Consider the following 84,064-nt stretch of genomic DNA (forward strand, 5'->3'; position numbering starts at 1 on the left):
GAGTTCATAAAATTAAACATAAATTAGATACGGTCTCAACTAATGCGCACCAGAGTCATCCCCCACACGTATTAACCAATAGATTGGCACCTTATAAACCATGATTTCTACTGCAAAAAAATGCCCATTAATAGCTAATTTTTTCATAATCCATTGCCTGATAGCAATCTTCTTTTTATAGTTTCCGTCTTTTAATATTTCACAGAAACTATTTTATTATCTTATTTTTATCATTCAACCATTGAATAGCCTCTGCCATGTATCGTTTGAATATATCTGTCTTTCTTCTCGCACTTTAACTTTTTTCTTACATACCCAATATATAAATCTACTACATTTGGATTTACTACTACGTTATCTCCCCAAACCTGGTTCAAAAGCATTTCACGGCTCAATATTGTATTTTTATTCTTGATTAAAAATACAAGTAAATCGTACTCGCGCTTCGTAAGCGAAAGATTTTCACCACTTTTTTTCACAATATTGCTAGATGCATCAACAAAGAGATCTTTAAACTGAAAAAAGTTTGTCTCATTTTGCTGGATATATTCACTTCTCCTTAAAATAGCTTGAACCCTTGCTACTAATTCTTCTTTCACAAATGGTTTTCTTATATAATCATCTGCTCCTGCTTGTAACCCTGCTATGCAATCCTTACTAGAAATATTGTCGGTCACAATAATGATCGGTGTCGTTTTAACAAGTCGTATTTGTCTGCAAATTTCTGGCCCCGATATACTTAATGAATCCCAATCCAATATGATAATATCCCAATCTTGTTCATATACTATATTTAAACCTTGGTTTTCATTGTGAAGTTTTAAAATGAAATGGCCTTCTTGCGTTAGACCGCTTACGATTTTCTTTGCTAAAGACCTTTCATTCTTAATTACTAACACCTGCCTCACCGATGGTTCACCTCTACTTCAATATAACTTGGTTAGATAAAAAATCATCTCAAAAAAATATTTTAAGATTTATAAATATAAAACCCCTAAAAAAAGCCATTATAACAGCTTATTAGGAGAACTCAATATAATCTTACAATAGATATGAATAGAAACACAAAGGATATGAAGATTTAAATACATATTATTTAATCATTAAGGGCATCTATAGTATCTATCTGCTTATCATCAATAACTATTTCTTCATTTTCTGTTTTAGGGGTACCGCCCTCCCCCCATCAACTTAAGCATTTTATAAAACTACAAAATAAAAAACGGTAGTCTTTCTATTTTTCTACTTATAAATACTTGTGTAGAAGTGATTTTGTTGTTGTTTATTTAGATACGATTGTGATTTTTAAGGGATAACATACAAGATGCATTTAGAATGGAATCGAAAGAACCGAAAAATTAGAGGGACCATAACTTTGCCACAAACAAAAAGAACCATAACCCCGCCAACCTGGCAAAGTTATGGTTCATACCATACAAAATAAAAAAACCACCAAATATGTATTGGTGGAGACGGTGGGAGTCGAACCCACGTCCAAAAATATCGGCACTTAAGCTTCTACGAGTGTAGTCGATATATTAGCATTTCGCGAACTCTTCGGCCTATCGACAGGCTTCCAAGTTGCTAGTCTGATTATTCTCTTCCTTCGCCCTCAGACGGCGAACTCCGGCGTAGTCCACTTAGTTTGAGTCCCTTACCCTACCACATGGACGATGGAGGGAGGAACCTTTAGTGCAATTAAGCAGCTAAAGAAAGATTGTTTTGTTTGCCAATTATAGGCTTTGACGTTTTAACGAGGCCGATCCCCTCGACTCGCAACCTAAGCTCGAACTATCCCTGTCGAATCCGTAACGTCCCCATGATAAAAATGGAGCATACGAAGAAATATCGTGATAGCTACTAAGAGCTGTTTTTCAATGTGCAACAATCTTACATAAGTTATTATATCATACGCGCGCCGTTTTACAAATGTAAATATCTGTATTACATCTTTTGGCGATCACGGAACACGCGTGCAATTTCACGTTTAGCTTCTTTCTCTTTTAAATCATGACGTTTATCATATTGTTTCTTACCTTTTGCTAAACCAAGTGCCATTTTTGCAAATCCATTTTTCAAATAAATTCTAAGTGGAACTAATGAGTAACCCGTTTCTTTTGCAGCTCCCGCTAGCTTATCAATTTCTTTTTTATGAAGAAGTAATTTTCTCGTACGAAGTGGATCATGGTTAAAACGATTCCCTTGCTCGTACGTATTAATATGCATATTATGAACCCATACTTCACCATTATGTACACGTGCAAACGCATCTTTCAAGTTCACGCGTCCAGCGCGAATCGACTTAATTTCCGTTCCTTGAAGGACAAGCCCTGCTTCGTATGTTTCTTCGATGAAATAATCATGAAATGCTTTTTTATTTTGTGCAATAACCTTACCTGAACCTTTTGGCATATAACGTCCCTCCTCTATTTTTACTATTGTAACAAATGTAAACCAAAAGCGAAAGTGGCTCGCTTAGAATCTTTGGACATTGGAGCTCCCGACAGAGAAGCGCTTTTTGCTTCGTCCGAGGGCGCGAAATGGCCAATAGATTCTAGCCACTGCAGCTGGATTACATTAAAAAGAAAAAGCCCCGCTTTTCATCAAAGCGAAGCCACCCTTCTCTTACTTACGCTTTTTCTTTTTCTTCTTGAATCCTGGTACATTTTCAAAGAATCCTTTTTTCTTCTTGCCATTACTATTACTATCTTTTTTACCCGGCTGACTAGCGGATGTGGATGCTGATGCTTTTCCTTTTCCTTGGCCACCACGATCAAACTTTCTTCCTGTGCCGCGTTCGCCACCGCGCTCATTACTGCGCTCGCTACGTCCCCCGCGTTTCTTTCTTCCTGTTCTTGGCTGTTCAATCACGACTGGACGATCTTTGAACTTACGACGAGGTGTGCCTTTCATGCCAACGATTTCAAAATCGATTGCGCGCTCGTCTTTATTTACGTTAATAACGCGAATAGTAATTTCGTCACCGATGCGGAATACATTACCTGTACGTTCTCCGATCATTGCGAAATGCTTCTCGTCATAACGGTAGTAATCATCCGTTAAGTAGCTAACATGTACAAGACCTTCAATTGTATTCGGAAGCTCTACGAATAAACCGAAGTTTGTTACAGAGCTAATCATACCGTCATACTCTTCACCGATCTTATCAACCATATACTCTGCTTTTTTCATTTCGTCTGTTTCACGCTCAGCCTCAACAGCACGGCGTTCCATATTAGAAGAGTGCTCTGCAATCTCCGGTAAGTTTTCACGCCATTTTGCTTGTGTTTCCTTGTCGACTTTACCGTTAATGATATATTCACGAATTAATCTATGAACGATCGTATCTGGGTAACGACGAATTGGTGATGTGAAATGCGTGTAGAACTCAGTTGATAAACCGAAATGTCCTAAGCTCTCCGAATCGTAACGAGCTTGCTTCATAGAACGAAGCATAACTGTTGAAATTACTATTTCTTCCGGCTGCCCTTGAACCATTTCAAGAATTTGTTGCAGTGCACGAGGATGCACTTCATTCGCACGTCCTTTTACTGCATATCCGAAGTTCGTTACAAATTCGAAGAAACGCTCAAGCTTATCTTCTTTCGGATCTTCATGGACACGATACATAAACGGTACGTTCATCCAGTGGAAGTGCTCTGCTACTGTTTCGTTCGCAACAAGCATAAACTCTTCAATTAACTTCTCTGATACAGAACGATCACGCATTACAACATCAGTCGGTTTTCCTTCTTCATCTACTAACACTTTTGCTTCTTTAAAGTCAAAGTCAATTGCACCACGGCGCATACGCTTTTCACGTAAAATTTGTGCCAATTGACCCATCTCTTTAAACATCGGTACTAGCGGCTCATAGCGTTTGACTAACTCCTCGTCCTCATCTTCTAAAATGCTTCTTACGTCAGCATACGTCATACGCTCTGTCGTTTTAATCACACTTTGGAAAATCTCGTGCTTTACAACATCACCTAGATTGTTGATTTCCATTTCACAAGATAGTGTCAGACGGTCTACTTTCGGATTTAACGAACAAATACCGTTTGATAAACGATGCGGAATCATCGGAATTACACGGTCTACAAGATATACACTCGTCGCTCTCTCTGCTGCTTCAACATCAATTGGAGAACCTTCTTGAACGTAATGACTTACATCCGCAATATGAACACCAAGCTTGTAGTTACCGTTCTCAAGCTTCGTTACTGTAACAGCGTCATCTAAGTCTTTTGCATCTGCGCCGTCAATTGTAACAATCATTTGGTCACGTAAATCACGGCGATCTTTTAAATCCTCTTCTGAAATCGTTTCTGGTACACTGTTTGCATGCTCCATCACTTCTTCAGGAAATGCTAAAGGTAAATGGTGTTTATGGATGACAGATAAAATATCTACTCCTGGATCATTTTTATGACCTAGAATTTGAATAACTTCACCTTCTGCACTTAAACGATTCTCTGGATAGCTCGTAATTTTCACAACTACTTTATGGCCTTCTACAGCACCCATTGATGCGCTTTTCAAGATGAAAATATCACTTGTCCAACGCTTATTATCAGGTATAACAAACCCAAAGTTTTTCGATTCTGTATATGTACCAACTAGTTCCTTCGTTCCACGCTCTAAAATACGAACAATTGAACCTTCTTGGCGTGATCCACTTGATTGTGAGCTAACACGTGCTAATACTGTATCACCATGAAGTGCACCGTTTAATTCTGTAGGCGGGATGAAAAGATCATCGTCTCCCGTTTTCTTCTCGTCTGGTACTACGAATGCAAAGCCACGTGCATGTCCAATTAACTTACCACGTACTAAATTCATCTTTTCAGGAAGACCGTAGCGATTACTACGTGTGCGGATAACAAGTCCCTTCTCTTCCATCATCACAAGTGCCTTTACAAAATCTTTAAAGCCTTCAGAACCTTCAATTCCAAATGCCGCTTCTAACTCTTGTATTGTTAACGGTTTATACGCTTCTTCTCTCATAAATAATAACAACTTATCAATATGTTCTTGTATGATTTCTTCCAAGCAGAAATACCTCCTTTAAACCCTTATATTATTTAGTGTATCCGAAAGATGGGGGATGTATAAAGCGAAACTTCAATCATCTCCCAATGATTTTTTTACAGCTTCCATAAAGTGAAACTTTAATCAGTGGGGGTTTTGTTCATCCCCCGCTGATTATTAGTTAAACAATCGGGCATTTACGGGCAGTTGATCTCCCACCTAATTTTGAGGTGGGGGTTTTACTGCCCGTTAATGCGGGATAAAAAATTCCCTTATGAAAAAAAGAGGCAACTAGATCTTACCAATCTAGTTGCTCCAAGAAGTTATATACATCCTCATGTAGCTCTTCACGCTGTTTATCAAGTGTAATGACATGCGTAGAGTCTTCATACCATTTAATGTCTTTTAACGTAGATTCTACACCGTTATAAATAATGTTAGCACTATCTGTATTAATCATTTCATCATGACGCGCTTGTACAACAAATGTTGGTGCATAAATCATATCCACATTGTTACGTACGTCAGCAATTAATTGTTGTAATGCTTTTAATGTATTCATCGGTGTCTTTTGGAATTCCAACATTTCTTGTTCGATTTGCTCTGGTGATTCTTGCTCACGATTTTTATATTCGCGGGCATATGCCAATATACCTTGGTACATCGTTTCTTCACTCTTAATATACATCGGTGCACACATTGGTACCACACCTAAAACCGGTACTGTATAACCTAATTTTAAAGAAAATACTCCGCCAAGTGATAATCCAACAACAGCAATTTTCTCAAAGCCTTTATCTTTTAAAAGCTGATATGCCTCCGTTACGTCTTGCCACCAATCTTCAGGACCCGTATGAACAAGCTCTTCTGGTGGTACACCGTGCCCTTTATAAATTGGCGCATGACAAGTGTAGCCTTTCTTTTCTAAGAAACGCCCTAACATACGTACATCAGCTGAGTTTCCTGTGAAACCATGTAGTAATAAAACAGCGCGGTCTCCACCCTCAAATGTAAATGGTTTCGGAGATGCTAACTTCATCATGTACTTCTCCTCTTTCTCTTCTGTAATCTAGTCGTATTCTTTCTATATCTAGTGTACCATATTTATATTTCTATAATCTAATTAGAAACATCTTTCAAATGGCAAAATAAAAAAAGAAGAACCATTAGTACAACTTACTAACGCTTCTTCTTTCAATTCTATAAATTTAAGTACGTAACAGCAATTGTTAATACGAAGAATAGAACGGCTAAAACAATCGTAATACGGTTTAATACTGCTTCAATTCCACGTGCTTTTTGCTTACCAAATAATTGCTCTGCACCGCCTGAAATTGCACCTGAAAGGCCTGAGCTATTACTAGACTGCATAAGTACCATAACAATCATTAAAATCGATACAATAATAAGTAAAACGGATAATAACGTATGCACTTGGCGTACCTCCTACAAAGATTCAGTTATTTTAACTGTAGCATAAATCCTATAGAAAAGCGAGAGCTATAGGGTCGCTCTCGCTTTTCTTCTATTACATAAACATCATTGCAAATAATGGTCCGAGCAAACATGTCAAAATTGCTGTTAATGTCATTGTTACCGATCCAATAACACCTTCATGCTCATTATTTTTCATCGCTCTCATAACACCCATAATATGAGACGCACATCCAAATCCGATACCTTTACCAACAGAGTTTGTAACACGGCTCCATTTTAATAAAAGCGGGCCTGTAATCGTTCCAGTAATACCTGCGATAACGACGAAGGCCGCTGTTAAGGAAGGGACACCGCCCACTTGTTCAGATACACTCATCGCAACTGGCATTGTCACTGACTTTGGTAAAGAAGATAAAATTAAACTTTTATCTGTTCCCATAAGCGTGGCGATAGCGAAATCACTTGCAATCGCCACTGTTGTACCTACCAATACGCCACCAGCAATTGGTACAACATATTTTTGCAGAACGTGGCGTTGTTTATAAAGCGGGATTGCAAATGCTACAACACCTGGTCCAAGTAGCTTCGCAATCCAGCCACCACCGCTTTCCATATAGTTTTGATACGGTATATCAAGCATGATAAATAAGAAAGCCATTAATCCTGTCGCTACAAGCATTGGAATTGTAAATGGTGTTGGAAATAATTTATAGATTTTTTTAGATAATTGATATAATAGCACCGTAAAAAGAACCCAACCGATTCCGATTAATATTTGGCTCATTGTGTCTCTTTTTCCTTTCTATTCGCAAGATATTGTCCTGTATGTCCTGCGACGATAATAATTAAAAATGTACTCGCTACAATTGTAATGAAAAGAGAAATTCCTTTACTCATAAAAAAAGCACCGTAATTCATTAGGCCAAGTGTTGGCGGAATTAATAAAAACGGCATAATCGCAACGAGTGTTTCTGCTCCTAAATCAAACCATTTCACAGGCAGAACTTTTAAGCTAAGTAAAACAAGTAAGAGAAACATCCCAATTAAACTTCCTGGAATCGGCATATTTAACATTTCTTGCAGCCAAGTTCCAACCATATAAAACACATAAAGAGCAGCAATTTGGACAAGAATCTTTGTAAATTTCATCTTCATCATCCCTCATGTTTATACGATCTTCTGTTAATATCTTTATCATAGTATAAATTGTAAAATGCTGCAATTTATCAAATCGACAATGAAAATTCACTATATTATACGCTTACACCCTTGATATGACTGCGTTTCCGAATGTAATTTACGTCAAAAACCTTGACCTATTATATAAAGTTTATATTTTCTGAATTTTGATGGTTGTTATTTTAATAAAACAAAATTCTTCACTCCATTTTTATTCTTCCTTCTCTTTAGCACACATATATATAAATATAGGTGGTGAACATATGTCTAAAAAAGTTCTCATTTTTTGTGATCCTGGAATCGATGATACGATAGCCCTCCTCCTTGCATTCTTTATCGATGAAATTGAAATCGTTGGGATTGTCGCTGATTACGGCAATGTTCCAAAAGAAATGTCCGTACAAAATGCTCATTTTCTTAAACAAAAATCAAGAAATAGAGATATAAAAATATTTGGTGGTTCAGACCGTCCTCTCAATGGAGATCCTCCCGCTTTTTTTACCAATATTCACGGTAAAGAAGGGTTAGGGCCAATCATCCCAAATGAAAAGTTACAAAACGGGGAAATGGAGAATTTTTTTGAAGTTATCCCGCTTATCGAGCAGTATAAAGACGAACTAATCATTGTAAGTTTAGGGCGACTCACTTCCCTAGCTGTTTTATTTATTTTATGTAAAAATTTAATGCAGCAAATCAAGTCTTATTACGTAATGGGTGGTGCCTTTTTGCACCCAGGTAATGTAACTCCCATATCAGAAGCGAATTTTTATGGTGATCCAATCGCGGCTAACATTGTATTACAATCCACATCCAACATGTACATATACCCGTTAAATGTAACTCAGTATTCCATCGTTACACCTGACATGGCTGAATATATTGAGGCGAAAGGAAAGGCTTCTCTCGTTAAACCTCTATTCGATCATTACTACTATGGATATTACGAAAAAATTTTGCCACAATTAAAAGGCTGCCCTTTTCATGACACGATACCGATATTAGCTTTACTTGATAATTCTATGTTTACCTACTACAAATCACCAATTACCGTCATGACCGAATCTTACGCTCAAGGAGCAAGCATCGGTGATTTCCGCTCTTTAGTAGGATCAAGCCCATTCATCAATCGGCCCTCGCAACAAATTGCTATCGATTTTGATTATAATCTCTTCTTTAAACATTTCATGTCACTTATGACGAGTGAGCAATTTTAAGCATAAAAAAACAGACCGTGATTTCTCACGGTCTGTCGTTATTTTCTACAATTATCGTTTGATGTTGTAGAAAGATTTGATACCATCATAAACAGCGATTTCGCCTAGCTCGTCTTCGATACGTAATAATTGGTTGTACTTAGCAATACGGTCCGTACGGCTCATAGAACCAGTTTTGATTTGGCCAGCGTTAGTTGCAACTGCGATGTCAGCGATTGTAGCATCTTCAGTTTCACCAGAACGGTGAGATACAACTGCTGTGTAACCAGCACGTTTAGCCATTTCGATAGCTTCGAAAGTCTCAGTTAAAGTACCGATTTGGTTAACTTTAATTAAGATTGAGTTAGAGATACCTTTTTCGATACCTTCAGCAAGTTTTTGAGTGTTAGTTACGAATAAATCGTCACCAACTAATTGTACTTTATCACCGATACGCTCAGTTAATAATTTGTGACCATCCCAGTCGTTTTCGTCTAAACCATCTTCAATAGAGATGATTGGGAAGTCTTTGCAAAGCTCTTCGTAGAAATCAACCATTTCTGCAGAAGTTAAGCCAGTACGGCCTTCGCCTGCAAGGTCATATTTACCAGTTTCTTTGTTGTAGAACTCAGAAGAAGCAACGTCCATTCCTAAGAATACGTTCTCGCCAGCTTTGTAACCAGCTTTTTCGATAGCTTCGATGATTACTTCTAATGCTTCACGGTTAGAACCAAGGTTTGGAGCGAATCCACCTTCGTCACCTACTGCAGTGTTAAGACCTTTGTCATGTAATACCGCTTTAAGTGCATGGAATACTTCAGCACCCATACGGATTGATTCTTTGAATGTTGGAGCACCAACTGGTAAGATCATGAACTCTTGGAAGTCAACGTTGTTATCAGCGTGAGAACCACCGTTGATGATGTTCATCATTGGAGTTGGTAATTGTTTTGCATTGAATCCACCAAGGTAACGGTATAATGGAAGACCTACGAAGTCAGCTGCTGCGTGAGCTACTGCCATAGATACACCAAGGATAGCGTTAGCGCCTAGTTTACCTTTGTTTGGAGTGCCATCTAATTCGATCATAGCACGGTCGATACCAGCTTGGTCAGTTACGTCGAAACCAACGATTTCTGGAGCGATTGCTTCGTTAACGTTGTTTACTGCGTTCATAACACCTTTACCAAGGTAACGAGATTTGTCACCGTCACGTAATTCTACTGCTTCGTGCTCACCAGTAGATGCACCACTTGGTACGATAGCGCGTCCGAAAGCGCCGCTTTCTGTGTAAACTTCTACTTCTACAGTTGGGTTACCACGAGAGTCAAGGACTTCGCGAGCATAAACATCAATAATTGTTGACATAATAAATTCTCTCCTTTTTATATAAGCAAATTATTTAATAATTGTTTTACCTGTCATTTCTTTCGGTTGTTCCACATTTAAAAGTGTAAGCATTGTTGGAGCGATATCTCCTAAAATACCACCTTCACGAAGCTCTACATCATTTTTTGTAACGATGAAAGGAACCGGGTTAGTTGTATGAGCTGTCATTGGTCCACCATCAGCAGTTAACTCCTGATCAGCATTACCATGGTCAGCAGTAATAAGTGCTACACCATCTTTTGCAAGAATCGCTTCTACAACTTTTCCTAAACATTCGTCAGTTGCTTCTACTGCTTTAATTGTTGGTTCCATCATCCCAGAATGGCCAACCATATCACAGTTTGCAAAGTTAAGAATGATAACATCATGTTTATCATTTTCAATTTCATTTACTAAAGCGTCCGTTACTTCGTAAATGCTCATTTCAGGTTTCAAGTCATACGTTGCAACCTTCGGTGAGTTAATTAAGATACGCTCTTCTCCTGGGAATTCAGCCTCACGACCACCGCTAAAGAAGAATGTAACGTGCGGATACTTTTCAGTTTCCGCGATGCGAAGTTGCTTTAATCCCGCTTGCGCAACAACTTCACCTAATGTGTTATCAAGGTTCATTGGCTTGAATGCCACGTAACCATCAACAGTTTCACTGAAATGTGTCATACAAACGAATTCAGGAATGTGAGGTACTTTTTCACCACGATCGAACTCACGGAAGTCTTCGTTTGTAAATACACGAGCAATTTGAATTGCACGGTCTGGACGGAAGTTATAGAAGATAACTGCATCATCATTATTGATTGTTGCAACTGGCGTGTCATCTTCGTTAACAATTACAGACGGCAATACGAATTCATCGTAGATACCATTTGCATAAGAGTCTTCTACACACTCTTCTGCTGATTTATAAGTAGGTCCTTCGCCATTCACCATAGCACGGTAACATTTTTCTACGCGATCCCAACGCTTGTCACGGTCCATGGAGTAATAACGACCAGAGATAGTCGCGAATTGTCCTACACCTGTTTCTTTAATTACTTCATTTGTTGCATCGATATAACCTTTTGCTGTTTGTGGTCCAACATCGCGGCCGTCTAAGAATGCATGGATATAAACTTTCTCCACGCCTTCTTTTGCAGCTAAGCGAAGAAGAGCAAACATATGGTTCATGTGACTGTGCACACCACCATCAGAAAGTAAACCGAATAAATGAAGAGCAGTACCTTTTTCTTTTACGCTTTTAATTGCATTTTGGAAAGTTTCGTTCTGATCGAACTCACCTTCACGAATTGCAACGTTTACGCGTGTTAAGCTTTGGTATACGATGCGGCCTGCACCGATATTTAAGTGACCAACCTCAGAGTTACCCATTTGACCTTCTGGAAGACCTACTTCCTCACCACAAGCTGTAAGCGTTGTGTGAGGGAATTTGTTCCAGTAACCATCAAAATTAGGTTTCTTAGCTTGTGCTACAGCATTCCCGTAAGTTTCTTCACGTAGTCCGAAACCATCAAGAATGATTAAAGCTGTTGGCTTTCTCATTTTACCGCCCCCAGAAGACCTAAGAACGAAGCAGGCTCTAAGCTAGCACCGCCAACTAAAGCGCCGTCGATGTCAGATTGTGCCATATACTCTTTAATGTTTTCTGGTTTTACGCTACCGCCGTATTGAATACGAACAGCTTCTGCAGCTTCTGGAGAAACAGCTTCTGCAACAACTTTACGGATGTGCGCACATACTTCATTTGCATCTGCAGAAGAAGAAGATTTACCTGTACCGATAGCCCAGATTGGCTCATAAGCGATAACAGTTGCTTTAACTTGCTCTTCTGTTAAACCTGCAAGTGCTTTTGTCACTTGACCTGCTACTAGATCAAATGTTTTTCCGCTTTCGCGCTCTTCTAAAGTCTCACCACAACAAACGATTGGTGTTAAACCATGTTCAAATGCTGCAAGAGTCTTTTTGTTTACTGACTCGTCTGTTTCAGCAAACATTTCACGACGCTCAGAGTGGCCAAGTACTACGTAGCCTACTTTTAAGTCGCTAAGTGCTACTGGGCTAATTTCGCCAGTGAATGCACCATTTTTTTCGAAGTGCATGTTTTGTGCACCTACTTGTAAATCAGTTCCTTCAGTTGCCGCTACTAAGCGCTCTAAGAATAGAGCTGGAGAGCAAACTACTGCATCAACAGCTGAAGCTGCTGGGATTTGACCTTTAACTTCCTCTACGAAGCTAACTGCTTCAGATAGAGTTTTATTCATTTTCCAGTTACCTGCGATAATTGGTTTACGCATGCTTTGCACCGTCCTTTTTCTTTGGCTGCTACTTATTTGTCGTTAAGACAAACTACACCTGGAAGTTCTTTGCCTTCCATGAATTCTAATGACGCACCGCCGCCAGTAGAAATGTGGCTCATTTTATCAGCCATACCGAATTTTTCAACAGCTGCTGCAGAGTCACCACCGCCGATAACAGAGTATGTATCTTCTGCATCTGCTAATGCTTGTCCTACTGCTTTTGTACCTTCTGCGAATGGAGTCATTTCGAATACACCCATTGGTCCATTCCATACAACAAGCTTAGAATTTTTAATTACATCTGCATAAATTTCACGTGTTTTAGGACCGATGTCCACGCCTTCCCAAGTAGAAGGGATAGAGTCGATACCTACGATTTGAGTTGTTGCAGTTTCAGAGAATTCCTCTGTGATTACAACATCAACTGGCATGTAGAAGTTTACGCCTTTTTCTTTTGCAAGTTGCATAAATTCTTTAGCTAGTTCGATCTTGTCGTCTTCACATAGAGATAGACCAATTTCATGACCTAAAGCTTTAACAAATGTGTAAGCAAGTCCACCACCGATGATTAAGTTATCTACTTTGTCTAATAGATGACGAATTACACCGATTTTATCTTTTACTTTCGCACCACCGATGATAGCTGTGAATGGACGTTCTGGGTTAGAAAGTGCTTTACCTAATACATCTAACTCTTTTTCCATTAATAGACCAGATACTGCTGGTAGGTAGTCTGCGATTCCTGCTGTAGAAGCGTGAGCACGGTGAGCTGCACCGAATGCATCGTTTACGAAGATATCAGCAAGAGCTGCAAATTCTTTCGCAAGTTCTGCATCGTTCTTTTCTTCGCCCGCATAGAAACGTACGTTTTCAAGAACTAATACGTCGCCTTCGTTCATTGCTGCAACCATTTCTTGTGCAACTGGTCCGAATGCTTCGTCCGCTTTTTTAACATCTTTACCAAGAAGCTCGCCTAAACGTGCTGCTACTGGAGTAAGACGTAATTCTTCTACTGCTTGACCTTTTGGACGGCCTAAATGACTTGCTAAAATTACTTTCGCACCTTGCTCTACTAAATATTGAATTGTAGGAAGAGCTGCACGGATACGAGTTTCATCTGTAATTTTGCCTTCTTTCATAGGTACGTTGAAATCAACGCGGCAAAATACACGCTTACCTTTTAAATCTACGTCACGAATTGATTTTTTGTTCATTGGATTTCCCTCCGACTACTAGTTAGGATTGACAAAACCCATTCAAAAGCTTAACACATTTGCTTCTAAAACGAAAGAAGAGAGAGAGGGAACAAACCCTCTCCCTCGTTTTGTCATTGATTGCTTATATACTTAAGAATTAAAGACCTTTAGAAGTCATGTATGCTGCTAAGTCTACTACGCGGTTAGAGTAACCAGTTTCGTTATCGTACCAAGAAAGTACTTTAACCATGTTACCTTCCATTACCATTGTAGATAATGCATCGATTGTAGAAGAAGCTGTACATCCGTTATAGTCGATAGATACTAATGGCTCTTCGCTGTATCCAAGGATACCTTTTAATTCGCCTTCAGCTGCTGCTTTGAATGCTGCGTTTACATCTTCAACTGTTACTTCTTTGTCAAGTTCAACAACTAAGTCAACAAGAGAAACGTTAGCAGTTGGAACACGTACAGCGCCACCGTTTAATTTACCTTTAAGTTCTGGTAATACTAATGCTACAGCTTTAGCAGCACCAGTAGATGTTGGGATCATGTTTTCAGCTGCTGCACGAGCACGACGTAAATCTTTGTGTGGTAAGTCTAAGATTTGTTGGTCATTAGTGTAAGAGTGAATTGTTGTCATCATTCCGCGTTTTACGCCGAATTTTTCGTTTAATACTTTAGCGAATGGAGCTAGACAGTTTGTAGTACAAGAAGCGTTAGATACTACGTTGTGGTTAGCTGCATCGTATTGTTCGTGGTTAACACCCATAACTACAGTGATATCTTCGTCAGAAGCTGGAGCTGAGATGATAACTTTCTTAACTGATCCACCTAAGTGTTTCTCAGCGTCTGATTTTTTAGTGAAGCGGCCAGTAGATTCTACTACTACTTCTACTCCGTAGTCGCTCCATGGTAATTGAGCTGGGTCACGCTCAGCGATAACTTTAATTTCTTTACCGTTAACAACGATGCTGTTTTCGTTAGCAGATACTTCTGCATTTAAAGTTCCGTGAACTGTGTCATATTTTAAAAGGTGAGCTAATGTTTTAGCATCTGTTAAGTCGTTGATTGCTACTACTTCTACCTCAGAGTTGTTAAGAGCTGCGCGGAATACGTTACGTCCGATACGTCCAAATCCATTAATACCAATTTTAGTCATTTGAATTTCCTCCTTGGGGGATTATATTTAAAGGGTAATACCCTTTGTTAACTGTTTTGCTGCACCTTCATCTGTAATTAGAATTGAAGTGTGCCCTTGCTTTATTACAGCCTGTATTGCCTTTGCCTTTGAAGAACCTCCAGCGACTGCAACAACGTGAGATACATTTTGTAAATCTTCAAGTTGCATACCAACTGTTCTTACTTTATGAACAACATTTCCTTGTTCATTAAAGTAGTAACCGAAAGCTTCGCCAACTGCTTCGCTTGCCTGAATCTTTAACCAATCTGCTTCTGAAGTATTTCTGCGACGTGCCATTGTTAGCGCATCACCAATTCCATGAATGACGATATTGGAAGATCGAATCAACTCAAGAACTTCTTTCACGGAGGGCTCTGTTACAATGGACGCATATGCTTCGCTACTAACGTGATCTGGAACATACAATAAGCGATAATTACTCATCGTATTTTGTGCCATTTTGGCGCAAATGGTATTGGCTTCTAACTCAACACCTTCTCCAATTCCACCACGTGCTGGGACAAATAGCATATGTAAATCTTTGCAATCAAGTTGCATCATGTCCGCAGCAGCAGCTAGCGTAGTTCCTCCAGCCACAGCAACGATATTATTCACTGTCAGACGTTCTTTTATACAAGTCACACAAGCACGGCCCATCTCCAGTTTGACCCAAGGTGATTCATCACTATCACCAGGGACAACGAAAACTTCATCCAAGTCTAATGTTTCCTTAAGTTGTTTTTCTAAAACCTTTAACCCGGAAATTTCTTTCATAAAGTCTTCCAAAGCAAGAACTAAAGCTGTTCCTTCTTCTGTCAAAGTCATTCCAGAAGAAGCGACGTGAACTAAGTTTTGTTCTTTCAAAACTTGAACTTCACTTCGCAATACTCGTTCTGTCATACCGAGACTTGCTGATAAGTTCCTTCTTCCAATCGGCTGCATGAGCCTGATGTATTGAAGAACTTGCATTCTCGTTTGCATAACAGGTAGCAGATCAGGTAATAATTTTTTTGTGTTCTGAATCCATGAGCGCATATCTTTTCTCCTCACTACATTGGTTCATTTCCCCTTGTGGTCACTTTGTGTCCCGTAGTGACATTTTATGTCCCACATAGGTTAAAAAAATAATCCCTGCTACGTGTATTATTGTAACAGGAGATAGAAACTTATTCAACTCTTAACTGCATTGTTTATATAGTTTATTATGACACCTTTGTGAATGTTACCATATTCTACCTGTTCCCCGCCTATTTCTACAACCGGAATCATTAAATGATATTTCTCCAAAAGGTCATTATCTTCATATATATCTATTTCCTCGATTTGAAAAGAATATTCACATTGTACTTCCTTTAAAACTTGTTTCGCTTTTTCACAAAGACCACAATCTTTTTTTGTATATAGTACAACTTTCATCTTCTTCACCTATCCAATTGTTTTTCTTAGAGACGAAGCTGGAATATGCATCTGTTCTCTATATTTCGCAACTGTTCTTCGAGAAATAACGATTTCATGCTCTTCTTCTAATAATTTTGAAATCTTTTGATCTGAAAGTGGCTTTTTCTTATTCTCCGCTTCAACAAGTGTTTGAATAAATTGTTTTACACGCTTTGTAGAAACTGCTTCATCTTCAGTAGTCGACACGGCATTGCTAAAGAACGATTTCATCTCAAATAAACCGTGTGGTGTTTGCACATATTTATTTCGCGTTGCACGACTAATTGTAGATTCATGCACACTTAATTCTTCTGCTACTTCTTTTAAAGCAAGCGGTTTTAAATACGCTGGACCTTCCCAGAAGAAATCACGCTGTTTTTCCATTATGATGCCCATTACTTGTAAGAGCGTTTGTTTTCTCTGTTTCAAACTGCGCATAATCCATTGCACATGCTGATATTTCTCCGATACGTAAGAAGCAACTTCACTTTCACTATTATTTAGAAGCGCACTATACTCAGAATGAATTTCAATTCTTGGCATATTTCTCTCATTCATTTGTAAAACGAGACGATCACCATCTTTTTTCACCGCCATATCAGGCACAATATAAAGTGGTTTATCAGAAGAAAATGCAAGACCTGGCTTTGGTTGTAATGACGTTATACAATTTACCGCACTTTGCAATTCCTCATTACTACACTTCAGTACTTGAATGAGCTTTCGCCAATCTTTCTTCACGAAATAAGCAAAGTGATCCTCTATAACCTCTTCCGCTAATCCATTCCGTCTTTGTAAGCGCTTCAATTGCAAAGTTAGACATTCCTGAATATTACGTGCTCCTACCCCTGCTGGCTCGAGTGATTGGACAAGCTCAACAGAGCGGTCGACTACATGAAGCGGTGCGGAAAGGAGATCTGCTAACTCTTCATTCGTTTCTTGTAAATACCCATTTCCATCCATATTCATAATAATGAAGGAAGCTACTTTTCGCTCTTCTTCTTCTATTTTATAATACTGTATTTGATTTAATAAATGTTGCTGAATCGTTGTTGAATCCACGCTGTAGATTTCCATCTGATTCTCGACTTGTTTGCTGGTACTTTTACTTGTGTTAGAGCTCTTTTTCTTCTCCCTCTCAAAACCACCTAACTCAATAAGGGGATTCTCTAACGATTGCTCATACAAAAACTCCGATAATTCTTGTACATTATACTGGAGCATTGTAATCGCTTGCCTTAACTCTTGTGTCATTGCCAAACGTAAGCTTTGTTCTTGTAAAAGACTTGCCTTCAAACTAATCTCCCCCTTGTTTCTATTGTACAATAAGTTTGGTAAAAGGAGAATGCTATCACAGACACCCATTCCAAAATATTATTAATTTATATGTATTAATGAGATTTACAACTTACAACCGAAAAATGAATAATATTGAAAGAAAATAATAAAGCACAACATTATTACCAAGTACTAATAGTAAATCTTATCACTAGATATAACAAGAGGGAAATAAAAAAGTCCTAACCTACAAAACGTAAGTTAGGACTTTTTGACGCGCCCAGAGGGATTCGAACCCCCGGCAGACGTGGTACCGGAAACCACCGCTCTATCCGACTGAGCTATGGGCGCATGGATATAAAAAACACTTCATTTTCTTCTCATAATAATAGCAATAAAATCCATCTAAATCAATAAAAATATCCCCTTAATCCTTTATGCACCTTAGCTAAGAGCATATAAAACATATCTCTCCCCTAAATTTTCCAATCATAAATTCACCCCAATTCACAAATTATAATCTTTGAATTGATATTCCAAAGGGGGCTTCATTCAATGACTGTAATTACTAAACTAAAGCAAACTGTTTCTGGATTAAAAAGTGCACAAGCTAGCTTAGAGGGATTCGCTCTTGATACGGATAACCAACAAGCAAAGCAACTTTTCCAAACAGCTGCGCAGCAAACACAAACAATTATCGATTCTTTAAACCCACGCGTTGAAGAAGTCCAGCAAGAAGAGCCACAATACTCACAGCAATAACGAGTAAATCTTGCTGTGAAATAGAAAAAGGATGATATGCAATCATCCTTTTTCTCAAATTACATAATGCAATAGAAATGGAATGATTATAATGCGAAAACTCGGAATCATAGCCGCGTTATTTGTGCTCCTAATCGGTTCACTTACCGGATGCGATAATAGCCCGTTAGATAAAAAAGTAAAGAAAGAAGAAGCGAAGCGCACAGATGAGAAAAAGGGCCCTAAATTAACAAAAATGAGCACAGAATCCTTTAATCAATCTATATCGCAAGACGCTAAGAAAAAAGCTCTTGCTATGGAGGGAATTATAGAAGCTACCGCAGTTAATACAAATTTAGATCTTTACATAGCCATCAAACCTGAACATCACGAAAGATTTGGTTTAAAACCTTTACGAAGTAAATTAAAAAAGAAGCTAAGTGATGAGAACCCTACTTTCGATATTCGTGTAAGTACGGACAAAAAGATTTTTATGCTCATAGAAGAACTTGAAAACAAAATTAAGAACAAGAAAATAAGCAAGGATGGCATTAAAGATCAATTGAAACTCATTCAATCAGAAATGGGATCTAATATTTAAGCTTTCTAAAAGAGAAGGAAGGATTCAAATGTCTAGTAAAGATAAAAATTTAACACCTGTGCAACAAGAATATAAAAAATTTGAACAACAGCGCGAACCGAAGCGCCCCGTTTTAAAAAATTGTATAAAGGCTTTTTTCGTCGGGGGATTCATTTGTCTAATAGGCCAGCTGATTTCTACCTTTTATATTACGTATTTTGATTTCACTGAACGCTCTGCTGGGAACCCTACCGTTGCAACTCTTATTTTTATCTCCATGCTACTGACGGGATTTGGCGTCTACGATCGCCTTGGGCAATTTGCTGGTGCTGGCACCGCAGTTCCCGTTACTGGATTTGGTAACTCTGTTATTGCCGCGTGTATTGAACACCGTACAGAAGGGTTCGTTCTCGGCGTTGGTGGTAACATGTTTAAACTAGCAGGATCGGTCATCTTATTTGGCGTATTTTCAGCTTTTGTCATCGCTCTTATTAAAACGATTCTCTTTCAATGGGGAGGGCTGTAAATGTTACAAGGACACCGAACATGGGTATTCGAAAACAAACCAGTTATCATCTCAACAGGTGTAGTCGGTGGTCCATTTGAGGCAAATGGAAAAATCCCTGAAGACTTCGATACCCTGCATGAAGATTTATGGCTGGGACAAGATTCTTACGAAAAGGCGCATAAAATTTTATTTGAAGAAGCTTGTAGCCGCGCTACCGAAAAGGCAAAGCTCCGTAAAGACGATATTCAATTCGTACTCGCAGGGGATTTAATTAACCAAATAACTCCAACGAGCTTTGCATGCCGCACACTCGGAACACCTTATCTCGGTTTATTCGGCGCCTGTTCTACCTCTATGGAAGGCTTAGCACTCGGCGCAAGTATCGTAAATGCAAAAGGTGCAAAGTATTTATTAACTGGGGCATCAAGTCATAACGCTGCGGTAGAAAAACAATTCCGCTATCCAACTGAATATGGTGGTCAAAAACCTCCTACGGCTCAGTGGACAGTGACCGGTGCAGGCGCGGCTATTTTAAGCGACACTGGATATGGTCCACAAGTAACATCGGCCACCATTGGACGAGTTATTGATATGGGACTAACAGATCCATTTAATATGGGAGGCGCGATGGCTCCAGCTGCTGTCGATACGATTGAAGCCCATTTACGCGAACGACAAATCGACGCCTCTTATTACGACTTAATCGTAACAGGTGATCTTGGACATGTCGGTCGCGAAATTGCTTACGACCTACTACATAAACATGGAACAAAGGTAAAGAGCGAGCAATTTCAAGATTGCGGAATCATCATTTATAGAGAAGGTCAACCTGTCATAGCTGGTGGAAGTGGTCCAGGCTGTTCAGCAACAGTCGTATACGGACATTTGTTAAACCGAATGAAAAGAGGAGAATTCAAAAAAATACTTGTCGTTGCAACAGGTGCTTTACTATCCCCTCTTACATTCCAACAAGAAGAAACGATTCCGTGTATCGCTCACGCTGTTTCGATTGAATTTGGAGGTGCAACGCAATGATTTTTTTCTGGGCTTTCGTTATTGGTGGACTTATATGCGTAATTGGACAACTTATGTTTGATGTCGGCAAACTTACACCTGCACATACGATGGCAACGCTCGTTGTTGCTGGAGCTATATTAGATGGATTCAATTTGTATGAACCACTAATTGATTTCGCTGGGGCCGGGGCAACAGTACCAATTACAAGCTTCGGCAATGCCCTCGTTCACGGTGCGATGGAAGAAGCGGCTAAACACGGAATCGTCGGCGTAATTACCGGTATGTTTAAAGTAACGAGTGCTGGTGTATCAGCAGCTATCATTTTCGGATTCATCGGAGCATTGCTATTTAAACCGAAAGGATAGGAGGTGTTTTCATGACTGTTATCGCTAGTGTAAAAACATGCCTCGCTAGTTTAAGGGGCGCTCAAGCAAGCTTAAGTTCCCTTTCGTTAAATTCAGAAGACGAAGAAACAAAACGCGTCTTTCATGAATGTATGTTAGAAATGGACAGCGTCATCGCTGATCTAAAGGATAGAGTTTCAGTATTAGAACGTGAAGAACCTCAATATAAAGGGTTTTAAGTAGACTGGAGGAAATGACTATGTCTCACCTGCCGGAATGGACACTTGTCATTCTTCGCTCTGTATTCATATTAATTATTTTATTCGCTATTACGAAATGGTTAGGGAAAAGACAAATCTCTCAGCTCTCCTTTTTTGAATACATAGCCGGAATGACAATCGGTGACATCGCTGCCCAAGTATCTACAGGGCTCGATTCAAAATTTTTCCACGGTGTCTTTGCGATACTCATTTTCGCTGTGGTACCTTTTTTCACAGGAATCCTCTCTTTAAAGAACAAAACAGCTCGAGATTTTTTTGAAGGAAAATCTACCGTATTAATAAAAGACGGAAAGATACTCGAAGACAACTTAAAGAAAGAAAAATATACAAGTGACGAATTACTGGAACTTCTCCGTGGAAAAGATGCTTTCAGCGTAGCTGATGTTGAATTTGCTGTACTAGAACCTAGCGGAGAATTAAATGTATTATTGAAGAAAGATCGCCAACCACTTACAGCAAAAGACATCGGTTTAAAAGTACCAAACGAAAAAGAACCACAAACTGTTATTATGGATGGCAATATTTTAGACGAACCTTTATCCGCTAGTGGACATAACCGCGCTTGGCTACATTCTGAACTAGAAAAGCTTGGTGTTGTTATTGAAAATGTCTTTCTCGGTCAAGTGGATTCATACGGACAACTTACTATCGACATTTATAATGACAAACTACAAATGCCCTCTCCTCAAAACAAGCCTTTATTATTAGCGTCTTTAAAAAAATGTCATGCTGATCTTGAACTATTTTCCCTAGAAACAAAGTCGAAATCAGCGAGCGAAATGTATAGTAAAAACGCGAAACACATCGAAAAGATTTTAAATAAAGTAACCTATCTTTTAAAAGAATAGATATCGAAAGAACGCTTCAGTCAAAAGGCGTTCTTTTCTTTTTTTCTACAGTTTTTATAACGTTTAAATTTATGTAATTCGGTTATGATGTTGAAGATACATAAGCAGGGAATTTCAAAAACATAGCGAATATTTCATGGTACAACTACATATTTTTTTGATTTAAAGTGGTTTCGTTTGACCTTTATTGACCATAATTGTATTATAAGACTAAGAAAGCTTTAGAAGGAGGAAATAACAGATGAATTTAATTCCTACAGTAATTGAACAAACAAATCGTGGAGAACGCGCTTACGATATTTACTCTCGACTATTAAAAGACCGCATCATTATGCTTGGTAGTGCAATTGATGACAACGTAGCTAACTCAATCGTTTCCCAGCTTTTATTCTTGGAATCTCAAGATCCAGAAAAAGATATTCACATCTACATCAACAGCCCTGGTGGTTCTATCACAGCAGGTATGGCAATTTACGATACAATGCAATTTATTAAACCACAAGTATCAACAATCTGTATCGGTATGGCTGCATCTATGGGTGCATTCTTACTTGCAGCAGGTGAAAAAGGAAAACGTTATGCACTTCCAAACAGTGAAGTAATGATTCACCAACCACTTGGTGGAGCACAAGGTCAAGCGACTGAAATCGAAATCGCTGCTAAACGTATCCTATTCTTACGTGAAAAACTAAACCAAATTCTTGCTGACCGCACAGGTCAACCACTTGAAGTTCTACAACGCGACACAGACCGCGACAACTTCATGACAGCAGAAAGAGCTCTAGAATACGGTTTAATCGATAAGATCTTTACAAATCGTTAATTAATTAAAAGCGAAGGCGGCTCGTTTAGAACAGGAGGAAGTTGGAACCCCTGATTCCGAGGCGCTTTTTGCCTCGAATGAAGGGGTGAAACGACCGGAGATTCTAGACGCCGGAGCTGGATACATTGAAAGCGGAAGCGCCCTATAGACAGGGCGCTTTTTTATTATGCACTTCCGTCTACATCCCCCACCAATCGAACTCCCCGCTCCCCACCACAAACAGCAAAACAAAAAAGCTATCGCACATTCGCGATAGCCTTTTATTGTACATATGCAGCTAATGCTTCTAAAGCTTCCTCTGCATCTGAACCTTCTGTTGTAATTGTAATCATGCTACCAGTTCCGATTGCTAAGCTCATAATCCCCATTATGCTCTTTGCATTAACTGTCTTCCCATCTTTCTCGATGAAAATATCAGAATGAAAACGATTTGCCTCTTGCACAAACAACGCAGCCGGACGTGCTTGTAAGCCGTTTTTTAATGAAACTTTAACCAGTTTTTGAACCACAGCTCCATTTCCCCTTTAACCTCTTATTTTTTTGCTACTGCTTCCCCCGCGCGTAATTTCTCTGCAATATCATCGATTTTACGCAAACGATGATTAATACCCGATTTACTAATTTTCCCCCCGGATACCATCTCACCTAACTCTTTCAATGTTACATCTTGATAATCTCTTCGTAACTGTGCAATTTCTCTTAATTTATCTGGCAAAATATCAAGCCCAACCGTCTCGTCAATATAGCGGATATTCTCGATCTGCCTTAGCGCTGCACCAATTGTTTTATTTAAATTAGCTGTTTCACAGTTAACTAAACGATTTACTGAATTACGCATATCGCGAACAATTCGAATATCTTCAAATCTTAAAAGTGCATTATGAGCACCTATAATATTTAAAAACTCTGTAATTTTCTCAGCTTCTTTCAAATACGTAATGTACCCTTTTCTTCTTTCCAACGTCTTACTATTTAAATCAAATCCGTTCATCAGTTCACATATAGCATCATTATGTTCCTTATATAACGAAAAGATCTCTAAATGATAAGATGATGTTTCTGGGTTATTTACTGAACCACCTGCTAAAAATGCACCTCGTAAATACGATCGTTTACAACATTTCTTCTCGATTAATTCCGGCGATATATTTCGAATTAACGAAAAGTCATCTCGAACAATACGAAGATCTGCTAATATTTCGCGAGACTTCTCAACAAGCCGCACGATATATACATTATTTTTCTTCAATCGCATTTTTTTACGAACAAGTAATTCTACCGTCACATCATATCCTTTTTTCAAAAGCGTATAAATCCTTCTTGCGATTGCTGCATTTTCCGTTTGAATATCGATAGATAAGCGACGGTTTGAAAAAGAAAGCGACCCGTTCATTCGAAGCAACGCTGATAATTCAGCTTTCTCACAGCATTCCTTCATTTCAAGGTTGGTCAACTCTTTCTTGGTTTCCGATGCAAATGACACAGTCAACACCTCCTTATACGATTATTTTGGAACAAAAATCTTGTCCTATATGAATGAGGAGCGTTACCTCAAACGAGGCAACGCACATTTATAGCAGTGAATATAAAATCGAAGCTAACTTTAATGTATCATGTCTTACAACACGCTCATCATACTTCGCTAATTGATCTTGAATGATTTCGATATTATTTGCAGCAAAACGATCTGTATCCACTACAACTGGTCCCGACATTTCTTCCTCATATAACTTACGTAATTCACAAGGAATATCACGATTATTTACAATTGCAGTGTCGATAAATGGTTTACCTAAATGATCATGTAACGCCTGCACATGATCGAACGCAGTATACCCCATCGTTTCACCCGCTTGCGTCATAACATTACACACATATACCTTCTTCGCTTTTGCAGCAAGAACAGCGTCCCCAATTTTATTAACAACTAAATTCGGTAATATACTCGTGTACAGACTTCCTGGACCGAAAACAAGTAAATCAGCTCGTTTAATTTCCATCAACGTTTCATATAGCGGTTCTACATCTTCTGGAGTTAAAAAGACACGATTAATCTTCTTCCCGAAATAAGGGATCTTTGATTCACCTGTTACAATTTCCCCATCTTCTAACTCTGCATGAAGTACCGCACTTTGATTCGCTGCTGGCAATACACGTCCTCTGACATTTAATACTTTACTTGTCTCCGTAATCGCGTGGTAAAAGTCTCCTGTAATCGAAGTCATACCTGCCAATAATAAATTTCCTAACGCATGACCTTTCAGCCCGTCTCCAGTTGTAAAACGGTGCTGGAATAAAGCTTCCACTAATGGTTCTACATCCGATAACGCAACAAGTACGTTACGAATATCACCTGGAGGTGGAATTTCTAGCTCATCACGTAGTCTACCTGAACTGCCCCCATCGTCGGCTACTGTTACAACTGCCGTAATATCAACAGGATATTGTTTTAATCCTCTTAATAATACAGAAAGTCCAGTTCCTCCTCCCATGATGACAATTTTAGGTTTTCTCTCTTTTTTCATCCCTTAATGGCCCTTTCTCTTCTCCACATCACGATGAGATACATGAACACTATACTCTGGTTTCAAATGTTTCCCAAGGTACTCTGTAAGCGTAACAGAACGATGTTGTCCCCCTGTACATCCAATCGCAATTACAAGTTGACTCTTACCTTCTCTTTTATAATGAGGCAGCATGAAAGTAATAAGATCCGTCAATTTCTCTAAAAACTTATGTGTCTCATTAAATTTCAACACATACGACGAAACTTCTTCATCCAGTCCTGTTAATGGCTTCATATGTGGAATATAGTATGGATTTGGTAAAAAACGAACATCAAATACTAAATCAGCATCAATTGGAATTCCGTACTTAAATCCAAATGACATAACATTTACACGGAACGCTTGCTCAGTTTCTGTTGAGAATATGTGAACAATTTTTTCTCTTAATTCTTTCGGTTTCAAATCTGATGTATCAAGCACAATATTCGCTCGCGCCTTCATATCAGTTAATAGACCTCGCTCAGCTTCAATTCCCTTTAACGGCAAGCCAGTTGGCGCAAGTGGATGCGAACGTCTCGTTTCTTTATAACGAGTTACAAGCGTGCTATCTTTCGCATCTAAAAATAAAATATGAGGGATAATCCATGTACGTTCTGATAAATCATCAAGTGCTCCCCATAAATACTCAAAAAACTCTCGGCCACGTAAATCAATACCGAGTGCCACTTTATTCATTTTACCTTTTGAATCCGCCATAAGTTCAATAAACTTCGGCAATAACATCGGTGGTAAATTATCTACACAAAAATATCCTAAATCTTCAAAACTTTGTAACGCTACCGTTTTTCCAGCTCCAGACATCCCTGTAATAATTACCATTTTTATATCATTATTCTCTGTCATCGTATCCTCTCCTTGCAGATTTAACTCGGATCTAATCGATATGAAAGCAACTCAAAATCTGGGGTATATACAAATGTACCGTAGATTATACCATTCCCTTTAATTAAATAATCAATAATGTGATAATCTCCTGGTGCCATTGCTAAATCATCAATTTTATCAAATGTATGCCAACCAATGATGCCTTCTTCGCTCTCTAATTTGTTTTCTCCTGCAAAATCTGTTGCTAAAAAGGAGAACATCATCCATTCAGAAACAACCTTATCACCTTCTTGGATGACAAAGGTGAAGACCCCTTTTAATGCTGGGTTCTTTAAATAAATACCTGTTTCTTCACGATACTCGCGAACAACGGAATCTCTTACCGTCTCACCACGCTCCATCTTTCCGCCTGGCGCAACCCACCAATTTCGGCGAGGTTTTTGGAGTAAGAGTACTTCATTATCTCTAATTAACACACAGTTTGTCACTCTTTGCATGTTTCTTCACCTCAGCTACTTGCAGCAAAATTTCTCACTGCATACTCATTTCATTATACTATCAAAAACAGTTTGCTACAACGAAGGTGCCAGTCCCCTTTCGCTAAGCAATCGTAAAATTTTTTCTATAACAAGCAATCAAAATACCTTACTTCCCATGAATAGCACATAAAAATCCCCTTAACGTTTTTACCGTTAAGGGGACGAAAAATCCTTATTTCTTACCGAAATAAGTAACAACCGCAAATCCTAAAATAAAAGTAATAATTGAACTTACAATTGAAATTCCACCAGTCGGAATGCCAGGGAACACAATGACAATTGAACCGATAACAAGTCCAATAATTGCCGCAAATGTCATACTTTTATAACGATCTAATAAAAAACTAATTCCTTTACTACTTACAACAAATCCAACCATAACGCCGGCACCAATAACCGCGATTAACGGTAAATTGAGTGTAGTTAAAGCGTTAATTGCTGTCGGGTACACACCAATAATTAATAAAATAAACGATCCGCTAATTCCAGGAAGAAGCATAGCCATACTAGCCATCCATCCTGCGAAAAATAAGCCAATTGCATTTAAAATTGTTAACGTCGTAATTGGATCAGCTGCCTTATCTGGTTTAAAGAATGCTGTTATCGCAACAAGAATTGCCGCAATTATTAATAAGGCAATATGACCACCTTTAAACGTTGCCTTTGCATCCGCTTCTCTCATTAACATCGGTAATATACTAATAATTAAACCGAGGAAGAAAAATTGAGTCGGTTCATAATGATTTGCTAATAAATATTTAATAACGTGACTTAACGTTAGAAAAGCTGCCGCTACACCCGCTGCAAGTGGGATTAAAAATGCTAAATGTTTTTTCCATTCGCGACTAAAGAATCCGCTAATTGCTGCGAGCAATTGTTCATAAATCCCTAACACAACAGCGATTGTTCCGCCGCTCACACCAGGAATTAAATCACTAACGCCCATACAAAATCCACGATATATATTACGCCATTCCATACTGAATAAATTCCTCATTTCTTATAGTGATTTTTTCCGTAAATTCTAGTATAACAATAAGAAACATTAAATTCTTAATTATTTTTGACAAAAGTTTGACATTTGAACAAAAAAAGAAAGCCACCCATCGGTAGCTTTCTTCTCAAAAGGAAAAATCCCCTTATTTTTCTGTTACAGTTTTTAATTCTTCTACTAACTCTTCTATATAATGCTGTGCACTCTGCGCTGCAATACTACCATCACCTGTTGCAGTTACAATTTGACGAAGCATTTTTTCACGAACATCACCAGCTGCGAAAATACCAGGAACTTTCGTTTCCATACGCTCGTTCGTTTCAACATAACCATTTTCATTTGTAATACCTAGCTCAACAAACGGTTTTGATAATGGTAACATACCGATGTATACGAAAACGCCGTCAGTTTTAACTTCTTGTTCTTCTCCACTGTTTACATCTACAAGTGTTACACTTCCTACTTTACCATTTGCATCGTTAATTTCTTTAATCGTGTGATTCCAGATGAAATCTACTTTCTCATTTTGGAAAGCACGATCTTGCAAAATTTTCTGTGCGCGAAGAGTGTCACGACGGTGAACAATCGTTACTTTTGATGCGAAGCGTGTTAAGAACACACCCTCTTCAACAGCAGAATCTCCGCCGCCAATAACAACAAGTTCTTTACCTTTAAAGAATGCACCATCACATACTGCACAATATGATACACCGCGGCCGCCAAGTTCTGCTTCACCTGGCACACCAATCTTTTTATACTCTGCACCGCTTGCAACGATAATTGCACGTGTTTTATATTCTTTTTTACCAGCAATAATTGTTTTGTACTCTTTACCATCGATGATTTCTTTTACATCACCGTATGCATATTCAGCACCAAATTTCTTCGCATGCTCAAACATTTTATTTGATAAGTCTGGTCCTAAAATAGACTCATAACCTGGATAGTTCTCTACATCTTCTGTATTTGCCATTTGTCCACCTGGAATACCACGCTCAAGCATCAATGTGCTTAAATTCGCACGAGATGTATATACCGCAGCTGTCATACCAGCTGGTCCTGCCCCAATAATAATGACATCATAAATTTTTTCTTCTGACACACTATTCACTCCCATTCATTCATACACATTAAGTTACCCTCATTATACTGTTAGCATCACTTTTTTCCCAATGATTTGCCTACCTACGTGTGCGTGCGCTTAACAGCCTGCACATACTTTCGTACAGTCGCTACAGATACATTATATACATCACCAAGCTCTGCCTGTGTCATCTTATTTCTTTGTTCGCCGCGCACAATGTATTCAATTGCCGCTGACCAACCGTACACATTTGTAAAAGTCGCTCCAGATGTATATAAACGTATGAACGTACAAAACCAAAAGTTTAAACACTCTTCGATTAATTCATCGTCTTTTTTCGTATAATTGTATAATGCATCTGCAATTCGTACGCACTGTTCAAATTGCTGTAAATCAGCTGGGATGCTTTTATGACTATTAAGTAAAAAGAAATACTTTGCAAGTTGCGATACGATTGGAACACCATTTTTCGCTTGCGTTACATCAAAGAAGAATCCGACCTTCTCTGGCGTTGACAACTCATTCATTAAATATAAAGCTAGCATCTTCTCTTCTAGCGTCGTACTTTGCTGAAATGATTTTCGTAACTCTTCAAATAAAAGATTTTGTCCTTCATCTGCTAAATTCAGTGCATTCCACGGTTCTTTTCCTTTTTTATCCGGATGCAATTCTACAACATGTTGCCACATTTTTTCAGCTACTTGCTGTTCCTTCATCATATACGCAGAGTATGCAAACCAGTAATAAAAACTAACATCTCCTTCGTACCCTTGACGCTTTAATACTCTGAACCATTTATATGCAGGTTCAAAATGACCAATTGTTGCAAGCGTTGTTCCAAGTTTCAAACGATGCTCAAATGAAATTGGATATACCGAAACTAACTGCCCGGCTAATGACTCTACTTGCTTATGCTCTCCAATTGAATATAGAAAAATAAGCGTATTACAAAGCGCATGCATATTACCAGGATTTTTCTCTAAAATCATTTCTGTTAACTTGAGCGCCCTGTCTACATTACCTGATTGAAAATGTGCAATCGCTAAATTATTATGTCCCGACCAAAATTCTGGATATTCTTTCGTAACAACTTCTAATGTAGCAATCGCCTCTTCTAATTGTCCGTTACGAATGTAGCGATTCGCTTCTTCCTGCATAACAATCAGCTCATCTTCATCCTCAATCTCTTCCGCACCCATCGCTTCTTCTTCCATAATCTCAAGCAAGTCTAATGTATCTTCTACGAATTCTTTCTCTTCCGCAACTTCTAAATAACGCTCTGCATACTTTTTCGCCTGTTGAAACAAGCCCATATATGCATAATTATTTGCAATAAAATAATAACATTGCTCAAGTTCCGGATTGGATCTAACAAGCTTTAGAAATATCTGATTCGACTCTTGATATTCACCAGATTCAGATAATGCTATTGCTAGTTGGCATAAAATAAACGGTTCCTTCTCGCTTTGTGCCGCTCTTCGAAAATATTTAATTGCATCTTGCAATTTTTGCCCTTTATAAGCCCTCATCCCTTTTTTATAAAAGAAGTCCGCTAATTGATTAAAAGAGATAACTTGTCCGTTCTCCTTATATATTCTTTGATTTTTCCCCATATATCCTCCAGTTTTTTGTTTTCTTCGTTCACACATTCTTCTATCTATAAGTATAAACGATTCCGTAAAAAACAAAACAGTATATTATAATCAATTATTTCCTTTTTATTCATAAAAAGAGAAGGGAAATGTTACATTTTTAACATCAACCTTCTCTAGTGGCCATTTCCTCTTTCGTATAAATAATACGCATCGGATTTCCGCCTACGAAAGCGCCACCTGGTACATCTTTATGGACAAGTGTGCCAGCAGAAACAATAGCACCATCTCCAATCGTCACACCTGGTAAAATTGTCGTATTCGCTCCAATCATAACTTCATTCCCTATGATGATTTCTCCGAGTCGATACTCACGAATTAAATATTCATGCGCTAAAAGCGTTGTATTATAGCCGATAATTGAATTGTCCCCCACAGTAATCTTTTCTGGAAACATAATATCTGGCATTACCATAAGTGCAAACGATGTTTTCTTTCCTACCTCCATCCGCAAAAACGTGCGATACAACCAATTCTTCACGGATAAAACGGGCGTGTAACGTGCGATTTGGATAATAATAAAGTTTTTCATTACCTTCCAAAAAGAAACTGTTTTATACACATTCCACAATGAATTCTCTCCTGAAACAGGATAGCGCGTTGTCCGTCGCACTTAGCTCTCTCCTCTACTAAAAAAAGTGACACTTGAAGTTAGTAGAGAAACATATCCCCTACTTGATTACTTGGACCTTTATGCGTGGTTAATACCCGATAAAATCGGTAGTAAATCACTCATTTTATCTAGCACATAATCTGGTTTATACGCTTCTAAGTACGCTCTACCTTTCAATGTCCATGAGACCGCTACTGTTTTCGTACCTGCACTTTGTCCACCAACGATATCATGATGATTATCACCAACCATCAATGTTTCTTCTGGTTTTGCATCCAATAATTTCAATGCTTTTTGAAGTGGTTCTGGATGTGGTTTCACATGTTCCACATCATCAATCGTCACGACAACATCAAAAAATTGATCAAGTTTTGAAAGCTTTAATCCCATTTCAACCGTCTGTCTCGCTTTCGTTGTAACGATACCGATTTTATAACCCTGCTTCTTCAATTCTTGAACAGTTTCATATACAGTCTCATATTCTTCCACTAATTCATCATGATGCTCATGATTAAATTGGCGATAACATGCAATCATTTCTTCAACCTTACTTGTATCCATCTTACTAAAAGTGTCATGCAAAGATGGACCGATAAATGCCAATACATCTTCACGCTTATATTGATTTGGGTAATATGTATGTAACGTATGCAAAAAAGAAGAGATAATAAGTTCATTTGTATTAATTAACGTTCCATCTAAATCAAATAACACTGTATTTATTTTCATTGTCCTTAATCCTTTCATTACCTGAATATGAAAGAAGCAGCATCTTATATAAGATGCTACTTTTCTCTAATTTTCTAAATATCTTTTATCAGCTTGCCCCATCTTTCGTCTCACAATAATGAAAATGATAGAAATAACAACAATTCCAATAGACATTACTTGTGCAATACGAAGTGGTCCTAACATTAAACTATCTGTACGCAAACCTTCTACGAAGAAGCGTCCAACTGAATACCAAATTAAATATGTGAAGAATAGTTCCCCGCGGCGTAAATTCGCTTTTCGTAATGCGAGTAGTAAAATAACACCTGCAAAGTTCCATAATGATTCATATAAAAACGTTGGGTGATAATACACACCATCAATATACATTTGATTAATAATGAAGTCCGGTAAATGAAGACCTTCTAAAAACTGTCTCGTTACTTCATCACCATGCGCCTCTTGGTTCATAAAGTTTCCCCATCGGCCAATTGCTTGTCCTAGTAAAATACTTGGCGCAGCAATATCCGCTAACTTCCAGAATGAAAGCCCGCGTCGTTTCGCAAAAAGAATCCCTGTAATAACAGCCCCGATTAAACCACCGTGAATCGCCAAACCACCTTGACGAATATTAATAATTTGACTCGGATTTTGCGAATAATATTCCCATTCAAAAATGACATAATACATTCTCGCAAAAAGAATAGCAATTGGTACTGCGATTAATACAAGATCGATAAATGTATCTTTGTGAATACCTAGCCTTTCTCCCTCGCGAGTCGCTAGCCAAAGACCTAATAGCACACCTGTACCGATAATAACCCCATACCAATAAACAGGGAACGGTCCAAGTTGGACTGCTATACGGTCAAGCTGTGGTACAGAACCTAACAGCATATGTATGACCTCCCTCTCCAGAGTCTACTCTTGATTTCCTAACTCAATCGCACTCATTAATCGTTCAGAGAACTGCTGTGCCGCATTGACTCCCATACGCTTTAATCTGAAGTTCATCGCTGCTACTTCAATAATAACAGCCAAGTTTCGACCAGGACGAACTGGAAGTGTAATCTTCGTAAGTTCTGTATCAATAATCTTCATCTTCTCTTCATCAAGACCTAAGCGATCATAATTTTTCTTTTGATCCCAAATTTCAAGATTAATAACAAGTGTAATACGCTTATAATTTCGTACTGCCCCTGCACCGAATAACGTCATTACGTTAATGATACCTAGACCACGAATTTCTAATAAGTGCTCAATTAAATCAGGTGAGCTTCCTACTAATGTGTCTTCATCTTCTTGGCGAATTTCTACGCTATCATCCGCAACAAGGCGGTGGCCACGTTTTACAAGTTCAAGCGCTGTCTCACTTTTCCCGACACCACTTTGACCTGTAATTAAAACACCAACACCATAAATATCTACTAACACACCATGAACAGCTGTTGTTGGCGCTAACTTACCTTCTAAATAGTTTGTTAAACGACTTGATAATCTCGTCGTCGTTTGAGAAGAACGTAATAAAGGCACACCTGATTCGCGTGATGCTTGTAATAACTCATCCGGCACATCTTGATTACGAGTTACAATAATACATGGCGTCTCCTCAGTACAAAGCGCTTTCATTCTCTCTTGCTTTTGCTCTGTCGTTAACGTATCAAAGAACGTAAGCTCTGTTTTTCCAAGAAGCTGTACACGATCAGCTGGATAATATGTAAAAAATCCTGCCATTTCAATTCCAGGTCGTGATAAATCACTTGTATCAATTGGACGATGAATTCCTTCTTCACCACTTACTAACTCCAATTGAAATTGTTCAATTAAATCTTTTGTCCTTACTTTTGGCATATGTATAAACCTCCACTCCGCTGCGGGTTCAGTCTCATTTGATGTAAAATTCCATTCTACCGGATATTGTACCATTTTTTTCTGGAAACAAGAAATACGGTTTCTAATAAATAGAAAAAAACATTTCATACGAATCATGAAATGTTTTTCTTTTTGTCATTTTCTCTTTTTTTCATATAACGGTTCAACAATTGCCTTTTCAATTATCATATTAAAAATCGAAATACAAATTGCCGCAACAATCGCTACACCAAATCCTGATATATTAAAAGCATCTCCTAATAATGAATCTGCCATTTTTAACGTAATCGCATTAATAACAATTAAGAAGAAACCGAAAGTTACAACAGTAATTGGTAGCGTAATTAAAATTAAAAGCGGCTTTACAAATACGTTTAAAATCGCCAATATAATACTCGCAATAATTGCAGTTTGTATATTTGCTATGTAAAATGCGTCTGGTGCAACCCCTTTTAAAAGTCCGGATACAGCGATTAACACAACGCTATTTACAAGAAGTGATACAATCCATCTCATTTCTTTACACATCCTTTTAACATATATATTTCATCATACGCTAATAGATAATAAACGCAAGTAACATACAAACACTTATATCAACTTATTCTACCCTTTATGCTTGTATACCTACTAACAACCTTACCAGTTTTCCTTAGTGAAATAAAAACCGAGTGTAATTCCCACTCGGTTTTTATTAACAACTTATTGCGATAACTCTACTTCTTTTATTTTCGCTTTCATTCTTGCTTTATCACGATCTAAAATCTCTTTTAAATACTTACCTGTATACGAGCGTTCTTCTTTCACTACTTGCTCTGGCGTTCCGGAAGCAACGATTTGTCCACCTTTGTCCCCGCCTTCTGGTCCAAGGTCAATGATATAATCAGCTGTTTTAATAACATCTAAATTATGCTCAATTACAAGTACTGTCTCGCCACTCTCAACAAGACGTTGCAACACTTCTAGAAGACGCGCAATATCATGGGCATGTAAGCCAGTCGTTGGCTCATCTAAAATGTATAACGTACGCCCTGTAGAACGACGGTGCAATTCAGAAGCTAATTTCACACGTTGCGCCTCACCACCTGATAACGTCGTAGCTGGTTGCCCTAATTTCATATAACCAAGCCCTACATCTACAAGCGTTTGAAGTTTACGCTTAATTTTCGGGATATTAGCAAAGAACTCTACCCCATCTTCAATCGTCATTGCTAATACTTCAGAAATGTTCTTATCTTTATATTTCACTTCTAATGTTTCACGATTATAACGCTTACCATGACATACTTCGCACGGAACATACACGTCTGGTAAGAAATGCATTTCGATTTTTATAATTCCATCACCGCGGCACGCTTCACAACGGCCACCTTTTACATTAAAGCTAAAACGCCCCTTTTGATATCCGCGTACTTTCGCTTCATTCGTTTGCGCAAACACATCACGAATATCATCGAATACACCTGTATACGTAGCTGGGTTGGAACGTGGTGTACGCCCGATTGGTGATTGATCAATATCAATAACTTTATCTAACTGCTCAAGACCCTTAATCTCTTTATGAGCCCCTGGCTTCGCTTTCGCTTTATATAGCTTTTGAGCTAACGCTTTATATAATACTTCATTAATCATCGTACTTTTTCCAGATCCAGATACACCTGTTACTGCTACGAATGTACCTAGAGGGAATGACATTTTCGCGTTTTTCAAGTTGTTTTCTTTCGCACCGACGATCTCCACTTTACGTCCGTCACCTTTACGTCTTTCAAGTGGTACTGGAATAAACTCTTTACCGCTTAAATATTTCCCTGTTAATGAATTCTCGTCTTGCATCACCTCAGCTGGTGTACCCGCTGATACAACTTGACCACCGTGAATACCTGCACCTGGTCCGATATCAAGTAAATAATCAGCAGCCATCATCGTATCTTCATCATGCTCAACAACGATTAACGTATTTCCTAAATCACGCATTTCCTGCAATGTGCGAATAAGACGATCATTATCACGCTGATGCAAACCGATAGAAGGCTCATCAAGAATGTAAAGTACACCCGTAAGACGAGAACCAATTTGTGTCGCTAAACGAATACGCTGCGCCTCACCACCTGATAAAGTTCCTGCAGCACGACTTAACGTTAAATAATCTAAGCCAACATTCACTAAGAAGCCTACGCGTTCTTGAATCTCTCTTAAAATTAAATGAGCAATTTTTTGTTGTTTCTCAGTTAGCTCAACATTCGAGAAGAATTCCTGTACTTCTTGAACAGAATACTTCGTAACATCAGCAATCGTTTTATCACCAACGAAAACAGCTAAACTCTCGGGCTTTAAGCGTCCACCTTTACACTTCGGACAAGCTTGCTCTGCCATATATTTCTCCATTTGCTCACGAACATAATCAGAACTCGTCTCACGATAACGACGCTCGATATTCGGAATAACACCTTCAAATAAAATCTCATTTTCCTTTACTTGACCAAATTCATTCACATAGCGGAAATAAACCTTCTCTTCCCCGCTTCCGTACAACACTTTATCAAATAAATCTTTCGGTATATCTTTCACCGGTATATCCATATCAACGCCGTAGTGATTACATACAGATTGTAAAAGTTGTGGGTAATATTGTGAACTTGTCGGTTCCCACGGAGCAATCGCATGTTCATTTAATGATAAATCCCAGTTCGGAATAACAAGCTCTAAATCTACCTCTAACTTTGAGCCAAGTCCATCACAAGAAGGACATGCGCCGAACGGACTATTGAAGGAGAACATACGTGGCTCTAATTCCCCGATTGAAAAACCACAATGCGGACAAGCATGATGTTCACTAAATAGAAGCTCTTCGTCGCCCATTACATCGATTAACACTCGGCCACCGCCAAGCTTTAAAGCACTTTCGAGTGAATCAGCTAGACGGCTTGCAATTCCTTCTTTCACAACAATACGATCAATCACAACTTCAATTGAATGCTTCTTATTTTTATCTAACGTAATCTCTTCAGATACATCTAGCATTTCACCATCAACACGCACACGAACATAACCTTGTTTCTTAATGTCTTCTAACACTTTCATGTGCGCACCTTTACGCCCTGATACGATAGGTGCTAATACTTGCAACTTCGTACGTTCAGGATATTCAAGAACACGGTCTACCATCTGTTCCACTGTTTGTGATGTAATTTCAATCCCATGATTCGGACAAATCGGTGTACCAATTCGTGCAAATAATAGACGTAAATAATCATAAATCTCCGTTACTGTTCCGACAGTTGAACGTGGATTACGACTCGTCGTTTTTTGATCAATTGAAATCGCTGGAGATAAACCTTCAATCGTATCAACATCCGGCTTATCCATTTGCCCTAAGAACTGACGTGCATACGCAGATAACGATTCTACGTATCTGCGCTGTCCTTCTGCATAAATCGTATCGAATGCTAACGATGATTTTCCTGAACCAGACAATCCCGTCACAACAACAAGCTGATTTCTCGGAATAGTTACGTCAATATTTTTTAAGTTATGTGCTCTAGCACCTTTTACAACAATAAAATCCTTGCTCATGCTCACTCTTTTCACCCTTCCGCTTTTAATTCTAATAGTAAATCTCTTAATTCAGCTGCACGCTCGAAGTCTAACGCTTTTGCCGCTTCTTTCATCTCTGCTTCGATCTTAGCGATTGTTTTCTCACGTTCTTTCTTCGTCATCTTCTTAGCAGGAGTTGCTTCATATGTTTCCGGTTCTTCAGCCGCTGTCGTTGCACGGATTACATCACGAACGCCTTTTTGAATCGTTTTCGGCGTGATACCATGCTCTTCATTGTAAGCTTCTTGTATAGTACGACGACGCTGCGTTTCTTCAATTGCAATTCCCATTGATCTCGTTATACGATCTGCGTACATAATAACGCGGCCGTTTTCATTACGCGCCGCACGACCAATCGTTTGAATTAACGAACGTTCTGAACGCAAAAACCCTTCCTTGTCTGCATCTAAAATAGCTACAAGTGATACTTCCGGAATATCTAATCCTTCTCGTAATAAGTTAATACCGACAAGTACATCAAACTTACCAAGGCGAAGGTCACGGATAATTTCAATACGTTCTAACGTTTTAATTTCAGAGTGAAGGTAGTTCACTTTAATCCCTACATCTTTTAAGTAATCCGTTAAATCCTCTGACATCTTTTTCGTTAAAGTCGTAATTAATACACGTTCATTTTTTGCAATGCGGTCTTGAATCTCTCCCAATAAATCGTCAATTTGACCTTCAATTGGTCGTATATCAATTGGTGGATCTAACAGCCCTGTTGGACGAATAATTTGTTCTATTACTCCCGGTGCCTGCTCTAACTCGTACGGTCCTGGCGTTGCCGAAACGTAAATAACTTGATTCGTTTTCTCTTCAAACTCATCAAACGTAAGCGGTCTATTATCTAAAGCTGACGGCAGACGGAATCCATGATCCACAAGCACTTGCTTACGCGCTTGGTCTCCGTTATACATCGCTCTTACTTGCGGCACCGATACGTGCGACTCATCCATAACAATTAAGAAATCCTCTGGAAAATAATCTAAAAGCGTATACGGTGTTGAACCTGCTGGACGAAGTGTTAAATGACGGGAATAGTTTTCAATCCCTGAACAAAAGCCCATCTCACGCATCATTTCTAAATCATAGCGTGTACGTTGTTCTATGCGCTGCGCTTCTAACAATTTACCGTTATCATTTAATTCTTTTAAACGTTCTTCTAATTCTTTTTCAATATTTTCAATAGCGCCCTTCAACTTTTCTTCACGTGTAACGAAGTGAGATGCCGGGAAGATTGCTACATGATCACGTTCTGCTAATACTTCACCCGTTAATGCATTTACTTCTCGAATACGATCTATTTCATCACCGAAAAATTCAATTCGAATACAATGTTCGTCGAGTGATGCCGGGAAGATTTCAACTACATCTCCGCGCACACGGAATGTACCACGCTTGAAATCAATATCATTACGTCCATACTGTACATCAACAAGTTCACGAAGCAATTGATTACGGTCCTTTTCCATACCAACTCGAAGTGAAACAACTAACTCGCGGTATTCTTCCGGAGAACCTAAACCGTATATGCACGACACACTCGCAACGATAATAACATCATCTCGTTCAAATAAAGAAGACGTTGCCGAGTGACGTAATTTATCGATTTCATCATTAATTTGTGCATCTTTTTCAATAAATGTATCCGTATGTGGTACGTACGCTTCCGGCTGGTAATAATCGTAATAACTAACAAAATACTCAACAGAATTGTTAGGAAAGAAATCTTTCAACTCACTATATAACTGTCCTGCTAACGTTTTATTATGAGCCATTACAAGTGTTGGTTTCTGCACTTCTTTAATGACATTTGAAATCGTAAATGTCTTACCCGTTCCTGTTGCTCCAAGCAACACTTGCTTTTTCTTACCACTATTAATTCCCTCTACAAGCTTCTCTATCGCTCCCGGCTGATCACCTTGCGGGGAATACTCTGAGATAATTTCAAATGGATGTTCCAACTAAAAACCGACCTCCTCATAAAAATCTGTATTATTATTTTACCACGAATGCTCATAAAAAACCTAAAAAAACGAACAGATATTCGGTAAAACTTTCGACAATATATACATAAAAAAGGAAGGAATAAATACTTCCTTCCTCTACTAACTCTATTTTTTAAGTACATATAATAAGTCATATCCATTGCGCCCATTTTCATTCGTACAATCTATTAACCTATATGCCGTTTCTGATTCACGTTGCTCTTTAACAATCCTTTTACAACTATCTTTATGTAACCCTTTATGGTCACCAGCAAATTGATCTTGCCTATTATCAAACACATGAAGTATATTTGTCCCACTATGCTCTAACGTTTGAAAAACAGGATCACCTTCATGTGTATAATGTACAATTCTTATTTTATCAACTTCCCCTTGTTCCACATTCAAAACGAACTTTTCGAATTTATCTAGATTAGAAATTTCTGCCCCCTTCGCAACGACATCATTCTTCTTATCAATTGCACTGTTAGGTTGTGAACAAGCTACTAAAATAAAGAGAAATAGACATATAAAACCTGCTCTTTTTCCTATTGTTATCCTCTCCTATACAAACTATTGGTATACTAGAAAAAGCTACTTTCCTCTATGAAAGTAGCTTCTTGTTTCCTTTCTCCTTCTTCGGAAAAATAACATATGAAAATGAAATCGCAGTATCCGCTAAAAGAATAATAGCCCATACTTGGCTTACACGGCTTGCCGTTTTATTTAAAACGATTCCTGACTCTAACCAATTCCCCCACTGTTCTACCGGAATAAGCCCATACATGAAGAAAAAGAATATATGAACAGCAACAAACAAAATAAGATGTAAAACCCAATTTTTTATTTCCTGCTTCGCATGCGCCATACCTGTTACTTCAAGTGGTTCTTCGATAATAGGCGCCGGTTCATTCCGCCACTTCGCAACTAATTTTTGTACATATATATCTAATTTCTTCAAATCCTTTTTCCCATAAAAAACTGCATATAATAAAATGATTACCGTAATGATTTGAAAATTAGAGAACTTCCCTGTTTGATAATAGTCCACTACCCCTAAAGTTAAAATAAACACTTCATTTATGAGCAGCACAATCCCCATAATAAAGCTCGCCTTTTTCAAGCGAAATCCATACCTTAGTAAAAAGAATCCGATAGCTGATAGCCAAAATACAATCTCTGCACCAATTAAAAAGTACCATCGATATTCTGCGAGTATACTCATTTATCCCTCTCCCTTTCATCATATATACGAAAAGCCTCATCCATATATACTAGAAGCTCTTCCTCAATTGGATACATACTCATTTTCTGTGAATCTTCTTTTGACTTTCTTACTTCCCACAATTTATCTAAAAATGCTTCATCACCATTGGCCATCTCTAAACATTTCTGCATTAATTTCTTTGTTGCACCTTGTACCTCATCACACGATGCTTCCTTACCGTCTTTCATAAAGTTACGCAATTTTTTTAATAAATCTATCCACTCTAAAACATTTGGATCTTCTTCGCTCATGTTCGGCAAATTATGAAGCAACTTTTGTTCTCCCTTAGAAAAAACTTCATTTTGAAACATCTCACGTATTCGCGGAGACTGTTTCGAAAGCTGAATGAGTTCAAACATAACTTTCCAATCCAGTTCCCCTTCTACATCTACTGAATAAACAACTGCTTGTAAAATACGTTCCATTCGATTAAATTTTTTCTGTTCTTCTTGTACAAACTTAAGTTGCTTTTCAAGCGATACTTTTAAATTGAGCTCATCCGTTACTAACACATTCGTAATCTCTTTTAATGAAAAACCCATTTCTTTTAAAAATAAAATTTGCTGTAGTCGAATGACATCAGTTTCACTATATAACCGATGTCCACCCTCCGTTTTCCCGCTTGGCTTTAATAAATCTATTTGATCATAATAACGTAATGTACGTACTGTTATCCCTGTCTCTTTTGTCAATTGTTGTATTGAAATCACTACCATCACCTCTTCCCCTTCATTATAAAAGATGACGTTACGTAACTTTCAAGACTTTTGTAAAAAAATACAAAAAGCTGTTTATACCTTTTGTATAAACAGCTTTTATGGAAATAACCCCTTTTGTACAGCACGCCCACAAGATAAAATAATTGCCCCAACAACAACACTTGTTGCTGTTTTATGATAATGCGCTAAAACTAATAAATAGTATGATAAACCTACAGCGCCAATCATAATACATACACTTGGCACTGGATTACGAGAGAAGTTTTGCATCCCCCACAAAAGTGCAAATATAGCCGTCGCAACACATAACACCGCTAACCCCATCCCGTTTCCCCTTTATATATTTATTTGATTTCCCTTGTTGCTAATACACTCGTTGATGCCCTGCTAAAGATAAGCTCCCTACAAACCTCATAACCGCTTGCTTACTCATACATGATCAGCCTCTTTTTGATTTCTATATTTCCATTTCGGCCAATAGTTCACAAAGAAATAAACAAACTGTCCTAATACAAATAAAACAAACGGCATGCCCGCATTTCCATAAACAATTAAATTGTATAAACTCCATACCGCTAAACTCATTGTTAAAAACAACCCTACATATTTAAACGCTTTATCTGACTGGAATCTCTCAAACTCATCTTGCATTTTCATTCCTCCTATCGCTATGCTCGTTTCCCCGCCATTACTCCTATGATGAGACTACCAGCAAATAAGAAACTACATATAATAAATATTTCTGGCGTAGGTATGACATCTCTGCCTACAATTTTGCTCGCACCAATGTAAACAATAAGAAGGACAAATGCGAATATAAGCGAGACATTTACATGCCTTTTTATATTTTCATTTACTCGCTCATCTATATCTTGAAGTTCTTCTTTTTTGTACTTCCGCTTTTTGTAATACACATAAACTGTTAAAAGTAAAATTGCTAAAATGTTACTAACTATTAGCGGTAACATTGGTATAGATGGGTCCATAATACGAACTAAAACGTCTCCTCCACATAATCCTAAGACAGTAGCGATATACAACTTTTTAGTGTCGTTCATTTTCTCTCCCCTTACTCCAGCGTAAATATTTCCTCCACCTTCATCCCAAAATATTTGGCGATTTTTAGGGATAGCTCTAGACTCGGATTATAATGATGGTTTTCAATCGCCACAATCGTCTGCCGCGTCACCTGCATCGCCTTCGCCATTTCCACTTGCGTTATATGATGTTGTTTTCGTAATTCCTTAATTTTATTTTTCACACCCATAGGCTCCACCTTCGAAAGTAAAGATATCTTTACTTTAATTATAAATATTTTCCAATTGCAAGTAAAGAAACCTTTACAAAAAAAGGTAAAAAAAAGAGACATCTATAAGATGCCTCTTTGCTACTACATAAATCCTAATGCATATACAAGAACGTACCCAAGAACAGATAAGCAAACCGAGCCAATCAGCCCTGCCACAAATGCTCTGCTTCCTAATTTGCGGAACGTTTTAAACTCTACATTTAAACCGAGTCCTGCCATCGCCATTGCAATAAGCATGTACGCAATGACTACAATATATCCAGCAACAACTTCTGGGATAATCCCAATCGAATGCACCGCACTCATTGCTAAAAATCCAAAGATGAACCAAGGAATCGGAAGGTCGCGCCACGATTTTTTTTCCTTGCTTTCCTCGCTCTTACCAAACCATAATCCAATTAAAATCGCTACTGGCACAAGCATTGCAACGCGCGTTAATTTCACGATAACTGCGATGTCTACAGCAGTACTTCCTCCTGGTGCCGCAGCTGCGATGACATGGGCAATCTCATGCAGCGTCGCACCTGAGAATACACCGTAACCGTACGGTGAGAAGCCAAGCACTGGGTATAATAGCGTATAAATAAGTGTAAATATTGTACCTAAAATTGCAATAATCGCTGCGCCGACTGCTGTTTCCTCATCCTTCGCTTTCACTTGGGGTGCAATTGCTACGACCGCTGCCGCGCCGCAAATTGCAGTCCCGCATGCTGTTAAAATCCCAAGTTTCTTTTCTACTTTAAATACTTTCGTTAGTCCATATACAACGAAAATTGTAAATGTAATAACAACCGCTGCGATAACCAATACTTTCGGTCCCGCCTTTGCAATATCTACAAGATTTAACCGCATTCCAAGTAAGATAATTCCGAAGCGAAGCAACTTCTTACTCGCAAAGTTCGTTCCCGCTATCGCTTCTTGAGGAATCCCGATTGCGGCGCGCCAAACCATCCCGATTAGAATAGCGATTACTAATTGTCCCATAATATTTAAAAATGGAAGCTCTGCTAAATATTTCGCGACAATGGCGATTAATAACGTAATCCCAATACCTTGCGAAAATCCAAAGCCCTTCTTCTTTTGTATAACAAGTGTTTGTTCCACCTTGTACCACCCCAATAATCATATTGGAACATGCATGTTCTTTCTAGTTACATTATAAGAGAGTTTTAATAATAAGTTTAATATCAATATTGAATCTCTATCATCAGAAATACTTATGATAAAATAAAAACAAAAATAAAGGAGCCTAACAAATGAACGTCGACATTTTGAAAATCTTTGTTACTGTCGTTGAACAAAAACATTTTTCGCGTGCTGCGGAATTATTAAACCTTTCACAACCTGGCGTAAGCATGCACATTCGCAACTTGGAAAATGAATTTGGAACTACACTTATTCAGCGCTCCCCCAAGCACGTCCAAGTTACGGAAGCTGGAAACATATTATACATACACGCAAAGCAAATGCTTTCACTTTATGAAGATGCAAAACAAGAAATTAATGAATTGCACAATGTCGTAACAGGAACGCTGCGAATCGGCGCTAGCTTTACAATTGGTGAATATTTGCTTCCAAAAATACTCGCTAACTATGCGAATGAAAATCCACACGTCGAAGTTCATACATTTATCTCCAATACGGAAGAAGTTTTGCAAAGCCTTCGCTCTAATCAAATTGATATCGGCTTAGTGGAAGGCCAAGTCGTATACGCTGACGTAGACGTTGAAACTTTTATGCAAGATGAAATGAAACTCGTAGTCCCGCCAAACCATCCATTGCTCCATATCAAGGGGATTAACGAAAATACATTGCAAGACCAAGTCTGGGTATTAAGGGAAAGTGGCTCTGGCACACGTGCCTATAGCGATCGTTTTATACACCAACATCATTTAAAAATGAAACGTTTCTTTACATTTAGCAGTATTCAAAGCGTGAAGGAAGCCGTTGCAGCCGGTCTTGGCATCGCTATCCTTTCAGATTGGACTGTTCGAAAAGAACTGTTGGCACAAGAAATATTCCACATCCCCGTTCCGAACGAAGAGCTAATCCGTCCATTCTCCATCGTGCGCGGCAAATATTTTATCTCGTCTAAAGCTATTCAAGTCTTTTTAAAACACGTAGATTCTTTTGCGAAAAAACAGAGTTGACCTTTACATTAGCGTGAAGGTTTACAATACATGTAAAAGGAGTGAAACGCATTGCGAATTGGAGAGTTATCAAAAGAAACTGGGGTTAGCGAAAGGGCACTAAGACATTATGAGGAAAAGGGATTACTCCCTTCGAAACGCCTAGCAAATGGCTACCGTGATTTTGATGAAAGTGCAATCGAAAAAGTAGAGCTGATTCAAATGTATTTACAGCTCGGCTTAAATTTAGAAGAAACAGAACGAATGCTACGTTGCCTTGAAATTGAGCCGCATCTTTACGAAAATCCGTGTAGTAGTATCCTTGCACTTTACGAAGACAAACTTGGTGAGGTAACGAAGCAAATCACATTACTTTCCAACATTCAAACAAATTTACAAAAACACGTTTCACTCCTAAAACAAGCAAAAGAAAAGAGATGATTACATGTTTGTTATACATGGCAGTTCAAGACCAAACGGAAATACAGAAGCTTTAACACATATGGTGATTGATGGAATTGAAACAGAACAAATTTACTTGCGTGATCATATCGTCCACCCAATCATAGATCAGCGCCATGATGCAGAAGGGTTTCAACCTGTAAATGATGACTACGAGCAGTTAACCAAACGCATGCTAGAGCACGACACGATTATCTTCGCTACACCGCTATACTGGTACGGAATGAGCGGCCACATGAAGAACTTCGTTGATCGCTGGTCACAAAGCTTGCGTGATACATCTCTTCATTTCAAAGAAAAAATGAAAGGCAAAAAAATGTACGTTGTCATCGTTGGCGGAGACAATCCAAAACTGAAAGCATTGCCGCTTATCGCCCAGTTTCAATATATCTTTGATTTTGTTGGCTCATCATTTGAAGGGTATATTATTGGGGATGCGAATGGACTAGATGAAATCAAGAACGATGCTGAGGCGCTGGCAAAAGCGCAATTGTATAATAACAAATTCAAAAATAGCAAACAGAAATAAGTTTGACAAATCCATTTGTATGCGCATACAATAAAAATAATATTATGAAAGGAAGGTACTTTGACCAATGAAGTTCTAATTCTCTTATTTATTTCATCCATCACAAATAGTGAACAAAAATGATGAAAACTAGCAGAGGATTAGTCTGTCCATTTGTCGATACTTTCTTTCGATACGATCATGTAAAAAATCGTTTATTTATGTACGATTTTTTACATTGAAGGGCGACGTTTATCCTCTCTAGTGAAACTAGGGAGGTTTTTTTATGACTATTTTAATCGCACGTAATATCGAAAAGAGCTTTGGTGATCGCACCATATTTACGTTACCATCACTAGAAATTCAAGCAAACGATCGTATAGGAATTGTCGGAGTCAACGGATCCGGAAAATCTACGTTATTACAACTATTAAGTAAAGAAATAGAAGCTGACAAAGGTACAGTAACTCATCATAGCTCTATCGCCATCATTCCTCAGCTTAGCGAAGAAATACCGGAAACCGCTTCTTCCCTCGCTAAAGGAAAATGGAATATTTCAAACGTCGCAAATTCAATGAGCGGCGGTGAACGAATGCGCCTAAAGATCGCCCATGCCCTCGAACAAGATGCAGGCATTCTATTTGCTGATGAGCCAACAAGTCACTTAGATATGTTTGGTACAGAGCAATTAGAAAAGGCACTTTTATCTTACAAAGGTGCACTTGTTTTAATATCACATGATCGTGACTTCCTAAATACCATATGTACCAAAATCATCGAAATTGAAGACGGCATAATTCAAGAGTACAAAGGGAATTATTCAAACTATCGAAAGCAAAAAGAACGTGAGCGAATACAAAAACAAGCAGAATATGATCAATATATACAAGAAAAAAATCGGTTAGAACAGTCAATTTCACAAAGAAAGCAACGTGCTTCTAGCATGACCAAAATCCCAACACGGTTCAGTTCATCTGAATCTAAACTTTATAAGTGCAGCGGGGCTCATGGGCAAGAAAATGTTAGCAAAGTAGCGAAAGCACTAGAAACACGCCTCGAAAAGTTGAAAAAGAAAGAAAAGCCGAAAGACTTTTCTCAAGCCCAGTTTGATGTACAGTACCACACACCAGTTCATAGTAAAGCGGTTGTACAGTTTAATAAAACAACAAAGAAAATAGGGGATCGCACACTATTTAAAAATATGAATGGAACAATTGTCCCTGGGGCAAAGGTTGCTATTTTAGGGACAAACGGAAGCGGAAAAACAACTTTGTTCAAAATGCTTCTCGCGAACGAGCGTGGCATTCAGCTTTCGAAAAGTTGTAAAATTGGATACTTTGAACAAACATTATCTATTTTAAAAACAGATAAAACAATTTTAGAAAACGTTCTAGAAGAAACAAACTATACAGAATCGTTCGTTCGAACAATACTTGCAAGGCTCCTATTCCGCCGTGAAGATGTTTATAAACCTGTGCACGTCTTAAGTGGTGGAGAACGCATGAAAGTTGCACTCGCAAAAGTATTTTTAGGAAACTATAATATGCTTCTGCTCGACGAACCGACAAACTATTTAGACTTGGCAACACAAGAGGAATTAGAAAACATGTTACAGGAGTATCCTGGCACAATACTTTTCATTAGCCATGACCGTGCATTTATTCGTTCTGTTGCCAACCATATTCTACAAGTAGATGAGAGCGAACCAAGAATATTCCACGGCAATTACGAGCAATACACAAAAAGAACCACCGGGGATTCTGTAAACGTTACTGAACAAGAATTATTACGATTACAAACAAAATTAACAGAAATCATCAGCCGGATTTCTATCCAAAATCAGCATGATGACATCACATTTCTCGAACAAGAATATGAAAAATTATTAGTTCGAATTCGGCAGTGTAAAGAAGCGCTCTAATGTCTTCCCCATATATCGACGGGACCTTCCACATTTCCCAAGAAATATCGAGGCTTCGACATAGAATATCACCTCCCCATCATGTTAGACACAACAACAAAAAAAGCCGTGCACCAGCACGGCTTTTCACTTTATCCCGCTATTTGTGGGCATTAAACGCCCGATTGGTGAAGGCTAATAATCAGTGGGGGAATGCCCCCCACTGATTAAAGTTTCACTTTATATACGGACAGCAGTCCCGCTCACCGCAACCATTAGCATCCCTTCACGAACTACTTCGTAATCCACGTCGATACCAACAATAGCATTTGCATTTTTTTGTCTTGCGAGAGTTTTCATCTCTTCCATTGCAATGTCTCGCGCTTCTTTTAATTTGCTTTCATAAGCGCCTGAGCGACCACCAACAACGTCGCGAACAGAAGCAAACAGGTCACGAACGATATTCGCCCCCATAATTGCTTCTCCATTGACGATATCGATATAATCAATAATTTCTTTCCCTTGAATTGTAGAAGTTGTTGTTACAATCATGCTTTATAGCCCCCCATATAAGATTTTCACTTACTTATGGTGCACTAATTCAGCAGAAATTATATTTACGAACTGAATTGAGCTTCATATAACCGACTGTATCCTCCGCCTTGCCCAATTAGTTCCTCATGCGAACCTTGCTCTGCAATACCATCTTTATTTACAACAACGATACGATCTGCATTTTTAATCGTTGCAAGCCTGTGAGCAATAACTAATGTTGTACGGCCAACAGATAGTTCTGCAAGTGATTTTTGGACAGCAAGTTCCGTCTCTGTATCTAGCGCAGAAGTTGCTTCATCTAAAATTAAAATCGGTGGGTTTTTCAAGAACATGCGAGCAATCGCTAAGCGCTGCTTTTGTCCTCCTGAAAGTTTCACACCACGCTCACCGATAACTGTATCTAAGCCATCTGGTTGCGAGTAAATTAAGTCCTCCAACTGGGCACGTTTTACCGCCTGCCAAATGTCAGCTTCTGAGGCTTTTAAGTTTCCGTAAGCGATATTTTCACGAATTGTTCCTGAGAATAAGAAAACATCTTGCTGTACAATTCCAATTTGCTTACGAAGTGACGACAACGTCATCTCTTTTGTATCAATGCCATCAATTTGAATCGATCCAGATGATTGTTCATAAAAACGTGGTAATAAACTACATAATGTTGTTTTCCCTGCCCCTGATGGCCCTACGAAAGCAACTGTTTCACCTGCATGTATTTTCAAACTAATATCGTTTAAAATCGGCTCTTTATTTTCATATCCGAACGTGATGTTATTGTATTGAATATCACCGTGTACATGTTTTACTTCAATTGCATCTTTAGAATCTACAATATCCGGCTCTGTTTCAAGAAGCTCTACATATCTTTTAAAACCAGCGATTCCTTTCGGATAACTTTCAATAACCGCATTAATTTTTTCAATTGGGCGGAAGAAAATATTCGTTAATAAAACGAATCCAATAAATCCACCGTACGTTAATTCACCTTGCAGAACAAACCATGTACCACATATTAATACAAAAAGTGTTACAAGACGCATCAACATATAACTAATCGATGAATTTAACGCCATAATTTTATACGCCATTAATTTCGTTGTACGGAAACGAGCGTTGTTCACAGCGAACTGGTCTTTCTCAAACTTTTCATTTCCGAATGCTTGTACAACGCGGATACCACCAACATTGTTCTCAATACATGCATTGAAATCAGCAACGTCTGAGAATAAACGTCTAAACGTACCTGTCATTTTTTTATTGAAATAAAGTGCCAACCATAATAAGAACGGAATCACGAAGAATGTTAGAAGCGCTAACTTCCAGTTGATCATCATCATAAATGAAAATGCTCCAACTAAAGTCATAACAGCAATGAATAAATCTTCTGGTCCGTGGTGAGCAATTTCCCCAATTTCCATTAAATCATTTGTAAGACGTGAAATTAAATGACCTGTTTTATTATTATCAAAAAATCTGAATGATAGCTTTTGAATGTGATCAAATAATTTCTGTCTCATATCTGTTTCAATGTTAACACCAAGCATATGTCCCCAATATGTAACGACATATTGTAAACCTGCATTTAACACATAAACTGCGAATAAACCGAAACAAGCCCATAAAATAAGCGTCCAGTTTTGTCCTGGTAATAACTTATCAATAAATTGATTTACGATAAGCGGGAAACCAAGTTCGAGTAAACCTGCGATAACTGCACAGGAAAAATCGAGTACGAATAAACCTTTGTACGGTTTATAGTAAGAAAAAAATTTACGTAGCATATGTTTCCTCCCTTTTCCAAATTAAAAAGACTCTCTAAATGATAACCATTATCAAATAATTATTCAAGTTATCCGTCTATGAAACTAAAAAAACCTTCATCTATTTCGGATGAAGGTTTTCCATTTATTATATAGCTTCTGAATCCCACTCATGCTCCTGCTGAATAAACACAACACCTAATTCGTGATGACCTCCGGCGTATAATGCCGTTTGAGCAAGACGAAGCTCCCCATTTGTGTCTAATACTTCTAATTTACAAAATGCTCCTGTTGTCTTCGTTTGAAGCGCATCATAAAACTCTTCTGTACTTCTTGGAATGACTCCATTTACTTTCGTAATAACTTCTCCAGGCTTTAAATGCATCTCTGCCCCAATTGTATTCGGAATTGTATCTAGCACAACGAGCCCATCATTACGTGCGGCAAAGTACGCCGGCCTTGTCTCATCCGCAATTTTCTCTTGCATTGAAATTGTGAAACGCCCAAGCATTGCAACTCCCATCGCAATTATCGCGAATACGTGCCACCAATAACTTGCGATTCCTAAAACGAGTACGAGTCCTGCTAGTCCATATACACGTCTTCCTGTAAATAATAAAGCTTCCTTCGGCTCATAACTTCTAATCTTTCTCATAAATCCAATTAAAAATGGAACGAGGAATAAAGAGTATGTAGTTGAACCTATTGAAACGACAGGCCACCAAGGAATAAATCCTGTCACTGCGTCTCCTGGTATAAGAATAAATACTGGTACAAGCCATAGACGATTTGATTCATGTAGTCCAATTCGTAACCCACGCTTACCTTTTTTAATTTTCGGCGTAGAATATCGTACTGCATTTTTAGAGATCAATAAACCCTCTACAACGAGCATAACGCCTAGTAAAATAGCAAGGGATACAATCGTACCCTCTTCACCTTCTCCAAGCTGTAAGAAGGAAACTGGCATCTTAGACGATAACAACACGAATGCAATAGCGATACCGAACGTATACGCTACAGATAAATATCGATACATAGCAGTTAATCCAAATAATAACGTCCAAAGTAAAACTGCCCATAAACTCGCTTTTGAAACGACAAGCCCGAGCCCAATCGTAATAATAGATACGATTAATCCGTACCCAATACCTGCAAATAGAGTTGTTCGTAGTTCAAACCAAATATCATATACTTTAAAAGAAAAATCTTTTCGTTCTCTTAATATACGTAAGTATCCAACGAAGATACTACTAATTAAAAATACATAGACAGCAGGGTGTAAGAAAAAACGTCCAACTGCTCGTAATATTTCAAAAAGCCATGCCTCCACGAATTCATTCACCACCATTTATATCATTCTTTCTTTTTATCTTATCATATTTAACACATAAAAAAATACAGGCATCAAAGTGCCTGTATTCTTTCTTATTTCGCTATTAATTTCAATGCCGTTTGTAATTGTAAATCGTTTTCTCCAGAACGGATTTTTTCAATAATTTTATTTTGAATTGCTTCAGCTGTCTTTTTATCAAGTTGCCCTGTCGCTTCAATCTCATTTGCATTTTGGAACGCTTTTAGTGCTGATTCTGTCTCTTTACTAAAGTATCCATCTTCACGACCTGGTACATATCCTAAGCTCTTAAGCATTTCTTGCGCGTGTTTTACTTGCACATCATTTGAATTGTATGAAAGTGTCTTTTCAATTTGAAGTGGTGTCGCATGATAATAATCTGGTTGCTTCACTTCTACAGTTGGCGCGATTCCTTTTTTATGAATCCAATTACCGTCCGGTGTTAACCATTTAAACATCGTTAATTTGATGTTGCTGCCATCTTTAAATGGAACAGCCTGCTGAACAGTACCTTTACCAAACGTTTTTTCACCAATTAAATCGTATCCTTCTCCTTCTTTTAGCGCACCAGCTAAAATCTCTGAAGCAGAAGCACTTCCGTTATCAATTAATACTGAAATTGGATATGATTTTCTCTCTTTCAATTCCGTAGAGAATTTCTTCTTCTCACCATTTCGCTGTTCTACTTGCAACATTGGCTTTTTATCTGTCATGATTTCTCCTAGTATGTCTTCTACACTATTTAAATAGCCACCAGGATTGCCACGTACATCAATAACTAAGCCTGTAATATTTTTCTTTTCTAATTCTTTCAACTGATCCTTAAACTCTTTCGCAGTATTTTCAGCGAAAGAAGTAATTTGCATATAACCGATATCTTTTCCGCTCTCTTTCTTTACTGAACTAAATACAGTGAAGATTGGAATCTTTTCACGCTTAATTTTAAATACGATCGGATCAGCTACTCCTGCGCGCTTAATTTCAATTGCAACAGTCGTTCCTTTTTTACCACGAATTTTCAATACTGCTTCTTCACGTGATAAATCTTTCACACTATTTCCATCTACAGATAAAATTTGGTCGTTCGGTTTAATTCCTATCTTTTCTGCTGGTGAACCTTTAATCGGCGATACGATAATAAGCTTACCATCCGTCTTGTTCACTTCAGCTCCAATCCCTTCAAGCTCAGGATCTAGTGACTGACTAAACTGTTTTGCCGTTTCTTTATCCATATACGTGGAATAAGGGTCCTTCAGCGTAGACAACATGCCTTGTATTGCACCTTCGACTAACTTGTCGTCTTTCACGTCTTCCACATAACGTGAATCGATTAGTGCATACGCCTCATTAATTTTTGCCAAATTCCCTTGCGCTGTGCTAGCATTGCCATTCGACATCGTTTGCGTTACATACGCTGGATTTATCCCAAGCCAGTACATACCGCCAAACATCCCGCCAGCACCAATTAAAAATGCAACAACCATTCCAATAATTGCAACTCTACGTTTCAATGCGGAATTCCCCTTTCCAGAACACACAGGTGGTGTAGCAAAAGGCATCACACGATGTGTGATGCCTTTACCTATTTCTACTATATGATAAGCTTGTACGAATTATGTTTGCAACTTTTTATACTTTTAAGAAGCGACGAATTGACATTACACTTCCCCACATACCAATTAATGCACCAATTAACACTAATAAACCAGCTAATTGGAATACGAACGGGTTGTATGGTAGAAGCTCGAAAATTGTTCCGCCAAGTTTTTCATTAAACACACCTTGCAATGAATTATATATAACTAAAATTACTCCGATTGGAATAATTGATCCTAATACTCCTAGGAATAATCCCTCTAACAAGAACGGCCAACGAATAAACCAGTTTGTTGCACCAACAAGTTTCATAATTTCAATCTCAGTACTACGAGCATAAATTGTAATTTTAATTGTGTTAGAGATTAAGAACATCGCTGTGAATAGAAGACCAGCAATTAACGCAATCCCGATATTACGACCAGTTTTTACAGTATCAAATAATTTTTCAACTTGACCTTTACCATATTGAACATTACTTACAAACTGCATTTTCTCAACTTTTTTCGCAATCGCTGCTGTATCAGTCGGCTCTTTCGCCTTTACAACAAATACGTCTTTCAGTGGGTTATCTTGCTCAAATAATTCGAACGTTTTTCCACTATCGCCTAAGCTTTTAATTAAACGTTTCAACTCTTCTTCTTTAGAAGAATATTTAATAGAATCTACTTTCGCAATTTTACTCATATCTTCTTCTAATTTCTTTTGATCAGCTTCTTTTGCTGCTGGATCAATATGCACACGAATTTCTACATCTTGCTCTACTTTCGTCGCAAAATGGTTCATATTCATAATCGCTGTTAAAAAGACACCTACAAGTAATAATGTAACTGTTACTGCACTTACAGAAGCAAACGTCATCCATCCGTTACGGGATAGATTTTTCACACCTTCTCGCAAATGTCGACTAAGGGTTTTAGCCTTCATATCCGTATCCTCCCTCAATCTCGTCTCGAACAATTTTTCCGCCTTCAATTGCAATTACACGATGACGAATTGTATTTACGATATCTGCGTTATGTGTCGCCATAACAATCGTTGTACCACGCTCATTAATACGTTTAAAAATCTTCATAATATCAAGAGCTGTTTCAATATCTAAGTTACCTGTTGGCTCATCGGCAATTACAACCTTTGGCTTATTTACAATCGCTCTTGCAATCGCCACACGTTGTTGCTCTCCGCCCGAAAGCTCATTTGGAAGTGCATCGGCACGCTCTTCAAGACCAACAAGACCTAATACTTCTGTAACGCGCTCACGAATCGCATCTGGTTCTTCTTCAATTACCTCTAAAGCAAACGCAACATTCTCATATACCGTTAATTTAGGTAGCAATTTAAAATCTTGGAAAATTACGCCTAATTGACGACGGAAATATGGAACATCTCTTTCTGCTAATGTTTCAATTACAAGTCCATTTACATTAATTGATCCTGTAGATGGTTTCTCTTCACGATACATCATTTTAATAAATGTAGATTTTCCGGCTCCACTCGGTCCAACTACGTATACGAATTCACCTTGTTTAATGTTAACTGTGAGACCAGCAATGGCTTTCATACCATTTGGGTACTCCTTATAAACATTCGTCATTTTTATCATTATTTATCACCCAATACTTAATGATTTTTTTCGAAATACTTTTCTGCACATTTGAAAATAAAAGAAAACCTTACTCTCGCTTGACCATTCTTGTTGAAGGTAGCTTTCATACATGCTTTTTATTAGCACCGCTACTCTATGTAATATATTTCATCAAAATTCTACAAACCTCATTGTAACATCAATCGGTTTCCAGTTCGGATACAATTTTGTTACAGTTATGTTACATCCCCAAAAAAGGTAAACGAGCTAATGTAATTGCTTAACCTAAAGCGCTTTTCGGTCAAGTTATACAATCAGCTCGTTTATTAATTACGTTTCTTATTTATGTTCAGCTAACCACTCAGCTACTTTTTTCGCATCTTCACCTTGAATAATTCCTGGTGACATTGAACCGCGACCTTTTTCAATAATCTTTTCAATCTCTGCTGCGTCGTATTTCTGCCCTACTTTTCGTAAATCGGGTCCAGTTGCTCCTGATAAATCTTTAGCATGACAGCCTATACAACTTTTTTGAAAAATTTGTTCTGCACTATCTGTACTTGCAGATTGTTTAGAAGGTTTACTTTCTTCTTTATTTCCACATGCTCCTAAAGCAAAAACGACTGATGTTCCTAACGCAATAGCCAACAATTTCTTTTTCACTTCTATCGCTCCCCATTGTTGATATTCTTTTCATTCCTAACTAGGCAATAGTCCTCATAACACACTCAATATTCATTATAAGCATTATCTTTATATAGAAAAACTAAGGTGTATTTCATATTTTTTACAAATATATCGAGAAGCCTAATAAAATAAAGCTTTCACAAATTGTTTCAATTCTGTGAACACCTTAGAAAATTCTATAAAGAACCTCTTTCTTCAAAGTAAATCAAAAAAATTCTATATAAGATCCTACTCTATTACCGCTTTGTTTTACTATTCTCTACTTTTTACAAAACAATATGCAGCGCTGTATTCTACATATAATCTCATCAAAAAGAGAAGTTGTCGTTTTCAACTTCTCTTCCTCATTATTTCATCAATATAAATAAGATAAACCTCTTTATATCCTCTTTTACCTCAGCATGTGCCAACAATCCTGTTGGCTTTTTCTCTTATTAAATACGAGAACGTAAATACGCATCAATAAATGGATCAATTTCTCCATCCATAACTGCTTGTACGTTACCGACCTCTGTATTTGTACGGTGGTCTTTCACAAGAGAATACGGGTGGAATACGTAAGAACGGATTTGGCTACCCCATCCGATTTCTTTTTGTTCACCGCGGATTTCATCTAATTGTGCTTGTTGTTCTTCTAATTTCTTTTGATATAATTTTGCTTTTAACATTTTCATTGCATGCTCACGGTTTTTAATTTGAGAGCGCTCTGACTGACATGTTACAACCGTATTTGTCGGTGTATGCGTAATACGAACTGCTGAATCTGTCGTATTAATGTGCTGCCCACCAGCTCCACTTGCACGGTACGTATCAATTTTCAAGTCTTCTGTACGCACTTCAATTTCAACTTCATCATTGAACTCAGGTACAACTTCACAAGATACGAATGATGTATGACGACGACCTGAAGAATCGAACGGTGAAATACGTACAAGACGATGTACACCTTTCTCTGCTTTTAAGTAACCGTAAGCGTTATGCCCTTTAATTAATAAAGTAACACTCTTAATACCAGCTTCATCACCTGGTAAGTAGTCAACCGTTTCTACTTTAAATCCACGTTTTTCAGCCCAGCGTGTATACATACGTAATAACATAGAACCCCAGTCTTGTGACTCTGTTCCACCTGCACCTGGGTGTAATTCTAAAATCGCGTTATTTTTATCATAAGGATCGCTTAGCAGTAACTGAAGCTCATACTCATTCATCTCTTGAATTAAAGTTTTCACTTCTGACTCTAATTCCTCATGTAAATCCTCATCATACTCTTCCTTTAACAGTTCATGCGTCATTTCTAAGTTTTCGAACGTCTCATCTAACTGACGGAAACTTCCAACCATATCTTTCAGCGCATTCGCTTCATTAATTACAGTTTGTGCGCCTTGTTGGTCATCCCAAAATCCTGCGCTCATCATTTTTTCTTCTAATTCTGCAATTTGTTTTTCCTTAGTAGGGAGGTCAAAGAGACCCCCTAAAAGCCGCTAATCTCTTAGCCATTTTTTCTAATTCTTGCCTAATTTCTACTAATTCCATTTCCTTCACCTCTATGTAATTGCTGTTACTTTCATATGAAAACAAGGGAAACTCTCTCCGCTTATTACGGAGAGAGTTTAATCCTTTTTATTACACATTTTTGATGTAAAAGTTTGCACAGCAGTCTGAACTACCGCTCTGTATTACTGCCCAATGCCACAACAGTTTTTATATTTTTTGCCACTACCGCATTTACATAAATCATTGCGTCCCATTTGGTCACCTTTTACAACCGGTTTTTTCTTCGCTTCTTCGCCATCGCTAGATGGATGAACAGCTTCACCTTGAACAACTTCTTGACGCTCTAAGTTTTGTTCAATTTCAGCTTTCATAATGTAACGAGAAATTTCCTCTTCGATAGAAGCAATCATTGACTCGAACATTGCGAATCCTTCCATTTGATACTCACGAAGTGGATCAATTTGACCGTACGCACGTAAATGAATACCTTCACGAAGATGATCCATCGCATCAATATGCTCTGTCCATTTCGTATCTACAACACGGAATACAACAACTTTTTCGAACTCACGCATTTGCTCTTCTGGCAGAAGCTTTTCTTTGTCGTTGTAACGCTCTAATAACTTCGCGATAATTGGCTCGCTCATTTCCTCTGGAGCAAGACGACGTAATTCTTCTTCTTTTACATCTCCTTCTTGCAGAAGGTTTGTATTTAAGTAGTCAACAAGACCTTTAATGTTCCAATCTTCTTCAATTTCCTCTTGTGTATGAAGCGCAACAGCACGTTCTACCGTAGATTTCATCATACCTTCAATAATGCTGCGTAAGTTCTCAGAATCCATTACTTCTTGACGCTGTTTGTAAATAACTTCACGTTGCTGACGAAGTACATCATCGTACTGCAGTAACTGCTTACGTGCATCATAGTTATTTCCTTCTACACGTTTTTGTGCAGATTCTACCGCACGAGAAACCATTTTACTTTCGATCGGCTGTGAATCGTCCATACCAAGGCGATCCATCATCGCTTTCATATTATCAGAACCGAAGCGGCGCATTAGTTCATCTTCCATAGACAAGTAGAACTGCGTTACACCAGGGTCCCCTTGACGACCAGCACGACCACGTAACTGATTATCAATACGACGGCTTTCATGACGCTCTGTACCGATAACTGCTAGACCAACGTTTTTAATATCGTCTCCAAGCTTAATATCCGTACCACGACCAGCCATATTCGTCGCAATCGTTACAGCACCTTTCATACCAGCTTCTGCAATGATATCTGCTTCACGCGCATGGTTTTTCGCGTTTAAAATGTTATGGCGTACACCTTTACGTGTTAACATTTTTGAAATAAGCTCTGACGTTTCAATTGCAACTGTACCAACAAGAATAGGTTGTCCTTGTTTATGACGATTTACAATATCCTCAACAACTGCATTGAATTTGCCTTCCATTGACTTGAAGATTAAATCAGCACGGTCATCACGAATAATATCTTTGTTCGTTGGAATTACGATAACATTCATATTATAAATACTACGGAATTCTTCTTCTTCCGTTTTCGCTGTACCAGTCATACCAGATAATTTTTCATACATACGGAAATAGTTCTGGAACGTAATTGTTGCCAGTGTCATACTTTCATTTTGAATTTCTACGCCTTCTTTTGCTTCAATAGCTTGGTGTAAACCTTCGCTATAACGACGACCTTTCATAAGACGACCAGTGAATTGGTCTACAATTACGATTTCGCCTTCTTGCACAACATAATCTGTATCAAGGTGCATAACAACGTGTGCACGAAGCGCCTGATTAATATGGTGAAGAAGTGCTACATGTTTTAAATCGAATAAGTTATCGATATGGAAAGCTTTCTCAGCTTTCGTAATACCATCTTCTGTTAACATTACATTTTTCGTTTTCACATCAAATGAATATTCTTTCTCATTTTCTAATGTACGAACGAATGCATTTGCAAACATATATAGCTCTGCTGATTTTTGAGCTTGTCCAGAAATAATAAGCGGCGTACGTGCCTCATCGACTAAAATGGAATCGACTTCATCGATGATAGCAAAATGAAGTGGACGCTGAACGCACTGCTCTCTATATAGCACCATGTTGTCACGTAAGTAATCGAATCCAAGCTCGTTATTTGTGCTATACGTAATATCAGCAGCATAAGCCTCTTGTTTCTCTTCGCGTGACATACTGTTTAAGTTAATTCCTACTGTTAAGCCAAGAAACTCATGAAGTTGTCCCATTTCGCTCGCATCACGTTGCGCTAAGTATTCATTGACTGTAACAACGTGAACGCCTTTTCCTGTTAAAGCATTTAAATATACAGGTAAAGTAGACGTTAACGTTTTACCTTCACCCGTTTTCATCTCAGAGATATTCCCTTCATGTAAGGCAATACCACCCATTAACTGCACACCATATGGACGCATTCCAAGAACACGAGTTGCTGCTTCACGAACAACCGCAAAAGCTTCAGGAAGTAGATCGTCTACTGTCTCACCTTTTGTTAAACGCTCTTTAAATTCAAGCGTCTTTCCTTTTAATTGCTCATCAGTTAGTGGCTTAATAGATGATTCTAATGCATCAATTTGCTCAACTGTCTTCTGCATACGTTTAATTTGGCGTTGGTTAACATCGAACACCTTTTTTAAAATACCGATCATAGGGAATACGCTCCTCTTTTTATTAAAATAAAACTTCCGATTGCTTTTTTCTTTCTCTCTTTACAATCAGTCGTTATAAAAATCAAATATATGTTATGCCAATTTTTCTCCTAATTAAAAAAACTAAAATGTATAAACCTAATGATAATTGTAACACTTGTCTTATAACTATGACAACAATCGTCCAAATGTCTAGCCCTATATTCAGAAAAAGTTTGTATTTCATTTGTTCCAACAAACTAATCTCTCTTCGTTACAAATTTTGTATTAAATCTATGTAGTATTCTTTTAAGTTCTCTTTTAAAGAAGATGGCTCAATTATTTTTATAGTTTTACCAAAACTAGCTAGATACGAGATGATAAAGTCAATTTCAGCAGGCTCATAAGTTCCTATTAAATATGTCCCTTCATGTTCCTCCCATAATTTCATCGAAGGATATTGTTGTTGCTTAAATATCTCTATCCCCCTCGCAGTAATTGAGCATTTAAATTGAATAGCTTGTTCAGTTGCTTTCCAAAGAATATGTGCGTTATGTATATTTATATTTTCCAAATCCAGACTATCCTGAGCATCTACTATTTCTGACGACCTAATACGATCACAGCGAAACACTCGATAAGCAGATTTATCTAAATCGTAAGCCTGACAATACCAATAACCTTTCATTGCATAAATCGAAATCGGCTGAATACGGCGCATTGTCGTTTGTTTCAGTGTTACATAGTTTATAGTTAAAGCCCTATTTTGAACAGCGGCTAACAAAATCTCTTCTAGATAACCACATTCATGTGCTTGTTCCGAATGAAAAAAGGAAACTCTTTTTTGCAAGTTTTCAATTTGCTCACGCTGTTTTGATGAAACACTATCCAAGAACTTCTTATTGATGGAACGAAGCGAGATTTGAAAGGGAATACTTACAAAACTACTTAGTGCTTGCATTGCAAAATAAAGTGCAAAAACTTCATGATTTGTAAATGAAATCGGTGGTAATGTCATCGCTTTTATTAAACGATATCCTCCATATCGACCATACTCTGCAAAAAGAGGTACACCCATTTCCTCTAAAGATGCAATATCACGTAAAGCTGTCCTTTTTGAAATTTGAAATTCATCCATTAAATCTTTCAATGTGAATGTTTGTTTTTGATTAATAAAGCGTAGCATCTGATTTAAACGTTCAACTTTTTTCATAAACTCTCCCTATAGGTGCCAATGTGTGGCACCTTATACTTGTATAGTAATAAGTGTACACATATTATGAAGGAGGCAATACAATGAACTTTGAAGTAATCACTTTTTATCATTAAATGGGCAAGGTGCTAAAGCAATTGCATTTTACGAACAGTATTTAGGTGCAAAAGTTTTATTTAAAAAGAATTATAAAGAAATGAAAGAAATAGATCCGAATTTCACGTATAAAGAAAGCCAAGAACATTATATTACCCATTCCGTTTTACAAATTGGTACTAATAAAATTATGATTGCAGAACAGGCAGTGGATTCCACACGCCCTTGGCAATTAAGTAATAGCTCATCATTATGCATTCAATCTAAAGATTTCCAAACCATTGAAACACTCTATCACAATCTAATTCAACATGATGAGGTTTATATTTTAACACCTTTTGAAAAAAATTCCTTCAGCCCGGATTATGCCATTGTGCGAGATCCTTTTGGAATAGTAATACAATTAACCGTGACAAAACATGACTTCTAAATTTCATTACGAATTAGCCATTAAAATTCATATCAATATTACAAGATAAGGAAGCAAAAAACATATAAAAAAAGCGTAGCCATTTTGGCTACGCTTTTGAATGATTATTTTGTTTCGATTAAACCATATTTCCCGTCTTTACGGCCATATACAACATTTGTTTCATTTGTATCAGCATTTGTGAAGACGAAGAAATTATGTCCTAGCATATCCATTTGTAGGATCGCTTCTTCAACGTCCATCGGTTTTAAATCAAATCGTTTTGTACGTACAAGTTCTAATTCATCCTCTTCTACCGCATCCAGAACAGCTACTGCTTCTGGAAGGATAAAGTTTGTTTTCACAGAACCTTTCTCACGTAACTTACGATTTACCTTTGTTTTATGTTTACGAATTTGTCGCTCAAGTTTATCAACTACTAAATCGATAGCAGCGTACATATCGCTATTAGTTTCTTCTGCACGAAGTAATAAATCAGTAAATGGAATTGTTACCTCGACACGTTGCTTGTCAGAGTATACTTTTAAATTAACTTTAATCTCTGGGAATGTATCAAAATAACGCTCTAACTTACTTAGTTTTTTCTCTACATATTCCTTTAATGCTGGAGTTACTTCAATATTTTCACCACGAATGTTGAATTTCATAGATGAATTCCTCCTTTCAAGCCTATGTACTATAATTTCGACATTGGCTTAAAAACTCCTTCTAACTTTTTTAAAAAAATTAGTGGAATTGCGATTTTTTTATCGTTTTTTGTTGAAATGAAAAGATGCATCGTTTCTATCTTTATTTTATCCTATTAACATCGTGAATAACGAATGTAACTGTGGACAATTAGTTACAGAAAAGAAACAACTTTTCGACAACTTTACCACAACAAAAAAGCCCTTATTACGAACAAGAGCTTTTACCATCCCATCTATATAATACTGCTAAAAATACAGCTCTATCTTTTCCAAAAACTTAACCTTTACAGTTTCACAACATTAGCCGCTTGCGGTCCACGCGCTCCATCTACAATATCAAACTCCACTTGTTGACCTTCTTCTAACGACTTATACCCATCTTGTTGAATAGCAGAAAAATGGACAAAAACATCGTCACCATCTTCACGCTCAATAAATCCAAATCCCTTTTCTGCATTGAACCATTTTACTCGTCCTTGCATGTTCATTCCATTCCCTTCACTCTTAAAATCAGGGCATTCGCCCCATATTTTGACTATAACGAATGACAACATATTAAGTCAAAGAAGACTTGTCGTCTTTTTATTCCCCATTTCGACAGCGCATATTAGCTTCTACAAAGCGTCAAACTGGAAGCTTCTCTCGCTCCTCTACCATACAAAAGGCTTCCAATTTGCCTAACAGTAATTCCTGTCGCATACACATCATCCACGATTAAAACATGTTGCTCATGAAACATCTCTTCCCCTTGAAAATAAAAAGGATTAATCCCCGACACCCTTTCTTTACGCTTCTTCTTACTTTGTTTTTCTGTTTCTATTCTTTTTAATGATGTACAAAGCATTTTGACAGGCAAACAAGAAGCGAGTAACTCAGCTTGATTAAAACCACGTTCGTATTCTCGCTCTTCACTAAGTGGAACTGGAATGACAGCTGAAATATCCGCAAAATATTTTTGAAAAAGACTTCGAAAAGGCGGATGGAAAATATGCACTAATTCAGTATCTCCTCGAAATTTAAACTGTGCTAATATTTCTTTCATCCCTTCACCATACATTATGAGAGACGGAAATCTCCCCTCGCTCATCCACCTTATACAATCCGTGCAAATATCACCGTTCTTATATTCCACTGGTACAAGTTCTAAAGGCCGGCCACACTCCTTGCAAATATCTCCTATAATATAGGAAAGTTTCTGCTCACATCTATCACATATATACTTTTTATGGGGCTTAACAAAAAAAGTGTACCAACTAATCGCGCACGAAATATATTCATCACAAAGTAGACAATGCATCAATCTATCAGTCCTTGTTCTTTAGCCTTCTTATTCATACTTTGAATATGTTTTTTCGCACGCACCATCGCCTCTGTCTTTCCATAATGAAAATAGATGACATCTCCATGAGGTTCATCAGAGCTTCTGCCAGCGCGCCCTGCGATTTGAACGAGAGCACTTTCTAAAAATATTTCTTCCTCTGCTCCTAAAACTGCTACTTGTAAATTCTTCACAGTTACCCCCCGTTCCAAAGTCGTCGTTGTAACCAATAAAGGGATTTCTCCCTTCCTAAAAGCTGCTACCTTCTCTTTTCTCGCCGGATCTTCTGCATGCACACCGTCAATTTGATTGTTTAATGATTTTAATAACTGGCTAATTTCTTCTACATATCGCACATGAGGCACAAATAGAAAAATAGGATGTCGTTTAGATAAGTACCTATTTAACCATTGTAATAAAGCACGAGGAATTTTTTTACACATAAGACCCTTTTTCCAATTTCCGCACCACCGAAATATCGGGACTGGCAATGGATGACGATGATAACGACCTGGAATAACAATCCCTTTTTGCTTACCATTCCGCAATTTGCGCTTCCACGTTTCATCTGGAGTTGCAGTTAAATAAATACGTGCTGCCTCCTCTTTCATCGCTTCGTTTACTGCATAATGCAACATCTTATCCGCATGATATGGAAAAGCATCTATCTCATCTACAATCATGACATGGAACGCTCTATAGTAACGTAACAATTGATGTGTAGTCGCAACGATTAACGCCGCATCTTTTTCTCCGTCTAAACTCCCTCCGTATAAAGCAGCTACATTTATATTCGGAAACACTTCTTATAATCTTGGTGCTAACTCAAGTACAACGTCCGTTCTCGGCGTTGCAATGCAAACTCTCTCTCCCCTTTGTAGTGCCTCTGCAATTCCACGAAACAACATTTCTGTTTTTCCAGCCCCGCGCACCAGTACAGCACATTCACTGACCCTTCCCATCGTTATACACTTACAACAATACGTACATACTTTACTGCACCGTTTACATACAAATGATGCAAATAGTCGTTGCTCTATATTGCCGCAACGCTGGCACGTATATTTTGAAAATTTCTTAATTACACCTTGCACACAAACGACTTCTCGGTTCCTTTTCAAATGATCCAATTTATCCTGCAAATCTGAAGAAAGTTCTTTTAACAATAACTGTCTACCAGCTAACATCATCAATAACCACCTCCAGCACTACTATAAATCCTTCTCTTTATCTCGTAAAAACTCAAAAAAGCCGATAACCTACTTATAAAATAGTAAGCTATCGACTTTATACACGTATTTTATTCAATTATAAATCCTAGAATCTACCGTATCCTAAGAAATGTTTTTGGTTGTACGAACTGTTAATATCACCGTACGCAATCCCTTTATCACTCGCATGAATCATTTGTCCATTTCCAACATAAATACCGATGTGAGACGGACCATTTTTATAAGTGTTTTGGAAGAACACTAAATCTCCAGGCTGTGGGCTACTTACTTTAGAAACTGAATTCCAATATCCATTAACATCTTGACGACCTACACCATAAATGTAAGAAATGAATCCACTACAGTCAAAACCACCGTTTGATGGAGATGCACTTGCCCAAACATAAGGCATACCTAAGTATTGTTGTGCTTTACCAATTACGCCAGGAACCGGAGTTGGACCTGGTGCTGGCTCTGGTTTTTTGTTTTCTTGTTTAGGTGTCTCTTTTTTAGGCTCTTCTTTTTTAGGCTCTTCTTTTTTAGGCTCTTCTTTTTTAGGTTCTTCTTTTTGAGCTTGTCCACCATTATTCGCTGGTGCAGCTTGCTGTGCTGGGGCTGCAGCTGGTTGAGCTTGTGCTTCTTTAGCCGCTTGTTCTGCTTGTTTTTGAGCAGCAGCTTCTTGTGCCGCTTTTGCTTGCGCTTCTTCTTCCGCAATACGTTGTAATTGCAGTGCTTGTTTCTCAAGATCTTTCAATTGACTTTCCGTGCTTGTCATCGTAGTTACAACTGTATCCATTTTACCGCTTAAATCGTTTACCACTGTTGCTTTTTTCTCTTTTTCAGCGTCAAGTTCTTTCTTAGCAGTTTCAATTTGAGCTTGTGCTTCTTTTAATTCTCTTTGTTTTTCTTTTACTGTCTCAACATCTTTTTTCACGTTCGTTTGATCTTCTTGTTGAGTTTTCATGATATCTTCGTCAGACTCAAGAATTTTAGACATAGAATTGAAACGATCCACTAAATCTGCAATGTTTTTAGAGTTTACAAGAACTTCTGTTACAACGTTCGTGTTCGGTTGTTCTTGTAGTGCAACTAAACGTTTTCTTAATAACTCTTCACGTTTTGCAATCTTTGTTTGTAATTCTGCAATATCTTTATTTTTCTTTTCAATTAATTGCTCAGTATCAGAAACTTTTTTCGTTGTTTCATCAAGTTTTGCAGCGTTCTCTTGAACAGACTTATCTAAACCTTGAATTGTTTTGTTTAAGTCGTTCATTTGTTTTTGTAATTCATCACGTTCTTGTTGTTGTTTATGTAAAGTGTCATTTTGTGTGTTAATTTGTGAGTTCACGTCAGAAATTTTATCCTCTGCAAATACATTTGGTGTTAGCCCTGAAAACATTAACCCTGCAACTAATGCGCAAGATGCCATTTTTAGCTTTTTCATTTTATTTTTTACACCGCTTTCTTTTTTCATTTTCCGTATATAACCTATTAAAATTTATACCATAATTCGGGAGTTTTTTTGCTAATGTTACGGTTTTGTAAAATAAATGTAATATTACATTTATCTCTATAGCAAAATATATCTAAATTTGTATATATATGTAGAAATTTAGGTGACTTCCGATATTTTTTATAGAATTGAAAAAAACGTAAGGGAATCCCTTACGTTTTGAAAATACTCCAAGTATGAATGAGATAGAAACATTACTTCATCCATTTCTCAGCCCAATTTTGGACTTCATCCATAACACGTTCCAACGCTTTCCCTTTATCAGTTAAACCATACTCGATTCTAACTGGTACTTCTGGGTAAACATTACGAACTACAATACCTTCACCTTCTAATTCCTTTAAACGTTCTGACAACATACGATCGCTCATATTCGGTATAATATCTGCGATTTCTCTAAAACGTTTCGGCTCTTCCAACAAAGATTTAATAATTAAGCCAGTCCATTTCTTACTAAGCAATGTAAAAGCTGACTCAAACTTTGGACATAAACAAGAATTATGCTCCATATGTTTCACCTCTCTTCTATTATAAAATAGTTTCTTGTAAAAAGTAAGTAATAAAACTTTCCTCATTATTTAATTTTACGTACATTTTACCATTTCCAAATATTAACTTGTCAATTCTTCGTAAAATACCCGTAAAAAACCCTCTTCAAGTAAGAGAGCTTTTACATCTTTATCACTTCGTATACCAGCCTAAACCAAGCGCACCTTCACCTAAATGCGTCCCAATTACAGCTCCGAAATAACTCGTACGAATTGTAACGTGAGGGTATATCTCTTCTAATTCTTGTTTCCATTCATTAGCTTCCTCTTCACGATTCGCATGAATAATAACAGCCTCCATAGGCACACCTTTACTTGCCTGCTCATCAAAGATTTCAACGATACGTTTTAATGCTTTTTTACGCGTACGAATTTTTTCGAATGGAATAATTATTTTATCTCTAAAGTATAATACTGGTTTTACTTGTAACAAACTGCCGATGAAAGCTTGCGCGCTATTTAATCTTCCACCGCGCTGTAAATGATGTAAATCATCTACTACAAAATAAGCATCCATCGTTTTTTTCATTTCATCAAAGCGAGCGATAACCTCTTCTGGAGCTTTCCCTTCACCTGCTAATTTCGCACCTTCACGCACGTAAAATCCTTGTACTTCACAACTAATTTCAGAGTCGTACGTATATACATCGATACCATCTACCATCTGTCCAGCTGTCGTTGCCGTTTGGTATGTACCACTAATTCCACTGGAAAGGTGAATGCTAATAACTGCATCATATTCTTTAGATAACTCTTCATATAACTCTAAAAACTTTCCAATTGCTGGTTGCGAAGTTTTCGGAAGTTCTTCTTGTTCACGTACTTTTACATAAAAATCATTTGCTGAAATTTCAGCCTCTTCTTGATAAGATTCCGTTCCAAACACAACGTTTAATGGAATCATATATATATTGAGTTCATCACGAATATGCTTCGGTATATATGCTGTACTATCAGTAACAATAGCTGTTTTCATTTTCGTACCTGCCTTATAAAAAAATTTTATTCCCTAATTTTACACGAAAACGAGAAAAGGTGCATCCATACATAAAAATGCCAATTAGAAATTATAATCACCCTCTCGACAAATTACAACAACAAGATCAAATCCTCATCAAAAATTTCAACATATTTGCAAAAAATGTTTGAATATAAAAACAACCGCTTTTAAAATGTAAAGTACTAGTCATTTTGAAGAATAGGGGCGTATACCATTGTTATTACAATATTTAACAATCAAAGGCTGCGGCGAGCACGAAATTGTCATTCAAAAATCAAGATTCATTTGCTATGTAAATCGCGCCACAACAGAAGAGGAAGCTCAAGCATTTATACAAAAAATAAAAAAACAAAATTGGAATGCAACACATAATTGTTCTGCATATTTAATCGGTGAACAAGATCAAATTCAAAAAGCGAATGATGACGGTGAACCGAGCGGCACAGCTGGTGTACCTATGTTAGAAGTATTAAAAAAACGAGGTCTAAAAGATACTGTCGTCGTCGTTACACGCTATTTTGGCGGCATTAAACTTGGTGCTGGTGGATTAATTCGTGCATATGGAAAATGTACAAGTGAAGGTCTTAACCATGTCGGTGTTGTTGAACGAAAACTAATGCGCGTTATGCAAACAGAAATTGATTATACGTTGCTTGGCAAGCTAGAAAATGAATTACGTAATTCAGAATATACCATTAAAGATATACACTATCTAGAAAATGTCACATTCGATACTTATGTAGAAGAGGACAAAAAACAACCATTCATAGATTGGATGATTGAATTAACAAATGGGAAGTGTACAATTAAAGAAGGAGATATGTTGTACTTAGAACAAGACGTTATCTAAGAATAGCTAACTTATCGCCTCTAAAGATTAATGTAGTGAATTAATTCCCTACAAATGAACTAAGGAGATTATATATGGAAGAACGTTATTATCATCTCCAAAATAGCAGAATAAAAAAGAAACGTAGAAGAAAACTTTTCTTCTTTCTTATTTTCGCATTTTTATTTGGTAGCGTAGGACTTTATGTATTAAATTCCTACACTTCTCTCATGGGGATGTACAGTGGATTTAACCGTGAAAAATCTAAATTACGAGCAGAAGATGTGGAAATCACAAAAAAACCTTTCACAATACTAATTATGGGTATTGAGGATTACGCAACAGATGGTCAAAACGGCCGAACAGATTCACTTATGTTCGCGACAGTTAATCCAAACTCAAAAAAGGTTTCACTTATGAGTATCCCTCGCGATTCTCGTGTTAAGATTGTTGGTAAAAATAAAGAAGACAAAATTAACGCTGCCCATGCTTATGGTGGAGAAAAAATGGCAATTGACACCGTCGAAGGATTTTTAAAAGTCCCTGTTGATCATTATATTAAAATTGATTTCCAAGGCTTTAAAGGTATCGTTGATGCTGTTGGAGGTATTACAGTTGATGTTCCTTTTGATTTCGAGGAGCGCTCCGATATAGATTATTACAAATTAATTCACTTTAAACAAGGTAAACAAGACTTAAACGGTGAAGAGGCACTCGCTTACGTCCGCATGCGAAAGCAAGATCCTAACGGTGACTATGGCCGAGCAGCGAGACAAAGGCAAGTACTGGCGGCTGTTGCCCAACAGCTAAATTCTGCTTCAACCGTATTTAAAATTAAAGATTTAACCGCGGTAGTTGGGAAATATATAAAAACCGATATTCCTATTTCTGACGGACTTGCTCTTTACAATAAAATCTCTGGATTCGACCCACAAACGATCCAAACATTAAAGCTTGAAGGAGAAGATAAAAAAATTGGTGGTATTTATTATTTCCTTCCAGACCCAATCAGTGTAGAGACAACTCGTAACGAGATATTAAAAGAAATAGGGGAAAAAGAACAAGCCCCAACAGAAACTACAAAAAATGAGAGTACAAATTCTGATTCTAACTCCATCGCAAAACAAAAGAAGGAACCGAGTGAGAACAAAACACCACCACCTCCTCCTTCTACAAATGCTCATGCAGAGTGGATTATGAGGAATCATGAATAAAAAAAGCCAAATCGTATACGATTTGGCTCTTTTTATTTCCCGCGATTGTTGTGGGCTAATACTAAATGAAGGATGCAACCTTCCATTTAGTAAAGTTTCACTTTATTTGTTGAAGTGTTGTAAAATCGCTTCTACAATACGCTCTGATGCACGACCGTCGCCGTAAGGATTAGATGCTTTCGTCATCTTATCATGAGCTTCTTTATCTGATAACAACTCATCAGCAAGACCAAAGATTGTCTCTTCATCTGTTCCTGCTAATTTTAACGTACCTGCTTCAATGCCTTCTGGACGTTCTGTCGTATCACGAAGAACAAGAACTGGCACACCTAGTGACGGCGCTTCCTCTTGTACACCACCAGAATCAGTTAACATTAAGTATGAACGAGCTGCAACGTTATGGAAATCGATTACATCTAGCGGCTCAATTAAATGAATGCGGCTATGCTCGCCTAAAATATCATTTGCTATTTCGCGAACAACAGGATTCATATGAACAGGGTATACAACTTGTACATCTTCGTGCTTATCAACAAGACGCTTAATTGCACGGAACATATTGCGCATTGGTTCTCCTAAGTTTTCACGGCGATGCGCTGTCATAAGTACAAGACGATCATTTCCAAGTTTCTCTAACACCGGATGGCTATAAGTTTCTTTTACAGTCGTCTTCAGTGCATCGATCGCTGTATTTCCTGTTACGAAAATACGTGACTCATCTTTATTTTCTTTTTGTAAGTTCGTTGCTGATTTTGTTGTAGGTGAGAAATGAAGATCCGCCATTACACCTGTTAGTTGGCGATTCATCTCTTCTGGATATGGAGAATACTTATCCCATGTACGAAGTCCTGCTTCAACATGTCCTACTGGAATTTGATTATAGAAAGCAGCTAAGCTTGCAATAAATGTCGTCGTTGTATCACCATGCACAAGTACGATATTAGGCTTCGCTTCTTTCATTACTTTATCTAAACCTTCTAAACCACGTGTTGTAATATCAATTAACGTTTGACGATCTTTCATAATATTCAAATCGAAATCTGGCGTAATTCCAAAGATATTTAATACTTGATCTAACATTTGACGGTGTTGTGCTGTTACAGTCACAATCGATTCAATTTTTTCTGGGTGCTTTTGCAACTCTAATACAAGAGGTGCCATTTTAATTGCTTCTGGTCGTGTCCCGAAAATTGTCATTACTTTTAAACGTTCAGTCATTTCATTGCCTCTTTTCTTTCACTAGTTACAACTTCTATTATCGCATATAAAAATATGCATGTGAAAATACACTTTTTAACGTACCTGAGAAACATTACTATTACAGACGCCTTTTCGCCCAACTGAGTAATAATCTAACCCCTGCTTCTCGGCATCCTCATTAGTATAACAATTTCTCCCATCAAATAGAATAGGTTCCCTCATAAGCTGTACATACTTCTCTAGCGGATAATTTCGAATTGATTCCCATTCTGTTACGATAAAAACTGCATTTGCCGCTCTAATCGATTCGTCTATACACTCAGCGTATCGTATAGCATTTCCAAACATACTTTTTACATTTTGAATAGCCTGCGGGTCATATACAACCACATCTGCACCTATATTAATTAATTCTCGTATTATAATAAGAGAGGGTGCTTCCCTAATATCGTCAGTATTCGGTTTGAACGCTGCACCAAGAACTGCAATCCGCTTCTTCTTCATATTTATCATCTTCTTCGCTTTTTCTATTAACAGCAACTGTTGTTTATTATTCACTTCAATGACTGCTTTCAACAAGCGAAAATCATGAGAAACATTCCCTGCAATTTGCACAAGTGCTTTCGTATCTTTCGGAAAACAAGACCCTCCATATCCAATGCCTGCATTTAAAAAAGATGCACCAATTCTCTTATCCATCCCCATCCCTGTAGATACATCTACTATATCTGCACCCACTTGCTCACATATATTGGAAATCTCATTGATAAAACTAATCTTCGTAGCCAAAAAAGCATTAGATGCATATTTAATCATCTCAGCACTTCGAATATCTGTAATATACGTTTGTAAGCTTAATTTACTGTACAAATTCTCTACTTTCCTCGCTGCTTCCTCACTACATGCTCCAATTACAATGCGATCACCATGAAAAAAATCATAAATACCAGAACCTTCCCTTAAAAATTCTGGATTCGATACGATATGTAATTCGTGTCTACCTTGTAGTTTCTCCTCAATCCATTCCCTCATCACATCATTTGTACCTACTGGAACCGTACTTTTCGTAACAACAATAATATCGTTATTCACATATGCTCCAATATCATCACAAGCACTACGAATATACGTTAAATCTGCTGTTCCATCTAATAAAGATGGCGTTCCAACTGCAATAAATATAAACTCTACATCATTAAATGCAGTTAGTCTGCTTGCTGTAAAAGTTAAATGATTGTTCTCATACTCTTCAGTTATTAATTCATTTAATCCACATTCATAAATAGGTAACTCGCCTTGTTTGATCCGTTCAATTTTTTCACTATTTATATCAAAACATGTGACTAAATGTCCCAATTTCGCCAATCCTACTCCTGTAATCAATCCAACATATCCGGTACCTATTATCGTAATTTTCATTTTCCTTTCGCACAGGAATATACATAAGAAAATATACGAATACATAGAATCACCCCTGTGCTTCCCCCTCTCGCACCCAAAATAAGAAAACTTTTTTTCTTATTTATTATATGAATTGTCTTTTTATTCATTTTTAAGATTTTGTAAAGTTAAATGATGCAATATATATAAAATGTAAATTCCCACATTTTAACACGGAACTTACTCATTTTTACGTGCAACACTTATAATAAAATACTTGTTATAGACGAGGCAGATACACTGTCATATTTCAAGTCGCAATATCAACAACCTTCTCAAACGATTCAACATTCTATATACAATTGTCATATATTCTATGCACTGCCATTTACAGCTAAACGAAAAAAAGATTGAATTCTAATCTTTTTGTGATACCATATGTTATGAGCCTGTAAATAAACATCATAATTTTCAGATAAATACAATTAGAAAAATTACGTTAAACTATAAAAGGTGGGGTATTAATGGACTCACAAGTGATTTATGCCATTTTGGCATCTTTCATCACTGTACTCGTCGTTACTCCTTTAGTTATTAAATTAGCTTTCAAAATAGGAGCAACAGATAAACCAAACGCACGTAAAGTACACCAAAAAATTATGCCTCGTCTTGGCGGGTTAGCAATTTTTATCGGTGTAGCTGTAGGATTTGTTGTCGGTGGATTGTACGAACAAAGAATGCTATCGATAACTTTAGGTGCTATCATTATTGTTATCATCGGGATTTTAGATGATATGTACGAACTATCTGCGAAGGTAAAATTCGGTGGACAACTATTAGTTGCCATCATGATTGTAAAAAGTGGATTATTAGTGCAAGTATTATATATTCCAATTCTTGGAGATACTGAACTCGGGTGGCTTGCTTATCCAATTACAGTATTTTGGATTGTCGGTATTACAAATGCCATCAACTTAATTGATGGATTAGATGGATTATCCGCAGGGATTTCATCTATCGTACTTGCAACGCTAGCATATATGGCCTTCACTAGCCCATGGGGTACTGGAGCAGCTATTATATTACCTCTAGCACTGATTACATTAGCAAGTACAATTGGATTTTTATTCTACAACTTCCATCCTGCAAAAATCTTCATGGGAGATACAGGCGCACTATTTTTAGGATACTGTATTTCTGTTATATCGTTACTTGGATTATACAAAAGCGTAACGTTATTCAGCTTTATCGTTCCAATTATTATTTTAGGTGTACCTATATTTGATACGACGTTTGCAATTATCCGCCGTATCGTAAATAAAAAGCCTATTTCAGCACCAGATAAGTCGCATTTACATCACCGTTTGCTTGCAATGGGATTCTCTCATCGTAAAACGGTACTAATTATTTACGCACTTGGTATTTTCTTTAGCGTAAATGCAATCATTTTCAGTAGTGCGACATTATGGTTATCCATTATTCTTCTTTTCGTTTTAATCTTCTTTACAGAAATTATTGCTGAAGTAATCGGTCTTGTACACGAACGTTACAAACCAATTATTTCCTTCTATAAAAAAGTGAAAAAACGCGAAGACTAATTGTAGTATAGCCTTTACTTTTATGAAATATTCAAATAGCATCCTCTTTTTCATAAGAGGATGCTATTTTTATTTTTTAATCCTCATTCCCCATTTCCAAAATATAGATTGTTTGAGAGTGCCTCTATTGGAGAAAGATATACGTATAACGAAAAAAGTATCAAATTTTCATTTTTACATCTTGATTGTCAAACTGAGGGTGAATGTTATGATCAAGCGATTACTTCAATGTATAATTTTATTTTTAACTATTACTATGTACGCATCATCTAATACAGAAGCAACTGCAGACATTCAAGCAGAAGATCAACAAAGCACTCAAACTACCTCTCCTACAAAAAAAATTGCGTACTTAACATTTGATGACGGGCCGAATAAATACACACCACAAATTTTAAATATTTTAAAAGAGAAGAACGGGAAAGCAACTTTCTTCGTTATCGGCGGAAAAGTGCCACATTATAAAAAAACGATGGAGCGATTGATTAAAGATGGACATTATATTGGCCTCCATAGCATGTCACATGATGTAAAACGTCTTTATACTGGCGATCCATCAATTTTAATTGAAGAAATGGAACAAACTCAAAATATTGTCCAGCAAGTTACACATCTAAATACACATCTCGTTCGTGTCCCATATGGTAGCATGCCTTATTTAAAAAAGAATTACCGCGATGCACTCGTATCTTCCCAGTATAAAATGTGGGATTGGACAATTGATACATATGACTGGAAAAGCTATGATAATCCTTCCGCAATACTAGAAAGAGTGCGAAATCAAAGCGATGAACAAGTAGAGGTTATTTTAATGCATGATTCTAGTGTCACAGTGCAAATACTCCCAAAAGTAATTGATTATTTGCAATCACAAGGATACAAACTACTTCCCTACAATCCATCTTCCCATCTCGAAGTGAATTTTTGGAAAGACACAAGATTGTAACAGCTTTAGTGCCTATATACTAAAGCTGTTTTATTTTTCTCTTCCCACACTTCCCATTTTTGTGTAAAATTTTAAATAGTGATGAAGTTTCGAGGTGAATAGAAATGAAACGAATAGATCTCATTTTTAACGCAATACAAAAAGGGAATTATACAGAAGGTGTAACAGCATCAGAACTCGCTACACTTCTACAGTTAGACCGTGCAAATGTTAGTAGCGACTTAAACAAGCTCGTGAAAGATGATCGTTTATTAAAAACGAGTACACGTCCTGTCCGTTTTTATATAGAAACGAACACTTCATTGGAAACGCATTCAACAAAGGGTACTTCATTAGATACATTTGCAATTGAAAATACAAGCCTAAAAATTGCAATTGAAAAAGCAAAAGCTTCTATTCTCTACCCTCCAAACGGTATGCATACTTTACTACTTGGAGAAACAGGTGTCGGAAAATCGATGTTCGCTTCTTTAATGCACGAATATGCAATTGAAGTGGAACAACTTCCAAAAGATGCACCTTTTATCGTCTTTAACTGTGCTGATTATGCAAACAATCCACAACTACTACTTGGACAGTTATTTGGGATAAAAAAAGGAGCTTACACAGGTGCCAGTGATCAAAAAGGTTTAATTGAAAAAGCCCATGAAGGAATCCTTTTCTTAGATGAAGTACATCGTCTTCCTCCAGAAGGACAAGAAATGCTCTTCACATTTATTGATCGCGGAGTATATCGCCGCCTTGGAGAAACAGAAAATGAACGTAAGGCACAAGTATTAATTATTACTGCAACAACAGAAGAACCAAACTCATTTTTATTAAAAACATTTACAAGACGTATTCCAATGACCGTTACGCTTCCACCTCTTCGTGAGCGAACGCATAAAGAACGCTTTGCTTTGTTGCAACTATTTTTCACAAATGAAGCGATTCGACTACGAAAAGAGATTCATGTTAGTCCAAACGCAATGCGATCCTTCGTCTTTTACAATTGCCCAAATAACATTGGTCAATTGAAAACAGATGTACAAATTGCCTGCGCGAAAGCTTATTCTGATTTCGTAACAAAAAAACGTGATTCTGTCGGTGTTTCAAGTACAGATTTACCTTGGTATATGAAAGAAGGACTGTTTATCGAAAGAAAGAGCCGTCACCTATACCAAATACCAAATGAAACATTTGTATTTACAGGTGATGAAGGCTGGAGCAAGCATAAAACAGAAGATGAAAAACGTTCTTCTATTTACGATTATATTGATTATAAATATGAAGAACTTCAAGCACGCGGCATTGAAGAGGAAGAATTAGAATTACTAATAGAAAATGATATTCAAAGCTTTTTCGTTCAATATTTTAACCAAATGTCTAAAAAAACAAGTCATGAAAATGTTTTTAAAATTGTGGATCGTAATATCGTTTCCGTATGTGAAAAAATTGCGGAGCTCGCTGAAAAACATTTATCTAAAACTTTTGATGAAAAAGTGTTTCTTGCTTTAAGTTTACATGTACAGACAACTCTACAACGCTTACAGGGCGGGAAACAAATTCACCACCCACAATTAAATCTAATTCGTACGAAATATAAAGAAGCTTTTTCCGTAGCTATGCAATGTATTCAACTGTTAGAAGAAGAATTACAAATAACAATGCCTATTGATGAAGCAGGCTTCTTAACAATGTTCTTCGTTGTTGATCCAATTCCTGCCTCACAAACAGAAGTAAAAGTATTAATATTAGCACACGGTAATGGCATCGCAACAGAAATGGCAAACGTCGCAAACGAACTTCTCGGTATTGATGAAGTAACTGGTATCGATATGCCCTTGCATGAATCACCGAAAGATTTCTTAGAGCGTGTTAAGGTGTATATGAAAACACTTCAAAATGTAAACGGGCTTCTCTTACTTGTTGATATGGGATCTCTCGCTTATATTGGTGATATATTAGAAACTGAATTCAAAATTCCTGTACGTGTTCTTTCCATGACGAGCACACCACACGCACTAGAGGCAGCTCGAAAAGCTCAGCTTGGCTACTCATTAGATGCACTATATGAAACAGTGAAGAACTTAACGCCGTTCTACTTAAATGTACAAGAAGAAAAGAAAAAGCCGCTGTCACCAATGAAATCTATTATTTTAACAGCTTGCTTAACTGGCGAAGGAAGTGCTTTAGCAATTCAAAAAATGTTAGAGAACTATTTACGCTTTGATAAAGACTTAATTGAAGTTATTCCGATTAGCATCGTTCACGAAAAAGATTTAACAAAAATGATCGAGAACATAAAAAAAGAGCGTAATATCATTTGTATCGTCACGAATTTCGATGTGCAAGTACCATGCTTAACATACCACTTCCAAGATATTGTGAACTACACAGCGATTCAGCCAATTCAAGAATTAATTACGTATGAAGAAACATATGTAAAAATGGCTGATATTCTTGAACAACAAATGCAGCGTAACGACGGGGCATTACTTATTAAAACAATTCGTTATGCGTTAAATACAATTCAAGAATTAATTTCTTTACAGCTAACTCCTGACAGTTTAATGGGTGTGATTTTGCATATGAGCTGCATGGTTGACCGTCTTCAAAAAGGCGAAAGTCTCCTCCCTCATCCTGATAAAGAGAAACGAAGACAAGATGAGTACTGGATGTATATGAAAGTAAAAAAAGCATTGCAACCTATTGAAAATACATTTGAAATACAAATACCAGATGACGAAGTATTTTATGTAATGGACTTCTTCATCAAAAATCAACCTGTAAAAAATTGATCTAGGCGATATTTTCGAGTAGTACCTAGTGCGTAGTAAGTGAACTTATATCGGCGACTTTTTAAATATATCGACTTACCGACAATACTTCACAAAAACGGCAACCAGTATAATAAAAAAGGCTGTTCCAATTTTTTGGGACAGCCTTTTCGTTTACTTCTTTACTTTCCTTATTCTCCCCCTGATTTCGCCCTTCTTATTGGACTTCGTATAAACATTTACATATACATTCGCCTGAATCATTTCTTGAAGTAAGCTATCAAACGCTCTCCCCTGTAAAGGCCCTTCAAAATCCTCCACATTGACTACACCGGTCACGACTCCTTCATTTACACTAATACCTTGCTTTAGCGGACCAAACAAATTTAAAACAACAGGACCAATTTGATCCGATTTCCCTAAATGAATTTGGCATGATGTAACTTTTTCGATATTTTTCAATATGACCCGATATTGCAACTTCTTTAAATCCTCACTAAAAATAAACTCTGTTACACCATAAGCTTCTGTATTTACAGGAGGTATTTCCCTCTTCCCTATTAACCTAGCAAAGAAATGTGTTGTCATACGGGCATTCTCCTTATATAAATTTCCCAGCACTACTTCTACTACTTTATGGTTTATACATAATCATTTATGACTTTTTCAAGTTTTAATTACGAAGAAAAGATTCACACAATCTTTACATTAGAATCGTTCCTTTTGCTTTACTACCTCTTGTATAATGCACATAGAAAAGCATTATAGGAGGTTGTTTTGGAAAATAACAAATACACTTTTCACACATTATTAGAGATTTTTCTCGTCTCATTTAAATTAGGACTCACTTCGTTTGGAGGCCCTGTCGCCCATCTTGGGTATTTCCATCATGAATACGTGCAAAAGAGAAAATGGATGGATGAACGAAGCTATGGAGATTTAGTAGCACTATGTCAATTCCTTCCGGGTCCTGCTAGCAGTCAAGTCGGTATGGGGGGTGGATTATTAAGAGGTGGATTATTAGGAGCTATTATTTCATGGATTGGATTCACTCTACCTTCTGTGCTTGTTTTGGTTTTCTTCGCCTCATTCCTTAATCAGTTCGATCTTGGAGGTACTGGCTGGATTCATGGACTAAAACTTGTAGCAGTCGCCATTGTCGCTCATGCTATATGGGGAATGGCTCAAAAGTTAACACCGGACCGAAACCGTGCAACAATCGCGATTGTAACTGCCGCAATTGCCTTATTATGGCCAAGTAGCTGGACACAGGTCATTCTCATTATAATATCTGGCTTTATCGGCTGGTTTTCATATCGTAATCAACCAATTAGCCAATCTCAAAATATAAAAGTACCCATTTCAAAAAGGATAGCCATTTCTTGTCTCGTCTTATTCTTCGGGCTGTTACTACTGCTACCAATATTAAGACCGTTCTCTTATTACATCGCTTTATTTGATAGTTTCTATCGCTCTGGTGCACTTGTATTTGGAGGCGGCCACGTCGTACTTCCCCTTCTTGAAGGTGAGTTCGTACAAAACGGAATGATGACAAAAGAACAGTTCCTAGCTGGATACGGATTAACACAAGCAGTACCAGGCCCACTATTTACATTCGCTTCTTATATAGGAGCAATGTTAAATGGAACCGCCGGAGCAGTTGTTGCAACAATCGCGATCTTTCTTCCTGCCTTCCTGCTCGTTATTGGCGTCTTACCATTTTGGGACAGTGTAAGGAAAGTATCCTACATACAAGGCGCACTACTTGGGGTGAATGCAGCCGTTGTCGGTATTTTACTAGCAGCTTTTTATGATCCAATTTGGACGAGTACAATTATGAATTCTGTAGATTTCGTTTTTGCTTCTCTTCTATTTTGCTTACTCGCTTTTTGGAAAACACCACCTTGGGTTATCGTTATACTCGGAGCCTTTGGTGGATATGTTCTATCCATTTTGTAAACCTAAAAAAACGACGGCATTATGTAGCCGTCGTTTTTCTATTAAAACTTCACAAGCTCTATTCCTTCAGGCAATTCGCTCTCTGTTAAAATACGCAATTCTTTCACACGATCCATTACGTAAGAAGAACGTTTCACAAGCTCTGGGTCAATATAAGCTGGATGCACCATAATTTCTACCGTTTGCTCGTCCTGCACTCTTTCCTTTAACTTCACAAAATAATTTTCCGTCACACCGTCAGCATAAAAATCACTGTAAAACACATCTGAAAATGGGCGCACAGCTCTATCTTCCTCACAACGACGAATCGGAACATTATACTTACTTCCTAATCTCTCAAGCACATCATGTAAAACCTTTAACCCATGTACATGATGATGACTATCTAAATGAGTCGGTGTTAATCCGTAAGATAAAAACTTCTCAATTTGAGCCGTCCATTCTCTTTCTACCTCTTCTGGATTTATATTTCCTCCCCATACGATGCTTTGTTTATGAAATGCCCCGTCGCTACCCACAAGTGATGGTACATCTGTAAGTAGCGGTTCTCCTGCTGTTAATACGAGATGCACTCCTACCCCTAACGTTTTATACTCTTTCGCTAAGCTTACAGCATGCTCTGTCCCTGGCATATTCATCATCATCGTCGTTGAATTTACAAGCCCGTTTTTATGTCCATCAATAATTCCGTAATTTGTACCTTCTGTAAGACCGAAATCATCTGCATTTACAATTAGCTTAATCATCGTAATACCTCCTACTAGAATAAAAAAAGCGGGCTAAATAGCGCCGCTTTTTATTTCTCTATCTTCTTAAAGAATTGTGGAAGATGTTCTTTATGTGCTTCCAACATTTCATCTAAAATTTGTTTTGCAACTTTATCTGATGGTACAAGTGGATTAATTGTCATAGCAAGCAGCGCCTTATGATAATCCCCTGTAACAGCAGCTTCAATTGTTGTGCGCTCAAATGATTTAATTTGCTGTACTAAACCGCGAACCGGTACTGGAAGATCTCCAACCGCAATTGGTTTTGGACCTTCTTTCGTAATAATACAGTTCACTTCAACTGCTGAATCATGTGGCAAGCTTGCAATTGTTCCGTTGTTTCGTGTATTAACAGGCTGGATATCACCTTTATTATTGTAAATAGACGTAATTAAGCTACATGCTGCGTCACTATAATAAGCTCCGCCACGTTTTTCTAATTGTGGTGGCTTAATATCTAAATTCGGGTCTTTATATAACTCGAATAAATCATCTTCTAATTGTTTTACTACTTCTGCACGTGTACCTTTTTCAATCGAAGCTTCTTTCTCTTCTTCTAACATTTCACGTGTTTTGTAGTAGTAACGATGGTATGGACATGGAATTGCACGAAGACCGCGAATAAAGTCTGGCTCCCAGTTAAGCGCAGCGATATTTTCCATTGTGATTTGCTTTTCTGGATCTGTTACAAGTTCTAGTACTCGATCCATTACGCTTACTCCATCTAAGTATACATCTAATCCGTATACCATATGATTTAAGCCAGCGAAATCAACGTGGACACGGCTTGCATCTACTTCAAGTAATCTTGCAAGACCCATACGAATTCCGATTGGAACGTTACATAGACCAACTACTCTTTGAATGTTCGTGTAGCGAAGTACAGCTTCTGTTACCATACCTGCTGGGTTTGCGAAGTTAATAAGCCATGCATTTGGACAAAGTTCCTCCATGTCCTTACAAATATCTAAAATAACAGGAATCGTTCTCAGCGCTTTAAATAAACCACCAGGACCATTCGTTTCCTGACCGATTACATCATATTTTAATGGAATTGCTTCATCTTTTGCACGAGCTTCTAATAAACCAACGCGAAGCTGTGTTGTTACGAAGTCAGCACCCTTTAATGCCTCACGGCGATCAAGTGTTAAATGAATATCAATTGGCAAACCTGATTTTTTCACCATACGTTTCGCTAAGTTACCAACGATTTCTAACTTTTCTTTTCCTGCCTCAATATCTACTAACCAAATTTCACGAACAGGAAGCTCATCATAACGTTTAATAAATCCTTCAATTAACTCTGGTGTATAACTAGATCCACCGCCGATTGTAGCAATTTTAATTCCAGTCATGCTTTATTCCCCTTTCGCTTCTAGCTTTTTATAAAGGTCAATAAATTCTGCCGCTAATTCTTTTACTGTAATAGAATTCATTAAATGATCTTGCGCATGAATTAAAAGAACACTAATCTCTGTTTTTTCTCCTCTTGCTTCTGATTGTATGAGCTCTGTTTGGAAATGATGCGCTTCATTAATCGCTTCTTTCGCCTTTACCATCGCTTCATCAGCTTCTGCCATTTTCCCCTGTTTGGCAAATTGAAGTGCCTCCATTGCAAAGCTTCGTGCATTACCACTATTTAAAATCAATTGGAATGGAATTTGTTCTGCTGTAGTCATCATTATTACCGCCCTCTCTATTATGGTTCAACCGATTTAAATACCCCTTCAGTTTGAACATTTCTATTAAATTATTATTTTATTAATGATAGTTTGGTGTTCTTGTAGATGGGTTTCATCTTTTTGAACATGATATAAAAGTTAGTTGTTCTGACGAGCTATAAAAACTCGTCAGAACAATACTTTTTAAAGTGATACTGAATTGTCATTTCCTTTTGTTTCAGCTTTTGCAGCTTGTACATACGTACGATCACACATTAATACGAATGGATAGTAAATTACTACTGCGATTGCAAAGTTTACTAGCTGTAGTACAGCACCAGCAATGCTTCCGCCCGCTACAAGATAACCACTAAAGATTGGTGGCATTGTCCATGGAACTAAAGCAACTGTTTTTGGCACCCATCCTAAAGAAATCGCTGTATAAGAAGTAATTACTAATACAACTGGTGTAAGTACGAATGGAATAATTAACGCTGGATTTAATACAATTGGTGTACCGAAAATAACTGGTTCGTTAATATTGAAGAAACCAGGACCAATAGATACGCGACCTACACCGCGAAGCTGTGCACTTTTTGCAACAAGCATTACTGCTACTAGGAATGCTAATGTCGCACCTGATCCACCGATGTATACATATACATCAAAGAATGGCTTTGTGAAAATGTGTGGTACATCATATGCAGACATACCATCGTTAAATAATTTAATGTTCTTTTCTAGTGCTGGTAAATAGATTGGGTCGATAATACCCCCGATAATATTAGGACCATGTAATCCGAAGAACCATAATACGTGAATAAGTAATGCGATAATAATTGCACTTGGTAACGTACCTGCTAAACCTTGTAATGGTAATTGAATTGTTTCAAATACGAATTTATGAATACTTGTTCCTGCTAATTTCACTGCTAATTGAATACTTGCTGTTGCGATTAAAATAACAAATGCTGGAACTAATGCTGCAAAAGATTTCATTACTGCTGGTGGAACACCGTCTGGCATCTTAATTGTAATATCCCTTTGAACAAAGAATCGAAATACCTCCGTTACAAGAAGAGCTACAATTATAGAAACGAATAAACCTTGTGATCCTGTCCAAGCTAAATCAATACCGCCTTCTTTTGGCGTTGTCGGAGATATAATAATTAATGCACCGAATGTAATAATTGCTGCTGACAACGCGTCTACACCGTAAGATTTCGCTAAATTATAACTTATCCCAACTGCGGCTATGAGAGCTAATATTGCAAAGGACCCTGTCCACATACCACCGCCGATATCTTTCCAAACATCCCCAAATGCACCCTTCATAAGTTTTTGGAATGCATCAACCGGTAGATTATTTATAAGTACTGCAAACGATCCCACTAAAATAAGAGGCATAACTGCGATAAAACCATCGCGGATTGCAACTAAATGGCGCTGCGACCCGATTCTTCCTGCGACTGGAACTAAATATTTCTCCATAAATGCAATAAATTTTTGCATTTCGCTTCCCCCCTAATTATTTTTTAAGTGTTAGTGCGTGATCTAAAACTGCTTCTCCATTCATCATGCCGTAGTGCATTGGGTTAATAACATCGATCCCAACATTTTTCTCATCAGCAAGCGTTTTCATTGAAGAAAGCATGTAACGAACTTGTGGTCCTAATAATAGTACATCTGCTTGATCGATATTGTTTTTTACTGCATCCCCAGATACAGCCCAAATCTTTCCTTCTAGACCGCGAGCTTTCGCAGCCGCTTCCATTTTTGTAACTAGTAAACTTGTAGACATCCCTGCTGAGCAACATAATAAAATATTCATTTGAAAATCCCCCTTGTGTAGTATAAAAAATTTATGTTTATTTATTTTTCTTTACGCTATTTATTAATGCAATTAGCGTGCCAACTTTTTAAAACCACTAAAATCAGCACTTTTTCGATTGTTTTCTTTGTGTGTTAACGCTTTCAATTAGTGTGTCACTCAAAAAATACACAGTGTGTTATAAAACAACACGCTTTTAACACATAACTGTATGAAAATAGATTAGTGTTTAGTTGTCTAGTTGTATTTAAAACAAAAAAACACTAAATTTTTTTAAAACGTGAAAATATAATAGCGAAAAAAATAATATTTCGACTCAAATCAAAAACAAATACCTATTCAAGACACTCGTCTAGCTATTGTCCAGTCACACTCTATTAAATTACATAGAATAGAATAAAATAAAGTATTTTGAAAGGGGATTCCAATGCCAAAGCATCGAAAAAAGAATAGAATGAAGATTTATAGAATACAGTTTCAAAATAAATGGTATAAACGTGAAGAGGGTTCTGAATTAAATTCAGACACGTATAAACTAGACAAACAGGACACTGAAGATACGCACGACAACCAAGACAAACAAGATAAACAAGACAAGCAAGATAAACAAGGCAAGCAAGATAAACAGGACAAACAAGATAAACAGGACAAACCTGATAAACAGGACAAACCTGATAAACAGGACAAACCTGATAAACAGGACAAACCTG

81 protein-coding genes, 1 tRNA gene, 1 other RNA gene and 3 pseudogenes are annotated in these 84,064 nt (G+C 37.5%); 21 read left to right on the forward strand and 65 right to left on the reverse strand.

Going from position 1 to position 84,064, the window contains the following annotated elements:
* Window positions 1-230: 230 nt before the first annotated feature.
* From MRBLBA3_RS04140 to MRBLBA3_RS04175, 8 genes are all read right to left on the reverse strand, one after another.
* On the reverse strand, window positions 231-908 hold the full coding sequence (locus MRBLBA3_RS04140; protein WP_098216032.1) for a response regulator transcription factor: 678 nt from the start codon (window positions 906-908) through the stop codon (window positions 231-233).
* Window positions 909-1,464: 556 nt separating this feature from the next.
* Window positions 1,465-1,819, reverse strand: a transfer-messenger RNA (tmRNA) gene (gene ssrA / locus MRBLBA3_RS04145).
* A 125-nt stretch (window positions 1,820-1,944) separates the two neighbouring features.
* On the reverse strand, window positions 1,945-2,412 hold the full coding sequence (gene smpB, locus MRBLBA3_RS04150; protein ID WP_001123900.1) for an SsrA-binding protein: 468 nt from the start codon (window positions 2,410-2,412) through the stop codon (window positions 1,945-1,947).
* A gap of 213 nt (window positions 2,413-2,625) precedes the next feature.
* On the reverse strand, window positions 2,626-5,052 hold the full coding sequence (rnr, locus tag MRBLBA3_RS04155) for a ribonuclease R (protein ID WP_000391072.1): 2,427 nt from the start codon (window positions 5,050-5,052) through the stop codon (window positions 2,626-2,628).
* 277 nt (window positions 5,053-5,329) lie between these two features.
* Complete coding sequence (gene estA / locus MRBLBA3_RS04160; RefSeq protein ID WP_363379903.1) at window positions 5,330-6,070, reverse strand: carboxylesterase; 741 nt, start codon at window positions 6,068-6,070, stop codon at window positions 5,330-5,332.
* Window positions 6,071-6,231: 161 nt separating this feature from the next.
* A complete protein-coding gene (gene secG / locus MRBLBA3_RS04165; protein ID WP_000557263.1) occupies window positions 6,232-6,465 on the reverse strand; it encodes a preprotein translocase subunit SecG in 234 nt (77 codons plus the stop codon).
* Between the two features lie 94 nt (window positions 6,466-6,559).
* Window positions 6,560-7,252, reverse strand: a complete 693-nt coding sequence (locus MRBLBA3_RS04170; RefSeq protein ID WP_000078301.1) for an LrgB family protein — start codon at window positions 7,250-7,252, stop codon at window positions 6,560-6,562.
* A complete protein-coding gene (locus tag MRBLBA3_RS04175) occupies window positions 7,249-7,617 on the reverse strand; it encodes a CidA/LrgA family holin-like protein (protein WP_000673215.1) in 369 nt (122 codons plus the stop codon). Before MRBLBA3_RS04175 ends, MRBLBA3_RS04170 begins: the two co-directional genes overlap by 4 nt.
* Before the next feature lie 293 nt (window positions 7,618-7,910).
* On the opposite strand from MRBLBA3_RS04175, the gene MRBLBA3_RS04180 reads away from it, so the two are divergent.
* Complete coding sequence (locus tag MRBLBA3_RS04180) at window positions 7,911-8,861, forward strand: nucleoside hydrolase (protein WP_071734644.1); 951 nt, start codon at window positions 7,911-7,913, stop codon at window positions 8,859-8,861.
* A gap of 51 nt (window positions 8,862-8,912) precedes the next feature.
* Here MRBLBA3_RS04180 and eno read toward each other — a convergent pair whose 3' ends face one another.
* The 9 genes from eno to MRBLBA3_RS04225 all read right to left on the reverse strand — a co-directional run bounded on the left by eno (window position 8,913) and on the right by MRBLBA3_RS04225 (window position 17,968).
* On the reverse strand, window positions 8,913-10,208 hold the full coding sequence (eno, locus tag MRBLBA3_RS04185; RefSeq protein ID WP_000103949.1) for a phosphopyruvate hydratase: 1,296 nt from the start codon (window positions 10,206-10,208) through the stop codon (window positions 8,913-8,915).
* Between the two features lie 30 nt (window positions 10,209-10,238).
* The gene (gpmI, locus tag MRBLBA3_RS04190; RefSeq protein ID WP_001231161.1) at window positions 10,239-11,768 is read right to left on the reverse strand and encodes a 2,3-bisphosphoglycerate-independent phosphoglycerate mutase; all 1,530 of its coding nucleotides are present in this window, start codon (window positions 11,766-11,768) and stop codon (window positions 10,239-10,241) included.
* Window positions 11,765-12,520: a triose-phosphate isomerase gene (gene tpiA / locus MRBLBA3_RS04195; protein ID WP_001231042.1), complete on the reverse strand. Its 756-nt coding sequence runs from the start codon at window positions 12,518-12,520 to the stop codon at window positions 11,765-11,767. The genes gpmI and tpiA overlap by 4 nt, the downstream gene beginning before the upstream one ends.
* A gap of 32 nt (window positions 12,521-12,552) precedes the next feature.
* Window positions 12,553-13,737 carry a phosphoglycerate kinase gene (locus MRBLBA3_RS04200; protein WP_001036333.1) on the reverse strand — a complete coding sequence of 395 codons (1,185 nt, stop codon included), beginning with the start codon at window positions 13,735-13,737 and terminating at the stop codon, window positions 12,553-12,555.
* Between the two features lie 139 nt (window positions 13,738-13,876).
* Window positions 13,877-14,881, reverse strand: a complete 1,005-nt coding sequence (gene gap / locus MRBLBA3_RS04205; RefSeq protein ID WP_000161234.1) for a type I glyceraldehyde-3-phosphate dehydrogenase — start codon at window positions 14,879-14,881, stop codon at window positions 13,877-13,879.
* A gap of 27 nt (window positions 14,882-14,908) precedes the next feature.
* Entirely contained in the window at window positions 14,909-15,937 is a 1,029-nt protein-coding gene (gene cggR / locus MRBLBA3_RS04210; RefSeq protein WP_098401642.1) for a gapA transcriptional regulator CggR, read from the reverse strand.
* Window positions 15,938-16,072: 135 nt separating this feature from the next.
* The gene (locus MRBLBA3_RS04215) at window positions 16,073-16,318 is read right to left on the reverse strand and encodes a glutaredoxin family protein (RefSeq protein WP_000869723.1); all 246 of its coding nucleotides are present in this window, start codon (window positions 16,316-16,318) and stop codon (window positions 16,073-16,075) included.
* Window positions 16,319-16,327: 9 nt separating this feature from the next.
* A complete protein-coding gene (rpoN, locus tag MRBLBA3_RS04220) occupies window positions 16,328-17,635 on the reverse strand; it encodes an RNA polymerase factor sigma-54 (RefSeq protein WP_000647979.1) in 1,308 nt (435 codons plus the stop codon).
* Between the two features lie 257 nt (window positions 17,636-17,892).
* A tRNA-Arg gene (locus MRBLBA3_RS04225) sits at window positions 17,893-17,968 on the reverse strand.
* Between the two features lie 204 nt (window positions 17,969-18,172).
* Here MRBLBA3_RS04225 and MRBLBA3_RS04230 point away from each other — a divergent pair.
* The 8 genes from MRBLBA3_RS04230 to clpP all read left to right on the forward strand — a co-directional run bounded on the left by MRBLBA3_RS04230 (window position 18,173) and on the right by clpP (window position 22,759).
* Window positions 18,173-18,379, forward strand: a complete 207-nt coding sequence (locus MRBLBA3_RS04230) for a DUF1657 domain-containing protein (protein ID WP_000216166.1) — start codon at window positions 18,173-18,175, stop codon at window positions 18,377-18,379.
* Window positions 18,380-18,470: 91 nt separating this feature from the next.
* Window positions 18,471-18,959 carry a YhcN/YlaJ family sporulation lipoprotein gene (locus MRBLBA3_RS04235; protein ID WP_001228522.1) on the forward strand — a complete coding sequence of 163 codons (489 nt, stop codon included), beginning with the start codon at window positions 18,471-18,473 and terminating at the stop codon, window positions 18,957-18,959.
* A 28-nt stretch (window positions 18,960-18,987) separates the two neighbouring features.
* Window positions 18,988-19,464, forward strand: coding sequence for a stage V sporulation protein AC (gene spoVAC, locus MRBLBA3_RS04240; RefSeq protein ID WP_000095410.1), 477 nt, complete (start codon window positions 18,988-18,990; stop codon window positions 19,462-19,464).
* Window positions 19,465-20,481 (forward strand): stage V sporulation protein AD, encoded by a 1,017-nt coding sequence (gene spoVAD / locus MRBLBA3_RS04245; RefSeq protein ID WP_000938981.1) that lies wholly within the window; start codon window positions 19,465-19,467, stop codon window positions 20,479-20,481. It begins immediately after the preceding gene.
* On the forward strand, window positions 20,478-20,828 hold the full coding sequence (gene spoVAE / locus MRBLBA3_RS04250; protein ID WP_000575919.1) for a stage V sporulation protein AE: 351 nt from the start codon (window positions 20,478-20,480) through the stop codon (window positions 20,826-20,828). The genes spoVAD and spoVAE overlap by 4 nt, the downstream gene beginning before the upstream one ends.
* Before the next feature lie 11 nt (window positions 20,829-20,839).
* Complete coding sequence (locus MRBLBA3_RS04255) at window positions 20,840-21,046, forward strand: DUF1657 domain-containing protein (protein ID WP_000215893.1); 207 nt, start codon at window positions 20,840-20,842, stop codon at window positions 21,044-21,046.
* Between the two features lie 20 nt (window positions 21,047-21,066).
* Window positions 21,067-21,936 (forward strand): DUF421 domain-containing protein, encoded by an 870-nt coding sequence (locus MRBLBA3_RS04260; RefSeq protein ID WP_000018902.1) that lies wholly within the window; start codon window positions 21,067-21,069, stop codon window positions 21,934-21,936.
* A 241-nt stretch (window positions 21,937-22,177) separates the two neighbouring features.
* Window positions 22,178-22,759, forward strand: coding sequence for an ATP-dependent Clp endopeptidase proteolytic subunit ClpP (gene clpP / locus MRBLBA3_RS04265; RefSeq protein ID WP_001049163.1), 582 nt, complete (start codon window positions 22,178-22,180; stop codon window positions 22,757-22,759).
* A 260-nt stretch (window positions 22,760-23,019) separates the two neighbouring features.
* Here the strand turns inward: clpP and MRBLBA3_RS04270 are convergent, their stop codons facing one another.
* The 23 genes from MRBLBA3_RS04270 to MRBLBA3_RS04380 all read right to left on the reverse strand — a co-directional run bounded on the left by MRBLBA3_RS04270 (window position 23,020) and on the right by MRBLBA3_RS04380 (window position 43,600).
* On the reverse strand, window positions 23,020-23,268 hold the full coding sequence (locus MRBLBA3_RS04270; RefSeq protein WP_000250255.1) for an HPr family phosphocarrier protein: 249 nt from the start codon (window positions 23,266-23,268) through the stop codon (window positions 23,020-23,022).
* A 23-nt stretch (window positions 23,269-23,291) separates the two neighbouring features.
* On the reverse strand, window positions 23,292-24,242 hold the full coding sequence (gene whiA / locus MRBLBA3_RS04275) for a DNA-binding protein WhiA (RefSeq protein WP_000006565.1): 951 nt from the start codon (window positions 24,240-24,242) through the stop codon (window positions 23,292-23,294).
* Between the two features lie 88 nt (window positions 24,243-24,330).
* Window positions 24,331-25,284 carry a gluconeogenesis factor YvcK family protein gene (locus tag MRBLBA3_RS04280; RefSeq protein ID WP_000712191.1) on the reverse strand — a complete coding sequence of 318 codons (954 nt, stop codon included), beginning with the start codon at window positions 25,282-25,284 and terminating at the stop codon, window positions 24,331-24,333.
* Window positions 25,285-25,287: 3 nt separating this feature from the next.
* Window positions 25,288-26,169, reverse strand: a complete 882-nt coding sequence (rapZ, locus tag MRBLBA3_RS04285) for an RNase adapter RapZ (protein ID WP_000138460.1) — start codon at window positions 26,167-26,169, stop codon at window positions 25,288-25,290.
* A 20-nt stretch (window positions 26,170-26,189) separates the two neighbouring features.
* Window positions 26,190-26,648 (reverse strand): NUDIX hydrolase, encoded by a 459-nt coding sequence (locus MRBLBA3_RS04290; protein ID WP_001190080.1) that lies wholly within the window; start codon window positions 26,646-26,648, stop codon window positions 26,190-26,192.
* Between the two features lie 214 nt (window positions 26,649-26,862).
* Window positions 26,863-27,669 carry a DUF368 domain-containing protein gene (locus MRBLBA3_RS04295; RefSeq protein ID WP_000455189.1) on the reverse strand — a complete coding sequence of 269 codons (807 nt, stop codon included), beginning with the start codon at window positions 27,667-27,669 and terminating at the stop codon, window positions 26,863-26,865.
* Between the two features lie 160 nt (window positions 27,670-27,829).
* The gene (gene trxB / locus MRBLBA3_RS04300; protein ID WP_001288070.1) at window positions 27,830-28,786 is read right to left on the reverse strand and encodes a thioredoxin-disulfide reductase; all 957 of its coding nucleotides are present in this window, start codon (window positions 28,784-28,786) and stop codon (window positions 27,830-27,832) included.
* Window positions 28,787-28,869: 83 nt separating this feature from the next.
* Window positions 28,870-30,381, reverse strand: a complete 1,512-nt coding sequence (locus tag MRBLBA3_RS04305) for a tetratricopeptide repeat protein (RefSeq protein WP_000517713.1) — start codon at window positions 30,379-30,381, stop codon at window positions 28,870-28,872.
* 145 nt (window positions 30,382-30,526) lie between these two features.
* A complete protein-coding gene (locus tag MRBLBA3_RS04310; RefSeq protein ID WP_001255076.1) occupies window positions 30,527-31,033 on the reverse strand; it encodes an acyltransferase in 507 nt (168 codons plus the stop codon).
* Window positions 31,034-31,111: 78 nt separating this feature from the next.
* Window positions 31,112-31,762: a pyrophosphatase PpaX gene (gene ppaX / locus MRBLBA3_RS04315; protein ID WP_098401638.1), complete on the reverse strand. Its 651-nt coding sequence runs from the start codon at window positions 31,760-31,762 to the stop codon at window positions 31,112-31,114.
* Between the two features lie 66 nt (window positions 31,763-31,828).
* Window positions 31,829-32,641 carry a prolipoprotein diacylglyceryl transferase gene (gene lgt, locus MRBLBA3_RS04320; RefSeq protein WP_000924228.1) on the reverse strand — a complete coding sequence of 271 codons (813 nt, stop codon included), beginning with the start codon at window positions 32,639-32,641 and terminating at the stop codon, window positions 31,829-31,831.
* 24 nt (window positions 32,642-32,665) lie between these two features.
* Window positions 32,666-33,595, reverse strand: coding sequence for an HPr(Ser) kinase/phosphatase (gene hprK / locus MRBLBA3_RS04325; RefSeq protein ID WP_001127254.1), 930 nt, complete (start codon window positions 33,593-33,595; stop codon window positions 32,666-32,668).
* Between the two features lie 156 nt (window positions 33,596-33,751).
* Window positions 33,752-34,132, reverse strand: coding sequence for a phage holin family protein (locus tag MRBLBA3_RS04330; protein ID WP_001267314.1), 381 nt, complete (start codon window positions 34,130-34,132; stop codon window positions 33,752-33,754).
* A 186-nt stretch (window positions 34,133-34,318) separates the two neighbouring features.
* Window positions 34,319-37,189, reverse strand: a complete 2,871-nt coding sequence (gene uvrA / locus MRBLBA3_RS04335; RefSeq protein WP_363379905.1) for an excinuclease ABC subunit UvrA — start codon at window positions 37,187-37,189, stop codon at window positions 34,319-34,321.
* An 11-nt stretch (window positions 37,190-37,200) separates the two neighbouring features.
* The gene (gene uvrB, locus MRBLBA3_RS04340; protein WP_363379863.1) at window positions 37,201-39,177 is read right to left on the reverse strand and encodes an excinuclease ABC subunit B; all 1,977 of its coding nucleotides are present in this window, start codon (window positions 39,175-39,177) and stop codon (window positions 37,201-37,203) included.
* Between the two features lie 150 nt (window positions 39,178-39,327).
* The gene (locus tag MRBLBA3_RS04345) at window positions 39,328-39,759 is read right to left on the reverse strand and encodes a DUF4362 domain-containing protein (protein WP_080028963.1); all 432 of its coding nucleotides are present in this window, start codon (window positions 39,757-39,759) and stop codon (window positions 39,328-39,330) included.
* Window positions 39,760-39,805: 46 nt separating this feature from the next.
* Window positions 39,806-40,426, reverse strand: coding sequence for a hypothetical protein (locus MRBLBA3_RS04350; protein WP_000025196.1), 621 nt, complete (start codon window positions 40,424-40,426; stop codon window positions 39,806-39,808).
* A complete protein-coding gene (locus MRBLBA3_RS04355) occupies window positions 40,423-41,184 on the reverse strand; it encodes a MerR family transcriptional regulator (protein WP_000260354.1) in 762 nt (253 codons plus the stop codon). Before MRBLBA3_RS04355 ends, MRBLBA3_RS04350 begins: the two co-directional genes overlap by 4 nt.
* A 99-nt stretch (window positions 41,185-41,283) precedes the next feature.
* Window positions 41,284-41,511, reverse strand: coding sequence for a hypothetical protein (locus tag MRBLBA3_RS04360; protein WP_000521907.1), 228 nt, complete (start codon window positions 41,509-41,511; stop codon window positions 41,284-41,286).
* A gap of 105 nt (window positions 41,512-41,616) precedes the next feature.
* Window positions 41,617-41,838 carry a hypothetical protein gene (locus MRBLBA3_RS04365; protein WP_001150206.1) on the reverse strand — a complete coding sequence of 74 codons (222 nt, stop codon included), beginning with the start codon at window positions 41,836-41,838 and terminating at the stop codon, window positions 41,617-41,619.
* Between the two features lie 17 nt (window positions 41,839-41,855).
* Window positions 41,856-42,245: a hypothetical protein gene (locus MRBLBA3_RS04370; RefSeq protein ID WP_098401636.1), complete on the reverse strand. Its 390-nt coding sequence runs from the start codon at window positions 42,243-42,245 to the stop codon at window positions 41,856-41,858.
* 11 nt (window positions 42,246-42,256) lie between these two features.
* The gene (locus MRBLBA3_RS04375; RefSeq protein WP_000538358.1) at window positions 42,257-42,454 is read right to left on the reverse strand and encodes a helix-turn-helix transcriptional regulator; all 198 of its coding nucleotides are present in this window, start codon (window positions 42,452-42,454) and stop codon (window positions 42,257-42,259) included.
* A 123-nt stretch (window positions 42,455-42,577) separates the two neighbouring features.
* Window positions 42,578-43,600, reverse strand: coding sequence for a YeiH family protein (locus MRBLBA3_RS04380; RefSeq protein WP_000438424.1), 1,023 nt, complete (start codon window positions 43,598-43,600; stop codon window positions 42,578-42,580).
* A 152-nt stretch (window positions 43,601-43,752) separates the two neighbouring features.
* Here MRBLBA3_RS04380 and MRBLBA3_RS04385 point away from each other — a divergent pair, with 152 nt between their 5' ends.
* The 4 genes from MRBLBA3_RS04385 to abc-f all read left to right on the forward strand — a co-directional run bounded on the left by MRBLBA3_RS04385 (window position 43,753) and on the right by abc-f (window position 47,516).
* A complete protein-coding gene (locus tag MRBLBA3_RS04385) occupies window positions 43,753-44,646 on the forward strand; it encodes a LysR family transcriptional regulator (RefSeq protein WP_001100000.1) in 894 nt (297 codons plus the stop codon).
* Between the two features lie 51 nt (window positions 44,647-44,697).
* Entirely contained in the window at window positions 44,698-45,066 is a 369-nt protein-coding gene (locus MRBLBA3_RS04390) for a MerR family transcriptional regulator (protein ID WP_001219183.1), read from the forward strand.
* Between the two features lie 4 nt (window positions 45,067-45,070).
* Window positions 45,071-45,616, forward strand: coding sequence for a flavodoxin family protein (locus MRBLBA3_RS04395; protein ID WP_000497593.1), 546 nt, complete (start codon window positions 45,071-45,073; stop codon window positions 45,614-45,616).
* Window positions 45,617-45,881: 265 nt separating this feature from the next.
* On the forward strand, window positions 45,882-47,516 hold the full coding sequence (abc-f, locus tag MRBLBA3_RS04400; protein WP_098477747.1) for a ribosomal protection-like ABC-F family protein: 1,635 nt from the start codon (window positions 45,882-45,884) through the stop codon (window positions 47,514-47,516).
* 219 nt (window positions 47,517-47,735) lie between these two features.
* On the opposite strand, the gene MRBLBA3_RS04405 is transcribed toward abc-f, so the two are convergent.
* The 10 genes from MRBLBA3_RS04405 to MRBLBA3_RS04450 form a co-directional block, all read right to left on the reverse strand.
* Window positions 47,736-48,047 (reverse strand): YbjQ family protein, encoded by a 312-nt coding sequence (locus MRBLBA3_RS04405; protein WP_000637520.1) that lies wholly within the window; start codon window positions 48,045-48,047, stop codon window positions 47,736-47,738.
* A gap of 65 nt (window positions 48,048-48,112) precedes the next feature.
* A complete protein-coding gene (locus MRBLBA3_RS04410) occupies window positions 48,113-49,828 on the reverse strand; it encodes an ABC transporter ATP-binding protein (RefSeq protein ID WP_098401632.1) in 1,716 nt (571 codons plus the stop codon).
* A gap of 127 nt (window positions 49,829-49,955) precedes the next feature.
* Entirely contained in the window at window positions 49,956-51,140 is a 1,185-nt protein-coding gene (locus tag MRBLBA3_RS04415; protein WP_176527010.1) for a PDZ domain-containing protein, read from the reverse strand.
* 95 nt (window positions 51,141-51,235) lie between these two features.
* Entirely contained in the window at window positions 51,236-52,720 is a 1,485-nt protein-coding gene (locus tag MRBLBA3_RS04420) for a S41 family peptidase (RefSeq protein ID WP_002077899.1), read from the reverse strand.
* Window positions 52,721-52,790: 70 nt separating this feature from the next.
* Window positions 52,791-53,684, reverse strand: coding sequence for a permease-like cell division protein FtsX (gene ftsX / locus MRBLBA3_RS04425; RefSeq protein ID WP_000645024.1), 894 nt, complete (start codon window positions 53,682-53,684; stop codon window positions 52,791-52,793).
* Entirely contained in the window at window positions 53,674-54,360 is a 687-nt protein-coding gene (gene ftsE, locus MRBLBA3_RS04430; protein WP_000594330.1) for a cell division ATP-binding protein FtsE, read from the reverse strand. Before ftsE ends, ftsX begins: the two co-directional genes overlap by 11 nt.
* 321 nt (window positions 54,361-54,681) lie before the next feature.
* A complete protein-coding gene (gene cccB / locus MRBLBA3_RS04435; protein ID WP_000727963.1) occupies window positions 54,682-55,005 on the reverse strand; it encodes a cytochrome c551 in 324 nt (107 codons plus the stop codon).
* Window positions 55,006-55,463: 458 nt separating this feature from the next.
* Window positions 55,464-56,562 (reverse strand): peptide chain release factor 2 gene (gene prfB, locus MRBLBA3_RS04440; RefSeq protein ID WP_097809445.1). Its coding sequence is split into 2 segments (ribosomal slippage): window positions 55,464-56,489 and window positions 56,491-56,562, totalling 1,098 coding nucleotides; the frame shifts between segments, so codons are not numbered across the junction.
* 143 nt (window positions 56,563-56,705) lie between these two features.
* Window positions 56,706-59,213 (reverse strand): preprotein translocase subunit SecA, encoded by a 2,508-nt coding sequence (secA, locus tag MRBLBA3_RS04445; protein ID WP_000579391.1) that lies wholly within the window; start codon window positions 59,211-59,213, stop codon window positions 56,706-56,708.
* Window positions 59,214-59,466: 253 nt separating this feature from the next.
* On the reverse strand, window positions 59,467-60,405 hold the full coding sequence (locus MRBLBA3_RS04450; protein WP_088008465.1) for a helix-turn-helix transcriptional regulator: 939 nt from the start codon (window positions 60,403-60,405) through the stop codon (window positions 59,467-59,469).
* Window positions 60,406-60,488: 83 nt separating this feature from the next.
* Between MRBLBA3_RS04450 and MRBLBA3_RS04455 the strand changes: the two are divergent.
* Window positions 60,489-60,931: pseudogene (locus tag MRBLBA3_RS04455) on the forward strand (VOC family protein).
* A gap of 104 nt (window positions 60,932-61,035) precedes the next feature.
* Here MRBLBA3_RS04455 and hpf read toward each other — a convergent pair.
* The 7 genes and pseudogenes from hpf to MRBLBA3_RS04490 all read right to left on the reverse strand — a co-directional run bounded on the left by hpf (window position 61,036) and on the right by MRBLBA3_RS04490 (window position 67,186).
* Entirely contained in the window at window positions 61,036-61,578 is a 543-nt protein-coding gene (gene hpf / locus MRBLBA3_RS04460) for a ribosome hibernation-promoting factor, HPF/YfiA family (protein ID WP_000671193.1), read from the reverse strand.
* A 326-nt stretch (window positions 61,579-61,904) separates the two neighbouring features.
* On the reverse strand, window positions 61,905-62,102 hold the full coding sequence (gene cspC, locus MRBLBA3_RS04465; RefSeq protein WP_001990088.1) for a cold shock protein CspC: 198 nt from the start codon (window positions 62,100-62,102) through the stop codon (window positions 61,905-61,907).
* A gap of 125 nt (window positions 62,103-62,227) precedes the next feature.
* On the reverse strand, window positions 62,228-62,917 hold the full coding sequence (locus tag MRBLBA3_RS04470; protein ID WP_363379872.1) for a ComF family protein: 690 nt from the start codon (window positions 62,915-62,917) through the stop codon (window positions 62,228-62,230).
* Window positions 62,917-64,125, reverse strand: a pseudogene (locus tag MRBLBA3_RS04475) (DEAD/DEAH box helicase). The gene MRBLBA3_RS04470 and the pseudogene MRBLBA3_RS04475 overlap by 1 nt, the downstream one beginning before the upstream one ends.
* A 130-nt stretch (window positions 64,126-64,255) precedes the next feature.
* Complete coding sequence (locus tag MRBLBA3_RS04480; protein ID WP_141532887.1) at window positions 64,256-65,623, reverse strand: NlpC/P60 family protein; 1,368 nt, start codon at window positions 65,621-65,623, stop codon at window positions 64,256-64,258.
* Window positions 65,624-65,856: 233 nt separating this feature from the next.
* On the reverse strand, window positions 65,857-66,171 hold the full coding sequence (locus MRBLBA3_RS04485) for a winged helix-turn-helix transcriptional regulator (protein ID WP_000400851.1): 315 nt from the start codon (window positions 66,169-66,171) through the stop codon (window positions 65,857-65,859).
* 172 nt (window positions 66,172-66,343) lie between these two features.
* Window positions 66,344-67,186: a DegV family protein gene (locus tag MRBLBA3_RS04490; RefSeq protein ID WP_000844771.1), complete on the reverse strand. Its 843-nt coding sequence runs from the start codon at window positions 67,184-67,186 to the stop codon at window positions 66,344-66,346.
* Window positions 67,187-67,424: 238 nt separating this feature from the next.
* Here MRBLBA3_RS04490 and MRBLBA3_RS04495 point away from each other — a divergent pair, with 238 nt between their 5' ends.
* Both MRBLBA3_RS04495 and MRBLBA3_RS04500 read left to right on the forward strand, forming a co-directional pair.
* A complete protein-coding gene (locus MRBLBA3_RS04495) occupies window positions 67,425-68,060 on the forward strand; it encodes a YigZ family protein (protein ID WP_363379875.1) in 636 nt (211 codons plus the stop codon).
* A gap of 74 nt (window positions 68,061-68,134) precedes the next feature.
* Window positions 68,135-69,253 carry an LCP family protein gene (locus MRBLBA3_RS04500; RefSeq protein ID WP_000392810.1) on the forward strand — a complete coding sequence of 373 codons (1,119 nt, stop codon included), beginning with the start codon at window positions 68,135-68,137 and terminating at the stop codon, window positions 69,251-69,253.
* A gap of 102 nt (window positions 69,254-69,355) precedes the next feature.
* Here MRBLBA3_RS04500 and wecB read toward each other — a convergent pair whose 3' ends face one another.
* Window positions 69,356-70,471 (reverse strand): non-hydrolyzing UDP-N-acetylglucosamine 2-epimerase, encoded by a 1,116-nt coding sequence (gene wecB, locus MRBLBA3_RS04505; RefSeq protein WP_098401628.1) that lies wholly within the window; start codon window positions 70,469-70,471, stop codon window positions 69,356-69,358.
* A 75-nt stretch (window positions 70,472-70,546) separates the two neighbouring features.
* The gene (locus MRBLBA3_RS04510; protein ID WP_000287618.1) at window positions 70,547-71,917 is read right to left on the reverse strand and encodes a UDP-glucose dehydrogenase family protein; all 1,371 of its coding nucleotides are present in this window, start codon (window positions 71,915-71,917) and stop codon (window positions 70,547-70,549) included.
* 440 nt (window positions 71,918-72,357) lie between these two features.
* Here MRBLBA3_RS04510 and MRBLBA3_RS04515 point away from each other — a divergent pair, with 440 nt between their 5' ends.
* The 3 genes from MRBLBA3_RS04515 (at window position 72,358) to MRBLBA3_RS04525 (ending at window position 77,157) form a co-directional block, all read left to right on the forward strand.
* The gene (locus MRBLBA3_RS04515) at window positions 72,358-73,431 is read left to right on the forward strand and encodes a glycosyltransferase family 4 protein (protein WP_000378308.1); all 1,074 of its coding nucleotides are present in this window, start codon (window positions 72,358-72,360) and stop codon (window positions 73,429-73,431) included.
* Window positions 73,432-73,639: 208 nt separating this feature from the next.
* Window positions 73,640-74,377: a polysaccharide deacetylase family protein gene (locus MRBLBA3_RS04520; RefSeq protein ID WP_098401626.1), complete on the forward strand. Its 738-nt coding sequence runs from the start codon at window positions 73,640-73,642 to the stop codon at window positions 74,375-74,377.
* A 104-nt stretch (window positions 74,378-74,481) separates the two neighbouring features.
* Window positions 74,482-77,157 carry a sigma 54-interacting transcriptional regulator gene (locus tag MRBLBA3_RS04525; protein ID WP_363379878.1) on the forward strand — a complete coding sequence of 892 codons (2,676 nt, stop codon included), beginning with the start codon at window positions 74,482-74,484 and terminating at the stop codon, window positions 77,155-77,157.
* A gap of 153 nt (window positions 77,158-77,310) precedes the next feature.
* Here the strand turns inward: MRBLBA3_RS04525 and exsM are convergent, their stop codons facing one another.
* Complete coding sequence (exsM, locus tag MRBLBA3_RS04530) at window positions 77,311-77,724, reverse strand: exosporium regulatory protein ExsM (RefSeq protein WP_363379880.1); 414 nt, start codon at window positions 77,722-77,724, stop codon at window positions 77,311-77,313.
* A gap of 189 nt (window positions 77,725-77,913) precedes the next feature.
* Here exsM and MRBLBA3_RS04535 point away from each other — a divergent pair, with 189 nt between their 5' ends.
* Window positions 77,914-79,095: a chromate transporter gene (locus MRBLBA3_RS04535; RefSeq protein ID WP_363379882.1), complete on the forward strand. Its 1,182-nt coding sequence runs from the start codon at window positions 77,914-77,916 to the stop codon at window positions 79,093-79,095.
* A 41-nt stretch (window positions 79,096-79,136) separates the two neighbouring features.
* Here the strand turns inward: MRBLBA3_RS04535 and chbG are convergent, their stop codons facing one another.
* The 5 genes from chbG to MRBLBA3_RS04560 all read right to left on the reverse strand — a co-directional run bounded on the left by chbG (window position 79,137) and on the right by MRBLBA3_RS04560 (window position 83,354).
* Window positions 79,137-79,841 (reverse strand): chitin disaccharide deacetylase, encoded by a 705-nt coding sequence (gene chbG / locus MRBLBA3_RS04540; protein ID WP_363379884.1) that lies wholly within the window; start codon window positions 79,839-79,841, stop codon window positions 79,137-79,139.
* 50 nt (window positions 79,842-79,891) lie between these two features.
* Complete coding sequence (celF, locus tag MRBLBA3_RS04545; RefSeq protein WP_044738098.1) at window positions 79,892-81,217, reverse strand: 6-phospho-beta-glucosidase; 1,326 nt, start codon at window positions 81,215-81,217, stop codon at window positions 79,892-79,894.
* A gap of 3 nt (window positions 81,218-81,220) precedes the next feature.
* Window positions 81,221-81,544: a PTS lactose/cellobiose transporter subunit IIA gene (locus MRBLBA3_RS04550; RefSeq protein ID WP_000989054.1), complete on the reverse strand. Its 324-nt coding sequence runs from the start codon at window positions 81,542-81,544 to the stop codon at window positions 81,221-81,223.
* A 183-nt stretch (window positions 81,545-81,727) separates the two neighbouring features.
* Complete coding sequence (gene celB, locus MRBLBA3_RS04555) at window positions 81,728-83,035, reverse strand: PTS cellobiose transporter subunit IIC (protein WP_044738099.1); 1,308 nt, start codon at window positions 83,033-83,035, stop codon at window positions 81,728-81,730.
* A gap of 16 nt (window positions 83,036-83,051) precedes the next feature.
* The gene (locus MRBLBA3_RS04560; protein WP_001023563.1) at window positions 83,052-83,354 is read right to left on the reverse strand and encodes a PTS sugar transporter subunit IIB; all 303 of its coding nucleotides are present in this window, start codon (window positions 83,352-83,354) and stop codon (window positions 83,052-83,054) included.
* Between the two features lie 427 nt (window positions 83,355-83,781).
* On the opposite strand from MRBLBA3_RS04560, the pseudogene MRBLBA3_RS04565 reads away from it, so the two are divergent.
* A pseudogene (locus tag MRBLBA3_RS04565) lies at window positions 83,782-84,064 on the forward strand (spermidine synthase); the annotation flags it as partial.

Origin of the sequence: Bacillus sp. LBA3-1-1.1 (assembly GCF_040676495.1) — a bacterium.
Classification (GTDB): domain Bacteria; phylum Bacillota; class Bacilli; order Bacillales; family Bacillaceae_G; genus Bacillus_A; species Bacillus_A nitratireducens.

Excerpts from the sequence above, each read along its gene's own strand:
- smpB (WP_001123900.1), bottom strand. The coding sequence starts at position 2,412 with ATGCCAAAAGGTTCAGGTAAGGTTATTGCACAAAATAAAAAAGCATTT.
- estA (WP_363379903.1), bottom strand. The coding sequence starts at position 6,070 with ATGAAGTTAGCATCTCCGAAACCATTTACATTTGAGGGTGGAGACCGC.
- MRBLBA3_RS04170 (WP_000078301.1), bottom strand. The coding sequence starts at position 7,252 with ATGAGCCAAATATTAATCGGAATCGGTTGGGTTCTTTTTACGGTGCTA.
- MRBLBA3_RS04175 (WP_000673215.1), bottom strand. The coding sequence starts at position 7,617 with ATGAAATTTACAAAGATTCTTGTCCAAATTGCTGCTCTTTATGTGTTT.
- MRBLBA3_RS04180 (WP_071734644.1), top strand. The coding sequence starts at position 7,911 with ATGTCTAAAAAAGTTCTCATTTTTTGTGATCCTGGAATCGATGATACG.
- eno (WP_000103949.1), bottom strand. The coding sequence starts at position 10,208 with ATGTCAACAATTATTGATGTTTATGCTCGCGAAGTCCTTGACTCTCGT.
- gpmI (WP_001231161.1), bottom strand. The coding sequence starts at position 11,768 with ATGAGAAAGCCAACAGCTTTAATCATTCTTGATGGTTTCGGACTACGT.
- tpiA (WP_001231042.1), bottom strand. The coding sequence starts at position 12,520 with ATGCGTAAACCAATTATCGCAGGTAACTGGAAAATGAATAAAACTCTA.
- MRBLBA3_RS04200 (WP_001036333.1), bottom strand. The coding sequence starts at position 13,737 with ATGAACAAAAAATCAATTCGTGACGTAGATTTAAAAGGTAAGCGTGTA.
- gap (WP_000161234.1), bottom strand. The coding sequence starts at position 14,881 with ATGACTAAAATTGGTATTAATGGATTTGGACGTATCGGACGTAACGTA.
- cggR (WP_098401642.1), bottom strand. The coding sequence starts at position 15,937 with ATGCGCTCATGGATTCAGAACACAAAAAAATTATTACCTGATCTGCTA.
- MRBLBA3_RS04215 (WP_000869723.1), bottom strand. The coding sequence starts at position 16,318 with ATGAAAGTTGTACTATATACAAAAAAAGATTGTGGTCTTTGTGAAAAA.
- MRBLBA3_RS04230 (WP_000216166.1), top strand. The coding sequence starts at position 18,173 with ATGACTGTAATTACTAAACTAAAGCAAACTGTTTCTGGATTAAAAAGT.
- MRBLBA3_RS04235 (WP_001228522.1), top strand. The coding sequence starts at position 18,471 with ATGCGAAAACTCGGAATCATAGCCGCGTTATTTGTGCTCCTAATCGGT.
- spoVAC (WP_000095410.1), top strand. The coding sequence starts at position 18,988 with ATGTCTAGTAAAGATAAAAATTTAACACCTGTGCAACAAGAATATAAA.
- spoVAD (WP_000938981.1), top strand. The coding sequence starts at position 19,465 with ATGTTACAAGGACACCGAACATGGGTATTCGAAAACAAACCAGTTATC.
- spoVAE (WP_000575919.1), top strand. The coding sequence starts at position 20,478 with ATGATTTTTTTCTGGGCTTTCGTTATTGGTGGACTTATATGCGTAATT.
- MRBLBA3_RS04255 (WP_000215893.1), top strand. The coding sequence starts at position 20,840 with ATGACTGTTATCGCTAGTGTAAAAACATGCCTCGCTAGTTTAAGGGGC.
- MRBLBA3_RS04260 (WP_000018902.1), top strand. The coding sequence starts at position 21,067 with ATGTCTCACCTGCCGGAATGGACACTTGTCATTCTTCGCTCTGTATTC.
- clpP (WP_001049163.1), top strand. The coding sequence starts at position 22,178 with ATGAATTTAATTCCTACAGTAATTGAACAAACAAATCGTGGAGAACGC.
- MRBLBA3_RS04280 (WP_000712191.1), bottom strand. The coding sequence starts at position 25,284 with ATGAAAAAAGAGAGAAAACCTAAAATTGTCATCATGGGAGGAGGAACT.
- rapZ (WP_000138460.1), bottom strand. The coding sequence starts at position 26,169 with ATGACAGAGAATAATGATATAAAAATGGTAATTATTACAGGGATGTCT.
- MRBLBA3_RS04290 (WP_001190080.1), bottom strand. The coding sequence starts at position 26,648 with ATGCAAAGAGTGACAAACTGTGTGTTAATTAGAGATAATGAAGTACTC.
- MRBLBA3_RS04295 (WP_000455189.1), bottom strand. The coding sequence starts at position 27,669 with ATGGAATGGCGTAATATATATCGTGGATTTTGTATGGGCGTTAGTGAT.
- MRBLBA3_RS04305 (WP_000517713.1), bottom strand. The coding sequence starts at position 30,381 with ATGGGGAAAAATCAAAGAATATATAAGGAGAACGGACAAGTTATCTCT.
- ppaX (WP_098401638.1), bottom strand. The coding sequence starts at position 31,762 with ATGAAAATAAATACAGTGTTATTTGATTTAGATGGAACGTTAATTAAT.
- lgt (WP_000924228.1), bottom strand. The coding sequence starts at position 32,641 with ATGCTGTTAGGTTCTGTACCACAGCTTGACCGTATAGCAGTCCAACTT.
- hprK (WP_001127254.1), bottom strand. The coding sequence starts at position 33,595 with ATGCCAAAAGTAAGGACAAAAGATTTAATTGAACAATTTCAATTGGAG.
- MRBLBA3_RS04330 (WP_001267314.1), bottom strand. The coding sequence starts at position 34,132 with ATGAGATGGATTGTATCACTTCTTGTAAATAGCGTTGTGTTAATCGCT.
- uvrA (WP_363379905.1), bottom strand. The coding sequence starts at position 37,189 with ATGAGCAAGGATTTTATTGTTGTAAAAGGTGCTAGAGCACATAACTTA.
- MRBLBA3_RS04350 (WP_000025196.1), bottom strand. The coding sequence starts at position 40,426 with ATGAGTATACTCGCAGAATATCGATGGTACTTTTTAATTGGTGCAGAG.
- MRBLBA3_RS04355 (WP_000260354.1), bottom strand. The coding sequence starts at position 41,184 with ATGGTAGTGATTTCAATACAACAATTGACAAAAGAGACAGGGATAACA.
- MRBLBA3_RS04360 (WP_000521907.1), bottom strand. The coding sequence starts at position 41,511 with ATGGGGTTAGCGGTGTTATGTGTTGCGACGGCTATATTTGCACTTTTG.
- MRBLBA3_RS04365 (WP_001150206.1), bottom strand. The coding sequence starts at position 41,838 with ATGCAAGATGAGTTTGAGAGATTCCAGTCAGATAAAGCGTTTAAATAT.
- MRBLBA3_RS04370 (WP_098401636.1), bottom strand. The coding sequence starts at position 42,245 with ATGAACGACACTAAAAAGTTGTATATCGCTACTGTCTTAGGATTATGT.
- MRBLBA3_RS04375 (WP_000538358.1), bottom strand. The coding sequence starts at position 42,454 with ATGGGTGTGAAAAATAAAATTAAGGAATTACGAAAACAACATCATATA.
- MRBLBA3_RS04385 (WP_001100000.1), top strand. The coding sequence starts at position 43,753 with ATGAACGTCGACATTTTGAAAATCTTTGTTACTGTCGTTGAACAAAAA.
- MRBLBA3_RS04395 (WP_000497593.1), top strand. The coding sequence starts at position 45,071 with ATGTTTGTTATACATGGCAGTTCAAGACCAAACGGAAATACAGAAGCT.
- abc-f (WP_098477747.1), top strand. The coding sequence starts at position 45,882 with ATGACTATTTTAATCGCACGTAATATCGAAAAGAGCTTTGGTGATCGC.
- MRBLBA3_RS04405 (WP_000637520.1), bottom strand. The coding sequence starts at position 48,047 with ATGATTGTAACAACAACTTCTACAATTCAAGGGAAAGAAATTATTGAT.
- MRBLBA3_RS04410 (WP_098401632.1), bottom strand. The coding sequence starts at position 49,828 with ATGCTACGTAAATTTTTTTCTTACTATAAACCGTACAAAGGTTTATTC.
- MRBLBA3_RS04420 (WP_002077899.1), bottom strand. The coding sequence starts at position 52,720 with ATGCCTTTTGCTACACCACCTGTGTGTTCTGGAAAGGGGAATTCCGCA.
- ftsX (WP_000645024.1), bottom strand. The coding sequence starts at position 53,684 with ATGAAGGCTAAAACCCTTAGTCGACATTTGCGAGAAGGTGTGAAAAAT.
- ftsE (WP_000594330.1), bottom strand. The coding sequence starts at position 54,360 with ATGATAAAAATGACGAATGTTTATAAGGAGTACCCAAATGGTATGAAA.
- secA (WP_000579391.1), bottom strand. The coding sequence starts at position 59,213 with ATGATCGGTATTTTAAAAAAGGTGTTCGATGTTAACCAACGCCAAATT.
- MRBLBA3_RS04450 (WP_088008465.1), bottom strand. The coding sequence starts at position 60,405 with ATGAAAAAAGTTGAACGTTTAAATCAGATGCTACGCTTTATTAATCAA.
- hpf (WP_000671193.1), bottom strand. The coding sequence starts at position 61,578 with ATGAAATTCAACATTCGTGGTGAAAATATTGAAGTAACTCCAGCATTA.
- cspC (WP_001990088.1), bottom strand. The coding sequence starts at position 62,102 with ATGCAAGGACGAGTAAAATGGTTCAATGCAGAAAAGGGATTTGGATTT.
- MRBLBA3_RS04470 (WP_363379872.1), bottom strand. The coding sequence starts at position 62,917 with ATGCATTGTCTACTTTGTGATGAATATATTTCGTGCGCGATTAGTTGG.
- MRBLBA3_RS04480 (WP_141532887.1), bottom strand. The coding sequence starts at position 65,623 with ATGAAAAAAGAAAGCGGTGTAAAAAATAAAATGAAAAAGCTAAAAATG.
- MRBLBA3_RS04485 (WP_000400851.1), bottom strand. The coding sequence starts at position 66,171 with ATGGAGCATAATTCTTGTTTATGTCCAAAGTTTGAGTCAGCTTTTACA.
- MRBLBA3_RS04490 (WP_000844771.1), bottom strand. The coding sequence starts at position 67,186 with ATGAAAACAGCTATTGTTACTGATAGTACAGCATATATACCGAAGCAT.
- MRBLBA3_RS04500 (WP_000392810.1), top strand. The coding sequence starts at position 68,135 with ATGGAAGAACGTTATTATCATCTCCAAAATAGCAGAATAAAAAAGAAA.
- wecB (WP_098401628.1), bottom strand. The coding sequence starts at position 70,471 with ATGACTGAACGTTTAAAAGTAATGACAATTTTCGGGACACGACCAGAA.
- MRBLBA3_RS04510 (WP_000287618.1), bottom strand. The coding sequence starts at position 71,917 with ATGTATTCGTATATTTTCTTATGTATATTCCTGTGCGAAAGGAAAATG.
- MRBLBA3_RS04515 (WP_000378308.1), top strand. The coding sequence starts at position 72,358 with ATGGACTCACAAGTGATTTATGCCATTTTGGCATCTTTCATCACTGTA.
- MRBLBA3_RS04520 (WP_098401626.1), top strand. The coding sequence starts at position 73,640 with ATGATCAAGCGATTACTTCAATGTATAATTTTATTTTTAACTATTACT.
- MRBLBA3_RS04525 (WP_363379878.1), top strand. The coding sequence starts at position 74,482 with ATGAAACGAATAGATCTCATTTTTAACGCAATACAAAAAGGGAATTAT.
- exsM (WP_363379880.1), bottom strand. The coding sequence starts at position 77,724 with ATGACAACACATTTCTTTGCTAGGTTAATAGGGAAGAGGGAAATACCT.
- chbG (WP_363379884.1), bottom strand. The coding sequence starts at position 79,841 with ATGATTAAGCTAATTGTAAATGCAGATGATTTCGGTCTTACAGAAGGT.
- celF (WP_044738098.1), bottom strand. The coding sequence starts at position 81,217 with ATGACTGGAATTAAAATTGCTACAATCGGCGGTGGATCTAGTTATACA.
- MRBLBA3_RS04550 (WP_000989054.1), bottom strand. The coding sequence starts at position 81,544 with ATGATGACTACAGCAGAACAAATTCCATTCCAATTGATTTTAAATAGT.
- celB (WP_044738099.1), bottom strand. The coding sequence starts at position 83,035 with ATGCAAAAATTTATTGCATTTATGGAGAAATATTTAGTTCCAGTCGCA.
- MRBLBA3_RS04560 (WP_001023563.1), bottom strand. The coding sequence starts at position 83,354 with ATGAATATTTTATTATGTTGCTCAGCAGGGATGTCTACAAGTTTACTA.